The sequence below is a fragment of the Hutsoniella sourekii ATCC 700629 genome, assembly GCF_000518205.1.
GTDB classification, from domain to species: Bacteria; Bacillota; Bacilli; order Lactobacillales; family Aerococcaceae; genus Hutsoniella; species Hutsoniella sourekii.
The window spans coordinates 1-115,343 of record NZ_JADD01000004.1; the positions used below are offsets into that span (position 1 = coordinate 1).

A 115,343-nucleotide genomic window follows, 5' to 3' on the forward strand; every position below is an offset into this window, starting at 1 on the left:
ATATCTTGAATTAACTCAGGGGTATGTTTAGGACGACGTCCTTTAAGAGATTTATGTTCAGTGGCGTTATCTTGAGCCAGTTGGGCATCATAACTAGCTGATTGAACACGTTTAAGTTCACGATAAATTGTTGAGCGGTGTCGCCCAATGGCTTGAGCAATTTGACTAGCTGTATAGCCCTCATGATAAAGTACTTCTATTTTTGAACGGTCTTCTATGGTAAGATGTTTGTAGCTCATAACAGGTCCTCCGTGTGTGTTTTTGTGGTTACTAACATTTTACACGAACCTGTTATGGGTTTTCTTGTTTGTCGCAATTAATTTTACAATCTATCAGAAAGAAAGTAGTTGTCGTAAGTAAAACTTTCAGGTTGGGAAGCGCTATGCCCTCTGATTAGAGGAAGATAGGTTGACTTCTTGCCAGCGTGGCAATATGTCTATAGAGCAGATTGTAATTCCAACTCTATTATAATTAAAATTTTATTGTTTCACAAATAGATTTTAATGATTATAAATAAATATGTTTTTTCGTTTAAAAGAATGACCTAATAGCAGCTTCACAGGGGATCTAAATAATATAGGATTTATCAATAGTGGTTGTTTATCATTCGTTATGTCAATATTTGCTATGTCTATGTTTTATTTTAGAATTTAGACCCCCTGTGAAGCTGCTATTAAGGTCTATAAACATCTACCTAAAACAAACCCATCATAGATGGCTAAATTGATTGCCATCTATGATGGGATAAAACTGTATAACTTTTGATTAGTCTTTGTGCCTTTTAGTCTATTGCTTCATCTTTCTTTTTCTTAAAGCCAAAGATTCCTGTTACTAGTGCTAGTAAACCTGCTAAGGATAGGTAACTATTTAAACCTTCCCCAGTTTCTGGAAGTAAACCTTTGCTTGGTTTTTGCGGATCAGGTTTTTCAGGATCTGGTTGTGGTGTATGGGTGGTTACTTTGTTTGATAGTACCTCTACCCCATTAATCACATTTGTAAACTCATTGTCTACAGAACCGTAATTGATTCTAGTCATCTGCAAGTATAGTTCCGCTTGGAATTCAGAATCTAGATCAATGCTTCTTAGGAAGTCTTCGTCTAGGGCAATGTCTACAATTCCTTTCGCTTCATCATGCGTTTGCTTAGCATATTCCGTGATCTCGGTACCAGCTGGAATAACTGTTCCGTCTTTTAGCTTAATATCTTTAAGTGCAAAGACTTTGAAGATACCATCGTACCGATCGTGCGACTCTTGATAGTCGTCAATGAAGCGGTATTCGAATAGTTCATCTGAACGGTTAGAAGGAAGACTTGCTCCTACTAGGCGGTAGTTAAAGGTTTGTCCATACTCAACAATACCGTTATTGATTGAGTCACCGCCAACATCGATAGTGACATCTTTTTCAGGCTCAATCTTCGGAACGTTATTTTCAACGACATCCGTTTCTTTCACGATTCCGAATTCAGATTGGAATGCCTTGTTCGTGTACTTGCCACCAGTTTCAGCCATTTCTTTTCTGACTGTCATCGGGTTAGTAATCACAATATTTGTGCCTGTAAAGACATACTTGGTAAAGAAGTCTTCTGGGTCGTCCGCACTAAAGACTTGGAAAGCCCCTTGAATACCACTATTTGCTAGTAGGTTCTGCAAGTTTTCTGGTGCGTCTTGAAGACTCTTATAAACCGTATAAGTAATACCTGTAACTGGTTCACCATTCATGTCAGTGATAGTAATCAATTCTGGGTTGGTTAATAGCGCTTCTTCTGGATAATCGTCAAAGAAGTAGAATCCTTTAGCGATTGTTTCTTTTGAAGCATAGATACCCATATATTGATCTAAGTCCCACGTTAACTTGTAGACGTTAACGGAACCAGGTAAGACATTTTTACCATTAATATTTACGCCTGCTTGATTGAGGTTTTCCTTCTTAGGTTCAGAAGTAGGGACGTTATTAACGACTGTTTCTGTTTGATAGCCTAAGCCGAAATCAAATTGATAAGCCGTGTTTTCATAACTACCACCAGTAACTCCCATTTCATCCTTAACAGTCATTGGCGTTAGGATAGTCAAGCGTTGTCCAGTTTGAACATATTTTTGGTAGAAGTCCTTCGGATTGTCAGCGCTGAAGATTTGGAAAGCACCTTTGATGGTCATATTGCTGTTAGCAATAGCTGTTTGAATCCAGTCTGGTGCTTCAGCCAGTTCACTATAAGTTTTGATTGTAATACCTTCAACCGCTTGTCCGTCTTGGTCAGTAACGGTTGCTCTTCCTGCGTTAACGATTAGCGCTTCTTCTGGATAATCGTCCAAGTAGAAGAAGCCTTTGGCTACTTCATCGACTGTGGCATTAATGCCTTGATAGTCTGTTAGATCCCAAGTTAACTTATACACGTTAACAGAACCAGCAGCAACAGTCTTGCCGTTGATATCAACCATATTTTCATTCAGGTTTTCCTTCTTAGGATCAGGTTTTGGTACCTTGTTTTCAACCGTTTTTGTTTGATATCCTTGCCCGAAATCGGTTTGGAAGGCTGTGTTTGTATAAGTCTTACCTTCAGCTTCTTTCTTAACGACCATTGGATTTTCAATAATCAAATCAATTCCTGTTACCACATAGCGGTTGTAGAAGTCAACTGGATTTTGGGCGCTGAAGACTTGGAAAGCTCCGTTAAATTGATAGCCGTTCGCTTGAATGAGCGCTTGGATCGCTTCTGGTGCTTGGGTGATCTCGCTATATTGTGTCACAGTAACTCCGACTGCTAAATCTCCGTTATTATCTCTAATAACAATATTATCCGTATCAATAATTACCGCTTCTTCTGGATAATCATCGAATAGGTGGAAGCCTTTAGCTACAGTGTCTTTGGTCGCTTTAATACCTTTATAAGGCGATAAGTTCCATGTCACCTTATAGTTATTGGTAGATCCAACTAAGACTGGTTTACCATTGATCAATACTTGATCGGTATTGTAATTATCTTTTTCAGGTTCAACGTCTGGAACAATGTTTTGGACGACATCGGTAGCCGACTTATTATTAAATTCAATTTGAACTGCTTGGTTCTCAAACATTTGTCCGCTATCTTTAGTAGACTCTTTAACTACCATAGGTGCTGTGATATAGAGATTAGTTCCTGTGACTACATAACGGTTATAGAAGTCTTCTGGATCTTCAGCGTAAGTTAGTAGGAAAGCGCCTTTTGGTGCGTAATTTGCTTTGCGGAATGCTTCTTGAATGGCTTCGCTAGCTTCATTAATAGAATTTAGAACTACTTTGTTTAGTCCAATAGCAGCTTCCCCATTTTGGTCAACGACAATCACTTTACTAGCGTCAGCGTTTAGGGCTTCTTCTGGATAATCGTCAATATGGAAGAATCCATTAGCGATATCTGCTTTAGTCGCCTTAATGCCTTTGTAGCCGTCAAGATTCCAAGTTAATTGGTAGTTAATGGTGTCGCCTGCTAAAACAACTGTACCGTTGATATTCACACCATCTGTATTTTCTGCTTGTTTATCTGGGTCTACAGGTGGCGTGGTGTTGGTTACAACTTCCGTTTCAAAGGCGGTTCCGTAATTAATTTGGAAGGCTTTATTGTCGTAGCGAACAACTTGACCGTGTAGTGATTGGTGAACGACCATTGGGTCTTGAATCGTGATGTCAGAACCTGTCTTCACATATCTTTCAGTGAAGGCAGTTGGATCATCCGCTGTAAACAGTTGGAAAGCGCCTTTGATATTTAAAGTGCTTAGAACTTCTTGTAGATGTTCTGGCGCTTCAGCGATTGTCTGGTATGTTTTCCATGAAACGCCCTCAACCGCTTGTCCGTTTTGATCAGTTAGACGAACGTTGTTGGTATCGATGGTTACGACTTCTTCTGGGTAGTCGTCAACGAAGAAGAGTCCTTTAGCAATCACGTCTGGATCAATCGTTGCTTCCTTGAAATCCTTGAAGTCCCATTTCATGGTATAAACATTGGTTGTTCCTACTGGTACGACTGTTCCATTGATATTAACCCCATCCTTATTAAGGTTTTGTTTTTGTGGATCAGGAACAGGAACATTGTTAGTGACTTCATTCGTGTAATAACCATTACCGAAATCTACTTGGAAGGCATTATTCTTATAAGTAGCGCCTAATTGAGCTAGCTCTTCTTTAACTGTCATCGGTGTAACAATCGTTAGATTGATTCCTTTAACAACATACTCGTTGAAGAACTTTTCAGGGTTATCCACACTGAATACTTGGAATGACCCTTTCAATCTGTTAGCAATATCAGCATTTTTAAGCATATCAACGATTTCTTGAGGAGCCTCACTCAATGAGTTGTAATTGTTGACCGTGATTCCGCTAACCGCTTGTCCTTGATTATCAGTAATAGACACTCTTTGAGTCTTGGGAACAACAGCTTCTTCTGGGTAATCGTCTACATAATAGAACCCTTTTCTGATAGCTTCTTGAGTAGATTTAATTCCTTTATATTGATCAAGATCCCACGTTAACGTGTAGAGATTATCTGATCCTGCCACAACTGGCTTCCCATTAATAATAATGCCTGCTTGGTTTTTGTTCGTTTTCACAGGGTCGATAGGATTGTCTCCACCTGGTGTTTCTACAATGACCTTATTAGATGGGACAGTAATCTTATTATTGTTTGGTGTATGAATAGTTGTTAAGAATCTGTTCTCGTATACCGCCTTATCGTTTAACACACGCCCTACGATAGTAGCAATAGGTACATACATTTGAGATGTCTTATCAGCATTGAAAGCATTAAGTGTTGCTTGGGTTGCTGTAAAGGTTACGGTATTTTTTTCTGGATCAAACGATAAGGTATAAGCAGGTGTTGCGAGTGCTGTCTTCTCTCTGTCTACTTCAAATCCGCTTGGTAATGCGTCTTCCATGGTGTAAGAAACGATTGTTTCACGGTTCTTCTTCAACACATCGTTATTAAGTACCCATCTCACTTCTGATCCCTTAGGAACTTTATGACCATTAATAATAACACCATCTGTATTGGTTACATCTTTCACGTTTCCTGGTTGATATCTTAGACGATAGTCATAGATTGTAACCGTTGGTTTAGCTGGTTCGTCTGATGGTGGTGCAGGTGGTGTTGGTGCATTAGGCTCCACTGGTGGCGTTGGTGGGGTTGGGTCTACTACATTAAATGTTGGAGGTGTTATTGGAATTCTTTCTTTGAGTGTCGGGACAGAGAAATTTACCTTAACGGCAAAGTCTCCATCTGCAATTCCGCTTGTAATTCCCCCATTATAGTTTTGGAGTTTCTTCCAATAGGTCGAGCCATATGTTACAAAAACAGCAATACCATCAGGAGCTGACTCTTTACCACGAAGACCAGAGCTTCCAGTATGTCTGCCCCACGTCCATCCAAGATCTTTATCGGATTGCACAAATGCATCATTACCAAACATTCCGTCATAATGGTAGAGACCACCACCTACTGATAACACATCAGTAGTCTTTTTATCATAGTAGAGGTATTGTCCAAAGTCGATATCAACTGCAGCATTGACCCAAAGGAAATCTTCGTTATTATGTCCTGCCACTTGATAAATGGCTGTAATAGTACTTGGGTCACCTTGTCCATGGTTAGCAGAGCGGTAATTAATGATATTGTTGTCGTTCCAAAGGTATAGATAATCATTAGCAAAGTTACCGTCAGCTTGGGTGAGTCTAAAGTCAAGATCACGTCTTGTCCCATCTTGGAGTGTGACAGCGTTTGGCATACGGTACCAGCTACCACTTCTTACTTTATAACGTCTAGATGATTGACCAGTGTTATAGCTAATTTCACCAGGTGAAAATGTGCTAACTGATCCTCCACTTAAAGGAGTGATAGGGACATCCCAGAAGTTGATACTCTTGATAATATTACTTTCTTTGATTTTTTGTTCAGGTTCATAGAAATAAATAGAGTAATTATTCTCAAAGTCGGAAGGTCGATTGATTTGTCCTTCTGCGACAAAGGCGGCAAAACTGCCTATGGACTGTGACTTTCTATTCGTCCAACTGCCAGAAGGAGAGAAGTAATTTTGGTAGCCATATCCTCTTGGGTGGTCTTCAGGGTTCTTCACGCCTTCTACATAGATTTTATTTTTATTTCTATCAGCAACCAATTGATAAGCTTCTCGTTGTCTTCGGTTATATTCAGCGATTTCTTGATTTTTCCGATTGACTTCAGCCACTTGTTGATCATGTTCAATTTTTGCTTGATCATATTGTTTTTTGCTTTCATTGTAGGTCACAAGATCCTGTTGGTATTTTTGTAATGCTTGATCATAGGCTTGCTTATCATTGTTATATTGGTTTAAGTCTTCTACAAATTGATTCTGATCTTGGTCATATTGACTTTTGTCCTGATCATATTTTTGTTTGTCTTTGTCATACTGGGCTTTTTCTTGATCATATTGAGCTTTTTCTTGATTGTACTTTTCAATCTCTTTATTGTGCTGTGTTTTTTCAGCTTGATATTGGTTTCCTTTATTTGTAATTTCAGCTACTTGTTTTTCTTGATCTTTTTCAATCTCGATTCTCTTATTTGAAAGTTCTTCTTCCGATTGAGCGACACCTAGATCTTTGGTTTCTTCGGTTACGACTAGGTTATCTTTTTGTGTTTCAGCAGCTACTTCAACAGAAGTGTTGTCAACTGCTATTTCTGTTGTACCTTGTGTTCCTGCTGTTGCTGCTTGATCCAATGTTTCTTGAGCTGGTGTAGGAGCAGGTTGTGCTTCTGGTAAATTAGTAGCAGGAAGCCCTGTACCTTCAGGGGCAGTCGCTTCTAATTCTTGAGCGCTGGCATGATTAGCATGAAGTGTAACACCACTAATCAAAGCCGTTGCGATTACTGCACTACACAATCCATATCTTTTGTCTTTTCGCAAAGCATATTTCTGTTTAATTTCCATTTTATTCCTACTTTCAATGTTTTAATTTTATATCTATTAGAAACAAGGCTTATTTATGTTCAGCCTCACCTCCTTAAAGGTAAAAAAAGAAAGTAGTAAACATGGGGGTTTACTACCTTCTTATTCTGGTATTAAGTTTTAGTTATTGGTTTTCTTTTCTCCGTGGTAGGAACAATCCTAATCCTAGAGTGGAGAGTAAAGTAGCTAAAGATGTGAATGCAAGTTGGCTAGCTTCACCAGTTTCTGGTAAGGCGGTTGCTTTGACGACATCAGCTTCCTTATTAATTCGTTCTTTTTCTGCCTTATATTCAGCAAGTCGTTTTGCGTCCTCTTTTAACTGGGCTTTTAGCGCTTGCTCTTCCTTGCGTTTCGCCATCCGTTCTTGGTATTTATTATTTAAGGCGGTATAGTTGCCTAGCTTTTGTTTCTCATTCTCTTTCGCCTGTGCTAATTGAGTATTGAGCTTTGATAACTCGGCTTTGACACTATCAACAGCTTGATCAGTTATTAGCACATTATCTTTAGCTTGTGCTAATAACTGATCATAGTTGGTTAATTTATAGTGAAGATCTTTTGCTTCTGATAATGCTAGTTTTTTATTGTTTTGTTGTTCTTTGATTTGAGCAATTTGTTTTTGGATTTCAGTCACATTTGATTCAGCTGCTAATAGCTCTTTTTCTTTCTCGCTCAATACAATCTTCTTCTCTTCTAAAGCTTGAACAAGTGGGGCTACTTTCGCCTTAGCTTGAGCGAGCTGTTGAATTTTCTGTTCCTGATTTTGGTCAAATAAGTCCAATTCTTTTTGAGCTTGTTCACGTTCCGCTTGTTTTTGAGCTAATTGTTCTTGTGAACTCGCTAGTAACTTTTGAGCATTCGGTGTCAGATTTCCACTCTGCTTTAACTTAGCCACTCTATTTGAAAGATTATTGATCTGATTAGTTAAGCTAGCGACCGTTTGTTTTTGATCCATATATTGCTTATTGGCATTATCTCGGTTGCTTCTTGCTCTTGTGAGGGCTTGGCTTGCTTCTTGGTATCTCGCTTGGATTTGGGTTTCATCTTTTACAGGAACTGGTGTTGTGTTAAAGGTTGAATCTCTATGATTAGCCCATGATTCTGATGTTGTAACAAAATGGTAGCTAGGTCTATAATTATTATGTTTGTTCTTTGTTACAGAAATACCAAAACCGAAATATTCTGGATCTCCGAGTGGGTCACTTTCAAAAATATCATAGTTAGCCATTCCTGCAGCATGATGGTACTCAACGTCTGATACCATGAATCGCATGAACGAGTCATATACCTTCTGCTTCAATTCTCCTAGGCTCAATTTAGGGGATTCATCCTTTATATAATCAGGGGCTATTTCTTCTCCTACAGTTCCCTCTGGCAACCCAACAGCGCTTGCTCCCCCTCTTAAAGAAGGTTGGTGGTGACCTATTTTTAATATGTCTTCATTATTTGTCGTGTAGCGATCCGCAACTTCTTTTCCCAATTGTACTGATCCTTGACTTACATAAGCTTTTCCTGTTCCTGCTTTTTCTCTAACCTGATTGATGATGTTAGCACCAAATAAGGTGAGTTCTGTTAAAACTTCTTTTGGAAGATTTGTTACATCATACTTTGGTGCGTTTGGATCTACTTTCACTTTGAATTGGTTATCTTTTTCAAATTGTTTAGCTAACTCTATCATGCGATTAGTAGATTCGGGACCATCATCCACCGTGATATAGTGCTTGAGTCCATCAAGATATGCTTGAGATATTTTAATGACTGGAACATCTATCGTTTTTAATGCTTCTTCTGCTTGTTGATAGGAAACATTAGCTTTGGTTAGTTCTGATTCTTTCTGATCTAGATTGGTCTTATCAAGGGTTAATTTGTCATTAGCTACCTTCAGTTTTTGCTGTTGACCTTCTAATTCTCGGTTAGCCTTATTAATGCTGTCTGCACGGTTAGCGTCATGTTCTCTCGCTTGGTCGAGATGAGTTTGTGCAGCAGCTACATTATCTTGAGCTTTTTTAACCTCATTATTTTTTTCTTGAACTTTTGCTTCCGCTTGCGGTCTGTTTGATTCGTCGAGGGCTTTTTGGGCAGATTCAACTTCTTTATTAGCAAGGTCTACATCTGCTTGCGCTTGGTTTACTTGATCACTTGCTCTCGTAACCTCTCCTTGTTTTTCGTTAACAAGGCTTGTAGCTGATTTTTCCTTCTCTTGCAGTTGGTTTTCTTCTTGCTCTAAGGTTTTCAAGTCCTGTTCGATACTTGCGACATTAGCTTCTGCTTGTTCAATCGCTTCAGGTGTTGGGTCTAAAGCTTCAAGTTCTGCTTGATTTGCTTTAGCGTTTTCGTGTTCTTGACTTACTTCAGCAAACTTTGCTTCCGTTTGATTAACGGCATGTTCCGCCGCTACCACTTCCCCTTGGGCACTTTGTAACTCGTCATAGGCGGTTGCTACATTAGCAGCAGTCACTTCTGTTTCACTAGTTGCTACTTGGTTTTCAGTTGTTACTTGTGGATTTTCATGGTTTGTTTCGACTAATTCTTCAGCATTTGCTGTTTGCGATACGCCAACTGTAATAGCGCCTGCAACCGACATAGCACCGATAACTACTTTTTTATTCATTTTTATTCCTCCTAATTGATAAATCCTATCTAATAGTCTTTTATTCCTCATGCCAGGCTGGCATGAAGTCAGCTTTTTCCCATAAGCATAGTAATCAATCCTTTTTCTTATTGATCTTTAATTACACTTTAATTTAAGCGCACTTTAATATTATCATATTTGTTCATCTTAATCTTGTTTATGATGTCTTATTCGTTTATTTACATCCATTTTTGAAACTGTTAGTTGCATTGTTTTTGTTTGCTATTTAATTACCTGTTGTTACTACGAGATATCACTTTCTAATCATCTGTTTTAATTGTTTTCATTATCTAATATCATCCATTTATTCACCTCTCTATATAACGAACGCATCATAGACCAGCAAATAGTCATACGCTCCCCCACATCGACAACTTTCTTCTTCGCTCTTTTGACTGTTTCTAATTTATCGGTCTCAACGTCATAAACGACCATGCCGATTCCCATAAAACGTAACTCTCGAATGAAGCTATCGTCCTTCACTTTGTCATAAAGCTCTTCGGGCATAACCAGATAATTATAGTCTCCTACAAAAGATAAACTAGCTGAACTATGTAAATCAGATTTACTGACCTTAATCTCGTATGCTCTGATAGTACCGTCCGTATCCATGGAAATAAAATCAACTCTTTCACTACCATCTGGCATTCCTTTATTCCGACCAATCTTAACTTCAAGCGCACAAGCCGATTTCAGGGGATCATTTAGAAAATAAAGAGCTGATTCAATCCTCTTTGTCAGTTTAGTTTTCATCATTCATCACCCATTTCGTGAACCTCTTCGCTTGCTCCTTTTTAAAATCACCATATACACCCCTCCAAGTTTTTTGACATTTAATTAGCTGTTTTCCCTGCGAGCTGCCACTTTCTAATCATCTGTTTTTATTGTGATTCCTGACTTTTTATACTTTCGATTATTTCTTCACTTTCCTTAACACTATCTTTCCAATCTCGTTGGAAGCCTGATGTAGTAACCCATAGAACCCTACTGAAAAATAGTGCAAAGCCAAGAATAATAATTGGCATTATTTTGAGTATTTCCGATATTATCGTTTCTTCCTGCACAGACTTTAAATTTCACCTACTTTCGGAATTTGGTTGTTCTAAACCGTTGGTTTAATTGTTTCTTGCTTTTGGTCAAGACTTGGCTATTTTCTCTTTCTCTTTCCAATCGTTTTTGAAAAATGCTTAACTTATTTAATAAGTGCAGCGATATCTTTTCTTGCATTCTTATTTCCCATAACTCATTATTCAAGCATTTAATAAATGATCTCCAACAAATGATTGAATAAAATATTGTCAGCCATTCTGGTGACGTTAAGGTTTTAATTGTCTCCACTGAACGACTCCTTTCTCTAACGAATTATTGTATAATTAGCTATAGAGGTGATTAAGATGTTGTCTATGTTCCTTTCGAAAGTAAAACAGTGTGCTTTAAGTGTTTTAAGAGTTTTAATTGAAGCGATGTCTCCTTTAAATACATCAGAGGATAATAAGAAAAATCCTCTGATCGCAAGTTATTTCTGTGCTTTAGCTGTTCTAGTCTTTGCTTTAATTTTCTTTTATAGTAAGCACGTATACTTCCGTTTTCAGGATACATTTTTCCATGTATTTATGTATGTGGCATTTAGTAATTTAATTCCGTGTCTGCTACTCATGCTTTTATTTGTCTCTTTCTTTTTGTTGCTCTATTTTGCATTAGATGCCTGCACATGTTTTGTTAAACATAATGTCATAGACTATATAAAGCGATCTGCTCTTGTTTCTATTTTATTCCCAATATTAACTTGTGTCAGGGTCGACTGGTTAGATGTGGTCATATTATTTTTTAGCGTTTATATTTTTCTAAACGATAATGTGCTAATGAGAACTCTAGATAAAGCCGAAGCTTGCCGAGCAAAGTTTTATGATAGTTTAAATTCACTTAAAGAGGATGTCGAACCTTGATTCTAATCATGAAAAGCAAGATCTTTTGAGCGTCCCATCTACTTAGGCTCTCTGAAAACTATCGGGCTTACTTCAAGTACATCTGATAGTTTCTTGCCATCATGTTTATCGGGATAAATGTTAGTGCCGTATTCGAGACTTTCTAAACAGCCTATGTCCACTCCACTAACCTTTGATAGTTCTTTTAAGTTCCAGCCTTTCTCTAAACATTTCTCTTCAATTACTTCCCATGGTGTGATGGGGAGTTTTATTTGCATTTCCGCTACTTCATTTTTTAACTTCCCACTTCGTTCTTGATACTTTTGTGTTCTCTTTCTTATTGTATTTAGCAATAGCCTAGTGATTAAAGAATTTATTATCATGATAAGTATTGCTATTGGGTAGCTAATCATTATCTGCCTCCTCACTTTCTATTTATTTATGCTAATGATAAGCGGATAAACCAGTTAAAGGAATACCTAGAAATTTAGCAATCTGACATGTTTGATCAAATGATAAGTCTAGGTTCTTCTGGCGAATGTTCTTCACATCTTCATAGTCCCATTCTAACTGGTGACAGATTTTCTCTAGTGTAAAACCCTGCATAGTTAAGAAGGAATCTATGAGAATCCAGTATGGGCTTTTATCTTGGGGCGTTGTCTGTTCTTCCTTATCTCTCTCCTCATTTCTTAGTTTTCTTTTCAATTCGTCCAGCTTCTGACAATAGGAAAAAAGAATGGCTAGCCTTACGTCAATGACTTCTTCTTTAGCTAAGGTGTTAGTTATCTTCTTTTTGCTTTCACTGTCATACCAGTATAAGCCATCAGTAAAAATCTTATGGAAGCCTGGTTCAAACTCCATGATTTCAGCTGATACCACGCCTTTTTTCTTAGTGGTATGGCTATAAGCTAGGCTGTGTAAGCCATTTAGGGCAACTAATAAATCTAGCTCGACAAAGTAAAAAAGGCGATGGTTAGTAGGATGACAGGAAAAGCGCTGCTCTTTTAAGAGATTGCTTATATTCAATGTCCGTTGGTAATTCCAAGGAATGGCTATTAGATCTTTCTCAATGGAGACCATTTGAAAGTCTGCTTGTTCGGACTGGTTGATAGGAAAGAACGGCAAAGAGTCAAAGAATAATCGCTCTCGGTAAATGATATTTGAGGCATTGAAAGAAGTGACGACATCTCGACGGACGAGCTGACACAGAAAATCGACTGCATTCACCAGCGCTTGAGTGCGGGTCTCCCCTTCTTTCAAAGCATATGGCGCATTCAGCGTGTCATTTAAGCTCTCCATAGCGTCAATATATATTTGTCTTTGCTTATCCCTTGCTAGGTCATTGAGTGACTTGGAGTGCATAAATTCTGAACGTTCAGTTATCACTTCTTCTATCATGGACTTGAGATACTTTTTTATAGGACTCATGTCTTCTTCCCCTGTTTGAGTATGATTTGCATAAAGCTTAACAAATGGAAGATCGGTAAGCTAGCGGAATCATCCTCTGTTTGGTGGCAATATAAGTATTCTAAGAGCTTCCTAAGGGTTGTCTCTTCATCTTCTTGAAAGTAAGCATGTTGCGCTTCCGATAGAAGTCGGAGGTGTCTATCACTTGCTTGTTTAGGAAATGTTTCTTCTTGACAAATGGTGTTAAGGTAATCTTTTATGAGGTAAAATCTAAAGTTCAAAGTAAACGCTGTATAGTTCAGAATATCAACTAGATTCCTATATATAATCCGCTCGTTTTTTGTAATGGTTATCACATCCTTTCAATGGTTATTAGCTGAAATAAAGGTTATCTTTCTTCATTAGACCATTATTGTTTAGTAGTAAGTTGTCCATGAGTCTCCATTAGAATAGTCAATGCCGACACCAGGTTGTCTATTCGGAACAAAGATATTGAATTGCAAGCTTTCGCCATTATCATCGATTGAAAAGCCTTCCATTAAAACACCGCTTGCGAGTAAGTTGCTTCCCTCATATATTGGGGTTACTCGGTATCTAACTAATTGTTCTTCCTCTTCAATCGTGTTAGCTACAAAGTTTTCAAAAGGTAACATCCCCTCAACGTTGAACCATCTTGTGCCAGTTATAAGGTTATTAGGTTCATCTTGGAGTCCGCTTAATTGATAGCCGATTAAATGACATCGATTATATAACCAACCGCCATTACTGATAAATTCATAGTTGGCTTGCTGCCAACCACTAGGTTTGACTTCGCTAAGATCTTTTCTTAGTTGATTATCAGCAGGCATAAGGTCTACACTTAAAACAGCATTCGCCGCTTGCGTTCGTCCTAAATGATCCTGTTGACTTAGGCTAATCCATGGTTCAGTAGCGGTTACATCTTGATTGTTGAAGTAGGGTATATTTCCGTTGACTTCAACATAAGTCTGGTCATTAGGTACCTGTGGGATTCCACTTAGTTCAGGATTTAAGCTAAATCCATCAGGTATTGAATACTTACCTATGGTGTCATAGTAAGCGTTGTAGGTATCTTCATAGGTTTTCTTCAATGAGTATTCTGTTAGTTGCCCGCTTCCTAAGATCAGGAGTGCAAGAGTTATAACAGGGCAAGCCCAATATTTAATCATTTTATTTAGACTCATCTATGTTTTCTTTCACCTTTCCGCTATATTCAAGCAGTTCTTCTGGATCTAAATTCATTTTTTTTACTTTGTTTATGGCAAGCATTAGTGCTATGTTGGTGCACACAATAGTTAGAGGTAGGTCTGCAAACCAGCTTATATCTAACGATAGGGTCGGCATGTCAGAGGAAGATGTTAAATAGAACTGCCAAACAAAGTGAAGTGATAATATAATTCCGCCTATTATATTGATTAGAATACTCGCCCCTGCGGAAATAATGTTAAATATCCACTTTTCTTGTAATTCTTTCAAATCTCTTTCTGTGATCCCTTTCTTTCGGAATCTCTTGTGGTTTATGGTCATAGATGCCGCTATTAGATTGGCTATCAGTCCGTTATAGAAAAAAACTAACGCTGTCGTTATTGTGTCATTTAGCTTTACGACATTTAAGAAGATAAGGGTTCCAAAAAAAACTGTGATACTTAAGTGGGTAGCAAACCAATACTTTAATCTTTTATATATGCTTAAAGAGGGTGCTGAATTTACTATTTCCTCTGTTTTATCAAGGAAGCTGTCACTGAATAGATCTAATAATAACAGAGAGAATTGTAGCAATACGAAACAACTGACAAAGCTTAAGATAAAATCCAAGATGTCACCTCAATTCTATGTTTGGTATATTATTTTATATATTTATAAAATAATATTCTGGAGGATTTATTATGATTAAAGGTAAAAAGGACTCTGGGGGTCAATTCAATATCTGTTTTTATTCCTTTGGGCTACTTGGATCTGTGTGTTTATTTCTTTTTTCCATTCTATTCTCAATCGACAAGGTTTCAAAAACTGCCATTCATGTGTTTCTTACACAATGGAGTCAAGTCCTAGTTTCAATTTGTCTTATACTGGCAGCGACGACTCTTGTTTTATTTTTCCTCCATTATCTTATAATTAGTCTCAAACCTGATAGAGAGCAGCTTTTTAATAAGCGTAAACCTTATTTTTTTATGGGTATCCTTTCTATAATTATGGTTGTTGCTATACCCGTGGATTACCTAGATCTGTTTAGTGCGTTATTCGCAGGTTTTGTTTTCATACTTACCTTTTTGACTGATAGAGCTAGCGATTTAAATCAAAGAAATGACCTAACTAAAAAGACATAGAATATTAAACTAAATAGGGTTGCCAGGTTCTATTCATCTCTTATTATCGCTAGATCATCGAAATAGTTGTTTGGATCTATCTGTTTTTTCTTTATTTTGAAAAAGGTAAAAATTGTAAATAAATTTATAACAAATATTAGATTTGCTACACTTGAGTGTATTGTGTGCGCTTTCCCACCTAGAACATTTAAAAAAATTAGTTTTATTGCGACAATTAGACCACTTAAGGATGTCGTTATTGCGCTCAACATTGTTGTTGCCTTAAGTATCAATAATAGCCTTTTTATTTCTTGTTTCTTTGAATAAGTGGTTGATGAACTTTCTACAGATGTTAATGAATTTGTCGTAACTAATATTGGTAGAGTGCTCAAGCTATTGTTTATGAAAAATATAGTTAAAATGTCGCTAGGCTTTTGAACTGATATAATAACTAAACTATTAAAGAGCCAAGAATAATTGTTAGCGCAAAGTGTAAGAAGGCAGCCCATATTGCGCCTACTCTTGGGTCTTCATCATTTATAAGTGGAAGTGTTTCCCCTAACTTTTCAAAAGCGGTCATAAGTATTTTTGTAGCTAAACACATTGATAATATGATGTTTATGCTGAATAGTGACATTGTTTACCGATCCTCTCGTAACTTTTATGATAAGGAGTGTTATTATGCGTCAGTTTAACAAGTTAATCAATGGTTTAAAGCGGTTAAAAGGTATTATCATCCGACTCCACGCCGCAGAGTATTTCGGGATAATGTTAGGCATAATAATTAGCTTTTATTGTTTTGTTCAGGTGTTGCCAATGCTGAATCTAGTGACTCTTTATTTCCCCGAAAGTGCTTTGTCCTCTTTTTTAAGCCTCTCTTTAAATAGTTTTTTCATCTTCTTAATGGGCTTATTGATTATTGGGTTTTATTGGCTATTTGTATGGGGGATGTATTGCCTTATTGTTTTTCCTTTTTTGCCGTCCCTTAAAGAGAAGTTGTATAGAGTTTTAGTTTATCTTATTCCATTATCATGTGCTGCAATACTTCTTGATGTTGATACTTTGAGTCTAGTCATGACTCTAGTTGCTGTAATAGAGTTATCTAAAAGGGTTGATATTTGAAACCATTGCGGGATAGAATTTTTCCCAAACCTTTAGCGGTTCATCTAATCCGAGGTGTTTGCAATAGCTTATAAAGCTGAATATCCCAATAGAGACCCCGATAAGCATTAAACAGGGAATAAGAATGTACCCATAAAATGTTAGGATGTTACTATTCACTGGTATCGTGAGAATCAATAACGTTTCAATGACAAAGCACGACACTCTTACCGACTGCGAACAAAGGTAATAATAACTTTTTTTAATGCTATTGTCCGACTTGTATTGAGCAGTCGTTTTTTTCAATAACACGTTACCGATTACGAATAGGACAAGGCTTAAGAAAAAGTATGAGATCATAGTCTTCGTACTATTGATAGCACCGTTCACATATGCGATATAAATTAAAATTCCAATTTTTAAAAAAGGAATGACGTTACATTTTATGCTTAAGGGTAGCTGTTGTCTGCTAAGATAAATATTTAAAGAAGCTGTAATAGCTACAAATAAAGGTCCTAACATTAAGAATAGACGACTAACTATTTCCATAACATTTAATTTATTCATTCTCTCATCCCTTCCTGTTTTAATTCCTATAAATAGCAATTAACTAAACAGAATCGATTTTGTTAGCTGAGAAGTTAACACCTTTTATCGCATAATCAACCATCGCCTGCTGCAAGTTATGGTAATAGTAAGCCTCATGGTTTTGTATGGAGCGCTTCATCCTGTTGCCATAAATATATCTAGCTGATCTAAGAAGACTGTCATGAATAGCCCAAGCAAAGTCATCGTGTGCTACTAGATCATACTTACTAGCTAATAGCCCTTGGATCGTCTCTTTTGATCCGTTATCTAAATCTTTTGCTACCGAAAACTTGCCTTTGACTAAATCCATATAAGCTCGTTGGATGGTATTGCTTAATTCATAAATATTTTCATAGTCTGATAAAAATGATAAGGCGGAAATGATTTGTGGGTGAAATTGATCATGCAAATCTCGTAAATATTGTTGAATCATTTCAGGTGAATTTTCATCTAAAATTTCTCCCAATTTATTTTTATTTTTTTTGTTAAAATTTTGTGAGTCACCTTGATCTAATGATTGATCTAATGATTTATCTATTACTAATTCATTATTACTAGTGTCCATTTTTTGAACATCAGATGTCCAATTTTTGGACAACGCTTGTTTTTCATTTCTGTGGATAACTTCTGTAAATGTTGTATTACTGGGATTAAACAAGCGATGTTCAATTTTTGGACAACGCTTGTTTTTTTGGAAGTTTTTATCCTGATTTTCGGGACAATTTTCGGCTTCAATTTTTTCGTTTTTGTATTTTATTGCATGGTCATTATTTTCCATTTGTATAGATTTATTTCGTCTTTCTTCTTCACTCCAAGTACTCAAATCTTCCTTAGGCAAGTTAGTTAATTCTATGATATATTTTGCGTCTTCTTCGTTTGCAGCTTCGGGATAGGCTAAGTAGATTCGACTCGTTCTGCCTGTTTTGGCTTCTTCTAAGAGTTCGACTTGCTTCAACCTCTTTTTGATGGTCGATAAAGTTGTTCTAGACCGTACATTTAATGCCTCCATTAATTGTGTGGTTGTATAAACTAGATAACAATAGCCTTCTTTATCCACCCAGTTGTTCTTCTGCGATAGCCTTAGTCGGTCATACAACAGCGCATAGGCTAATATATCATCAGGCTTCAATATATCTTTATATTTTTTCCCATGAACCAAGAGTTTTGGCAGTTGGTAATACTGTTGCCCTGCGTATGAATGAAGAGAGATTTTATTAAAACTGTTTTTCTCTTCCGTCATTTAGCCCACCGCCTCTCTAAGTTCGTCATAGTGTTTTGTGTAGTAGATATTGCCTCTACCAGTTGGAATAGTGGCGATCAATTCGCTTTCTTCCAATCTTTTCTTTGACTCTAACAGGGTCGTTTTTGACCCTATATTTAGTTGCTCGATCAAGAACTCGTTCGGTATTTGAGCCATGGCTTGCCCTTGTTGGTCATGAATGCTTAGTGCGTCAAAGATTGATGTCATACCGAGCAAAAAGCTATAAAGAAGAATGTCGATAGATTTTAGGTTCTCATATTTTTTATCTTCAATGATTTCTCGTGGGAAATATAGGTTTACTTCCTTATAAATCGTGTCCATCATGCCAGTTTTATAAAGATCGCCTACTTCCATTGTTACCCCTTTAAAAGTGGTTATCATATTAATCCCCTACCTCAAATATCCTATAATGCTTCTTAGTTGATTATTAGTGGCTGAATAAAATGTTCGTGTTATTCTCGATAATGTTTGTGTGAAAGGAATCCCCCAAAATATGTCAGGTATCTCTCGATTAAGTGATTCAAATATAAATCCGATAATATAAAATAAGCAGATTGCTCCAATTATTTTGGAAAGCAAGCTGCTTAAACATCCTCTATTATTCAATTTTTAACTCCTAATTCTTTTCAGATTGAATTCGATCATACATGGTGCTCATTTCAGACAATTCCTGATGCTCTGTACGTTCTTTGCACTCGATACAATAGATATGTTTAATATGATCTTTCTTTCGTCTTCGGGCTGTATAGCGTGGCAAGGCGATGATATGCCCGCACTCTCTACATTGAAACTTTGAACTAAAGAAATCGTTTGTTTTTGCGACCAAATTATCACACCTTTCTTCCACTTCGAGCATATAAGAATGCGCTAAGTTTATATAGTTGCGGAATGACCCACCGTTCACTAAAGAATCCAATCACCACAAAGACAAGAAAGAACCCTTTGCGATTAGACGCTCGAATGAATTCTTCCATAGAATCGTCTCTTGGTCCTAGAGCCTCCTGGAAAAATATAAATGGCAAAGCAGATAACAATAGTAGAATAGGAAGTCCGCCTAACATAAATGAAATTAGAAAGCTTGTTGAGCCTATATTTTTAATCCATGCAAACGGAAACCTGACTAGATAGCCACTAATTCTAACAAGTGTAATTAATCCTCTAACTAAATAACTTGAGAAACAATAGAGGTTTTCTTCCAATGTATACTCTTCCCAAATGGACATGATAATCACCGCCTGTTATTAGGATAATTTGATTTTGTATTTAAGTCCATCTAATTCATCAAGAACTTTAATGACGTCTTTTATAAGCACTATATCTTGGCTACTAAGTGATCTGTCATTTGCTTCTTCGACTGCTTTAACAATTACACTTATAGAAGGTTTTGGTGAAGATGTATTTTTTTCTGGGCTGTTAACCACATCTTCGATATCATACTCTGTTAGTTGGGTTCCATGACTAAAGTTCTTTGCGATCTTTTTTATATCTGCCGTCTTAATTTTTATGTCTTTTCGTTGACTATAATTAAATACTGATTTTTGTTGGTCATCGCTAAGTCTGGCTAGCTGATCTGCTGTTGGAAGTGATATTTTATTGTCATCAAATAGATCTAATAGTTCTGGAATCAGCTTTGTTGCTCGAATATATCTTGCGATGGTTCTACTAGACTCTTTTTCCGTCTTAGATAATTCATCTAATGAGGAATAGGGCTCATTGCTATTGCCGCTTCGTTCGCCTTGCTTTTTCATAGCATCTTGTCTCATTTTATAGGCAAATGCTTTTTCCTTATTGGATAGCTTTTGCCTTTGTAGAAGGTTTGATTGAGTAACTATTATCATTGCCTCCTCATCAGAACATGGCTTAATTAAGGCAGGTATTTTAGATTTTTCTAAATATTTAAAAGCATTTAGTCGGTTATGTCCCGCTAGCATTTGATACCGTCTGTTATCCACCGGTCGAACTATAACAGGATTAATGAGTCCGTTTCTATTAATATCTTCTGCCAGTTCCTTTAGCTTGTTTTCCTTATAGAGCTTGAAAGGTTGGTTAGGATAAGGATCAATTAAGGTTACATCTAATTCTCTTAAATCCAAAGCTTGTTCTTCTAGTTGGAACATTGATTCAATGGTTATCATTCTATCAAGGCTCCTTTCTGGTCTACTAGTTCTTTAGCTAAATTAGCATAATCACTAGCTAGTCGGCTTCCTTGCATTTTGCTTAAAGGAATACGTTCGGCATAGGACTTTCTTGCTTCAGTAAGTTCTTTTATTTCATTGTCAAAAAGTAGTTCAGGATAGCATTCTTTCAGGCGATCTCTGACCTCATTGGCGATTTTTGTGTTATTTACTTTCGTATATATAATTCCATCCACAGTTAAGTCTCGGTTTAGTCTTTGGGTCACCATGTTAACATAGGTAAATAATTGCCCAAGCCCTTCAAATGCTCCGTAGCTTGCTTCAACAGGTATTATTACGGAATCCGCAGCCGTTAAAGCGTTTATCAGTAGAGTATTTAAAGCGGGCATACAATCAATAATGACATAGTCATATTCACTTTTGACTTCTAGTTTCTCAAGGATATCAGACAATATGTATTCTCTAGCATTAGCCGTAATTAGCTGCATATCTATTGCTGATAGGTTTAAAGTCGTAGGAATGTAGTCTAGATTTTCTTCATAACTATAAATTGGTGTTCTAGGAAAGGAATCTCCTTGAAGTTCATAGCTAATCGCTTCAGCGATAGTAAATTCGTGATCTCGATCGCTTAAATAGTTTGTTAAATTGTGTTGTGGGTCAAAATCTATAACAAGTACTTTCTTTCCAGCTTCACTCAAAGCATACCCTAAATTCATCGTAGTTGCTGTTTTTCCTGTACCGCCCTTTTGATTGGCGATTGCTATTATTTTAGCGTTCATAATAATCACATCTTTCTGTATACAATATGTTCATTTTCCATCTCTAAAATAAAATAGCCCTCCAACACTTTTGTTAAAGGGCTACATTCATAATTGTCTAAAAAAGCCATTTAACGTCTGTTAAAAGGCTTACATTCTATATATTATCATAAAAATTATTTTGGAAGACCAATTCATCTGATCAAGCTGATCATAATAAATACCAAAATCGCATACAGCAAGCCTTTAGAATGAATAAATAATCGACATGCTTCCAGCAAATGGATGGATGGGATCAATCTTTTGCGATGATAGATCATCATTGTCAAAGCTAGGATTGAAGTTAGAATTAACACAAGTAGATAAATTTGTAAAACCAATACGTGGTTGTGATTGATCAAATAATTGACCAAGTAACCTGTTAGAAAATTTTGACTGAGGTGAAAGCTAGCAACTTAGATCCAGCTACCACTCCTTAAATACAGTAAGGACCAAACAAAGCCACTATAACTAGCTGCAATTAACAAGCCTAAGTCTAGTGTTTGCAAGTGAGCCAAGCCAAACAGAAAAGTTGACAAGATCAAAAAATAAGAAGGATTATCTGGCAATAAACGATCGCCAATCAGCTTTCTGAAAATGATTTCTTCCATAATGGGCCCAACAAGAAAAATGATCCATAGTCGCCAATCCTCATCAAATGAAATGACCTGTCTATTTGGGTATTCTGGCCATCCCATACGAAGTATAATTATTTTAATTACGATTATAATTGGAAGATTAAAAAATTGGGCAAAGAAATAAATAACCCCTTCTCTGAAATTAAGATAGTTAGAGCACTCTGTATTTATCCGGGACCAACGCCTCTGGATAATGGCTAGGCCTACAAATAAGCTATATAGCAGCGGATAAGATAATAGTTGTAAAGAACTCTCCCTTTTAACAAATATTCTAGCAACTGATACCATACCAAAGTGTAATAAAAATACAAAACTGATCCTATATGAGATCTGATTCACTGAATCCAGTAAAGCTTTGCTAATGCCCACATCCCTTTTTTTGATTAACATGTCTTGGCATACCCTTTCTGTTTAAGGAATTTAATTCAAGTCCAGTGCTAACTGAAGATAAGCCCCACACAAAAGTCTGCACAAATCTTCCGTGTTCACTTGTAAAAGATACGGAGAGTATCGTATTATCTTTAAACACTTTAACAATAAATGGCGAATGGCGGGCGTAATTTTCCAAATGTCATTCCCCCTATTTCTGCTTGAATTGATCGATAAATCGGCTGATAAGATAACCAATACTAGCAAATATAACACCAAATCCAATAAATGAAACCAAGGCTAATAAATAACCTTTTAAACTTGATTCAAACCAGCCACTATAAATGAGGATTGGGAAAATGGTTAAAGCCATACAGCCTGTATGAACCAACAATTTTCTCTTCAATGACCAGACATCATAATCATAAATAACAGCAAAAGAAAAAATCACTAAGCCGATTAGTAGCCCGGCTCGCTGCGACTTCAGGCTTACCATATCCGTCTGATTGCGTGTAAAGTAGATCACAGAGGCATAAAAGAGACTACTTACTAGTAAGCGAAAGATAATTTTTTGAACCATTTGCTTAAAATTCATAAGAATGCTCCCTCCTGGATTAACGATTTAGATCCTTATCTTCCAAGAATAACTCCACAACCTCTTGGTAAGCTTCCGGATTCTGAGTGGGAAACTGACAGTGACCATAGGAATCTAACGTTACTACTTTTTATCAGAATGCTTGATAGCTTGGTAAATATCAGGACTCATATGGACAGGAAGGACTTGGTCAATGCTAGAGCTGGTAATAAGGACTGGCATGGTCAATTGGCTAGCCTCATCTAAAACATTCATGTCCTCATAACTGACTCCAATCTTGAGTTGAGTGAATAAGTCGCCACACCAATTAAGATAGCTACTCGGGATACCTTTGTCTTGTTCAATTTGGGCAAAAACTTGACGGATCAGTTCTGAACCATCGGATAAGGGACAATCGAGTATCAGGACGTCAATCCAATCATTGGCCTGACTAGCAGCTAGAATGGCAGTGGCGCCTCCATTGGATTCACCCCACAATATAATTGGCTCATCTGGAAATTCTCCTTTAGCGAATTGAATCATATCCAAACAATCCAGAGATTCCAAACAACCATAAGTGTTGTAATCTGCTTGGTTCTCACCCGAATTTCTTTGATCATAGCTAAGAACCCGGTAACCCATATCATAGAATATTTTCATGACTTGAGGGTTGATCTTCTTGGTGCCTCCTAGACCATGGACCATAATCAGGGTTCCCTTGGGAAGGTCTGGATCTAGTCTTAGGTAAGGAATATCATGATCTCCCTTGAAGGACGGCAAATCTCCTAGCTCAGGCTTCAAGGGTTCAATTAAACGAGTATAATCTGGGTGCATCGTCTGCTCATTTTCTAAGGTATCTGCCCTAGCAACAATATTCGTTGATGAAGTAAACACTTGGTAGCCAATAAAAATGGAAAAAGCAAGTACTAGAACGACTATTAAAGCTACTCCCCAAGCTAAAATTCGCTTAAACTTCATAGAAAACAATCCTTTCTATTAGCATGGAAGCCCTTACAATTATTTGGAAGATAAATTCTCCCGCTCTCTATTCTAGCTCCTATTTTACCAGGTGATTGTAAAGTTTATGTAAATTTTATGTAAAAATAACCCCACCCTACTAGTTCTAACTAGAAAGGTGGGATTAGCTTATTAGGAGTCCTATTATTGGGCTAGCAGTTCATTGTCTTCAGTTGCTGCTTCATTGTTCTCTTCAGGACCAGTTGGCGTGCTGGCGTCTTGTAGAACGGATTCGGTGGCTTCAGGAGCAGGCGTATCTGTTACTTCTGGAATTGTCGAATTGATAACCTCATTAGCCTCTTCCGCTTCTTGAACCTCCTCATGAACGCTTGGACTTGGGCTAGCAGGGATAGGCGGAAGAACACTTAAGTCGCCTTTCATGGCTAAGGCCACTTGGTCACGATGGATCGAAATATTTTCAGCGTCAGGATCTCCACTCCGATTAGGAATCATGAATAGGTCTGAGAAGAATTGGATTTGATCCACAGCTACTTGGTAATGCCCAGCTAAGAAGTCTTTCATGGCTTGAACAGTCGGTTGTTCTTTTTCACGTTGAGCCTTAGCTTCTGCTTCTTGAGCGGCCTTTTTAGCTTCTTCCTCTCTTTGTTTTTCTTTTTCAATTTCTTGTTTGCTTTTTTCCGGACGTTTTAAGTTTTGGAAATCGGCTTCTTGATAATCAAATGGTAACTTTTGATCAGCTAAGGGAATTCGTTTTTCCTTACCGGATGGATCAACGAGTACGATCTGGTCACCATCTCGAATCACTTGACTATTTGGCGCTTTTAATTTGGCCTGATTAATTTTTAGGGCAATCAAGTGATTTTGGTAGGCTTCGGCATTTGGGAATTGATCAGCTCTTAAGACCAATGGTACTTCATCCAAGTCCATGGTGTGGGTATGGTCACCATGAGGAATAATCACCAAGTTACCGGTTAATTTTAGTTGGTCTTTGGATAGTCCAACTAAGGCAGCCACATAATTTAGCTTTTGTTGGATTTGTTCTGGTGTTCCTTGAGCTGGCTTGGTAGTTTGGACTTTATTTTGAGACCGGTTGATATAGTCAGAGGCTGCTTTTAACTCACTATCTTCCAGCTCAGCTAAAGGTATATAGTGGGTATGGTCACCGTGCTGAGCTACCAGTCCTTCTTGATCATAAGATAAGATAGATTCGGGACTAAAGCGATAGCCGTCGCTAGTTGTGTAGACTTTGCCGTCTTTTCCTTTAGGCAATTTATTAATGTTTAGGCTTAAGAAGTCTACTTTTTGCTTAGGATTAGTTTGAGCTTGGGAATCACTTGCTTGGTCAGTCTCTTTCTTGTCTGTTTGTTTGCCCTCGTCTTTGGCTCCAGGTTTAGCTGCTTGATTCTTTTCTGACTTGGAATGGCTATCCAATCCTTTTTCTTGAATGACCATCTGCGTGACCTGACGTTCAAGTTCGCTTAATTGGCTATCTTTGATAGTATGGAAGTGGTCTCCATGAGGAATAACATAGGCCTTTTCCCCCTTGATTGAGACCACCTTAGTAATGGTCATCGGATCAAAGACTAAGCCATCACCTTCTACGTGGCGCTTGGAATCCGGCAACTGGTAAAGCTTATTAAGCGCTTCTTGTAAGGCTGATGGTTTCTCGTTAGGGCTAGCGGGCTTTTGATTGCTGGTATCTGGGTTGATGGCTTGATCACTTGGTTGGACAGGGGCTGGCTTAGGATTAGGTCTGTTCTGACGGGTAGGCGCGTATTCTTGGACTAAATTACGGTTTATTCCAAACTGACGCTTCAAGTAGTCTTGAGTAGCCTGTAGCTCTTGCTTGCTCAAATCAGCAAAAGGTACATAATGAAAGTGATCATGGTGAGCAGTTACCAGACCAGATCCATCAGCACTCACGATGGATTCCACGGTGAATACATAACCATCATCTGTTGTATAGGATCCCTTAGCATGATAGCGTCCACTCGGATTGGCTTGACCAGATAGATGGCTACCTGATAGACCTTCTTTGTTGGCTGTATTACTCGCTGCATTGGTCTGGCTAGCTGCACTTGATCCGCCACCAAGCACTTGATAGGCAATCTCTAATTCGGCGGCAGTGAGCTGAGCCTTGGGAATGAAGTGGAAGTGATCTCCATGGGGCACGATAAAGCCAGAACCTGCATCGCGAATCACATCATACGGACTAAAAACATAGCCATCATCAGCGACCAAGCGACCTGATCCATCCCTAGTACCAGCGCCTAGGACAGCTCCAGCTGCTGCTTCTTCTTTCTTAGCTTGACGGTCTGCTAATTCGCCACTAGCTTCGATAGCTTGATAGGCTTTTTTGGCTTCTTGTTTGATGGTATCACTGGAAACAATATTGTCCTTTTGCTTGGAGTCAAATAAATAAACATAACAATGTTTACCAATCTTAACGATATGCCCTCCTTCGATATCTTGTAGGATGTCGTCTTTATTTAATTGGTAATCACTGGGTGCCAGTAGACGTTCGCTAAATTTAGCGTCAGCTTTGACTTTTCCGGGGATCACATAGAGATCGATCCCAACTAGGTAGACGACTTCTTTTTCAGTTAAGTAAACGACCGTTGCTGGACCGTCAATCTTGGCTTCTTTAAGGATCTGATCGATATTTTTTTCAGTTTCATATTTGATCATCGAAGCTTCTGAAAGCTCTAATTCTTCTTGAAGCTTGACTATATTAGTAGCATCTTCAGGATGGATACCGTGTGATTGAAGAACTAACTCTTCCACTGTCCGTAAGTTGTTTGCTTGGCTGGGATCTTTATAGTAGACCCGGTACTCACCATTGACCTTAACTACTTGACCTCCATCAGCTAAGTCACTCACCTTATCAGCTTCTTGGTAAGTATAATCCTTGTCAGTTAATAAGCTTTCACTAATAAATGATTCGTGAGGCACTAGACCATTGTAGTAGTGATAATGATCACCATGGGAAGTGACATACCCTTCTTCAGAGATCGTGACTACAATTTGTTCAGCGGCAATCCCTTCTGCTTGATTAATCTCTTCCTGGCTCTTTCCTTGAGCATCGTGCATCTTCTCAGCAGATTGGCTTTGTTTGGCTGAATCTTCATCTGCTCCTTCGATATAATTAACGCTGTACTGCGAACTAGACTCTGCCAAGACACTCGGTAGGACAGGCAGAGCACCCACAGCAAGTAAGGTTGCTAATGCAGCTCGACTTAAGAATTTAGGGTTTAAATGTTTAAGTTTATGCATAGTTATTTATTCTCTCCTTCTGCCTTTAAGGCTTGATATAATTTCTCTAAATTATGATGTAAATTATCTAAATAGGATTCACTGTTCTGGGGATCACTTTCCAGTGGACTCAATTCCACAATCTCAGCGCCAGTGGCTTTGGCAACAACCTCAGCACTCTTTGGACTAACATTCGGTTCGACAAATAGAGTCTTGACCCCATACTCTTCGACAAAGGCTTGAACCTCCGCAATTTGCTTAGGAGAAGGCTCAACATCATTCGAAATACCGGCTATTCCTAATTGCTTTAGACCGAAGCGCTTAGCTAAATAATAGAAAGCCGTATGCTGAGTGACAAAGGTCTTTTGATGGATTGGTTTAAACTTGGCTTGGTATTCAGTGACTAGACGATCAGCCTGATCGTAAAAAGCTTGAGCATTCCTTTGATAGTAATCAGCATTGGCGGGATCGTATTCACCTAGTTGGTCAGCGATATATTTAGCTTCTTGAGCAGCTAACTTAGGATCCAACCAAGTATGAGGATCATAGGTACTCTCCTTGGACAGGCCTTCAATGTCAGGCATGTCTTCTAGTCCTGTTACTGTATCCAAGGTTAGACCTTGAGAAGCTTCTATTAGTTGAACCTTGGAATCTCCTCTGTTAACTGCCAAGTTCTTCACCCAGGACTCTAGCATGGGCGCATGATAGATGAAGAGATCAGCTTGGTAGATACCCTTAACATCATTAGCTGAAGGTTCAAAACCATGGATTCCTTGACTGGAATTGATCATTTGTACCTGGTGACGGTCTCCAACAATTTCTTTTGTCATTGCATAGACAGGATAGAAACTAGTCACGATCTTCAAGCTCTGCTCTCTGGCATGAATCGACGGTACCATCAGCTGTAATAGGAGTGTCATAGCAAATAGCTTTGCGATGATTTTGCGAAACATTGTATCTTCCTTTCTGTAAATAGTAATCATTACTTTTAAAAGCATTTTAAATAGTAACCATTACTTTTTATTAAGTCAAGGAAATTTTGCCGATTGATTAAATTTTCATGTGTAATTCCTATTGGTAACCATTTTTTACTTGAAAGTTTAGTCATGAAAAGAGTTAACTATACGCTTTATTGGTAATTACCTCTTGATTTTAGTAAACTGTTAATAAGAGATAATCTCATTTAAGGAGTGATTTAATGGATAAGGAAAGAAAGATTAAAATTCTACAAGACGTCATTCAAATCGAAACCATTAACGATAATGAAGAAGATGTCGCTAAATACTATCAAGAACTCTTGAAAGAATTTGATATCGATTCTGAAATTGTTAATTACGAGGGTAACCGTAGCAACTTAGTGGCTGAAATTAAGGGTGAAGAAGAAGGTCGTGTACTGGTCTTAAGTGGTCATATGGACGTGGTTGACTTGGGAGACCGTGATGAATGGACGGTAGATCCATTTGGTGGCGAGATTAAGGAAGGCAAGATGTATGGCCGGGGAACAACTGATATGAAGGCTGGATTAACAGCTCTTGTGATTGCCATGATTGAGCTCAAAGAAGCCGGCAACCCATTAAAAGGGACCTTACGTTTGGCTGCTACTGTCGGCGAAGAGATTGGAATGTATGGTTCAAAGCAATTAGTCAAGGAAGGCTATGTTGATGATGCAGATGGCTTTATCATTGCTGAACCATCCGGTCCTGAACAAATTATCAATGCCCACAAAGGATCTCTTCAATATGAAGTGATTGCTAAGGGTAAACCAGCCCACTCTTCTATGCCTGAAAACGGTATTGACGCTCTTCAATTAATGGTGGACTATATCAATCGTTCCAATGAATTATTTGAGGAAGCCTTCTCTGGTAAGAGTAACGAGCAAATGGGTGAAACAATCAACGTTAATACCGTTATCAATGGTGGCGACCAGATCAACTCTGTCTGTGGCCGAGCCGTCTTGAAGGCTAATGCTCGTACAGTTCCTGAAGCAGATAATGCAGTTGTTATTGAAGCGATTCAACAAGCCATTGAGGAGCTCAACCAAGTCAATGAAGGTGAACTTGAATTAAATATTCTCCAAGACAATCCTTCAGTCGAAAGTCCCGTTGATAATGACTTAGTTAAAGCCATTCGAGTGGCAACCAATAAAGAGATTCCTGCTAAGCCATTGATGGGGGCCACTGATGCTTCTAACTTTGGCCGGGTACCTAAGGATATTGACCTCGCTATTTACGGTCCAGGTACACCATCTCGCGCCCATACCCACGATAAATATGTTGAAGTTGATCAATACATTGAATTTATCGATATTTATGTAGACGCAGTAAAAGAATACTTGAAATAATTAAAAAGGCTCACTGATAATTTTTCAGTGAGCCTTTTTTGACTTTATTTTAAGACGGTCTTGTTTAATACTTGTAAATCTCCGTCAAATTCATAAATAATCGGTTGACCGGTCGCCAGTTCTAAGGAAGGAATCGTCTGGTCATCAATTCCCTCTAAGTATTTAATCAAGGACCGTAAACTATTACCGTGAGCAGCTACTAATACATTCTTGTTCTCTTTAAGATCAACACTCAAATGATCTTGCCAATAAGGAAGCACACGTTTCAAGCAGTCCTTTAGGGATTCCCCTCTGGGCACCAAGCTTTGATCCATCCCTTGATAACGAGGATCGTCCATCGGTTGATCAAGGAGTGGCGGTTTAACATCATAGCTACGGCGCCAAGTAAAGACCTGGTCTTCGCCATATTTCTGGGCGGTAACAGCCTTATTAAGCCCCTGTAATGCTCCGTAGTGACGCTCATTCAAGCGCCAAGATTTATGGACGGGCAAGTAGACTTGATCCAATTCCTCTAAGAGATAAAAGGCCGTTTCAATCGCTCGACTTTGAAGCGAAGTATGGACGGCATCAAATTTGATGCCAGATTCTTTTAACAGCCGCCCTCCCCTCCTAGCTTCATCAATACCTTGAGGAGACAGGTGAGGGTCTAACCATCCTGTAAAAATATTTTTTAAATTATATTCACTTTGACCGTGACGGACAAGAACGAGTTTCATGTTACAACCTCCTTTTAGGTTAACCTAATTTACTATAGTTGTATATTACTCCTATTTATAATTATAAACAAGAAAAAACCACTTATTTTTAGATTAACCTAAAAATAAGTGGCTAATAATTATTTGGTGGTCGATCCTTTAATCAAGAGATAAAATAGTTAATTCCTTAGTAACATGGTTCAAAACCTTAGGGCCATCTGCTGTTATAGCAACCAAATCTTCAATTCGGACACCTACATTACCTGGTAAGTAGATACCGGGTTCAATAGAAAATACATGGCCTTCTTGGACGGGTTGAGGGTTGTGTTGCCCTACATCACCATGCTCATGGGCCTCCTGACCGATAAAGTGACCTAGACGGTGGGTAAAATAAGGCCCATAACCGGCATCCATAATCACATCTCTAGCAGCCTTATCCAAAGAAGCGTAAGAGGCTCCCTTACTGATCGCATCAATTCCAGCCTGGTTAGCTAGTCGCACTGTTTCATAGACCTCTCTTGCTTCTTGGCTAGCCTCCCCATAAAAGACTGTACGAGTCATATCTGAGGCATAGCCCTTGTACATGCAGCCAATGTCAATGACAATACTATCGCCAACTTGCGGTAAATCATCATTGGTTAAATGATGCGGGTCCGCTCCATTAGCTCCGTAAGCAATGATTGGTTCAAATGATGGTCCGTCTGCTCCCAATTCTTGGTAGATTTCCAACAAACGGTCTACAGCCTGTCTTTCAGTAGGTCCTTCTTTTAGAAACTCCCAGATCTTTTCCATGGCTTGATCATTGATCGCAGAAGCTTGCTTCATCAAGTCAATTTCTTCTGGTGACTTAACAGCCCGGATTCCGTCGGTTACGATGGATCCATTTACAAAATTTAGCTTATTATTAGCCGCCATTAATTCAAGCAAGAAGTGAGCATCCATAAATTTATCAACACCAATTGTCCCTTGACCTAAATGCTTAGCCAATGACTCAACTACTGGTTCACCATCGGTGAAGCCTACCACATCAATCTGATCATTCAATAAGCCATTCAAGTTAGGCTTGGGAAAGAGATTATTAATGATAAACTCTCCGCTTGAATTAGCCTTAATAACTAAGGCATAAAATCGCTCACCTGGCTCCACATAGTAACCTGTAAAGTAACGGATGGACAGAGGATCGGTTAGAATACTAGCAGATTGCCCCTCCCTTTGGAGTGTCTCAATAAGCTTACTTAAACGTTCCTGGTACATATTTTACCTCCTTAACAGTTTATCCAAGACTTATTATAGCACATCATCGAAGTGAGAATGAATCAGTCCAAGCTCTCCTTTGAGAAAAAATTATGCTATACTAAAATGAACCAATGAAATTACGAGGTGACTTATGACACGTTTTGATCAAATTTATAAAGAAATCGTCAATAATATTTTAACCAATGGAATGAAACAGTCTGGCCAAGTTCGCACGGTCTATGCGGATGGTGAACCAGCTTATACTCAATATCTATATGGAGTGAACTTTGCGATACATCCGGAAGATGGCCTACCTATCTTACAGTCCAAACGTGTGGCTTGGAAGACCGCCTTCCGTGAAATGGACTGGATTTGGCGGTCGATGAGTAATGATGTCAAGGAATTACAAGCGCAAAATTGCCACATCTGGGATGAATGGCAAAAAGAGGACGGAACTATCGGTCCGGCTTATGGTGCCAGATTAGCCCACCCTACTTTGCGAACCCTACATCGTCCAGATGGCAGTCGCTACCAAGAAGAGGTCGATCAAGTAAGCTATATTATTAACCAAATTAAATATAACCCATCTTCTAGACGGATTATGACGACTCTTTATGAGACTGATTATTTGAGTGAAATGGCTTTGGAACCTTGTGTATGGACGACTAACTGGAATGTAGATGACAAAGGGAAGCTACATTTATTTGTTAAGCAACGTTCATGTGATGTCTGTGCTGGCTTTCCGTTTAATGTTGTCCAGTACCACCTGCTACATAGACGGATTGCTCAAGTGACTGGTCGCCAGCTAGGATCTATGTATTGGACGATTGACAATGCTCATATTTATGATCGTCACATCGAAACGGTTCAAGAGCAAGTCAACCAAGATTTGAGTGCCTTAGACCAAGAACCAGCGCTCATTTTACCGGATAACTTAGATTACTTTAATGTTCCTTTAAGTGAAGCAAAAATAGAAAACTACCAGCACCTAGGTAGCTTTAAATTTGAAATAGCGATTTAAATGCTTAGGAGAGGAAGGATGATATGCAGGAGTATCTGTTGATACTTGGGAAGTTGATCATCGGTGGACTAGCCGCTTTTGTCTTGTTTCGTCTAATGGGTAAGAAGGCTATCTCAGATTTGACCCCCTTTGATATGCTATTTACCTTGATCTTGGGAGGGATTGTTACTGAGCCCTTGTATGATACAGAGGCTAGTCTGGTTGAGATTCTGTTTGCCTTGGTGGTCTGGGGATTCGTCATGTATGTCTTACAACGCATCCTAGCAACCACTGGCAATACCAGCCAACTTATAGAAGGCAAGCCAGACCTTATTATTTATCACAGTCGGATTCAAGTCGATAATCTGAAGAAAAACCATTTGAAGATGGAACAAGTTCGCAAGCTGCTTAGACAAGAAGGATACTATAACATAGCTGATGTCTATCACTTGATTTTGGAAGTTGATGGCAGTGTCACTGTGATCCCTACCAGCAAAAAAGACGAGTTCTCAGTAATGGTCATTGACCAAGGAGAAATCGATCACGATGTCTTAGATGAATTAATGGGCAAGGATGAAGCCTGGTTGATGCACCAACTGGCACTCCAATCTTGCCCCCTGAACGAGGTCTACTACGGTGAAGTCTTGGCGAATGACCAGCTGCAGCTAATACGCTACCATGACTTGGCAGGCAATGAATTGGATAATATTGATGAGTAGTAAATTATGAATAATTAAAAGATTGCCTCATCTTAGCTATCTTTAGGATAGTCTCCTCCATATCTATTATAGAGGGACTCGAAAATTAGACCTATAGCCGTATTAATCAGTATGTCAAAGGGGGAGTCAAATGACCATCCCATCAATCAAACATAGATTGGTGATGTGGCCGGGATTTTTGTCGCTGTTTATTCTCTCTACCTTATCACACCAATTGATCTGTTTCCTCCGGCAAATGATCTTCTCGTTCAAAATTTCTACTTTTCTAAGCAAAAAAACGAGGTTCTCAGACATTCACAAAACGCCTAGAACCCTCATTATTATGCGATTTATTCCCTTGATCTTTTCAGCTAACGCATTTAGGAGAGTAAGTCACTGCGTTCAAACTCTCCTATAAAACCACCTACGCTCACGCTACGGAGCTGATTCTGAGCACTGCGTACTTTATCCGTAATTCGTATACTCTTACGGCTAAAGCATAACTCACTAAGTTCGAACAGACTCAATCAATACTACGCACTCCACGTGTGTCGGTGATTTAGTATAAATTGATTTGAGCATGTTAAACGTATTGTTTTGATGTTATTTTTATTTATATATATCTTTTCGATGACCAACATGAATATTGGTAATGACGAAAAGATTTTCATCAACCAAAGAAATTATTCGATAATCACCTACCCTAAAGCGAACGTAGTCCCTCCAATCACCCTTCAGCGTTTTACCAGGGGTAGTCGGAAAGTCTACATTGACTAAATGCTTACCAATCCATTTCAAGATTTGCTTTTGAACACCCCTATCCAAACGAGCAAACTCTTCTTCAAAACTTGAAGCAAAAACCACTTGATATTTAGCCATATTGTTCCATCATTTCATCAAAGGTCTTAACTTTTTTTCCAGCTTTCTCCCACTCTTCATAAGCTTGGTCTGCCATCATCACATCAAAATCATTTTCTAACTTTTCCAAAATCGCTGTACGAATAAACTCTGCTTTGGAGATTTCTTTGGCGTGCGTGTATTTTTCAAGTGATTCATTAAGTTGGTCATCTAATCTAACTGAAATTGGGGAAGTCATATTTTCACTCCTTGTAGTTCATAGTAACTACATTGTAGCATAGTAATGAATCGTCGGCAAGAATTAATCTTTTAATCGATTATTTCATATCTATCCTCTCTCCTAGAAAATCATAAATAAGCTATGACATTTTCTTAGCTTCTTCTTTATTAGATATTACCGCCTTGAATTGTCTTAATTTCTTTTTCTTGTTAACACTATACCTACAATAGTACTGCTTAAAGCAATGGGTGCCAATCTGAAATAATCCATTCAAACGCTAAAAACTGTTCCTACTATTGCAGTTTCCAGATGAGCATGAAGATGTATCCTTGGTAGAGTAAAGAGAATATGACTATGACTTTGGAAAAGAATAGTCTATCCCTAGATGAACTGCCCCCCTAAAGTTGGATTTTTCTTGGTCCAACTTTAGGGGGGCAGTTCATTCCGCAATTGCTTGGCTAGCACTTTTTAGTTTTTCTTATTGATAAATAAGTATCCTTCAGTTTCTCCAAAGTATTTAAAGTAGCCAGTAACCAGTAAGTCTATTTCAAAGTCACCTTGACTAAAGTGAATGCTTTCAGGAGATACTTCATTATAGGATACGAGAAAATCACCTTTTTCAAGTGGCAGGTCCATTAATGTTTGGCCGGCTTGGCTAATGGAAATTCGCAAATATGAATGAGGAGAATCATATCTGACAACGAGCAAGTAGTTTTGATCATCAAGAGTTAACTTGCGATGCATTTCCCTTGGAATTAGATCACGATGACCGGTCTCCTCCGCCTTTTTGGCGACTGCTTGATCTTTAGGCTGAACCTCAAATTGATCCGACTTAAAGGAAACAATGGCATCATACTGACCATTAATATTAAGTGCCCCCTCCTCGTTATAGCTGGCCTGATTCGGACCATTACTTGGCTGGTCAGACTTAATGGCAAATTCCAAGTGAGTATAGTTATCCAATGTCTGCGGGTCAAATACTAATTCACGAACCGATAAGTAACCAGCAAGATCCTGACTTTCAAAAGGAAAAACAAGTTGATCAGCCGGTAGATAATTGTGGTCACTTTGACGTCTAGCTTCAATTAAGTCTAATAGCGAAACACGCGTTAAGACCTGGCCATGGTCGTCTTTTAAGGTGAGGATGTAGCGGTCTGGGTTTGCTTGAAATGAATCTTCAAGAGTCAAGTGCTGATCCTCAATTTCTATTGGCCAAGTGTTTGTCTTACCATCATAAAGATAATCTGACCAATCCACCGTGATCAACTCGGTTTGACTCACTTGATCTTGCAAGATTTTGTCACGTTCTTCAGGCTTCAGCAGAATCCTCTGATCATCAATTGGAAATTCCAGCAGCGGTTGACTATTGGTAAGTAGCGACTCGGGACTATAACCGAAGCTCTCAATGAAGGCAGCTTCGCCTTCAACCGATGGATGATACGGATTCTCATAATATTGATTAATAACTGCCAGTTCCTCAGGCAAATTCATTGTAGACATGGCTTTAGTATAATAAACAAGGTCTTTTCTTTCAGGAATTGTTAAATCAAAGTTAGCATTCTTTTGGATGTGACCATTAGACCAAAGCCCTCTTTCTTCCAAATAAGCAATATATTGGGAAGGATTATAAGGTGTGGGCTGTACCCATGCTAAAATTAGAAAAGCAACTACCATGAGCAAGGGAACCCCACCCAACCAGGTTAGCCAGCTTCTCTGTTTGCTCCCGGTGAATCGTGGCAAGACCAAGGTCGTTAAAAGTGGCAACAAGCCCATAGCTAGGAGTTGATTAAGATAGCGATTCCTATTAATCGAATTAAAATCTTTGGCAATACTTATTCCCATAAGAAAATATAAGACAATAATTGGGACCATAACTAAAAACATCTTTAAAATAAAAGCTCCCAATTGTCTTAGATTCTCACTTTCGCGCAGGTCAACCTTTGTAATTGCAAAGATAAAATTAAAAACCACCAGGCCCAAAATCAAAGCGACATAATATGAATCATGCACATCACCGTAATTTGACACCGTGGCTCGTCCTATTATGATCAAGGCACTCAGAAATGGAATCAAGTAGCAAATAATAGCCAGACGCCACTTAGTTAAGGCTTTACAGCCTTTAATGGGCCGAGTGGGTCCCAGTTGACTTGATAGATTACGGGCTGTGAGATGAAATAGCCCCAGAAGAAAGAGAAAATGGTTGATTTTAGCTGACCAATAGGGAGTCATTCCTATTCCAGCGATGATCACCACCAGTAAAAAACAAATAAAAGGTAACTTGAAGCGCTTTAAATTTGTTATCATCATGAACTCCTTATTTCCCTGGATATGTATGATTTGAAGCTAGTTTACATGCTTATGCAAACTTGGAATCATTCTTGATTATTTGCCGGATTGCTCGTGCTGCTTGGGCTTGAATAATATAAATGGAATTTGCCTGATAGATAGTTCCTTCAACGAGTAGACCGTGAGCAGTCGCATTGGCTAAGATTCCCCATCTGGGCGACTTAATTTGGCTAGTCTTGGCTTCAATCTTAATGCCCCACCTTGGATCGGCTTCAATAATCCCTTGGCTAGCCAGTTGAGCCAGCAAGGGCTGATTTTGGATGGCTGGATCCAATCCCATCCCATTAATCAAGTAATCTAACTTCAAGGCTTGATTGATAAGGAAGCCTGGGTAGAGTGGCCGAATGTCATGAATTCCGGCTAATACTTCCAATTGCCTAGAATTTGCTAGGTCCAGTAAGCCCTCTGCCGATTCAGGCGGAATCTTGGCTTTGGTTAACTGACTGGTGCGGTGATATTTAGCCAGGAATAATTCCTGATCTTGCGGAGTCATTTGCGACCAATACAAGTTAAGCAAGCGGGTAAGCTGTAAGAAGATAAGTTCAGCGATGGCCACTTCTTCCGGGTGGTCTAGCGAATCTCTTAAGCTAGCTAATCCAGCTTCAAGTCTGGTGGACTGGTAATGAGCCCAATTAATTCCGTGCGCCTGGAATTCTGCTTGAATCAAGTGGTCAAGTTCACTAAAAACCAGACCTTTATCAAGCTTAATCCGTTCCCTGACACGGTCTATAGTCAGATGGTAGAAGCTTAAACTCGACTTCTGCAGAACATCCGCTACAGGGACCTGCCCCTGTCTGGATAGTAAGTAAATTTTATGCGCTTCTTTTTGCTTGGCTAGATATTTAGTGATATCAATAGCAGTTAAATTGGAGCCTAGGATACCTAACCTAGAGCCCTGGTTAATTGACTTTAATTCTTGCTCTAAGGGATAGGGCTGGTGAATATAAGTTGGCTTTCCTTGAAGCTGGTATGGATCCTGATAAGCAGTCCGACCCACACATAGATGAATCCGGTCATAAATTCGGCCACCGGGATGGACCTGCCATTGCTGGGTGTCTTCCAAGTAATCCAAGCGGTCAACCCAGTGGTTGATGATTCTGGCTTGGACTTGGCTGGCTGCTTGATAAGTGTAGCCTCTTAAGTAGTCCCCATAGGTTTGGCGCGAGCTATAGCTTTGGTCAACGCCTTGACTGTGTAACCAATCCGCGTAGTGGCCAGGTTGGTAATAACTATATGAGATTGTTTCGGCCCGGGTATTCACTAAGACATCACAATCATCCGCTCGAAAAGGTAAACCCCTGCCCCAAGAATCAGCTTGATCATAGCAATCAATCAAGTAATGCCTTATTTGAGCTGCAGACAGCGAATGAGCATAGGTATCTAGAACGGCACTGCCACTAATTCCCATGCCAATAATGGCTACTTTGATCATCTAACCACCTATTCCGCTTGTGATTTAGTCTAATTCAAGATTTTGTTGTTGGATGGCACAAGCAATGGTCTGCTCCATTAACATGGCAACAGTCATAGGCCCCACCCCACCTGGAACCGGGGTAATAGCTGAAGCTTTGTCTGACATTGACTCATAATCGAAGTCACCCACTAACTTACCATCAGCTTGACGATTGATACCAACATCGATTAAGACGGCTCCATCTTTAACAGCAGCAGCCGGAATGACATTAGGCTTACCGACGGCTGAGACGATAATATCTGCTTGACCAGCCAAATCTTCTAGATTTTGAGTCTTGGAATGAGCCAAGGTGACAGTAGCATCTGCTTGGGTCATCAAAAGACTAAGCGGTGTGCCAACGATTTGGCTTCTTCCAATAATTAAGGCTTGTCGACCGGTTAAATCAATATCATATTGATCGAGTAAGTACATGATCCCCTTGGGTGTACACGGGATTAATTGGGCCTGGTTGCGCGCCAACTGTCCCAAGTTATAAGGATGCAAGCCATCCACATCCTTATGTGGGGCGATTTGTTCGGCGACTAGATTGGGATTCAAGTGGTCAGGAAGCGGCAATTGAACCAGTAAAGCATGGCAATCACTGGCTTGGTTATAGCTTTGAATCACTTGGTGGAGCTCTTCTTGACTAATTTCTTCATCCAATCTTACCCACTCAAATTCCATGCCTAGATTGACAGCCTTCTTCTCCTTTTGTCCTACATAGACCTTACTAGCTGGATCCTGGCCGACGGTAATTACTACCAGCTTAACCGAAGCTCCTTGACTCTTAATTTGAGCGACTCTTTCCTTGTGTTGTTGCGTTAGTTGTTTGGCTAATTCTTTACCATTAATGATAGTTGTCATAGCAATTCTCCTTGTTTTTAATCTCATTTTAAGTTTAGCTAAATAGCTAGCCCTTGTAAAGTAGCATTTAGTTCGAAATCGAAGCATATCAGTGGATGAATAGCTGCTAATCGTATATAGTTAAGGTAAGTCAGTTACATGGTATCAAATAATAGGAGGTTTTTATGGGATTATTAGTTGACGGAAAGTGGCAAGATAAATGGTATGACACCGAATCAACCGGTGGTAAATTTGTTCGTAGCCAATCACAATTTAGAAATTGGATCACCAAAGACGGCAGTGCTGGACCAACGGGTCAAGCAGGATTCAAGGCAGAAGCGGGACGTTATCATCTCTACGTCTCACTAGCTTGTCCTTGGGCCCACCGAACGCTGATTCTAAGAGCGCTCAAGGGATTAGAAGACATGATCTCTATTTCTGTGGTTAACCCATTGATGCGCGAAAACGGTTGGACCTTTGATGAAGGGCCAGGAGTCATCCAAGATCCCATTCATCAAGCAGATTACTTGTATCAAGTCTACCTAGCTGCAGACAGTAAGTATAGTGGCCGGGTCACTGTGCCTGTCTTATGGGACAAGGAAAAAGAAACCATCGTCAACAATGAATCATCTGAAATTATCCGGATGTTAAATTCAGCCTTTGATGAGATAGGTGCCAAACCAGGTAATTACAGTCCTGAAAATTTAATGGATGAGATCGATCAAGTCAATGATTATGTCTATGACCATATCAACAATGGCGTCTACAAGGCAGGCTTTGCTACTCAACAAGATGTCTATGAAGAAGAAGTTGAAAGCGTCTTTGAAGGGTTGGACAAGATTGAAGCCCTACTGGAAAAGCAAGATTATTTGGTGGGGGATCAATTAACTGAAGCAGATATTCGTCTATTCACGACCTTGGTTCGCTTTGACGCTGTTTACTATAGTCACTTCAAGTGTAATTACCGTCGCTTGATTGATTATCCAAATCTGTGGCTATATACACGTAAGTTCTACCACTTACCAGGCATCGAAGAGACTGTTAATTTCCAACACATCAAGGACCACTACTACAAGAGTCACGATACAATTAACCCTAATGGGATTGTTCCAAGTGGGCCTGTTCTAGACTTTAGTTTATAGTCTCAACAAATAAAGACACCAGCAGGCTAAGAAAGCCAAGTTGCTGGTGTCTTATTTTAGTTAAATATCAATCGTTGATAAGGGTGTCTTGACCCGTTGGTTGAGTGCTTTGGTTAATTGGTAAGCAATCTCAAAATCCATCAGTCCATGAAGGAAGCTTCCGACGCCAACAAGAACCAATAAGAAATAAAAATAATTATAGCCGTTGGCAGTACCTTGCGTAATAATTAATACCACGGTCACTTCTGCTAGACTGTGCAAGATATTGACCCACACACTATACAAGTATCGTTGCTTGGTCGATTGTAGCACTTGTGGACGCTTCATGATGTAATTGGACCCAATTGTAGCAAAGATCACGTGGCTGACTGCCCGTGCGACAATAACAATTGGAAAACCAGCAATAAAGAATCCCAGTCCAGAGCCCAGAGCGACAAAAAGAGCAACTTGCGGGCTAACAAACATGGCCATGACTACCGGCACATGACTAGCTAAGGTGTAAGAAGCTGGTCCGACTACTATTTTGACAGGCATAATGATAGGTATCAGTATTGCCAAGGCTGTCAGTAGCGCTGTGATTGTCATTCGTCGCAAGCGCTGATTAGATGATTGGTATGATTGCATTGGATGAACTCCCCCTTTAAGGGTTCATTATACGTGGTAACTTGACAGGTGTCAAGACAGTAAAATTAAGAATCAGCCAGTAGGATATTAGCTTCTTTGAGCGCTTCTTTGATGGCCGGGAAACTTTCACTGTCTTGACAGCTAATGGTATGGGAGTGGATCCCTTCAGTCAAGGAACTGAGTAGAATCCCCTGGTAGGCCTCCATCTGACGAATAAATAAATGAAGGTCATCTTGGCTACGTAGTTGTAGTGGTGCGGTAATCAGGCCATAAACTGGATGATCCACTTCCACACTCTCTACTTGACCGCCCAGATTAAGAATAATTTCCAACTCTTCTTCCATTTGTTTGGCCTCGTGGTAACAGACAATGCGTCCTTGATAGGGGTGTTTGGAACTAGCTTGACTCCCCTGGGCCAGGTAGCCACGATTGGTTGCGAGTATTTGGTGGTCCGCTGCTCGAAGCAAGGCAATATCACCGACAATGATTTGCCGGCTCACCTGAAACTGCTTGGCTAATTGCGTGGCAGTGACCGGTTTATCTGAAGCTTCAAGAATATCAAGAATCGCCCTTCTACGTTCTGGTGCTTTCAAATCTTTATCACTCCAATCTAGTTTCTGGTTATTTGCGATTAATTTTATTATAATGAGTGCCAAGGTGGTGATCAAGATGAAAGTGGCAGTCTTTGCTGGAACGCCAGTCGATACCCATATGGGAATCCAATCCATCAATAAGCTTGGCTACGAGGGCTTGTCCTACCCTCTAGCAGAAACGCCCCAAGAACAGACCCGGCTTCAATATGAATCAGCCGATTACTTGGCTGAACGCTTCAAGCAAGCCGTTATTAATTCACGCTTAGCCGGTGCCGAAGCCTATTTTCTTAATTGTAATTCGCTATCAAGTGCCATTGACTATCATGCGATTGCTCATGAACTGCAAGTAGAGATCATATCTCCTTTGGATATCTACCATGATCTGGCCAAGCAAGCAGGTAATTTCCTGGTCTTAGCGGCTAATGGGATCTCTGCCTACCAGGTCGACCGTATCCTAACGCGTGAGTATCCGGGTCGGCGTAATGTCACCCTGGGTCATTTGGCTCTCGTTGAAGCCATTGAAGCGGGAATAGATCCAGATCAGATTATAGAAGACTTGGGTCTTAAGTCATTAATCCAGAGCTATAGTCAGCTTCAAGTCCCAGCTTATCAATTAGGAGCAATCTTACTGGCCTGCACTCATTTTCCTTACATGAAGGAGGCCCTCCAAAGAGTGAGTCCCCTTCCGATTATTGACCCGCTCGATTATATGCTGGACCGAATTAATCCGCCCCACAGGCACTAGGCTTGGAGGCGGATTTTTTCTATTCTATCCATATTACTTGGCTAATATCTACGGGATAATGGCCTTCAACCATATCAATAGCCTTTTGTAATTGACTCACTGCTAGTGAGTGTGAATTACTGACAATTCCGACTCCAATCCGGGCGTAATTATGCAGATCTTCTTGGTCCAGTTGGCAAGCGGTCAGATGATAGCGACCTTGCAAACGCTTGATGATACTTTGAACAATTTGACGCTTATCCTTTAGAGAATAGGATTCATGAAGCAATAGATCAATCTCCAACCCTAGTAGATGCATCTTATTCCTCCTCTTGCAAAATGGCTCGTAAGCCCTGACTGAATTGTTGTCGGTCTTGGTCCGTGAACTGACGAGGGCCCTTGGTGTGGTGGCCAGACCGGCGCATCATTTGAGCATGATGGCGCTGCTCTAGCAACTGAGGCAGATTATCAGCCGTATATTCCATTCCCGAATGATGTACCACCCGTATCTTTCCCACTAACAAGGAAGCCAGACCATAGTCTTGAGTAATTAGAATATCACCTGGATCAGCCAACTGAAAAATTCGAAAATCAGCTGCATCAGATCCCATATCCACCAACTGATGGTCTACCCAATCAGGATAGATCTTATCCGAATAGTGGGCATAATCCGTAATGATCACAACCGGTCGCTTGAATTCCTCAGCTAGCTGAATCACTTCCCTAACCACTGGACAGCCATCTCCATCAATCAAGAGACGCCTCATCTAACCTCGCCACCTAGATGCTTAAATAATGCCAAGGCAAATGATAACTTATCCTGCTGTTCCAGTTCAATGACTTGTCCATCTTTTCCTAATAAGGTGGCTCGATTCTCAGCACTATTGAAGCCAATGCTTGGATCGCTGATATCATTGGCTACAATCCAGTCAGCCTTCTTCTTGGCCAACTTTACCCTTGCATAGTCTATTAGATGCTGGCTCTCAGCTGCAAAGCCAACGACCAATTGGTCTGGACGCTTGTGTTGGCCTAAATGAGCTAGTATATCAGGATTTTCAGCTAATTGAATAGCTAGACTGTCTTGATCTTGTTTCTTGATCTTATGGTTGGAAGCATTAACTACCCGGTAGTCGCTAACAGCCGCCGCCATGATCAAAATATCTGAGGCTTCCTGAAGAGCAACCATCTGGGTGAACATTTCCTGGGCACTTGTAACATAGATGGGCTTAACTCCTAAGGGAAGGGGGAGTTCAGGCTTGGTTGAGACCAAGGTGACATCTGCGCCTAATAACTTGGCTGCTTGAGCTAAGGCGTAGCCCATCTTGCCAGAAGAATCGTTAGAGATATAGCGAACCGGATCAATTCGTTCAATGGTTCCGCCGGCAGATATGGCGACCTTTTTACCGGCAAGAATCTGAGGATAATTATTGCTCCAGTAGACTTGGACTAGGTGATCCAATAAGACGGATTCTTCAGGCAATCGTCCCTTGCCCTCATAGCCTTCAGCCAGGAAACCTGTTGCAGGTTCAATAATAGAAACACCATCTTGCCGTAATTGTTCCAGATTCCGCTGGGTTGCCGGATGCTGGTACATGTTGACATTCATAGCAGGAGCAGCAACGATCGGACAAGTCACAGCCAATAAGACTGAAGTGACCACATTATCGGCTAATCCTTGAGCTAACTTAGCGATCGTATTAGCTGTTGCTGGAGCGACCAAGGCTATATCACACCAATCGGCTAGGTGGATGTGTTGAACGACCTCTGGATCCTCTTCAGCAAAAGTATCGACCAAGACTGAATGCTTGGTTAAGGTTTGTAAGGTTAAGGGAGTGATAAAAGCTTGGGCTCCCGGAGTCATGGCTACTCTTACTTGTGCGCCCTCCTTGATAAGCAGTCGCGCAAAATTTGCCATCTTGTAAGCGGCTATCCCTCCGGTGATAAATAAGCCAACTTTAACATCCTTTAATCGCATGCTTAATCTCCTTTCAATAAGCCAGTGGTTTAATCCGCGTTAGTGGCTTTAGAATCAATGGGGTAATGATGGTTGCAAGGATAGCTTCAGGTATCCCATTGGCAGTCACAATACCGCCTAGAACCAACAACAATTCAGAATGGTTAGTAACATCATAGGCACTTAAGATATTACTTCCCCCAAAAAGATACATTGCTCCCAAGACAAAGACCGTATTTATCAAACTACCCACTAAGCCACCTACTAGACCAACCATTTGAGCTCGAGATCCTGCCTTCATTAATAATTTCTTACAGTAGTGGACTACAATAGGCATCATAACCCGGGGCAAGACACTAATTAATGGATTAGTAAAGATCAAACGCTCTACCGGGTTCCCAATCAGCCAAGTTCTAAGAAAGCTACAAAGGCCAAAGGTTAGGCCCACGATTACCGCTGATTTCAAATCCAGCCATAGACTAGCTAAGATCACCGTGATAGGGATAATGGTCATTGAAATGGGTCCGATCGAAATAAAACCTAAGAAAGGCACACTGGTCTGTAAAATAATCAAAGCTACAAACAAAGATACAAAGACAAAATTACGTGTATTATTCTTACTATATGAGTTCATCACTACACTTCCGTTCTATTAAGAATCTACCTACTTGTAATCTCTTCCATTATACATGATGATCCCTGAAAATAGTGCAAAAAAGCAAGTTTTAGCTATAGAGATTTGGTTATCGTTTGGAGTACGGATCGGAATCTGTAACCGAACTAGTAAGCATCCTAATTGCGCCTTCAAGAAGCTTATGGTAGCCTTAGTTTAAGGAGGCGATTAGATGAGTCAAGAACTTGTTGAAATTTGCTTAAGAGTTAGAGATATTGATGCGACCTTAGATTTTTATACTCAATTATTTGATTTTGAAGTGAGTCAGGAACGGAAGTACCCGGATAAAGGCTTTGATCTTATTTATGTCAAGGCACCCGGTTCTCCACTGGAGCTGGAACTGACTTATAATTATGACGCAGAACCTTACGATGTTGGTAATGGCTTCAGTCACCTCGGAGTCACTGTTGATGACCTAGAAGCGATGCACCAAATTTGCAAGGACTCTAAGTATGAGACTGGCGAATTAAAGGGCTTGTCCGATAAGCCAAGTTACTTCTTTGTAACAGACCCAGATGGTTATCGCATTGAAGTCAAGCGCCGTAAATAATTAGACATTTAATAACTAGCGATTGGACTTTCTATTATCGGAAGCCGGATCGCTGGTTTTTTTATTTCTATTGATAGTCTTTGAAGTAGGAGACCTCTGCTTGATCAGCTAGTCGTCTGAGTTCGTCCCGGGTTTGGTCATCCAAGGATCCTCCCAGGTCAAAGAATTCAACGAGGTCCTTGAAGGCACGACCTGGAATGGCTAAGTCTAGCACCTTATCAGGGGTCAAGCCCGTGTCAATCTGATCTTCCTTGCCTTGAAGTAACTTAAGCACGAAATCTGGTTCAGTGACAAAGACGGAAGACAAGCCGACCATATCGGCATGTTCAAGGGCTTCAAGGGCACTTTGAGGCGTATTAATGCCCCCGGTAGCGATAATCGGTAGTCGGCCGCGGAAGTGATCATGGACCACTTGGTTCACGAGTTGACCGGTGTGAGGGCCCTGGGCTCTGACCGTATTCTGGTAAATGTTGTGGCCCCAACTGGCAATCGCATAGTATTGCACTTGACTGACTTCTAATAACCAGTCGACATACTGGTTGAATTCATCCACACTATAGCCTATCTGATTACCACGTACCTCTTCAGGAGTCCCTCTAAAGCCAATGATAAAGGAATCACGGACCCCTTCTTGGTCTACAGCCTCTTGAACAGCAGCCATAACTTCAACCCCAAAGCGGGCACGATCTTCTAAGGACTGACCACCGTATTCATCTTCACGCTGATTAGAAAACTTGGAGAAGAACTGTTGGGGCAGGAGACGTTGAGCGTTGGAAATCTCAACTCCCGCAAAGCCGGCCTGGATGGCCCGACGGGTCGCCTCTTGATATTGGTCAATCACATGCTTGATCTTCCGCTTGCTCATGGCATAGGATTGATGAGGGACCGGTGTTTGTAGTTGCATGTGACTGGGTCCATAAGTGAGGCCATAATCTTGAAGAGTGGTCTTAGCGAATCGTCCGGCATGCGTTAATTGAATAATCCCCTTAGCTCCTTGACCTTGAATGGCCTCCGCCCATTGGGATAAGCCAGGGATAAAACGGTCATTGCGAATGCTCGGCCCATATTCAAACAACTGCCCGTAATCTTCGATATAAGCAGCCGTTGTAATATGCAAGGGAGCCGACTGGGCTCGTCTTCTAGCATAGGCCAGGTCTTCTTCAGTAATATAGCCCTCCCGGGTGGAAGAATTGGTCGTAATAGGATTCACTGAGAAACGGTTAGCTAATTCTAGGCCATTAGGCAATTTGATGGGTTCAAATAGGGCTTGATAGGTTTGAGTCATAATGTCTCCCTTCTAATTGATAAGCTTCAGCTAGTATGGTTATTGCTTGGATTCGCGCTTCAATGCTTGGCATGATGGTACATAAGAGAATTTCATCGGCCTGGAAGGCTTGGCGGTAAACTTCAAGTTGGTCTTTGATCGTCTCTGGTGTACCCACAACAATTCTTGACCGATTATCCACTATCCGTTGACCTTCACTAGGGCTAGCTTGATAAGTCTTAGCAGTCTCAACACTAGGGAAACTTGAATAATAGGCAAAGTCATCCTTGGCCAACATCCACAGGTCAATCGCCTGGGCAAGATCTTCCGCCTCTTCTTGGGTAGGCCCAATAGCAGCAAATAAGGCAAACATGCCTCGAGGCTCTGGCATTGCCTTGGAAGCTTGGAAGTGATCACGGTAAACCCTGAAAGCTTCACTTCCGACGGCAAGCTTATCACCTGAAGCATAGGGAAACATGCCGTAGCAGTAACCAATTCCTAATTCCCCAGCCAACTTGGCATTACGCACGCTAGTCGACAAGAGAAACATCTCCGGAAGGTCGCTAACCAGAGGCCGGGCCGTTAAATCAGGATAACGGAAATCCGCTTGAGGGCGACTGCCTAGGTAGTGGTTCAAGTCCAAGAGGGATTGACGGTAACTCTGAACTTTTTGTTTGTTTTCATTAAGGGCAGCATTAACCTGGCTAGTACCCAAGCTATTCCCCATGCCCAGATCAATCCGCCCCGGGTGAGCTGCTTCTAGTAGCCGGAAGTTCTCTGCGATCTTCAAAGGACTGTAATGTGGAAGCATCACTCCACCGGAGCCAATTCGAATCGCCTGCGTCTGGTCAGCAAGGTGCATCATCAAGACTTCCGGACTCGAGGAGGCAAAGGCTGGCACATCATGGTGTTCCGCCACCCAAAAGCGCGTGTAGCCCAGCTTATCGGCTGCTTGGGCAAGCTTCACTGAATCTTGAATGGCCTCATAGGCAGTTCTTCCCTCATCAATTTGAGCATAATCGAGAATACTCAGCTTAACCATGATCTAATTCGCCTCCTTGTGATATTGATAGGCTTGAGCCATCAGACTAGCGATATCTTCTCTCATACGAACGGTTGAATCCTGAACCCCCTCAGCTAGGCGGTACAACAAGGGATTCACCGTAACATAGAGCGCCTTGGAATTCTGAATGGCCAAGTTTTGAAAAGGCTCTCGAATAAATTGCGGGGTCTTCTTACCCACCCCCAACTCCAGCAAGAGAAGCTTCTTGTCTTGATTGGCCGCTAGAAAAGCTTGATAGCGATCCTTCTGCTGGTGAAAATCCGGGTCTTCTACCATATCACGAATGGCATCACGCTTATTAATCTCCATGGGCGCTTGACATTTAGGACAACGAGGAATCAAGTGGCTAGGCACCGACATCTGGTCTTGTTGGTCAATCATCTCTTGATTCCAGTCCGGATTCAAGGGATAAGCCTGTTGGTGACACTGGTTAGAGCATTGGATCAATCCATATTCACCTTGACAGCGGAAGACCTTGGTCATATCATAACCCGACCGGTAAAAGGCTGAATCGGCATTAGTGGTAATAATGTGGTAATTGTGACCTTCCAGCAAATGCTTCAACTGGGTATAGGCCAGTCCTTCCGGCTGGTCAAAATAATTCAAAGCCGCAAAGCGACTCATAAAGGCCCACTCCTCTTCCGGAGATTGCCAATTATCGCTGATAAAGGCCTGCAGCATATCGAGGAAGCCATATTTATCAATAAAATCTGAAAAGACATCACTAAACCGAGGGCCTGAATAGACGAAACCAGTGGCTGCTGACATACCTGAGCCAATCCCAACCAGGATCGCTTCAGCTTCCTCAATCAATTGGCTTAAGAGAAGACCCGCTTCTGGTGTTGGTGAGTTTAAGGTTTGCCATAATTCTTTAGTCATTTATATCTCCTTTTGCTTGAGTAATTCTTGATAGATTGCGTAGTCTTCGTCCAGGAAGACATTGAAGACCACTTTGAGAGGTGAATGTGTCTGCTTGAGATATTCCCTTGTGGTCTGGATAGCGATCAGGGCTGCTTGGTCCTTAGGAAATCCAAATTGCCCCGTACTAATACACGATAGGGCCAAGGATTGGGCCCCAATCTCATCCGCCATAGCTAAGACGGACCGGTAGGCTTGAGCTAGCAGTCGCTTCTTGAACTCAGTCACCCCGTCCCAAGCAATGGGGCCGACCGTATGGATAATCCACTGGCTAGGCAAATTATAAGCTGGGGTCACCTTGGCTTTACCAATCGCTTCTTTACGTCCTTGTTTGCTTCGAATCTCATAACAATCGAGACGAATCTGGTAGCCTCCCTTGGACTGGATCTCATTATCAATACAATGATGATTAGGAATAAAGCAGCCTAGGAATTCACTATTAGCTGCATTGGTAATCGCATCTACTTCTAGCTTGGTAATATCCCCCTGCCACAAGTAGAGACTATCCGTTACAGACTCCAAGTCTGACAGTCGCATTACAGTGTGGGATTTCAGATCTTCTTGTAAATAATCATCTTGAACCTTCAAAAACTCATCCCCTATCGGGTAAGGAAGTCGGGTATTCAACAGCCCGCGCCATATGTGGTAAAGTTCATCTTCCTTTAAAGGCAAGAGTGGCTCAATCTCAATTCCTTGCCCTTGCGCATTCTCTTCTAGTAGATAAGTAATCATCCATCTTAATCGATCCCTTTGCTTCATGACTTCTCCTCACTAACAAAAAGCACCCAGAAGATGGGTGCTTTTAATAATTATTGGGCATCTTCTAATTGCTCGTAGGCTTCTGCGTCCACATCTTCTAGTTGAATCAACCAGTTCTCACTTGGATCCGCAGAATTCAACAACTCAGGCGTCTCAACGGCAGCTTGATTGCGCTTGACCACTCGTCCTGCTAAGGGAGTCTGAGCTTCAAAGACCGTCTTAGCCGCCTCAAAGTTCACGAAGCTGTCTCCTTCAGCTAATTGATCCTGATCGATAAAATCCACGTAACCCACCGTTCCTAAGTCATCCTGCAATTCAGGGGTCATGCGAACCGTATAAGTGTCACCTTCACGGTCAATAAAAAAGAAATCCTTAAATTTTGTCATGTATTTATCCTCCCTATAAACTGTTATAGTTAAACCCATAATAATATAAGGCAAACATTAATTCAAGTCGAAGCTTTTACGTGTTCTAATAACTAGTCAAACGCTTGCAATCTGATATAATAAACGGTAAAAACAGGGAATAGGATGTGTACTATGATTCTAATAGAAATGAAGCGCAACGGTGAGAAAGTTTTCCGGCCTGGAGTGGATATGGCCGTGCAAGAATATGTCAGACAACACCTCTTCTTCGACGAAGATATTATGATGCCTTATACGACCTCCCCTCAAGTCCAGATGGGGCGCTATCAGAATGTAGCCAAGGAAGTCAACCGTTCCTTCATGGAAGAGGCTGGGATTCAGTTATGCCGCCGGGACACCGGTGGAGGTGCCATTTACCTGGATCGGGGCAACACTAGCTTCTGTTATCTCTTCAACAAGGATAGCTTAAACACTGACTTAAACTTCCAGAAGCTCTATCAACCCGTCATTGAGGTACTTCATGACTTAGGGGCTAAGGAAGTGGAGATGAAGGGCCGCAATGACTTAACCATTAATGGCAAGAAGATTTCTGGAGCGGCAATGAGTCATGATCCTGAGCGGATCTACGCGGGTTACTCCCTTCAATTAGATATTGATATTGAATCCATGATGGGAGCTCTCACACCTAACCGCAAGAAGATCAGTGCCAAAGGGATCGATTCAGTGAGAAGCCGAGTTGAAAGTATTCGCCCTCACCTGGCCCCTGAATACCAGAACATCTCTGCTTCCGACTTCCATGACTTGGTTGCCTGTAAGCTACTCGGAGTTGATGACTTATCCCAAGCCAAGCGCTACGAACTAACTGATAATGATTGGGCAATCATTGACCAACGATGTCAGGAAAAATGGCTGAATTGGGACTGGGTCTATGGTCAGTCTCCCAAGTATGAATACAGTCGTGACACCCGAATCGAAGGCGTCGGTACAATTGAAGTCTACTTGACGGTTGACTCTGGTAAGATTAGCGATCTATCTATATATGGTGACTTCTTCGGTAGTCAGCCCATTGAAGAATTCGAGCAGGTCTTAATCGGTGTCGCTGAAGACCGCCAAGCCCTTCTCCAAGCACTTGAAGACGTTGACCTTAAACCCTACTTCAATGCTGACATCCGCCAAGAATTAGTGGATTTGATTGTGAGTTAACCTGTCAACGATAAGAATTCTCTCAATCCGTACAATAAACAAAAAGCTCTAACTAGATGAACTGTAAGAGTTTGTCTAGTTAGGGCTATTCTTTGAATTTAATCAATGAAGATAAAGTGGCTATCATTGATTTAAATAGTTATATAATCTTAAGTTAACCGGAGTTTCTAATTTTAATTCGAGTTCAACCACTTTCTGATGCTTGCCTTCTCTGGTTTCCTTCTCAATCTCCTGAAAACTTCCATCAATCGATCGGCATTCTCCTAAATAATAAAAATCTGCCCCATCATCATCAGATTTTTTGATAAAGAGGTGAATTCGCCAATTTTGATGGTCTTTAAGTAGAGCAATTTCAGGGGACTGCATTGTTCTGGGAGAGCGTGTAAACCAAATCAAATGATCCAAATCCCTGAACCGGTCTTCGTAAGCCATTAAGGCTCCTTGAAAATCCTCGCCTTTGTTTAAGGTGACGAATATCGCAAACTCACCGTCGGAATAAGTATAACCTCCAATATTTTGCGCTACCACCTGCTCCTGCCAACCTAGGAAACGAATGGCTTCCTTACGACTATACTTTTTATTTAGGGTTAGTCGTTGGCTTGTATCATATTCCCTAGCCATCATTTGAGCACAGGCCAGTAAGTCAATCATTAGATCATAAAAATAGGAATCTGCCAAAGCAAGCCTGAAACTATCGGTTAGTTCATAGACACCACCCATTTCATGCAAAAGTTGGACTTCTTGATAATTCTTAGCGTCACTGCCCTTGTAAAAGCGCAAGTCCAAACTATTGATAACTGATTGAATGGTCCTCTCATCGTGGGGTAACTGATGGGATTGGAAGAGTCTAATCATCTCTTCTCTGGAAACTTGTGTTTGATGGTGAATTAATAGATCCAATAGCAAGAGCTCATGGACTCTCTTACCCGGCAGTAGCTCCCGAGTCATAAATTTTAATATTTCATCAGCTGTAGCTGAAATAATACTTTTATTGTCCTCCATATTCACCAGGAAGCCAAAGTAAGTATTAAATTTATTAGCTATCAATAACGGATCAACAGTTTTACTTTGATAACAATCAGCAAGGCCTGGCACCCGATTTAATCGATACTTGAGATCTTGATATTGTTTTTCTAAGACTTTCTTGTTATCGAGAGGAGCCTGATCAATCGCTTTAAAGATTTTTTCCTTGGCGATCTCTTCGAAATTAATTGAAGATAAGCCTTGAACATAGTGGGTATCAAAGACATCTCTTCTTAACTGGTCTCGGTTACTTCCTACATCACCAGTTAAGGCCATCGGTATCATATAATTATTTTTATAGTTACCAATAAAGTCAATGATAGTCACAAATTCTTTACTATGATGTTTTCTTAAGCCTCTTCCCATTTGTTGAATAAATATGATGCTAGACTGAGTGTTTCTTAGCATAATGACTTGGTTGATCATCGGAATATCAACCCCCTCATTAAAAATATCCACTGTAAAAATATAGTTTAATTCACCAGCTTCAAGCTTTTCGATGGTTTCAAGACGGTATTTTTGATCATCTTCTCCAGTCAAGGATCGTGAGGGAATCCCTCTTAAGGTAAATTCGTCAGCTAATTTGCTAGCTTCCTCTCTTCGACTGCAAAAGACTAGACCCCGAGCTTTGTTGCCAGAACAACCGTAATAATTTATTTTTTCAATCAAAAAATTAACGCGCTCATTAATGGTTAAATACTTTAAATCAGTAGTATCAGTAATAACCTCACCATCTATTTCATAATCACTGACTCCAAAATAATGAAAAGGACTCAGCATATCTTCCCCTAAAGCTTCTTGCAGACGGATTTCATAGGCAAGGTTAAAATCAAATAGTTCATAAATATTAAAATCATCTGTCCGCTCTGGTGTAGCAGTAAGCCCTAGTAAGAATTTGGGCTGGAAATAATCAATCATCTTTAAATAAGAGCGAGCTCCCGCCTTATGAACCTCATCAATCAAGATATAATCAAAGTGATCCTTGGCAAATTTAGTGAGATAGTCATCCTTAGCTATTGTTTGTATAGTTGCCAAAAGATATTTAGCCTGATAGTCTTTATGATTTCCAGTTAGGAGACCGTAATCTGAATTTGGTCCTCCTAGAACACGTTTAAAGGATGCCATGGCTGATCTTGCAATTTGTTCTCGATGGACAACAAATAAGACACGATTGGGTTGAGCTTGAGCAATCTCAAAGGCGGCTAAATAGGTCTTTCCCGTTCCTGTTGCAGAAACAACCAGAGCTCATTTTTCTCCGGATTCCCTCACGGCTTGAATACGCTCTAAAGCTACTTTCTGCATTTTATTAGGTGAGATATAGGTCACATTAGAGGATTTTTCTTGAATAACTTCCGCCTGTAAGATTTGTTGCATGGGAAGATAATCTTCGCGATATTTCTTGATCCATGACGAAGTCAATGGCTTAGCAAAGTCCCACTCGGATTCTAAATGTTTCTCTATTTGATAAATAATTTCTCCATGACTGAGGCTGGTTAGTTTTATGTTCCATTCGTAATTCAACTTCAAAGCGCTCATTGTTAAATTTGAGCTACCAATAATTAGAGAGTCATGGTTTCGATGATTAAATAGATACCCCTTTGCATGGAAACCTTTTTTCTCAGAAATACGAACTTCTAAATTAGGTATTTGCATCAAGGAATCAAACATATCAGGATGGTTGAAGGATAGATAATTGGAAGTTAAGAGTCGACCGCTAACTCCCTTTCTAGCCAAGTCTGCTAGTTGAGTTTTTAATCCATTTAAACCGTCTTGAGTGATAAAAGCTACAGAAAAGAAAAAGCTCTGACTGGTTAAAGCCTCATCCTGCAGCACCGTTAACAGATATTGCCCCTTGTCTGGTTGATTAATAATCAAGGATGGATCGTAAATTGAGCCTATTTGATGGCGATCAATAAAGGCTTTATTTAACGATTGTTTGAGAGCTTCTACACCAAACTCCATCTCTAAAAGTCCTCTTGAATCTGATGGACAATCGGCCAGTCAGCTGGAGCCCAATCCAATGATGCTAATTCATCAACGGCCAACCAACGATATTGTATATGTTCAGTTAATTTAGGTTGCCCGTTCACTAACCGGCAAATAAAAGCATGCAAATGAACACGGCCAAAATCGTAATCGTAGATGGATTCAGCAAAGGGCTCATCATCGATAGCTACTTTGATTAAGAGTTCTTCTTGAATTTCTCTAGCTAAAGCTTCTCTTGCAGATTCTTCACTTTCGATCTTACCTCCTGGGAATTCCCACTTATTTTCAAGACTTCTACCCGGTCCTCTTTGGACACAGTAAATCTTATCATTATCAACTATGATTGCTGCCGAAACTTTAATCTCTTTCACTGTCTTACCCCCTGAACTGATTTGATCTAATAGTAACAATTATGTGAATCAAGATCAATTCACAATCAGATCCACCCATAGCAAAAAGCTACAAGGCCGATATTTCGCATGGTTTTCAAGAAGATCCAATACGTGAGTGGATCCTCTCCCATCAAAATGTTCGACTTTGTAGCTTTCTGTCATCGTATTTAATAATTAGTCACTCATTCGGTTGAATGCGTCTGACGCGTTGGTACTCTTGGTCTAATAGATTCGCCATATGAGTCAAGCGGATATAAAAGTCTTCGATCACTTCTACTAGTTCTGGTGTGTCATAATCCAATCGGTAATCAAAGTAATTATCCCAATAGAGATAGATGACCGCTTGGAACAATTCCTTACCTAGAACGTCTGACTGGTGTTCTCTGACTACATGGAGAAGTTCTTCTAATCGTTCTCTCTGAGTATAGAGATCCTTGAAGCCAGCCTTAATCTCAATATGAAGTAAGTCCAGCATATAAGTCTGAGTCTGTCTACCTGCTCTCATCTCATCTTGAATCATCCATTGGTGGTCGAGATGATTCATCAATTGATGCAAATGAATGTCCATATACTCGCAATATTGAATGGCCATATCTAAAGCCATCTGGTAATCATACTTGGCCATCTACAAGCTCCTTACTTATTAGAATAGAATTAGATTCTATTAATAGAATACCTTCTAGCAAGGGAAATGTCGAGTGAATTATTGTAAAGATTGTGTAAAGATCAGACAATGTACGGATTAATCTCCGTTATAGATGGTTGGGATAATCTTGTAGTCAACGGTTCGAATGGCTTCAAGGTCACGTCCACCCGCGTAAGAGATGGAACTTTGTAAGTCTTCTTCCATTTCCTTGAGGGTATCGAAGATGGATCCGCGACTTTCGATCAAGATTCGCTTACCTTCGACGTTCTTGTATTCACCTTTTTGGAATTGAGAAGCTGATCCAAAGTATTCTTGATAGACCACACCATCTTCTTCCACAGTCGCTCCAGGTGATTCCTGGTGAGCTGCTAGAAGTGAACCAATCATGACCATATCAGCACCAAACCGGTAGCTCTTAGCAATATCTCCATGAGTGCGAATACCCCCATCAGCAATAATAGGTTTACGAGCTGTCTTATGACACAAGCGAACAGCTTGTAGCTGCCAACCGGCTGTACCAAAGCCTGTCTTAACCTTAGTAATACATACTCGACCGGGTCCAACCCCAACCTTAGTTGCATCCGCCCCTGCATTCTCCAAGTCACGGACCGCTTCAGGAGTTGCGATATTACCAGCAATTAAGAAGGTATCTGGCAGTGCTTGCTTGATATACTTGATCATCTCGATCACTTGGTTGGAATGACCGTGTGCTACATCAATAGTAATGTACTCGCACTTCAAGCCACTAGCCTTTAATTCATCGACAAAGTCATATTCTTCTTCCTTGATTCCCACACTAATCGAAGCATAGAGACCTTTATCAAGCATGTGCTTGACGAAGTCTAGACGCTTTTCCGGTTGGAAGCGGTGCATGATATAAAAGTAACCCTCGCTTGCTAACTTCTCAGCAAGTTCTTCATTCAAGACGGTCTGCATGTTGGCAGGTACCACTGGAATCTTGAAGGTACGGGGACCGAACTTAATTTCTGTATTACACTCACTCCGACTCTTAACAATACACTTATTGGGAATGAGTTGCACCTGTTCATAATCAAAACTTGTTTCTAACATGACGAATTCTCCTTTAGTTTATCTTTTTGCATAGTCAAAGGGCACAATTTTCATGTACCCTTTGTCAAATATAATTAGTGAGCAAAATCTTGCTCGGGTGTTTCCTTTAGAATAATATTTAAGATTAAAGCTACAATAGTTCCAGCTGAGATTCCTGATGAGAATAAACCAGCCAGGAAGCTTGGTAATTGGGCGGTAATCTCTGGTCGGAAGGCAACACCTAGACCAATACCAATCGATGCAGCTGTAATAATTAAGTTACGCGTATCGAAGTGAATCTCACTAAGTGACTGAATACCAGAAGCAGCAACCGTTCCAAACATTAGGATCCCTGCCCCACCCAGTACAGGAAGTGGCATTACAGAGATAATGGTTGCTAGTTTAGGACTCAAACTAAGTGCAATCATAATTGCTCCAGCATAGACAGCCACTTGTCTTGAAGCGTTTCGAGTAAGGGGAATCAAGCCCGCATTTTGCGAGAAGGTAGCTGCTGGGCCGGATCCGAATAGAGGCGCAATCATTGACCCCACACCATCCGCACGGACACCCGCAGCAATATCTTCGTCACTAACTTCTTCTTGAGTGACTTGGCTTAGAGTTTGGACAACCCCAACGGTCTCGATGACCGTCACTAGGTAACCCGATAGGAATGGTAAGGCATAGCGCCAATCAAAGTCAATCCCAATTCGGTTGAAGCTTGGGGCAGCTAACCATGGCGCCCGGGCTATCTGACCCAAGTCAACCAAGCCCATTGGAATACAGACTAAGTAGCCAATCCCCATACCAATCAAGATCGCATAACTTGAGATGTGACCCGGTGCATAATGGTTAATTAAGACCACTAAGATCAGAACTGCTACCGAGATTAAGAGGTTCAAGGGAGCACCGTAATCGGCAGATCCTGCCCCACCGGCAGCCCAATCCATGGCTGCTGACATCAAGGTCGCACCCATCAAGGTAATCACCGAACCCGTAACAACGGGTGGAAAGAACTTCATCAGTGGTTTGATGAAGTAGCTCATGACAACTTCCAACAAGGAGGCCAACATGGTTCCACCGAAATAGGCCGGTAAACCGCCTAAGGCAATAACACTATAGGCAGGTCCAATAAAGGCAAAGTCTGTCCCCATAATGGTCGGAAGCCCTACCCCCACTCTGAACCATTTAGGTCCGATACCCACAGATTGGATAATTGAGACCAGTCCTGAGACAAAGAGTGCTGCTGAGATTAGATAGGCTGTTTCTTGAACATCAGACCCTGCCATTCCAGCAATGATAATTGGGACAGCGACCAAGCCACCAAAGGCTGTGATCACATTTTGTAATCCAAGTAACAAGGATTCGCCGACCTTTGGCCGATCCTCGACATGATATCTAAGTTGTATACCTGTTTGTTTTGCTTCCATAAGTCCCCCTTTAGACGATAACTTTCTGCAACAAAATCTAGTATAAGCAACCTATTTTTATTTGCAACCAATTAAATGAACTTTAGTGATTTTAATCTGGCGAATGTTCGTCTTTTTACTGCTGAGATTATAAAACCTCTTGTATCAAGGTTTTTGCGCCTATCAAGCAGGATTCTTGAATGGCTGTTAGATTGGACCTATAATAAGTTTACACATTAAATTTTAATGATGATTATTAAAGGAGGAATCTCATGTCACTTAGAGACAAATTAATTGGAACTTGGCGCCTCGTTTCCTATCAGACGGAAGAAGATGGCCAGATCGTCTATCCTTTCGGAGAAGATGCGACGGGTTTCATCATGTATAACCCAGACGGTTACATGTCAGCCCAATTGCAAAAGCAAGGCAGACCAGCCTATGAATCCGGTGATATCCACACAGGAAGTCAAGAAGAGATGGCTGCAGCTGCTCACGGTTACTTAGCCTATAGTGGACGCTTTGAAGTGGATGAAGCTAAGAATCAAGTCACCCACTACATGGATGTCAGCATGAACCCGACATGGCAAGGACAGAGCCAGCCGCGCATCGGGCAGATTGATGGGGATATCCTATCCATCTACAATGGGCTCAAACCCGAAGATCAACTCAAGTGGCAACGAGTCGAACCCTACCAAGGATAAGGAGGATATAATGGCAAATACAAATCGTGTCGTCGTAGTAACAGGTGGTGGCTCAGGAATTGGTCTAGCTATCGCTCAAGCCTTTGCTGAGAATGGTGATAAGGTAGCCATTCTAGGCCGGACCCAAGAAAAATTAGACCAAGCCAGTGAAACCCATGATAATATTTATGGCTTCGCTTGTGATATACAAGTCGAATCCAGTGTCCAAGAGACCCTAGAAGCCATCCACGATCAATTAGGAACCGTTGATGTACTCGTTAATAATGCGGGGCTTCAACGAATTCATTCAGTGGAAGATTTCCCACTTGAAGATTGGGACCAAGTCATTGGCACTATCTTGACTGGAACCTTCCTGATGACTAAGTATTGTCTACCAGACATGCAAGCTGCGGAATGGGGCCGAGTGATCACCATTTCATCCGGCCATGGTCGCCGTCCTGACAAATATAAGTCTGCTTATGTCGCCAGCAAATATGGTCAGATTGGCTTTACAGCTACCGTAGCCATGGAGAATGCTCAAAAGGGTATCACCGCCAACTGCATTCTTCCAGGAGCAACTAATACTGACCTTATCCAAAACCAACTTGGCGATCTTGCCGATAAGGACGGAACATCCAAACAAGAAGCTCTTGAAACGCATATCTTAGGAGCTCAATGGATGAAGCAACTCATCGAGCCTGAAGAAATTGGTGCCTTAGCCGTCTTCCTAGCTTCCGATGGGGCAGCTAAGATCACTGGTGAATCCATCGGTATTACTGGAGGCGAATAAGCAAGTCAGCTGTAATTAACAAGGGAATCCCTAACAATTCTTTATTTGATTGTTAGGGGTTCTTTTTTATTGAGGGAGTAGAAAGTGGACTCCCTGCATCAAGACATAGGTAATTCCAGCAGCAATAATGGGACCAGCAGCAATTCCTTTAAAGAAGACAACTCCAATAATCGTTCCTAAGGTCAAGGCGATGGTCACCATGGGACTCTCATTGATTAAAGAGACTCCCCTAGCCGAAAGAATAGCAACCAGTATGCCACAGAGGATCCCCAACCATCCCAAGGGTGATTTGAAGGCATCTACTAAGTCTTTCCACCCTATTTGACCAGTTGCGATTGGAATCAGAATACTAATGGTAATGATGGTCACCCCGAATGAGATTCCTTTTTTGTTGAGATAAGGCATGATTACTTGCCCTTGGGGAATTGCTAATAATAGCATCACGAAGCCGGTGGCAATCATTAAGCTTGTATTGTGAGCTACAAAACCAATACCAAAGATAGCTGCAAGTAATAACCAGCGTTCAATCATCCGTCTCTCCTCCTTTCTAACTGCGGTCTATTTTACCATAAAATCAGCTCTTTATTGAAAGTTTTCAAAAATTATGAGATTCAGCTAAAAATTAAAAGGATAGTCTAATGATTTAATGATAATCCTTTCAGTTGAGCCTTTATAAGGAGCTAAAGTAGTATAATCGAACAGACGCACAAAGGAGGCGGAACTTTATGAATGAAAAATTAAGTTTCCAACAACGGCTCGTGACAGCCCTGATGCTGTTTGGCTTATTTTTTGGAGCGGGTAATATTATTTTTCCGGTCTTTCTAGGACAGAATGCCGCTAGCCAAGTAGGACCTGCAGTTCTAGGCTTTAATATCACAGCGGTGGGACTTCCCTTATTAGCCATTGTCGCTATGGGACGAAGCGGAGCTGGAACCGCCATGGAGCTGGCCGGTCGAGCGGGACGGGGCTTTGCTTACTTTTTTACAGTGGCCTTGTATTTAACCATTGGTCCCCTATTTGCTACTCCTAGATTAGCTACGGTCTCCTATGAGGTAGGCTTGGCAGGACTCTTACCAGCTGAAGTGAACCCAAATCTTGCGCTTTTTATCTATAGTTTGCTTTTCTTTGCGGGGGTTTTGACTTTATCCTTGAAGCCATCCAAGATCATGGACTGGGTGGGTAAATATTTGACGCCCACCTTCCTATTCTTATTAGCCATTATCTTGATCCGTAGTTGGTTGGACCCTCAATCTGGGCATTTCTTTCCAGTGGGTTCTTATCAACACAACGCCTTTACTACTGGTCTCCTTGAAGGCTACAATACTATGGACAGCCTAGCTGGCTTAGCCTTTGGTGTGATTGTTATCCAAACCATTCGAAGTTTTGGTATCCAAGAGCAAAATAAGATCGCCCGTGAAGTGCTCTACAGTGGGTCAATGACTTTGATCTTGATGGCCTTGATCTATTTATTTCTTGCCCTAACTGGGAGTCATAGCTTGAACTATCTACCGGTAGCTAGCAATGGAGGCCGAGCCCTTTCTCAGATTACCCAGTACTATTTCCAAACACCCGGTCAAATTCTACTGACCTTGATGATGGTTATAGCTTGCTTGAAGACTGCGGTTGGCCTAGTTGTTGCCTTATCTGAGACCTTCAGCCAACTTCCTTTAGGAATTTCGCAGAAGAATTGGGCCATTATCGCCTCTGCCCTTTCGCTACTTATTGCTAATATTGGCCTAGAAGCCATTATCCAGCTTTCGCTACCAGTCTTAATGTTCTTATATCCCTTGGCGATTGTTCTGGTGTTTTTGACCTTTCTACCTGCCTCCCTTCAAGGCCAGTCACTCTATCAAATCTGTCTGGCTGTTACTGGTTTGGCTGCCTTCATTGATGCAGTGGCTGCTAGTCCGACCCTTATTCAAGGTCAGACCTGGGCGCAAGCCTTAATCGCTTGGGGAGAAAGTTGGCTCCCCTTTTTCCAACAAGGGTTTGGTTGGCTACTTCCAGCTATCTTTGGCCTAGTCTTGGGTGTTGCCTATCAAAGCTTTCACCAAGCTTAAGTTAATCGATCAATCCTTCTCCCTGCTGAGTCCCAGTGACAGCTAGCGGGGAGATTTTTGTTTGGGGGAATCTGTCGGGTGTTTGACAGCGTTTACCAAGAGAATTATACTTAACTTAGTAATAATATTCACAATTAAGAAAGGATGATTTCGATGTCTAGTTATCAGGGTAAGGCGAATGGATTCCATGGTGAGGTTGTCAGTCATATCACTATCGATGACCAGGGGCAAATTCAAGCTGTAGAGGCTTCCTATCAGGATTCAGCCTTGATTGGAGGCTTAGCCATTGATCGATTGACCCAGGAACTGAATCAAGGCCAAGCAAGCCTTGATGAAATAGATGCAGTCACTGGAGCTACCTTCTCCTCTCAAGCTTATCTAACAGCAAGCAAGAAGGCATACGCTGCCTACCAAGGTCATATTAGCCAAGCAGAAGCTAGTGATCCCGACTATGCCTTGGAGGATCCAGAGTCTTCTCAAGTGGACGTCACTTCAAGTGCCTCCCAAAGTCCACAAGACAAGACTGTTAATACCTCTCACGTTGAAGCGATAATTCCTGTAGAAGATGCTGACTTTGAAAGGGCAGTGGATGTCATTGTGGTCGGGTCCGGTGGAGCCGGATTATCGGCTGCCGTTGAAGCAGCTCGTGCCGGTAAAGAGGTATTAATCTTAGAAAAAGCCGGTATACCCGGAGGAACCACCAATTGTTCAGGTGGCGTTATTCAAGCAGCTGGCACCCGCTACCAAAAAGAACTTACTGATTATAAAGACGACACACCTGATAAGCACGCAGACCTCTGGTTACGAGCTGGTGACGGGCTCTTAGATGAAGCCCTAGTTAGAGATCTGGCTCAAGGATCCCCTAATAATATCGAGTGGCTAGCTGATATGGGGCTAGAGTGGGATACGCTCTATGGACATAGTCACATCCCAACCGTACCTGAAGACCTTCATGCAGACCGGATTCACCAATATAAGGGTGGCGGTGCTGGTGGTCAAGGAACCCACCTCACTCAAACGCTCTTAAAGGCTGCGCAAAATGCTGGTGCAGAAATCCTATATGATGCTGAAGTTGTCAGCTTGGTGCAAGACTTGAAAACCAGCCAAGTTCACGGCGTCTCCTTTAAACACTTGGATGACAAGAAGACTTACCAAGCCCGCGACGGAGTGGTCCTAGCAACAGCTTCGATTGACCACAACCCTGCCTTAGCCAGAGACTTGAGCCCGCAACACTATCAAGACCTCCTCTACAATACCGTTCTAGCTGCTTCAACCAACACCGGGGACGGAATCTTAATGGGTCTTGAAGCTGGCGCGGGTGTCAGTGGATTTGGTGGTTGTATCGACTTTGATGGCGGAACGGGTAATGCCACTAATAATCAGATTCCAACCATACCGATGATCATGGTTAATGGTGCCGGTCAACGCTTTGTTTGTGAAGATGCTACTTATGCCTACCAATTCCGGGCCATCTTCCAAGAAGAGAAAAAGCACTTCCACCCTACCTACATGATCTTCGCTGATTCATCCATCCAAGCACCCGGTTCACCTTGGACTAGTGAGACCTTAGCCAGTCAAGTAGAGGCCGGACAAATTCTAAAGGCTGAGACCCTTGAAGAACTTGCTGATCTGATCAAGGTTCCTCACGTTACCTTGAAGAATACTATCGATCAATGGAACAGCCAGGCCAAGCAAGGACAAGATCTGGCTTACGGCCGAATTCAAGGGGTGGAACCATTGGAAGCACCTTTCTATGCCCGGGCTAACAGCGCCACTAACCTAGGCTCTCTAGGAGGCTTAAAGATTAATACGGACTCTCAAGTTCTCACCCAGACTGGTCAGGTCATTCCAGGTCTTTACGCTGCAGGACTAGCTGCTGGAGGCTGGATCGGATCTTACTATCCAGGAAGTGGAACAGCTATTGCTGGCATTATTCACCAAGGACGTAAGGCCGGCCAAAAGTTAGGACAAACCACTAACTAAATTGATCTCAAGGACATCAGGTCTCTGGTGTCCTTTTTATTTTCTTGTTCAAGAAGTAGAAAGCCCATGATATAATAAATAAACAAAGAGGGAGGGATACTATGCCAATTTGGCAACGAACCATTAAATTAGTGCTTGTGACTGTGATTGCGATCCTGATCGCTCAAAGTCTGCAACTTCAAAATACTAGTGCTGCTGGCGTCATCGGTATCTTAACCATCCTAGATAGCCGTCAGGAAACCTTATCTAAGGCCGGTGCCTACTTTGTCGCTACTTTTCTAGCCTTTGCTATTGCCGGATTAAGCTTCAACTTGATCGGCTTTAACGTCTGGGCCTTAGGCGCTTACTTGTGTCTATTTGTACCCCTAGCTTATCTGACACACTCCCAATCAGTAATCGCTCCGGTCACTGTCCTTGTCACCCATTTCCTGTCTGCTGGAACTTGGAATTGGCAGTGGCAAGTGAATGGCTTCTTGTTAATGGTCATCGGCGTTGGGGTTGCTCTGATTCTCAATCTCTGGATGCCTTCCCACCAACAACCCCTTGAACAAGCCAGACTGGCTATTGAATCGCAAATGCGCAAAATCCTAGCCATGATGGCCCACTTCTTGAACCAACAAGACACCCAGATCACTGAGCAAATCAAGCCCGAATTAACCAAATTAGGCGACTTATTAAGTGATTTTGAATCCATTAGCCTCTTAGACTACAGTAATCAGGTCTTTAATAAGCAAGCATACTACTTGGAATATACGAGGATGCGTCAAGAGCAATACCAACTCTTGACCCAAATGGCCCAAGCCCTTCCCCACATCCACTTGAATATCAAGCACAACCGCACCCTATCAGCTATCTTTGTTCAAACATCGGCAGAATTAGATGCCTCCAACACTGGCAGTCAGCTCCTTGAAAATATTGCCAAGCTCTTTGATATCTTCCGTCAAAGTCAGTTGCCAACCAATCGGCAAGAATTTGAGACCAGAGCCGTACTCTACCAGCTCTTATTAACTTTTGAGCGCTTTCTTGAAGTTAAATATGACTTCTACCGCGAATTTGGCCATAAATAAAACATAAAAATCTCCTTGATGAAGCCTGGTAAAACCCACTTCATCAAGGAGATTTAACTCTGTCCGATTAGCAAAATCGCAATTATCTAATCGGATAAATTATGTTAAGCAATATATTCTTCCAAGGCCCAATTAGCTTCCGGAGTGACCCCGCGGTAACCGTCTTTGTAGAGATCCTTGGCATAGAGCCGATTGTAATAGAGTGCCCACAAGATATTAGCTAGATTCCCAAGCAGACGACTAGCGCCATCATCGTAGAATCCATGACTAATCTCACCCAAGATAATATTAATAATAATCATTAAAAAGAACCATTTCCAATCTCTTCTAAAGAGCGGCACCCAAAAGCCAAAAAACAAAGTAGTCCAAGAAATACCCAATTTGATGGATTTCATATTTCCCATCGCATCTGCAACTGTAATCATAAATTTCCTCCTTGCCTTTTAAGACCGGTAGTGGTCCTTTTCAAACTCTTCTCGAATTTGCTCATAACTTAATTGATTCGATAATAAGACCATTAACTTAAGTCGTAATTTATCAGCAGATAAGTCCTCACCCAGGATCACGCCTAATTGTCTAAGGTGACTCTCAGAACCGTAATAGCCATAGGTACTCTCAAACAATCGACCATGTCCAACCCGCGAACCTATCACTAGTACAATACCAGCTTCCAGAGCCGCTTCCACTCCTTCGACCATCCTTTCAGTCACATGGCCCGCTCCAACCCCTTCAATAATTATACCTGAGACCTGGTCTTGGATGGCATGGTAGAAGGGTCTAGCATCCTGTCCTTGGTAAGTCGGAATAATACAAACATCCTGCTTAGCAAAATCCTTCCCCACATGATAGTGGTCTCTAAGTAATGGCTTTCTCTGGATAATGACCCGATTATTAGAGACCGTTCCAATCGGACCAAATTCAGGTGCCTTAAAGGTATCTACCCTAGATGTATGTGTCTTAACCGCTTCTCGTCCGGGGATAATATCTGAAGCAAAGACAACAAGAACTCCTAATCCTTTGGCGGCCGGACTGGCTGCTACTAGCACTGAATCAATAATATTGGCTGCGACGTCTGACGATGGGAGTGAAGAATTACGCTGGGCACCTGTAACTACCACCGGAATGTCTAGATCCATCGTGATATCCAACAAATAAGCCGTTTCTTGTAAGGTATCTGTCCCGTGAGTGATCACAGCCCCATCAATTCCATGCACCCGGTAAGCTTCTTCGATTAATTCCTTTATTTCAATCACATTCACCGGTAAAACATGCGGACTGGCAATATTCTTGTAGTCAATCTCGAGAAACTCAATTTCCTGGTCATGCAGATTAGCTTTCGCTAATAGATCTTTGCTGGTTAATTGATTGGTAGCAAGTCCACTCGCCTCTTCTTGCATGGCAATGGTACCACCCGTCGATAAAAAAGCTATTTTCTTCATAATCCCACTCTTTCAAACTAATAATTATCTTCTCCCATTGTATATAATTTCTGCTAATAAATCGACCCAAAAGAAAAAGCTAGCCACAAAGGGCTAGCTCAAAAGGATAGTATCCTTTGCATAATCTACCAATAATATAACATGATATTGAGCTTAAAACTTGGGACTAAAGTCTGAAATTAAGTAATTAATTAATATGTTTTGGACAATCAACTAGTATGTCAGATTGGTATCATCAGCGAATAATGGGTCGCGTCATAAGAAAAAGCTCCCTATCAAACATGATAAGGAGCTTTGTTTAATTACTATATGGAGATGAGGGGTCTCCAATATTAAGCTTAACAAAGCCATTTGAGAGACCATGGCTACCAAATTGGCTACCAAGTTATTCCCACACACTCCTATGCTGGTTGATAATTAGATTATGGAGATTCATTTCACGTCATGATGACGTTCAGCAAGGATCAATAAGTCTTGTTTTCTATCCTCGAACAAATCGATCGCTTTAATATCGTACATAACTCCATTATATCTAATTCTCATATTAACATCTACATCATCTCTATAGTTGATAACAAACATGTGGGTAGTAAGATAATTCATACTCCCTGAGATCACACTCTCCGTTGCTGTCATTTGTCGGTAGTAAGCCCAAAGGTTAGAAGCTTTTCTTTTCCACGTTCCCTTCATCTGACCTGATTTGATATCGATAGTATTAACCTTCTCAAACAGGTCAATTTTCTTCTCTTTGATGGCATGCCTTGGTCTATTTACACTAAATAATCTATCGTTGATTCTTACCATGAAACTCCTCCTTTTTATAATTTATTACTAGGCTGAACATTCCTGAATTCGTTGTAGTGCTCGTACAGACCAACATATGTATCAAGTAAACTTGCTGTCCCGTCAATTCTTTTAGTTCTACTGATGCCCTTTTGTGGCATGATATTACCGTTAACATCTGCCTTTACAGTTGTATTTGATAAGCACCATTTTAGTAAGTTGTTATCATTATAATTGATTCTTTTGGCTTCAAGATCTGCTTCGAGATTTTTCATTGGTGTTGATAGCGTTCGATACCCTTGACGACATTCAATCATGTTAAATCCAGCACTGGTCATTTCATCTGCCCAATATTGGGAATTCCATGGATCGTAATAAATCCAAGGTATCGTAATACCAAAATTCTTTACAAGACTTATAAACCAATCTGTGACAACTGAATAATTAATTTTATTTCCTTCGACTAACTTTAGTAGCCCTTGATCAGCCCATGTTTTCAGCAGTTGCCTTTCTTCTTGACTACGGTTCTCTAAGCTAGCTTCAGGTAGCCAATACATTTGCTGAACGAATCTTTCTTCGGTTAACTTATTCATGGTTAACACTGTAGCACACGTTAAGTCACTTACAGAGGCCAAATCCGCTCCTCCGATAGCATAATGTCCCTTCCAATTCTTCAGATCGTTCTTTGATTTGTTTTGGATCATTTCATAAGTTAACCATGTACCACTTACATTCTCTAGGATATTAAAGTCTTTAATTAACATTCCCCTCAGATAGGTAGGGCTTTTCTTACTTCGTTCCACTTCACCTTCTATATAGTCTAACTTTTTAATCACTCCCAATGCAGGATTAGCTTTCATCCAATTTTCTGGATTCTTCCATTCGGAACGATCATCCAATTCATATAATATTGCTAAAAAATTTTCATCATCAATTAACCCATCAGCTACATTACATGCATAGTTATAGACCTCGTCAAATATATTTTCTCTGACATCTCCAGCAGTTGTGATCATGAGTAAAAGCGGTTGTTCACGACTGGAAATAGATTGCTTCATTACCTCATAGAGATTACGATCCTTATAAGCATGGAATTCATCAAGGACAACTAGATGAGCATTTAATCCATCTAAGGTATCACTATTTTTCCCTAATGCCTCGAACTTACTGAAGCTTGTAGGTACATAGAGATCAGATTTTCGTTTCTTTATGATTTCAGACATAAGCTCATTTTGTTGAACCATAGCGTGTGCTTCATTAAAAATTATTTTTGCTTGGTCTTTCTTTGTAGCAACTGAATACACCTCAGCACCTGATTCTCCGTCAGCAATGAGCATATATAAGGCTATTGCACTCGCTAAGGTGCTTTTTCCATTCTTACGGGCTACTAAGAAGAATGTTTCACGGTACTGTCTTAGTCCTGTGTCTTTATGAACAAAACCAAAAATAGCACTTATATATGCTTTTTGGAAGAGCATTAAATCAATAGGATGTCCGCCCCACTTCCCCTTGCTGTGTCTGCAAAATCGTTCAATAAATTCTATTGCATGATTGGCTCTAGTTAAGTTAAATCTGTAATCATCATCAGTAGAATTTTGAATTCTTTCTGCAAGTGATTTGTACACCTTGCTGACTCTCTTTGAGGTGACTATTTCACCTGAATCGATGGCTTCTACGTACTCTAGTATGTAGTTGATGATAGGACTTCACCTCTTTCGATGAAAGATTGTAATTCATTTGTCGGCTCTACTTCGTTAGCAGTGAGTAGATTATCTAGATCTTTCAACATGGATTTGTAAATTTTAATTAAATCTTGATAAGTTTTTTGTTCGGGTGTCTGTCTGCTATTTGTTTGCTGACCGTTTTCGTAAATACTCACCAAACCTGCTTGTTCAATGAGCTGACGTGATTCATTCAAAAGATTTTTAATATAATCACATTCCTTAACCAATTCATCAGCAATGATTCTCTTAGTAGATGGTAGACTATCAATTGTTTTGGATAGTGCCTCAGCGAGGCTTTTTTCTTTAGTCAATTTTTGACCCCCTCTCTATTTTTTATTTCTTTTAGAGGTGTTGGTTTCTGGGCATGCGGTCTTGGAGTAAAATTCATATGCCCCCTGTGACGGGGGTTAGCATATAATTATCCATTAACCTAACTGAAATGAGCTCTTAGAGCTTGTTACAACTTCTAAATTTTCTTGATTTGATGAAATAAGATAATTTTGTTCTTGTAATTGCTTGAGTATTTGATGATTGATTTTTCTATCAGTAGTTATCATTTCACCATTTGAATCAAACGAAATCATATTGTCAGTACCAACCTCATCAGTAAGATGGATAAGATTGTGGCAATAGTGACACACTGTACACAAATTTGATAGACCTAATCTAATCTCATCCTTATCAATATTAACTGGATCCAGCCAAATGATATGATGAACTAGATTTGCTGGTTCTTTACAAATGGTACACAGATAATGATCACGTTCCAGTACTAGTTTTCTAGTAGTAAGCCACTCCTTACTGTTATAGAACCCTTTAGCAAAATCCCTAGCCATGTGTAGAAATCCTCTCCCTTTAATTTTTTAGGTTTACATGGACAATCATCTGTCCACCCCCACGTCTACAATCCAAGCTTATAGTCAGCAATTCGATGTTGTAATCATTGTCTTGATTGAAATGGTAATGACATATGCATTTGCTAATCATCATTGATTGCATTAGTTATTAAAAAACAAGGAATGGTACTCTGGTTCCATCCCTTGTTCTTATAATTAGATATTCAAGGACGTCCTCACTTCGTTAGTGTTATATGGTTAACTGGTATCCGTACATGAGTTTTTAATCAACTACCGTATGTAAATGCTTTAGCCTTTAGAGCCTTTAACAATGATTCGATTGTTAGATTTAATCGATACCCGTCATAGGATTCAGGGTTATACCACAATTGGAGAAGTAAGCCAGCAGTTTGTTTTGCTAATGGTTCCTTTAATTGATCACTAATACTCATGCCTGTTGTTGTCTCAATATAACTAGGAATTGCTTGTATGATGGGAGTTAAGATATTCTCATCGTAAGTATCGAGTCTGAGAATATCCATAGCCTCAGTATCATCTATTAGATTGAAACCATCTTCTATATTATTATCTTTAAGCATATTCCTTCACCCATTATGAAGCGGTATTGGCTTTTGCTAATTTGATGAACGCTTCAGGTAAAATTACTTGTGTATCCGCAATGGCAAGTGCACGATAATCAATAAGACCTCTATCAAAACTTGATTGAGTAGAGACTTCGATAGCTAAACCGTCAACTAGGTTAAAACCAAGATACTTAAAGTTACCAAAGTAAATAGTTCCATCATCAATATTGTCATCAAGTACAATGTCAAATCCTAAGATCTTACCAATGGTTTCCCCTTTAGGATCTGCAATAAAGATAGGACGGTTCGATGTGTCCACAAGCGAATAGATAGATCTATATAAAGTTGAATGACTCATTGCAAATTTGGCTCCTTTTGTATAACCAGATTTCATTAATGCAATAGCTTCAGTGATATCTTTATAAGTAAGGTCTGCTTTGTACTCAACAAGATTTTCGCCCTTATTAAAAGTAATGCTTTCCAGACCTTTACCTTTGTGTTTACCATTACCATGAATTAGAGATTGATTAAGAGCCTCCATGGTTGAAGCTGATATTTCTTCGATTAAATAGGATTCAAGTGAAGAAACACTTGTCTTTCTCAATTTAGTGGAGATACTTAATATTTTCATCAACTCATTATTTTCGAATTCTACATATGATGTATTGAGTTTCTCTCCACCTACAACTGCACCTTCATCATGCCATTGTGCAGTCTCAAGAGGTCTTGCTACCGGTAATCGCAAATTAGTTGGTACATTGAATTGGCGTGCTTCAGCAAGTAAGCCACCTTGATTTCTGGCATGTTTAACAATCTCATTCATTGTCTGTGTAGGAATCACTGAAGCGTTATCTGATGACGTATTGAATACACTGGAACGTGTCTCTTCACGTCCTAGTTCAAGAGCTTTTGACTCCTCAGCTGTTAATTGATGGTTTAATAAGTTTTTAAAGAACCCACTCCGATATTCTTGCGTATCAAAAATCGATGTTTCTAAAGTATTCATATTTTTATCTCCTTTAACAATTGGATTGAACAAAGACCGTTCTTCTTTTTCTTTTTTATTATTATCTTCCTGAAGTTGCTTCTTATTTTGTTTGGCTTCTTTTAAGCCCTCCACTTCAACGTTCAGTACTTCTACATCTGCATCTGGATTCGTATCAATTTCGATTCTAATTTGTTTAGATCGTTCCTCGATATCTTCCAGTGAGCGACTGTTCCAATAATTAAATGCGTCAGCTATGCTATTAAAATTTTTCATGTATTCCTCCCACGGATTAATCTTTAAAGAGCAATTGGTTTAGACTAATCTTCAAGTTATTCATAATTTTCTGTTTCTCTTGCTTTTTGTTGATTACTGCCCGTGCTTCAACTGAAGTGGTTGGATAAGCAGGGAAAGGAACAACGGATATCTCATAGAGCTTATCAATCTTATGAATTCTACGAATATTAGTCTTTGAATCATATGTGTGTCCATCGCTAGATACTGTGAAGCTAAAACTCATACCTGATAAATCACCACGTTTAACTGCCGTCCAAACGCTTCTGGCTTCCTCTGTATCAGCAAGGGTTGCAATCATGTGTAAACCTGCCTCATCTACACTCAATTGCATTGTTTTAGGCGTTCTAGCCAATGGAATCTTGTTGGTGTCATGGTTATAAAGTAAGCGTGTATCATTCAGATTGACTCCATCCAGTGCACCACGTTCAATGATTTCCGTATAACTAGAACTTCCTACAAAAATCTCAGTAGGTGTATCGTACAGAATGGGTGAACCTACTAACACCCTTTCTTCAGATCTATTATCTGTATCTTTTTGATGGGTTATATTTGCTTCGATTTCAGCAAGTCTAATTTCCTTCATCAGTGCCTCCTTCTTCATCATGGTTAACTGATTGAGCATTTGCTTTAGCTAATTGGTACTGATTTGCTGTCTCAAGATCAACTAGATTTAGTGTCATAAGCCTTTTGTCACCTGTTTCATCAGCAATGGGTGGTAAGTTTAAAATAGCTCTTGCTTCATTTGGAGTATAAATCCCCAATGGAAGTAACTCCTTAATATTTTTAACCTTAGTGTCATTGGAAGCAAATTGAACACTACCTGTTTCAAAGTGGATTCGATTACCAAATTTCTGCTCTCGCTCACTAAAAATTTTAGTAGTGAATTCTTGGCTAAGCTGGGTAGCTAGTGGTTCAATTATAGATTCATAAAAGGAAGCCCATTGATCTTCCGTATAATTTGACCTTACGATATCCTTGTGTATTCCCAAGTAGTTAAATACTCTATCACCCATCGTATCTAATTGTTGAGCATCGATTGGGTACGACTTACTATCAATAGATGTGTACTCGGTTTGTGCATCTGTTACTACCACTCCACCTTGATTGTCCATTGTCAGATGACTCTTAACAAAATCGTCTCGCTTCTTTTTCAAGTCCTGATCATTAAGAAGTTGAGTGAAATTTAAAATTCCTCTTATATTCGCACCATTCTGGATGCCTCGTATAATTCCTTCATTCTGCATGTTTACTACTGTCAGCAAGGGATCCAATGCTGAGTTATCGTCACCTAGTAATGTATCTTGATTGAAGTTTCTCCTAAGATGAACGATGTCTTCATAAGGAAGAATTACATCTGATCCATCATTAAAAGTAAAGCGGATGTGTAAATCGTTATCTTGATAGGTTCCAAACTCAACGTTTGAGTAATTAATTGGGAACATGCCTACTAGGTGTCCTTCTCCATTCCTATGCAGGTATATGAAAGCATTATTATGAAGATAAAGAAGTGTGATTGTCTTGTAAATAAAATCATAGCTAGTCATAAATTCGTTTGGACGTTGCTGTAATAAACGGTTTAAATCTGAATGGCTATTAGTCTCAAAACCAATGTAATGAATTGGTTTAAGCTTAGCTACATTCCTTGCAATCGCATCTACACCAGCACGATAAATATCACTCTCATAAGGTTGGGTATTTTTGAAATGGCTTATAGTAGAGCCTTGGTAAAAGCTTTCAAAATGAGCTTCAGATAATGAGCTAGATTTAGAACCACTAGGCTTCCACCAAGCTCTCAGTTTGTCTATTATAGATGCCAAGTGTATCCTCCTTTAAAGTTATTATTGAATCTCCTCAAGATAAGTGATCATGACAGAATATCTTTCTTCTCTGAATGCAACAACCTCATTATCACTCCTTAAATGAGTACTAAGATTTGATTGGTATTGAAGATCCAGTACATCCTCACGGTCTAGGTTAGATATGAAGTCACTTACCTCATCTTCAAGTGACACTGGGTCATTTTCTTCAAAAATTCGGACTTGTAATACTTTATCCATAAATTTATTCTCCTTTTTAACTTATTGATTGTTTGTAGGTCAGTAGTAGGTTTGTTGTAGGTTAACTGAACCTTCTCACCTACTAATAAAAATACTGTTATATCAGCTTTTTCATCAGCAATGGGTGTGCTTGTAGGTTAGTAGGTCAGTTAAACCTTTATCTATATTTGTTATATATAATATTTTTATCCTTTATGATTAATGGTCTCTTGACCTACTGACCTACAAAGTCTCCAAACCCCTGCTGTACCAAGAATATTTTAGTAGGTCATTGTTGTTTTCTAACCTACTCATTGACCTACTGACCTACAATAAATCGTCTTTCCCACACCAAACAAAGTGATTTTGATTGGAATTTGTTTCTGGAAATTCACTTACATAAACCGTTTCATGACTAATGTATGTTGGCACAAGTCGATCTTGATGGATTTCTGACACACGTTTTTGTTTAGATATCCAGTCGTTGCCTAGAATTTTCAATAAATCGTTGGTGAAATTTCGATGCGTTGGCTTGTTGTAATTATTTCTGGTACAGAAAGTAAGATACATCAAGTAAGCACACTTGGTTGGTATAGATCTTTCTTCAGGATCCACAAGGCGTTTATTATTTTTTCTATGCTCGAGATAAAAAGCACTATGTCTGCTATTCTCAGACCCAAGGGTAGCCATGTATTCATCAAATACTTCTTCTTTGAATTGAAGGATTGGCTCATTATCAAGTCGGAATTCCTTGAGTGCCTTTTCAGACGATGCTGGAATAGTGAACTCGTTGAAGCTCATATTAACTGCCTTCCAAGCCACCCATTCCAGAATATTCTTGTCATTGATGTACTTTAGTTTTATGTCCTTATTTTCTTCTTGACCTTCGAATGAAGCTTCAAAATTTAAAATGAGTAAACGTCTGGTAATGCCTTTGGATTTATCTTTAAACCTTGGCATCTCATTGGTCGTTTGAATCACCAGCATGTTGAATTGAGCACTATATGATTGGACTCCTTTACGCTCAACCATAACTGGATCTCCAGTAACAATACTTTTGAAATTACTGGCATCCTTTTGGTAATCTCTAGGGTTCACATCATCACCAATACACACCATCTTTTCTTCCAGCATAGGGAGATTGAACCTTTCAGCAAACTGTCCTAATCTGAGAATAGCTACGTTGTCTTTGCCAATTAAATTCATAATAAGCTGAATCATAGTCCCTTTACCATTAGCACCATCGCCAACGAACCAGACTGATTTATTTAAACCATAATTACCTGTGATAGATGCTGAGATCGTTTGCCATATTGCTTCAATAAAATCTTCTTGACCACATGAGATCTCCTGCAACCATTCACTCACTTTCCATCCATCACAATCAGGTTCTTCTGTTTGTTCAACATAATCGATTGGAAGTTTAGTAGTGAAGACATAACTAGGTGAAAAATCCTCAAGTGTCTTAGTCTCACGGTTATAGATACCGTTATTCATAGGTGCCAATGTTCTAGATATATTTTTTTCAACATACGGTGCTGTAAACGTTAAGTCATAGATCACTTCATTTGCTACATCTTTAGTACTAGAGGGTTCCAGTATTTTTATAACTTTCCTGATAACCGATTCATTCTCTGTGTAAATGCCTTCTAGGGGTTGGTACATTGCCACTCTTGAATTTTCATGATTATTAAATCTGACAAATGGAATGTTGCCTTTCAAAATGTTGGCAATATCAACCGCTGTCAATTTTTTCTTATCTTCTTCATACTTATTCTTCAGACTTCTCAAATACCGATTAAAGTCAGATTCATCTTTGAACTTGGGTAAATCAAAATCAAACTGATCTATCTTAGATTCATTAGAATGTTTTCTAAGTGCTATTTTCACCTTAGCACCAAAAGTGTATGTACTGTCAGGTTGCTTGCTATTTCTTAGCTCACTCATCATCTGATTAACATTGTTGGCTTCCCATTCTTTATTACCCATTGCAACTTTTCTACAGATATCGATAATTCTATTAGCATCTAGTTCACTAGTAAGGAAGCTGTTTTTTAATGCATACCTTATTGATACCCAATTCTCCTCTACCCTTAAGTTATCTGCTTCAATTTGGATATAATCACTTATTTCTTCATCTGTGACAAATTTGGGTTGTAGTGTAAAGTTATTTACCCGATTATCGAGAGCCTCATATTCTGAGCGAACATTATCAGCAAGGGATGTGGGAAGCACATTGCTGTAATCAACCTCTATAGCCTCAGTTCCCCCAAAGAAAATCCTTGCTAAATCACCTGTAGAACGATCTATATTAGGATAAGTATCTAGTAACAGTTTGTTAAGTCGCTTAGTAGCCTCTTGATCTTCGATCGTTTTGTCTAAAATAAAGACTAATCTGAATCGTTCCCAATCATCCGTGTGGCTAAATGTCTTGTAAGCGAATGATGCAAATTTTTGAGTGAAGTCCATTTCAAGAATATCCGCTAATGATGAGTAAGACTCTCCTCGAGTCTTCTCACCATTTACTTTATTGTCAAAATCAACACATATCACTCTTTGTCCAAGCCAAGAATTATTTTTCCGTTCTCCATTTAGGATAGCTGGAAGAAACGTTTTACCTCGATTTCCAACCTGCTCAGCAATCTCTTGTGGTGAGTAATAGGCATATTGATCCACCAATCTATTACTTATAGTTCCAATTTCACTACCTGTGGGTTTTTTATTAAAAGGTTGCTCATCGATAGCTACGTAAATCTTATTGTTGTCTATCAAATATTACACCACCCAATACTCAACATCCTCTAGAGAATCCAACAAATAATTTCTAAGCCCCTCTGCAGTATCGTAATCTGATTCAAGTAACGCTCGAGTTATCCAATCAACAATTTCTTTTTCTCTAGTTTTAAATCCTGCTTCAAAACCAACATCGTAACCATCATCCTTACCAGCTTGGTAAGCTAATTGCCATAGGTCGTTTAATTTAATTTTTTCATTATCAATCATTATATTTACCTCCAAAATATTGATATATCAGTGTTTTTGTGTTATAATGGAGGTAGAGAGTTACCCCTACCTCATCGCTGTTTGAGTTTGAGTAGTTCTTATTCATAAATTCCTTAGGCACTTCCCCATAGTGCCTTTTTTTGTACACTTTATTGTGTGAGTACTTATTCTGGAACTCAATCTACTTACTCACCTCGTTTCTAAATCCTTGTTAATTCTCCCATTCGAGTAAACTGATCGAATCTTCAAGTTCATCGATCTTCGTCTCAGTTTCATCTCTAAAATGATATAGACTAGCTTCGATATCCGATAGGTCATACTTCACTTCTTCAAGGTCTTCTATTAATGTCAGCATTGGTTTTACCTGTTCGAGTAATTGATTGAATCTATCAGCAATCATCGCACACTGTCCTTCAACGTAATTAACTCTGAGCAACAAGTTTTGATACAATTCTTTGTTCTCCATTCAAATCTCTCCTTTTATTAAATATTCACAAATGCAGTCGTACATTACATTTTTATTTGTGAATCCTTCAGGCAAGCTATCACATCATCCATTAGAAAGATTTTTTGCCTACCAGCTTGGGTATAACGTAAACCGTATCTGATTATCAAACTATCTATCGTACCCTTCCCAACTCCCATCAACTCCATCAGTTCCTTTTGGTTAACAAATGGTTTAGTTAAAATTTCAGTATCACTTAGAGCTTCATCAAATGCTTCTAGTGCTAGACTTTTTAACTGATTGAAAATTTCATTGGATTGATCTTCAGATAGAGTAATTGGTATTTTCATAGACTACCACCTTTCTTTTATACTACTAATTGGCGTACGTAATATTAATTCTGTACTTTTTTGCCAAAAAAAAGTTCTTCAATCGTTAAACTAGGAAGCTCAGATCTAAATAGTTCTAAGATCAAAAGCTTTTCATCATCAGTGAAGCTAGTTCTACCTGTCTCTCTATTCCAATATGATTGATAGGAAATCCCCAATTTCTTAGCTAAATATTTTTGAGTTAAACCAAGGGTCAATCTATAATATTTAACTGGATGCATGTAAATCCCTCCTTTCAGCGTACTACTATGTGCTGTAGGTACTGCACATAGTACTTCATGTATGTATCATAGCACTATTTTTTATATTTATCAAGTTTTAGTTTAATTTTAGTAATAAAAAGTTACTAGACTTTGATGAACAGTTAGACTATTATTAGTACATAACGTAACTTAAGAATAAGGGAGAGATTAGATGAGGGGAAAAATAAAAATCGGTCACAAAATTAGAGAGATCAGAAAAAGTCTTCCTGGAAAACTCAGTATGGAGGAATTCGGTAAGTTATTTGATCCACCTGCTAGCAAAGGGGTCGTTAGTAACTGGGAAAATAATTATAATTATCCAAGTGAGGAAAGACTCAAACTCATTGCAGAGTTGGGTGAAACCACTATAGATGAAATTTTTTCTGATAGGGATGAGGAAGAAACCCTTAGGAAGATAATTTCTGATTTTGAGGTTGAATTAGAAAAATATGAGATTTTAAATGATATGAATAAGTTTATATTAGAAATCTGTGTTTTATCTTCGGATCGAATAATGGACATATATAAATCACTAGCTAAAGATGATAAAAATAAAGCTCTTGAAATACTGGACTTGTTTGACAGTGAGGTTAGTGAAGTTATGCACAATCATGCAGATAAGCATGAGGAGTACATGTTTAAAATTGATCAACTTCAAAAGAGCATTGAATACAATCAGAGAAAATTAGATGAGGTTTTATTATGAAGGTAGGTATCGTCTTGAAAAAATTAGTTTTATTCCCTTTTTTACTTATATTGTTTTTATTGGCAGGATGTAACAAAGAAGAATTTAATCCCGAAAGCTTTGATGATACAGTAGCTTTTTTTGAGAAGAAACTTGACCAAAAAGGTGAAGAACATTTTATCGTTCCTGATCACAAAAATGAACCAGATAAAAAAGTATTTTTTTATGATGGTGACCAAAAAATAGTTGATTTAGTAACGACTGGTGATTATTCTAAGCTGTATGGTTGTGCAATATTTGTGAATAATTACAATCAAGCCCTTGAAGTTTTGGAATATGTTAACTTCCCCCTTGTAGATAGCTTTAAAAAGAAGTTTGATCCAAGTATTGAGGTTCCGAAACAAATTCATGCACCCTATAGTCTATATGTCAGACATAATGGAGTTTCTCTAAATGTTGAACTATCAGGACGTTCTTCTCTCCTTGATGATTTTGATGATATATATGGTGAATATCCAATGGCTATGACTTTTTATTTTAATGAAAATCAAGCCTTGTTTGAAGAACAGGAATTTGAGAAAAAATATGAAAAAGTATTTGGAGAAAAAAATCCGAATCTTGAAAGCACCCAAATATTCGAGTAAACCAACCAGCATAGGAGTGTGTGGGAACTGAAAGGAGATACACAATATTGTCTATTCAAAAACAAGCAAATGGTACCTATACAGTTCAAGTTCATCATGGTTACAATAAATTAGGTAAGAGACGGCAAAGCAAAAGAAGAGGAATAGCAACTCTTAAAGAAGCAAAATTAATTGAAGCATATTTAATAGAGAATAATCCAATAAAGGAAGAAGACTCTATAACCTTTTTGGAAGTATATGAAATCTGGCTTGACCAATACAAACAAGGCGACGTTAAAGAAAGTACGATTCAAAAAACAACTAAAGCTTTTGAAAACCACATATTACCTGTTTTGGGTGATAAAAAAATAGATGAGATAACTAAGTTTCAGTTGCAGGAACTAGTCAATATGTGGGCTAAGCAATTTGTCAACTACAAGGCACACATAGTGAATTACATGAATAAAGTGTTCGATAAAGCATATAAACTAGAGTTAATAGATAAGAATCCCACCGACTTTTTGGACTATCCTAAAGCCAAAGAGTCAACTAATGAAGGGTTAAAATTTTATGACAAAGACCAAGTAAACAAATTACTTAAAGTAATCTCTGAAGAAGATTCAACAAGATGGTTAGCAACCTTTAGATTGTTTATTTATTCTGGTATGAGATCTGGAGAATTACGGGCACTAACGTGGAGTGATGTAGATTTTGAGAATAATGAAATCAATATCAACAAAACTCTATCAATTGGTGAAGGCTATAAAATGGTTATTCAAACCCCTAAATCAAAAGCTAGTCAAAGAGTTATTACTCTAGATAAGGATACAATGCTAATCCTTAAGAGCTGGAAACTTGAACAACAGCAGTTGTTTTTAAAATTAGGAAAAAAAATACAAGTGAGATAGTTTTTACAGGTATTGAAAGCCTGACTTATATGAATAATCCAAGTGTAAGTAGAAACCTAAAAAAATTTCAAAAAAAAGCTGGATTACCTCAAATTAATCTTCATTCTTTAAGACATACCCATTGTTCACTACTCTTTGAAGCAGGTGTTGGAATGGAAGTTGTTAAAGAACGATTGGGTCACTCAAATATTGAAACCACAATGGATGTTTACACTCATGTAACAACTAAAAGACATGAGGACACAGCAAGAATTTTTGCTGAAAGCATGGAGATCTCATAACTCGTGACTCTACTTATTAGTTCTCCAATTGTTCCATTAAAAGATTAAAAAATAGAGATGAAAGTGGCTACCAATTGATAATCAGGTGGCTACTAAATGGCTACTATCACCGTCAATTCATAGCTATTCATAGCAAATTGACTATAAATAAAAAGGCTTCATATCAAGCTTTAAAGCTGATAGAAACCTGTAGAAAACTAAATATGGAGATGAGGGGAATTGAACCCCTGTCCAGACACCTCGATCACCGGTGAATCTACGCCAATAGTCATCTCTATTTAATATTTAATTGATGATTAGCCGATTAACAAGGCTTCATCATCAACGAGTCTGATTGTCTTCTTCCAGCTCCTCCAGACGGAAGGAGTTTGGCGTATCCCACTAATTTGAGACTGGTTATCCGGTACATGGGCGATACCGGGCCAATCTTCGCCCGCAGGTTTTACGCTGCTAAAGCGAAATTATTGTTTGTTTTTGCAGTTATATTTAACTGTAGCGTTTTTAGGAAGACGCTGCCTTCCTGGCGCATCACTGGCTCGTCAGTGCCTGTCGAAACCAGAGCATCCCCGTATTTATCTATTCTACCATCTTAGATTATTTAGTCAAGAATATCGCTTGAGAAAGCATAGGACAAGTTTTACTTCTAACAATGATTTAGAAGTAAAACTTGTCTACTCTTGCCTTATTTATTTGCTGGTTCCTCGCTTAACAAAGCGGTGAGGCAAGATAACATGATGTTCATCAATATCTTCCTTGCCCATTACCTTGGTTAATAACCGCATCGCTACTGCTCCTATATCATATAGGGGAGATTCAATGGATGATAATTCTGGACGCGTTAACTTAGTCACAATGGTATTTTGGCTGGTAATAATTTCAAAATCATCCGGAATTTGAATTCCACGATCGATAGCTTCATTAAGAATAGAAGCCGCCATTTGATCGTCAACAGTGACCAGACCCGTAACACCCAGGTCTAACAGACTATCCAATAATTCAGCTGCTTCATTGATCTTGAAGTCACCTTGTAAGACATAGTCACTATTATAGCTTTCTCCTTGATCAGCAATAGCTTGCTTGAATCCGTCAACTCGTACCTGACTTACATAGTATTCGGCTGGTCCAGTTAGTAAGGCCACCTTGCGTCCCCGGTCCAAGAGTTCTTTTGTTATTTCGTAAGTGGCTGCTTGATAATCAATATTCACTGAATAACCATCTTCATACTTATCTGCCATAGTTCCGGCAAATACCACTGGAACATTCGAGCGAGAAATTTCTTTAACGAAGTCCTCTTCGACACTATCGCCCATATATACGATCCCGTCTACTTGATTAGCTTCTAGCGACTGGAAAACTTTAGTTTTGCGTTCGGTATTCTCGTCTGAATTAGCCATGAGAATGGTATAACGATACATGGCCGCAATATCATCAATCCCACGAGCTAGAGTTGAATAAAATAAGTTCGTTACACTTGGAATAATCACACCCACGGTTGTTGTCCGCTTGCTAGCAAGTCCACGAGCTACCGCATTGGGCCGGTAATTTAACCGATCAATCACTTCTGATACTTTTTGTCTTGTGCTTGGTTTTACATTGGGATTGCCATTAACAACACGAGAGACAGTGGCCATAGACACACCGGCCTCACGGGCAACGTCATAAATTGTTATTGTTTGTTTTTCCACTAGACCACCTCAATCTTTAATAAAATAATGGACAAATCAACTTTAGCATATAAAAGCTGGATATGCAAGCGCTTTATACATGTCTAAATGCTATTCGTATCACTATTCATTGAAAACTTTCTCTATTTTCAATTATCGATTCGATTGTTCGTGTTTGTTCCAAAAATTAGAAAAAACAGACCCAATTCAATGGGTCTGCTTAAAGTTAATTAGGATTTTATCATTATTTTTTTAAATCTTTTTTAACTTCATCTTTAGTATCTTTGACATCTTCTTTTGCTTGTTTAGCATCTTCTTTAACTTTATCGGCGCCCTCTTTGACATCTTCTTTGACCTTGTCCGCTTGATCTTTGGCTTGGCCTTTAATTTCTTTGGCGTCTTCTTTTACATTTTCAGCTTCTTCTTTAACGTCCGCTTCTGCTGTTTGAGCTTGTTGGTTAGCTTCTTCACTAATAACATCCATTGATTCTTGAGCAGATTCTTTTAACATTTCGCCTGCAGCCTGTGCGTCAGCTCCAAAACGTTTCGCTTCAGCTACAATGGTATCCTTTAAAGTTCCAGCTTCTTCTGATACATGACCCGCTGTTTCAGCAACTGAGTCCATGGTTTGGCTCATGTTGGCCTTGATATCATCCCATTGGTGACCAGCTTCTTCAGCACGGTCATTAATGTTAGACTTGAACTGGTCAGCTGAATACTTCAAGTTCACCTTAATATCTTCAGCTGTCTCAGCTGCATGATCATAGAACTCAACACCACGTTCAACAGCATAATCACGGTAATCATTAGCTGTAACTAATAAATCTTCAATTTCTTCACTAATATCTTCTCTTAATTCACGGCCAGATTTAGGCGCATAGAGTAGTGCTAGAAGTCCACCAATTGAAGCTCCGAAAAGTGCACCTAGGAAAAATTTACCATTATTATCATTTCTACTCATTACAATTCCTCTTTTCTAAAAAATATCTTACTTAATTTTGATTTCGCCAGCAGTATTAGATGATTGTGCTTGGCGATATTTGGCTAAACTTGATGATGTCTCATTGACAGATTTAACCGGATGTCTGTCTGGTCTTTGACGTCTTTGACGACGCTCTCGTCTTCTAGCTAATCTCTCTTCTCTTCTTCGGTCTTTTTCAGCTTGGACTTGTACATCTGTCTCAGTCACAGGTTGACTAGCTGTCAAATCCTCAACTTGGCTTGGACCTTCAACACTGCCTACCTCAGTAGCTGGGGATGGATTGGCTACATCCTCCCGCGCTGTTAAAGACTTGCCAGCCTTAGAGATTACTTTCGAAGACTGAATAAACTTATCAAGTGGCGATGACTTTCTCTTAGTCGAGTTGCCAATTCCTTCCAAGAGGTTGATGGTCATCTTCTTAGTTGACTCGTTTAAGTCAGAAACCGTCACACCTAATTCACCGATAGCCACAAATAATGGATCCGTCTTACCTAACTTACCATTAACATCATCCACCAAACTATTAGCCTTATTCAAGAGACCTTCAACCTCTATCGAGAGGTTATCAACATCTTTGGTTACAACGTCTAAGGTCCTGTTGACCCTTTGGACCGTCTCTTGAAGATCAGTCATAATTTGGGACAATTTAGATAAATTCAAGCAGATAAAAACAACTAATCCTACAAAGGCTAAGGCTGCAATCATTCCTGCTAATCCACCCAAAGTCATAGTGCGGCTTCACTCCCTTACTCTTATAATATAAGTAAAATATACCATGATTAAGGCGTTTTCACAAATGTTTGACCTTGAAATCAATATTTTTATGAAAATTTTTCTTAAATCGTCCAGTTTGGGTTTTAGGTCCTGTTTTGCTATAGTTGATTTATATTAATAATGAGGTGATAAAATGCAAACAATCGATCCAATTTTTGGACAAATGAATATTTATCAATTGATATCTGGTTTTTTCCCGGATGAGTGGAATGACGGTTTTATTAATCTAGCTACCATCATGATTCAAATCATTCTTGTGAGTTTATTGACTTGGATCTTGAGAAGAATCGTGATGAATGTTTTTGATAGTGAATTTTCAATTAAATTAAGTAACCGCAACATTGATTTTTCTACCCAAAGAGCTCAAACTATTACTGCACTGTTAAGAAATGCCTTTAATTATTTAATCTACTTCTTCTACGGTTATACCGTCCTACAAATTCTAGGCGTTCCCATTGGCACACTTCTAGCTGGGGCTGGGATTGCTGGTGTGGCCATTGGTCTTGGAGCCAAAGATCTTATCACTGATATTGTCAATGGCTTCTTTATCATTTTTGAGAATCAATTTGAAGTGGGAGACTTGGTTGAATTACCTCAAGAAAACATATCCGGTACGGTTACAAATGTTGGTATTCGTACCTTGGAACTGGAGGCTGCCTCCGGAGAGGTCTACTATATTCCCAACGGGGATATCTCCATTGTCAACAATCAAAGTCGGGGCAACCGTCAAATTAATATCGAAATTCCGATCCACGATGGAACTAATTTTCCAGACCTTGAGCGTGTGATGCGGGAGACAACTGACCAGATCCACCGAGACTACAAAGATATCTTAGCGCAAGAGCCTAATATTTTGGGTGTGATTCGTGGGGATGACCAGACTTTTAATTATCGTGTTAGTTTTGTAATGGATAATTCCCTGCAATTCCAAAAGAATTCGGAGTTCTATGGAATCTTCTTTAAGGCCTTGCAAGACAATAATATCAGCTTTAGAAGTTCAATCTATGATGATGTGGAATAAATTTTATACCATACGGGGTATTTTTTGTTGACATTTATGAGATATGGATTATAATACGATTAACAATTAATAAAAGGAGGCCTCATCATGATTCCATTCACACTGAATAATATGAATAGCTGGCAAGGCTGGCATAGGTAGGTTGTAGACTTGGACATGTCCATGGATACAGCCCAGTTTATACTGCAGACTGTATCTATGAGGCCCCAGTTACGGACCCCGTAGATCTTATCTTACGACTATGGGGTTCTTTTTTGTACCCTATAGTCTGTCAATCCAGTAAAGGAGTACAAAAAATGAAAAAATTAATTCAATTAATATTAGTTATTGCCCTATCTCTTGGTCTAATTCCTGCTTCAGCTGCTCGGGCAGAAGCTCCGAAACCCTTGAAAGCCGCTATTGTGACCTTCGTCTCCCACCCTTCCCTGGATACGATTGTCCAAGGAATCCATGAAGGACTTGAAGAAGCGGGTTACAAGGAAGGCGACAACCTAACCACTGACTTCTATAATGCCAATGGAGATATCAATCTACTAAGTTCTATCGCTGATCAAGCCATTGAAGGTAAGCCAGATATTATCTATGCTGTGACAACACCTGTTGCCCTTGCCTTCCAAGCGGCTAAGACCGATATCCCTGTTGTCTTTACAGGGGTCACTGACCCACTTGGAGCAGGCTTGGTTGATAGCTTAGAAGAACCGGGTGCTAATTTATCTGGTATCAGCAACTATGTCTCTCTGGACCAACAGTTTGAACTGGTAAAAAAATTAACCCCTGATGCCAAAAAAGTCGGATTCCTCTATAAGACTAGCGAAGACAGTGCCTTATCCGAAGTTGAAGAAGCCAGTGAAGTAGCTAAGAAGTATGGCTTAGATAGTGAAATTGCCGGTATCAGTTCTACCAATGAGATGCAGATGGTAGCAGAAGATCTAGCCAGTAAAGTGGATGTCATCTATGTGGGATCTGATAATTTAATTGCAGCTGCCTTTGATTCCTTGCTGGACGCCACTGATAAAGACCAAGTGCCAGTCTACTCTTCCGTTGAATTGATGATCGGACAAGGTGCTCTAGCTGGAGCGGCTATTGAAGAGATTAGCTTGGGACACTTGGCCGTTAAATTCGGTGAGGAAGTCTTAGCCGGAGATGATATTGCTAAGAAGCCAGTTCAATTTATTGATGACCTAACAGTGATAGTTAACCAAGACACTGCCGACCGTTTAGCAATCAAGGTACCCGAAGGATTGGCTGAAGTGACCGTCAATACTAATAATTAAGACCCACTTGTCTCAAGTAACTAGCTAGCTAACTTAAATCATTCCATTAAAATAACCGTTTCACCTGTAAAGACTGATGACCTTCAGGTGAAACGGTTATTTATTAATCATTCACTGGAAAATGCCGGTTTAAATCTTTCAACAATTCTCCCGCCTCATTATAAAAGTCGACACTCACTTCTTGATCATCAACTGATACAATTGCGTAAGTTGTATAAGGAACGGGACCTCGGGAATGGTTCAAACTACCAGGATTGACAATATAGACCCCATCCACATATTCAGCCTTTAATACATGAGAATGCCCATGGAAGGCAAAGCAACAGTCAGCTTCCTTAGCTGCCCTTAAGATCTCGTCGTGACCTGAATTAACCCCGTGACGGTGACCGTGGGCCAAGAAAACTTTACCAACGGGTGTTTCAATCACCTGAGTGGCTGGGTAGCCCGGATCGAAATCCATATTTCCAGTAACTGAGCCATCCACTAGCTCCCAAATTGGATCGTCACTAGCAAATTCAGAGTCACCCGTGTGAAAGATATAATCGACCTGAGGTCGTAAGTTTGACACTAAATCCCAGACTAGAGGCCATCGACCATGATTATCACTCATAACTAAGAATTTCATCTCTATCTTCCCTTTCCTATTATTCGACTAGCCATGCTTTTAATTGGGGAACCAGCGCTTGGAGGGCACGGCTTCGGTGACTGACTTGGTTCTTCTCGCTGGCAGATAATTGGCCGAAGCTCTTATCTAACGGTGGATAATAGAACAAGGGATCGTAACCAAATCCCCCCTCACCCAAAGCTTCTTCAAGAATATATCCAGAGACTTGTCCTTCTACTACTAATGACTCTTTGTGAGGGCTCGCGACAACTAGACAAGTGACAAAGTGAGCGGTTCGTTCTTCCTTTGGCTTGCCAGCTAATTCAGCTAATAGCTTGGCATTGTTAGCAGCATCCGATTTTTCAGGTCCGGCATAGCGAGCAGAATAAACCCCTGGTTGACCATTAAGAGCATCTACCATTAGTCCTGAATCATCAGCTAAGACCATTTTTTGGGTCAAGCGACTGATTCCCTCTGCCTTTAATCGCGCATTGGCTTCAAAGCTGGTTCCTGTTTCTTCAATTTCGGGTAGATCTGGATAATCTAGTAAAGAATAAACATCAATATCTAAGTCCTTGAGTAAATATTTGAATTCATCCACTTTACCTGGATTATGACTGGCAATTAGTAATTCCATTAGCATCAAGCTCCTCCTATATTTATTTCACTAACTTGAACGTCTTCAAGAGCTAACCATTGACTGGCCAGTCTGGCAAAAGCTAGGGGATCTCCACTGGTATAATAAAGGTCCTCCCCCTGCCTTTCCTCAGCTAGCAAGTCTAGATCCTTTAACTGATTGGCAAGTTCTTGGATAGTATTAACCCCTGGATCAACCAAGCTTACAGCTGAACCCATATATTTTTGGATCGGTTGGCTCAATAAGGGAAAATGGGTACAGCCCAGGATCAGACTATCAACGCCAGCCTGCTTGATTGGTTCAAGTTGACTGGCAACCAAAGAGTCCACCTTAACCCCACTTAATTGACCCGACTCCACTAAGTCTACCAAGTGAGGACAAGCCTTTTCATAAATTATAATATCAGGGTCAAGAGCTTTGATTTTCTGCGGATAGACCTGACTTTCAATGGTGCCTCTAGTAGCAATGAGACCCATCTTTTTGTTCTGGGTGGTTTGAACAGCTGCTTCCACTCCACCATCTATAACTCCAAGAATCGGGATATCCCACCGCTTGACCAAGCTATCTAGGGCAGCGACCGTACCTGTATTACAAGCTACAACAATTGCCTTGACGCCCTCTTCAATTAGAAAGTCAGCCAGTTGATGGATCATAACTTCAACTTGTGATAGCTCTTGATTGCCATAAGGAGCACGAGCATTATCACCAAAATACAATAAAGTCTCTAAAGGTAGGAGACGCTTTAACTCTTTGGCAAGACTTAAACCGCCATATCCTGAATCAATTAACCCAATGGCTTGATTATTCATTCTATTCCCCCTTAAATGATAACCAGCTAGAATCAATCTAGCTGGTTCAAGTCTTATAAATAATTTTTTCTTAGTTCATCACCAGATTTAGCAGATAACCAAGCTGGCGCAACATCTAGGATTGAGTGTGCACCATACAATTCTAATTGCTTCATTCGCTGACTCGCACGCGCTAAGGCTACTAAGACACTGGCAGTGAATTCAGGGTTCGAATCCAGTGTCAAGTTGAATTCATAGACTTGATTGTGTTCCAACTTCTCACCGGTTTGACCGGATCGAATAACAAAGCCACCATGTGGCATGGTTGTATGATCTGCCTTAAATGTGGCTTCATCAATAAAATTCACTTGAGTCTGGTAATCAGCAAAGTAACCAGGCATGGTAACAATTTCTTGTTCAATAGCCTGCTTATCGGCTCCTTCTTCGATCACTAGGTAGACTTCTCTTTGATGCTTATCGCCGGTCGTCAGCTCGGGTCCTAAACCTTGTCTGACTTGATCGATTGCCTCTTGAGAAGGAATGGTATATTGGACTGCGTATTTAACCCCTTGAATTCGACGAACAGCGTCAGAGTGGCCTTGACTTAAGCCTTTGCCCCAGAAGGTATAGGTTTCACCTTGAGCTAGAACAGCGTCTGCAATCACCCGATTCAAGGAGAATAAGCCAGGATCCCAGCCCCCAGAAATAATAGCTACATGCTGGTGTTGGTTAGCTACTTGATCTACGCTAGCAAAATGCTCAGGAATCTTAGAGTGGTTGTCAAAGCTATCAACCACGTCAAAGTATTGAGCGTATTCAGGCGTCTGCTGCGGTAAATCTGTTGCTGACCCGCCACATAGAATCATGACATCGATCTGATCTTGATAATTGATTGCCTGGTCTGCAAAGTCAACCTTGACTTTAGAATTAACTGGCTGAACGCCCTCAGATCCTCGGCGCGAGAAGATAGCAATTAGTTCCATGTCTTCTTGTTGGTTAATGGCTAATTCAACCCCGCGACCCAAGTTACCGTATCCCATAATTCCTACTCTTATTTTATTGTTCATCGTTTTACTCTTTCTATTCTTGATCTAGTGTCTGCCAAGTCGTTGCTTCGATAAATCCGGTCATGGATGAAGGATTGGCCTCATTGAATTGACTAAAGTTAAAGGCTGTCAAGTAATTGATCGCCTGGTCTTCAGGTGTAATACTCGATAGATAAACACTTTCTAACTTTAAGGTCTTCTTATTGATATAATAATCAACAAAATACTTAGCTTCTGGCCGATCTAAATGCGATAGATCCAGCGAACCAGCTAGGGTCTGTAATCCTTTGAGTCCGTTCTTCATCTCCTCGCGGAAAATATAATGTTCTTGCTCATTATGACGGTCGCTTGAAGTTTCAATTTCTTCTAAGGAACTTCTAAACTCGACAAATCGATTAACAAACTGCGGATAATAAGCAATCGAGTGGGTCTCAGTGACTGACTGATCCTCTTGCTTGATTAATTGGCCATCCTTTTCTAGAGAAACTTGGTCCATGTTTCCATCGGAGTCGACCTGACCCCATACAGCTAGATGCAATTGGTCCATCCAATAGTTACCTAACTGGACTTGTTGGCTTTCTGCTTGGTCAGACTCCCCTTTGATGTGGTAAACATAGGTTTCGCCATAAGTTAATGCCGATGTCGGGTTGGCTTCTAGGAAAGCTTCATTAAAGCCGTCCGAAGATGGGGCCACATCCAAGGCTTCTGGCTCGGCATTGGTATCCACCTCAACGGATGATTCTCCGTCTGTTACTTGTCCGGTCACCTTAAATGATGAGGATTGACCCAAGTCTTCAATATTACCAGTAATCACGGCTTCTTGAATCAAGCCAGATTCAGTATTAATTTGATAATCAATCGATAAATCTACTTGTGCCTTTGGTGATAAGGCTACAGGTAAGTCCAACAGATAAGGAAGGCTTTGAATAATTTGGCTATCCTGCACTTGCTTTCTGACATCGCTCACACCTGACTCATCTACTTCCACTTGCCAAGTGTTGGCATCTTCAACCAGTAATCGAACGATTGAGAAATAGTTGATTGGTGTTCGACTCGAATTTTCTCTCTTCACCCAGGATCCCTGGTTCATCTGATGATAGTTCTCGTCGCCTTTATAATAGAAATTTTCTTGGGAGCTTGAATCGCCTGCTTGGTTGGTCTGATTGATCAAGTATTGCCCTAGAATCCGCTGATCCTTGGAATCAACATATTTCTCCTGGTTGGACTGGATGCGAGTATAAGTTTGATCATTCAGGGTGAATTCTTCTCGGATCTCCATTTGAATATCTGCAATTTCTTCTAATTGCTTAGAAACTTGGTTACTTAATTCAGCATATTCCATTCGCTCGCTGGTTAATGATTCATATTCACCAGATTCTAATAAAATTGGATCGCCACCTACGGTGGGTCGGTTGTTACTTTGACTACTACATGCCCCGAGTAGAGTGATACTAGCAAGGAGCAGGACTGATGCTTTAATAGACCTCATATTATCCCTCTTTCTATATACTAAACCATTATAAACTATGTTTTAATAATCTACAAACAGATTTGTATGACCAAAGTTTGTCATTTAATCCTAAAAAACCAACCCAGTCTGAAACTAAGCGTTATCAGAGCGGGTTGGGAATATTTTTTACTTAATCAATTTTAATGATTCAAATTTTCTTGTTTAAATAATCGGAAGGATTGTTTCAGGGTGGCTATTAGCCCCTTGTCACTGGTAATCAGACTATTTGTCTTATAGAACAAAATAGCGACCCAAGTCAAGGCAACTAAGAATAGAATAGAAACGATCAGAGAAATAAAGAGTTGAAGATTCCCAACCGAGTAGCTAGCCATCCGGAAAGGCATAATCATCGGTGTCCAAATGGGGATAAATGAACAAATCTTCATCACAAGATTATCACCCAATTGACCCCCAAAAATTCCCAAATAAAAACCAGCCATAGCAATAAAGATAATCGGCGTTAGGAACTTATTGGCATCTTCCGTCCGAGTGACTAATGATCCGATAAATGCAGACAGGACCGTGTAAATGGCAATGCCTAAAAAGACAAAGACTATTGTCCAGATAAGCATTGGCCCAATCCCATTTAATAAGTCACTCAAGTTAACATCCGGAATAAAAGGCAAGGCCGTTAAACTGGATAATTTGTCAAATATTTCAGGATCTCTCAAAAAGTAAAAGGCTCCTAGTCCAACCAAAACGTAAAAGCCTAGATGAGTTAAAATCACCAGACCAATGCCGATCATTTTGCCTAAGAAATGATCGCGAGCGCTCATACTGGATAAGATAATCTCCATGATGCGCGAACCCTTCTCAGTAGCAAATTCCACTGAGATAATCGAGCTATAAGAGGCTATAAAGATAAAGACCATAAAACAAGCTACAAAGGCTACCCCCATCCGCACAGCTTCCTTGAGTTGGCTAGATTCTTCTTCAACCAATTCTCCTTCTTTATTAATGGATAGTTCAACCTTCTTAATATTTGGTTTAACATCATTGAGAGTCTGAAAAGCTACCCTTGAAAGCCCAATAGCTTTAGCAATATCAAATTGTTGGTTGGATTTTAAGACGGCTTCAACGGCTTCTAAGTCTAAGGTCTTAGCTGTTTGAAGCTTAACGTATTGGGCGGTGTGGCCTTCTTCTAATTTTAAGTAACCATCAATATCCTTATTCTTTAAGGCTTGACGAGCCTGATCTTCATTAAGATCAAAGACTAAATCCATTTGATCCGCTTCTTCTTGCAAAGCTGATTGAAAGTCTGGATCTGCACCAAGGACTGCTAAGCTACCTTGACTAGCGGCCATTTCAGTTTGATAGGTAAAGTAACCAATCACACCAGCAAAGAGAATAACGAGCACTGGGGCTAGTAACATACTCAAAAAGGCCCAACTTTTAACATTTTTTTGATAGACTTCTTTGGCTACCATCCATCTTTTACTCATTTGATTCACCCACTTTCAAACGGAATATCTCATCCAGGGTCTTAGGAACTTGAGCAAACACAGGTAAGTATTCACCTTGGCTTACAAGGTCAAAAATCTGGGGACCATATTCTTCAGAAGCCAGATTCAACTGGTAGGCTCCGCTGGAAGTTAAATGACAATCTAATACCCCTGGTAAGCCACTGAGTCGCTCTTGATCCCACTGGTCATGTTGAATAATCAAGCGAGTTCTTCCATAGGCTTGTTTAACTTCTGCAATACTACCGTATAAAACCCGCTTCCCAAAATGAACCATGGTCAAATGATCGCATAGTTCTTCCACATTGGTCATATTATGACTAGAGAAGATAATAGCTGATCCTTGGTCTCTTAAATATTTGACCCCTTCCACAAGGTAGGAGGCATTAACAGGATCCAAGCCAGAGAATGGTTCATCGAGAATGATTAACTTGGGCTCATGAATCAAGGTTGCGATGAGTTGAACTTTTTGTTGATTTCCCTTGGACAAGCTCTTAATGGGGTCCGTTGATTTGCCGCGAACGGCAAAGCGGTCTAACCAAGAATCCAACCGATCAATCACATCCGACTTGGCCATTCCCCGAAGTTGAGCAAAATAGATAATCTGCTCCTCCACGGTCATTTTGTCATAGAGGCCTCTTTCCTCAGGTAGATAACCAATCTCATTGAAATGCTTGCTGGATAATTCTTCACCCTTCCACATCACGCGACCCGGACCATCCGTCGATAGAAAACCCAGTATCAATCGAAATAAGGTCGTCTTACCTGACCCGTTCTGTCCGATCATGCCCATAATCGAACCAGGTTCAAGTTCAAAAGACACATCTTGAACGGCTTGAACATCGCCAAAAGATTTACTCAAATGCTCGACTGCTAACATGTCATCCCTCCTTTATTTAAATTATAGTACACCCCTTTATACTAGGCAAATAATTATCTAACTAGCCATTAAAAATATAGCAAAAAAGCAAGAAAATGGTTATCTAATCCCTGACGAAATTGAAAACCTAGCTAGTCTAATTAACTAATGGCTTCAATCAGCGTGGGCACCATCATTTTCTTGCTTATTCTTATGGTTATGTTTGTTTCGGGCTTGAATTAATGACTCTGTTAGAGAATGATCGGTCTTCATCTGCTGGATAAAAGACTTGGACCGAAGACGAATCCCGACATATTCACGGTAAATCAGGTCGGTCAGTTCTTGTAAGTCTCCAATCGTTTGCGGAGCTAGGTCAACTTGGTGAATCTGATCAAGACTAGCATTAGCTAAGAGGATAGCTAAATGGGTCGTCTTAGCAGACTGGTGAAGACGATAGGGATCTTGGCCGAAATGCTTGGCGCACAGAATCCCTTGGTGACGAATAGAGATATCAAAGGGCCCCTCTTGCCCGCGACAAACAGTACACGCCTGCCAGTTAAAATAAATGCCAAAAAATGGTAGTAAAAATAACTCCATATAAATAGACACCACACTGGCTTCAATGCCTTGTTCAATAAGCTTTAATGCCTGCTTCAAGGTTTGGTAAACCTGTATCTGAGGCACATTGTCCTCTAAACTAGCGTCCACTAGTTGACTAATATAAGTCGCGTATGCTTGCTTCTTTAATTCACTTCTCAAAGAGTAGTTACCAGCTAAGGTATTCGCCTCTTGAATAAAGGACAACCCCGTCTCATTAATCGTTCCAATATATTGATTGATAGTCAGGGGTTGCAATTGGGGCTTCAAACGATTAGAGGGACGTTGCATTCCTTTGACAAAGAACATCTTGGTACCAAATTCTGGTGTAAAGATCTTGACTAGCCCATCATAATCTCGATGGGGCCGAGTAAATAGAGGGATCCCCTCAAAACGTTCAGGCATCTTTACACCCCCTTAATTATTAGAATATGTATCCTAATTAGTAATCATCTGGCTTGTAGCCCAAGTCTTGTAACTGAGCTTGTCTAGATCGCCAATCTTTTTGTACTTTTACCCAAAGATTTAGATAAACTTTATTGCCAAGTAATTGTTCGATATCACGTCGGGCCATGCTGCCAATCTTTTTGATCATGGCTCCGCCCTTACCGATAATGATTCCCTTTTGGCTGGAACGCTCAACAATAATCGTCGCATCGATCTCAACTTTGTCATCTTCGTTCCGCTTCATCCGGTCCACTTGCACAGCCACAGAATGGGGAATTTCTTCTCGGGTTAGATGAAGGATTTTCTCCCGAATAAATTCAGAGACAATAAAGTATTCAGGGTGGTCAGAGATCTGGTCTGTTGGGTAGTATTGGGGGCCTTCAGGTAGAATATTCTTAATACCAGCAAGCATGTTATCAACATTGTTACCTTCCGTAGCGGATATCGGATAAATTTCGTCAAAATCATATTCTTCTGTATAAGATTGAATAATTGGCAAGAGTTCATCTGGTGTCACTAGGTCAATCTTATTGATCAGTAAGAAAACCGGTACCTCACTATTACGAATGCGATCAATGACAAAACGGTCGCCTGGACCAATCTTTTCACTGGCATTGACTAAAACTAGTACACAGTCCACGCCTTGAAGCGATGAATACGCAGTCTTTAACATGAATTCTCCAAGGGCATGTTTGGGCTTATGGATGCCCGGAGTGTCCAAGAATACAATTTGTGACTCATTATCTGTATAGACTGCCTGGATACGATTTCTAGTGGTTTGTGCCTTATCTGACATGATGGCAACTTTTTGACCCACTAAGCGATTGAGCAAGGTAGATTTGCCCACATTAGGTCGCCCGATTAAGGCAACAAAACCTGATTTAAAATGCTTATCTTTCATTATTCACCTATTCTCTCTAATTATACGATTAAGAAAACACATACGGAACAAAAATAATGACACCCACAATTGCCACTGCAATAGACAGAACGAGGACAGCGGCAGCAGCCATGTCTTTGGCCTGTTTAGCTAGTGGGTGGCGGGTATTATTACAATACAAGTCCACCGTTTTTTCGATGGCAGAATTAACTAGTTCCATAGCTAAGACCATCCCAATCGAAAGAATTAATAGCAACCATTCGATCCGTGAGACTTGAAAGTAATAGCCCATACTAATCACAATAACCGCCACTAATAATTCGATCCGAAAATTCCGCTCTCCTTTAATGCAGGTTCTGATCCCCTCTATGGCATAAGAAAAGGCTGCTTGAATATCTCGGCAAGTTTTAACGAACCAGTCCATAATCACTCAATATCTTTTCTTGTAGGCTGAACATTTCTTCTTCTTGTTCTGGATTCTGGTGGTCATAGCCATTTAGATGGAGGAAGCCATGGACAGCTAGGAAACCGAGTTCACGCTTGAGCGAATGATTATAATCATCAGCCTGTTCTTGAGCTCTAGGATAGGAAATAATAATATCTCCTAGGTGACGAATCACTTCCATCTCTTCATCTAAGAGATGAGATAAATTCAAGTCGAATTCATCACTCACTTCTTCCAAGGCAAAGCTAAGCACATCTGTGGGTCGGTCTATTTGGCGATACTCTCGATTTAATTGCTGAATTTCATCATTTGAGACAATACTCACATCAACTTCGTCTTGATGATTCAAGCCTAAGTGGTCAGCTGTTAGTTGAATAAGATCCAAAATCACTTGCTTTTCTTCGGATTGTAGATATTGTTGATCATCAATTAATTCAATCTCCATTTGACACCTCTTCTAATCTTTTGGGTACTCAACGCGGGTATGGAACATGGCCACAACATTTTCAAAGAGCGACTCTTTGACGATTTTAAGTTCATTAACGGTTAACTGACAATCAGAAAACTGGTCATCATCTAACTTGTCTTGGATAATACTTTCAATTAAGTTCAAAATTGATTCATTGGTATAAGATTTCAGACTGCGAGAAGCTGCTTCAACAGAATCCGCAATCATTATAATCGCTGCTTCCTTGGTCTGGGGCTTAGGGCCTGGATAGCGGAAATCCGACTCATCCACAGGGCTCTCCCCTTGTCTAGCCTGGTAATAAAAATATTTAACCAAGGTCGTTCCATGATGCTGCTGACAAATGTCTAAGATACTTTGAGGCATATGATTGTCTCTTAGAATTTGATGGCCTTGAATGACATGGTCAATAATAATACGAGCCGACTCCAGGGGCGTCATCATGGTATGAGGAGACTCCATATCTCCCCCCACGTTTTCAGTGAAGAAGAGCGGGTGCTGGGTTTTACCGATGTCATGGTAATAGGAGGCAACCCGAGCTAAGAGGGCGTTGCCACCAATCTCGTTAACAGCATTGGCTGATAAGTTGGCAACCATCATCGAATGGTTATAAGAGCCCGGTGCGGTCTTCAATAGATGCCTTAAGAGTGGATTATTCAAGTTGGCTAGCTGATTTAAGGTTAAGGGAGCGTTCTCAGTAACTAGGGACCGCCAATGAGGATCAACCAACCAATAAATAATAAAGGTAATACTTACACCAATAATAACAAGAGAAACATTGCGAATGCCTTGGTCTCCCAACAAGTTCAAATTCAAAACCACACTCAATATAATGGCACTCAAACCATGCCAAGCCAAGGCTTCTAAATATAAGTCAATGGGACGACGCTTGGCTTCCCGCTTTTGAATAATTAATAAAATAATCAAACTAGACAATAAATAAACAGCAGAAGTTAAGTACAAACTCACTGACCGGTCCATCCGGAAGAGAAGAAATAAACTCAATAAGTTAAAGGATATTACGGCAAAGAGCGTGTAAAGATGTCCAATATGAGGATATAATAACAGAATTATCAAACCAATCGGGAAAACCAACATCGCTTCAGTGAAGCCACTTAACTCAATAATTTGAAAGCCTTTCAAGACTAGATAGCCCAGACCGACTACAAGACTATAAAGTGTGAGATTATAGTTAGCGATAGGAATATCCTTATCCTGCCACTTGAAAAAGTCAGTGAATTGCAACGTTAAGAAGCCAGCATGCAAGACCAGGAAGACAATAAATACAACTAGACTGATCACCGTTGAACTTGAATCCAACAAGCCAAATAAATCCAACTGATAAATAGCCCGTTCATCGATAATATAACCCTCTTGAACAATGATTTGACCTTGAAGGATATAGACTGGTTGCACAGCTTCAGCGGCCGCATCCTGTCGTTTAATGGTCTCTTGCTGAGAATAGACGACTGTGGGAACAATCAGATGGTGCAAGAGACTTTTCATGGTGTCTTTTTGTTCTTGGCGGTAGTTGCGACGGTCAATTTCTGAATCCAATTCATCAAATAATTGGTCCAACTCCCCCGCTTCTAACTCCTTGTCCAAATGTTGGTTAAGTAACTGTTGCAGTTCGTTGATGGTTTGTTGGAAGATCTCTTCATTAACTTGAATCAGAAAAGCAATATCTTCACGCCTAACCGAAGTGCCGAATTGAATTAAGTCGACATCACTGGTCTTAAATACTTCATAGAGATAAACATAGAACTGCTCATTTCTTTGGAGTTGACCAAAAGGAACTTCTTGAATCTTGGTCCGGTCTTGATCAAAAGTTACTTGATCAAAGAAGGTGGTTATTTCTGGGTAACTTTCAATCATCGCTTCAAGATCTTCAGTTGAATATTTATTTTTTCTTATGTCACTAATAATGGTTGACAGCTGACTCAGTAAGTCAAGTTGGTGGTCGCGAATCTTTGGTTGATAAAGGTATGCTGCGGGAACAGCTTCTCTAGCTCTTTTTTGAGCGGCTTCTGTCGCCCTCTCATCAACGATCGTACTAGGAGCTTGGATCGTCGTGTCCGAGACTCGGTTGATTTTGAAGTCATGCTTTTGTGGTTGGACACTGGTATAACCTGTCAGGAATAAGACAAGCGTTAGCGCTAATAAAACTAAATAAAAGTAAATTTTCGCTTTGGGTCCTTGAAGTCTAGCCAACATTTGCTTCATCTTATCCCCTCCTTTAAGTATTGAATGCTGATTAGTTACTGATCTGACTCACTGCGACCATAAGCACGTATAATATCAGCCACCACTGGATGACGAACGACATCAAATTCGTCAAAAGTCACAAATTCAATCCGAGCAATTCCTCTAAGCTTAGCTTGAGCATCAATTAAACCTGATTTAACCCCTCGAGGAAGGTCAATTTGAGTCGCGTCCCCATTAACAATCATCTTAGAGCCAAAACCTAACCGCGTCAAAAACATCTTCATTTGAGCGACGGTGGTATTTTGGGCTTCATCCAAGATGACAAAAGCATCATCCAAGGTCCGCCCTCTCATGTAGGCTAGTGGTGCAATTTCAATTAAACCACGTTCAATCAATCGTTCAGTATGGTCACGACCATAGATTGTATAGAGGGCGTCATAAATTGGACGTAAATAAGGATCCACTTTTTCTTTCAAGTCACCAGGAAGAAATCCTAAGTTCTCCCCTGCTTCAACGGCCGGACGAGTTAGAATGATCCGCTTAACCTTCCCTTCGCGCATAGCTTGAACAGCCATCACAACAGCCAAGAAAGTCTTACCAGTTCCTGCCGGTCCAATGCCAAAGACAACGTCGTGATGCTTGACTGCACGCGTATACTTGAGTTGTCCGAAGTTCTTAGCCCGTACAGCTACCCCTTCGTTGGTTCGACCAATTATTTCATCATAAAGACTTTGAAAATGATCAAGTGTCCCTTCTTGAGCCATCTTAATGCCAGTCATGATGTCCATGGTCTTAATGGTCATCCCCGCTTGAAGCAATTGAACCAATTGGTTCATTAGGTCCTTAGTCAAATCAACTGCCTCAGGCGCTCCAGTTAAGGTGATCACTTCACCCCTATTGGTAATCTTAACGTCCAGATTCTCTTCAAATAAAGGCACATTCTTATCATGGCTACCCAATAGAACCATTAACCAGTCTGGATTCGTTACAATGACCTGTTGACTAACTAATTGTTTATCGTTCAAATGTGACGCTCCTTTGTATAGTTTTAGATACTTTCTTAAAGCATACTTTAGCATATTATCGCCTAAATTTAAACCAGATTCACTCCCCTTTACTAATTCTTACATTAGATGGAATAAGCTCTAGGGATTGATTTGGCATTAAGCGCTTTTATTGATACTATTAAAATAGCACATTTTCTTCTAATTTAGAAAATCGAAAGGATAGTGATCTAGCTTATGATTGAATTTGATCGAGTCTCTAAAGTATATCCCGGCCAAGTGGTTGCGATTGAAGAGACTAGCTTTGAAATAAAGGAAGGTGAATTTGTCTGCTTTATTGGTCGGTCTGGATCCGGTAAGACGACTGCCTTAAGGATGATCAACCGGATGCATGACCCAAGCTCTGGACAAATATTGATCAATGGCAAAGCTACCACCAGCATGAATGCAGTAGAACTAAGGCGTCAGATTGGCTATGTGATTCAGCAAATCGGTCTCATGCCGCATATGACGATCTACGATAATATCGTCACTGTTCCTCGGCTTTTAGGAACCAGTGAAAACGAGTGTCAACGCTTAGCCAAAGAACTCATCAACCGGGTGGAGTTGGACGAAGATTACTTGAAGCGATATCCCGCAGAGTTATCTGGCGGCCAGCAACAACGTATCGGGGTTATTCGTGCTCTAGCGGCTAATCCTAAGATTGTCTTGATGGATGAACCCTTTGGCGCCCTGGATCCTTTGACACGAACTTCTTTACAGCATTTGGTTAAAGATTTGCAAAAAGAAACCAAAGCGACCTTCGTATTTGTCACCCACGACATGGATGAAGCCTTGGAATTAGCCGATCGGATTGCCATCTGGCACCATGGGAAACTGATTCAATACGATACGCCTGAAAATATTATTCAGTCACCAGCAAATGACTATGTTCGTCAATTCTTAGGCGAGGACCGGGTCCTACAGGCCAAGACTCATGCGCTTAAGGTTAAGGAAATCATGAACCCTAACCCCTTGACCATTACCCCTAACAAAACTTTACAGGCCGCTTTAAAATCCATGCGCGATAACCGGGTGGACAGCCTTTTTGTTATTGATGACAACCAGCGCCTCTTAGGTAGAATAGCGGTCCAAGATATTACAAATGCTAATAGCATTAGTCAGTCTGTTAATGAAGTAATGAACCGTGATATTCCACTGGTGAAAGAAAACATGTTACTGCAAAACATATTACAACCCATTCTAAAGGGCGCCCAAGTAAATGTGCCGGTGGTTAATGATCGTGGCCAACTCACTGGACTGGTCACGCGTACCAGCTTAGTGAATCTCGTTTATGAGACTGTCTGGGGCGATGACCCAGAAGCCTTACTTGATAAGTTAGATCAAGGAGGCGATTAGTTTTGGCTGCATTTTTGACTAATCACTTCAATGAGATTCTAAGATTATTAATCGAACACATTGTCTTGTCATTAACGGCTCTATGTATTGCCTGTCTGATTGCTATACCTGCCGGCATCTTATTAACGAGATGGCCCAATTTAGCAGAAAAAGTGATCAACTTTGTTTCCATTCTTCAAACAATTCCAACTCTCGCCTTGTTGGCCTTGATGATTCCCTTTTTTGGGGTGGGTAAGTTACCTGCCATCATCGCCCTCTGTCTCTATGCCTTGATGCCAATCTTAAGAAATACTTACCTCGGAATGCAGTCGGTAGACGCTAATACGCTCGATGCGGCTAAGGGCATGGGCATGACCCGCCAACAAGTCATTTGGAAGGTCCAAGTTCCCTTGGCCATTCCGGTTATTATGGCCGGTGTTCGGCTATCTGCAGTCTATGTTATCGCATGGACCACGCTCGCTGCTTATATCGGCGGTGGCGGTCTAGGCGAGATGATCTTCAATGGGTTGAACTTGTTTAGACCCGACCTGATCTTAGGAGGAACCATCCCGGTCACTTGCCTGGCATTATTAGTAGACTTCTTGATGGCTCGCTTAGAAACATGGAGTCAACCTAAACTTCATTCTCAGGAGGGATCTTATGAATAAGCTCGTTCGACTGCTGATTCTCTTAGTCAGTGTGCTAAGCCTGAGCGCTTGTCAATTGCCCGGCTTAGCCAGTGGCGGAAGTGGCGACCAAATATCGGTCGTTAGTTTGGGATCAACAGAAGCTGAAATTATGGGATATATCAACAAGTACTTAATTGAACATTACATTCCAACCCGTGTTAATCACGTAACCAATATGGGTTCTTCCAGCATGAGTCATGCGGCCATGCTCAATGGCGATGCTAACATTGCCTCGGTCCGCTATACAGGTACTAGTTTAACTGGGGAGTTAGGGCTTCCTGCAACCAGTGATACCGACAAAGCCTTTAAAACAGTAGTTGAAGGTTTCGCTAATCGCTTCCAACAGAAGTTCTACCCATCTTATGGTTTTGCCAATACCTATGCCTTTATGGTTAGAAGGCAAGATGCCGAGGAAAAAGGTCTAAGTAAGGTCAGTGACCTGGAACCCTATGCCCAGCATATAAGAGTAGGTGTCGATAATTCTTGGATCCACCGTCCTGGCGATGGCTATCAGGGTTTCATCGATACCTATGGCTTTGGTTTCGATAATCTCTATCCGATGGTTATTGGCTTAGTTTATACGGCTATTGCCAATCAAGAAGTGGACGTGGTCTTAGGTTATTCAACTGATGGTCGTATTATCTCTGAAGACCTAGTGGTTCTTGAAGATGACCGAGACCTCTTCCCGCCCTACGATGCTAGCCCGGTCGCCTCTTACCAGATCTTAGAAAGATACCCAGAGTTAGACGCTATTTTAAGTAAACTCATTGGTGAGATTTCTAATGAAGATATGCAGCGACTGAACTTTACGGCTGATAATTATTTATTGGAACCAGCGACAGTCGCTCGCGAATGGTTGATCAAGAATAATTATTTTGAAGACAAGGAGCCTTACCTTGAACCGGTGCGAAAGGAGTTAGATAACCTTGACTGATATGACTCAATTATCTTTAATTCAACAGATTTTACAATACTATGAAGAAAATACCGCCTATCTAATCGCTCAGTTTATCCAACATCTTTTGATGGCCGTTTACGGAACGCTATTTTCTGCCCTTTTGGCTGTACCCCTAGGTTTCTATATCGCCAAAAGACCTAAACTTGCCCAGTATGTCATCGGCCTAGCCAATGTCATCCAAACGGTTCCTTCGCTTGCCTTATTATCTGTCGTCATGTTAGTGATGGGATTAGGAAGCAACTTGGTAGTCTTAACAATATTCTTGTATTCACTCTTGCCTATCCTACGTAATACCGTAGCCGGTGTTAATAGCGTGCCCGCTGATTTGATTGATGTGGGACGAGGAATGGGGATGACCAAGTGGCAAGTAATCAGAAAAGTAGAACTCCCCCTAGCCATGCCGGTTATTATGGGCGGATTGAGAACTGCTTTTATTACGGCTATTGGTATTGCGACTATTGGTACCTTTGTTGGTGCTGGGGGACTCGGGTCTGTTTTAACAAGAGGAATTAATGCTTCAGACGCTAGTTCGATTATTATCGCGGGTGTGATTCCAATTGCCTTGATGTCCATAACCGCCGATTGGTTATTGGGCAAGGTTGAAAAACAATTCCTACCAAGAAGTCATTAAAAGGAGTGATCAAATGTGTCAAATAACGATCGATGAAATAAGCTTAGCAGATATTCCTTGTTTATTAGTTCAAGCCCCCCAATTAGCTTCTTCCAATGATTGGATTATTGGTTACCATGGTTGGACTAATGTCAAAGAATCCATCCTCACCCAGGCGATTGCTTTTGCTAGAGCCGGCTTCAAGGTCGTCTTACCGGATGCTCCTCATCACGGTCGCCGCAAGGATAACCAGAAAGAGATTACGCAAACAAGTTCACAATTACCCGAGACCTTACTTGGCAATTTACATGAATTTCCTAAGTTGAAGCAGGCCATTGAAGAACAATTTTCTCTAGACCGACTTTCAATATTTGGAACTTCAATGGGAGGTTTAACAGTCAGCTTAATTGCTGGTCAGTACGGCCAAGTATTAAGCGGAGCCATTCAATATATTGCTAGCTTAGATGTCAGTCAACAGCTAGGTGAGCTAGTTAATGGACCCAGAGGTCAGAATTTAAGTGAAGTGGATCGCCATTTGATCCAAGACTGCTTAGATGAGATCCAATCTTCTCAGCTGTCTAATCATTTAAGTCAATTAGAAGGGCTTCCATTATTTGTCTATAATGGGGGCGCGGATGATTGGATTGATGCTTCAATCAACTGTCAATTAATGGACCAGGTCAAGCAAGATTATCCACATGTAGCCTTTATTTACTGGGAAGACCAAGACCACTGGGTGCCTTTTGAGATCATTCAAGCATCCGTCAATTACTTGGCTAAACACCTTCACTTAACTTAAGTAAGCGAATCCAACAAAAAACGTTAATTAACCCCTCCCTTTCCTCTGAGTCTAACTTGGGAAGGTTAGGTTAATTAACGTTTTTTCGTGTATATATTTAGCAGTTGTTAAAGTTCCAACCGATCAAAGATTTCATCCACGCGACTTAGATGATAATGGTAGTCGAAGGCGTCCTCTATGGCTTCAGGGCTCAGTCGATTAGTGATTTCAGTATCGGCTTCAACCAATTGACGGAAGTCTCTTTGCTGATCCCAAGATTTGGCTGTGAGTGGCTGAACTAGATCATAAGCTTCTTCACGAGACAAGTCATGATCAACCAGTTTAAGTAAGAGTCGCTGACTGTAGATCAGACCATGAGTCGCTTGCATGTTGCGTAGCATATTCTCTGGAAAAACCGTCAAATTCTCTATAACTTGACCAAAGCGACGAATCATGTAATTGATAAGAATCGTTGTATCAGATAAGATGATTCGTTCAGCACTGGAGTGACTGATATCACGTTCATGCCAGAGCGGAATATTCTCGTAAGCAGTGATGACATGGCCTCTGATCACCCGAGCTAGTCCGGTTACATTTTCACTGGAGATTGGATTGCGCTTATGAGGCATAGCTGAGGATCCTTTTTGCCCTCTAGCAAAAGCCTCCTCTAACTCTCGTGTTTCTGACTTTTGTAGGTGTCGGATTTCTAAGGCTATATTTTCAATGCTTGAGGCAATAAGAGCTAGGCTATTAATATATTCACAGTGAAGGTCACGGGGTAGGACTTGAGTGGAAATGTCCTGGGCCCGTATTCCTAGATGCTGGCATACATAAGCTTCTACTTGAGTAGGTACATTAGCGAATGTTCCCACCGCCCCAGAGATCTTCCCCGCTTCAACCCCTTTGGCAGCATGCTCGAAACGTTCAATTTGTCTTAAAAGATCACTATAATAACGAGCCATTTTTAAACCAAAGGTTGTTGGTTCAGCGTGAACACCGTGAGTTCTACCCATACAAACGGTATATTTATATTTTTGAGCCTTAGCCTTAAGGATATCCTTAAACCAAGCTAAATCTTGCCGTATAATATCATTAGCTTGCTTGAGTTGATAACCTTGTGCTGTATCAACCACATCCGTTGATGTCAGACCATAGTGGACCCATTTGCGTTCTTCTCCTAGAGATTCTGACACACAGCGGGTGAAGGCTACTACATCATGACGAGTTTCTTCTTCAATTTCAAGAATTCGGTCAACGTCAAACTTAGCCTTTTGCCGAATCTTGACAACATCTTCCTTTGGAATCTCGCCTAGCTCTGACCATGCTTCAGCCGCTAAGATTTCAACTTCCAACCAGGATTGGTAACGATTCTGATCGGACCAAATCTCTTGCATTTCTGGTCTTGAATATCGTGGGATCATTGAGCTATCTCCTCCTTTACAATCGCTTGTGCTCCGATGTCATGACGGTAGAAGGTATGAGCTACCGGATGACTATCCAAATAAGTATAGACGTCATGGTAGGCTTGACTTAAATCATCAGCAGTTGATACTGCCATCAGAATTCGTCCGCCCTGAGAAACCAGGGACTGGTCCTTGTCAGTCACCCCTGCCATTAATAATTGGACCGAATCAGGTTTACTACTAACCAAGGAATCTAATACACTACCTTGGATAGCTTGATTGGGATAACCTTCCGCAGCCAGAACCACTCCTAAGGCACTGGCCTGATCACTCTTAAGATGAATCTGAGTCGGTTTATTGGCCAATAAATTACCTATCACTTGAGCAAAATCATCTGCCACTAACTCCATCAATACTTGGGTTTCAGGATCACCAAACCGGGTATTAAATTCAATAACCTTGGGACCATCCTCAGTTAACATGAGACCAGTGTATAAGACCCCAGTGTAGGGAATACCAGCTTTAATCATTGCTTCTAGTGTGGGCTTTACAATAGTCTCTATAACCTCTTGATACAAGCTATCACTGACAAAGGGCACCGGAGCGTAGGCCCCCATCCCTCCCGTATTAGGTCCTAAATCATGGTCGTAGGCTCGCTTATGATCTTGAGCCGTTGGTAGATGTAAGGTCTGCCCGGCGCCTACTAAACTAAAAAATGAAAATTCTGGTCCAGTTAGACACTCTTCAATCACCACTGCCGCTTGATCGCCAAAGCGGTGGTCAGATAGAATCTCCTGCAAGGCTTTTTGGCCTTCTTCAAAATCTTTGGCAATAATAACCCCTTTACCAGCTGCCGGACCATCCGCTTTGATTACCAGAGGAAAGCTTTGTTTTTCTAGATAAGATATCGCTTGATCAAGCTGGTTAAAACTCTTGAATTCTGCTGTTGGTATCTGGTTTTGGAGGAGTAATTCCTTAGCAAATTTTTTGGAGGATTCCAATTGAGCTGCCTCTTGACTAGGGCCAAAGACTTTAAGGCCTGCTTGTCTAAATTGGTCGACGATCCCATTAAATAGGGCTTCTTCAGGCCCTACAAAAGTCCAAGCGATTTTATTTTTTTGAGCCCATGCTATCAAGTCTTCAATCTCTTGAATAGATATATCCAGGCACTTGATGCCATCACTGACCATTCCAGGATTACCAGGTGCGCAGTAAACCTCAGTGACCATAGGATCTTTCATGAATTTCCGGGCTAAGGCATGTTCACGCCCCCCTGAACCTATTACTAATATCTTCATTATGTCCTCCTAATGTCTGAAGTGACGAATACCTGTCTTGACCATTGGAATGCCCACTTGATCCACTACCTTAATTGAATCCTCATCATGGATGGAACCAGAAGGTTGAACAATGGCCTGAATACCTTGGCTAACAGCATATTCAGCCGTATCTGCCATTGGTAAGTAAGCATCACTAGCTAAGACCAGCTGCGTCTTATCTAAGCCATGTGGATTGGCTAAAGCTTGTTCTACCGCTAGATGAGCGGCACCGACACGGTTCATCTGCCCTGCCCCGATTCCTAAGGTTTGGACTGAATTTGCTACTACAATCGCATTGGACTTAACGTGCTTGACGACCTTCCAGGCTAATTCTAAGGCTTGAGCTTGGTCATCCTTGGCTTCAACCTTACCCATAGCAGGCCAGCTGCTGGCATCTACCGCTTGCGGGATATCCTGGTCCTGGACTAATAGCCCTCCCATAACAGAAACATATTCTTTACTTGCTTCCGGTTTCTTGTCGAAGTGAGGCAATTCAAGCAACCGTAAATTCTTTTTCTTAGAGAGAATAGCTAGGGCCTCCTCGTCAAAGTGAGGGGCAATAATAATCTCTAGGAAAATAGGCTTCAACGCTTCAGCTAAAGCCAGTGTTACTGGCTGATTAAAGACGACAATCCCCCCATAGATGGATTGAGAATCTGCCTGGAAGCAACGTTCAAAGGCTTCTTCAATCGTACTAGCACGACCAACTCCGCAAGGATTCATGTGCTTAAGAGCCACAGCCGTAGGCTCATCAAACTCAGCGATAATTCTCAAAGCAGCATCAGCATCCTTAATATTGTTATAGGATAGTTCCTTGCCTTGGAGTTGCTTAGCTTCAACCAAGCTGTAAGGAGCTGGTAAGAGTTCTTGATAGAAGCTGGCAGCTTGGTGGCTATTCTCGCCGTATCGTAATTCTTGTTTTAGCTGGTAAGTCAAGGTTAGTGATTCTGGCTGTTCCTCATGGACTTGTTCGGTCAAATATTGCGCAATTAGGGCATCATATTGAGCGGTTTGACGGAAGACTTTAGCTGCTAATTTGGCCCTTAAGTCTAGACTTGTTGCTCCTTGGCTTTCGATTTCTGCTTGCACTTTTGAATAATCAGCTGGATCACAAATAACAGTGACACTCGCATAATTCTTGGCAGCACTTCGAATCATAGAAGGACCACCAATATCAATTTGCTCGATTAATTCTGTATGGCTAACCTCTGGGGTTTGCAAAGTTTCCTTGAAAGGATACAAGTTAACAACCACATAATCAATCGCTTCAATTCCGTGACTAGCGATAGCTTCCATGTGAGCTGGAAGATCACGTCTAGCCAATAGACCGCCATGGATTTTCGGATGAAGAGTTTTAACTCGACCATCTAAGATTTCTGGAAATTCGGTGACTGCTTCAACGGCTAGAACATCAATTCCTGCCTCTTCTAGACAGGCAAGGGTACCACCGGTTGAGATAATCTCGATTCCCTGTTCTTGCAGAAAACGAGCAAATTCAACAATTCCTTCTTTATTTGAAACACTAATTAGAGCTCTAGGCATCTTATCTTCCTTTCAATTCTTTAATAACTTGCGGATATAATTGGTGTTCGATTCGGTGAATACGCGTCTCTAATTCTTCCAGAGATTCCCCTGGAAGGATAGGCAACTTTTCTTGAGCAATAATCTGTCCAGTATCAATCCCCTCATCGACGTAGTGAATCGTTACTCCCGTCTCCTCTACCCCTGCTTGATAGGCATCTCGAATGCCCTGGCGACCCGGAAAATCTGGCAAAAGCGAAGGATGGATATTAATGATTCTTAAGGGATAAGCTTCCAATAATGGCTCATGAATAATCCGCATATATCCAGCTAGAATTATATAGTCAATCGCTTCTTTCTGACATAAGTCTACAAGGGCTTCTTCATAGGCTTGACGACTGGCAAAGTCTTTTGGTGTAAAGTGGTAGGACTGAATTCCCAAATGCTTGGCTCTCTCTAGGACATAACCCGCTGCTTGGTCGCAAAATAAGAAGGCTATCTCAATAGCAGACTGATCGTCGCTAAAAGCTTCAGCTAAGGCTTGAAAATTAGACCCATTACCAGATGCAAAAATAGCACAACGCATGAATTCCCCCCTAGCCTATCTCAATGTCATGACCTAAGTGATCGACCACTTGACCAATCGGATAGCTTGTATGATTGGATTCCCCTAAAAGCTCCATCGCGGCATCCAAGTTCTCAGGACTCACTGCTAACACCATCCCAATTCCCATATTAAATATTTCATACATCTCTTTATTGGAGATTTGACCATATTTAGCAATCAATTTAAAGACATCTAAAACCGGCCATGATCCATCTTCAATCACTGCGGATAGGCCATCAGGCAACATGCGCGGAATATTTTCTACAAAGCCACCACCGGTGATGTGGGCAATCCCGTTAACAAGGCCTGCTTTAATGAGCGGAGTTAAAGCTTGAACATAGATACGAGTAGGCTTCAATAATTCCTCTCCTAAATTAGCAACCAAGGGCAATTCTTCAACTACTTGATCTAATTTAAATGAATGATCCTGGAAAAATATCTTCCGTACTAAAGAATAACCATTAGAGTGAATACCTGAAGAAGGAAGCCCTAAGAGGATATCCCCTGCCTTAACTGATTCTTGATCAATGAGTTGACTCCGTTCCGCTATCCCAACCGCAAACCCAGCCAAGTCAAAGTCCTCTTGACGGTATACACCAGGCATTTCTGCTGTTTCCCCACCAATTAAGGCCATTCCAGCCTGCCGACAACCTTCACAAACCCCCTTGACGATCGCTTCTACCACTTCAGGGTCGTTTTTTCCAACAGCTAAATAATCTAAGAAAAATAAGGGCTGGGCCCCTTGAGCTAAAATGTCATTAGCGCACATCGCGACACAGTCGATGCCAATTTGATCATAAGTTTGCGCTTCGATTGCTAACATGAGTTTAGTCCCGACGCCATCTGTTCCTGAAATCAAGACTGGTTCTTGGTAGTTAAGACTTTCCAAGCTAAAGGCCGCTCCAAATCCTCCCAGATCACTCAAGACTTCTGGACGATGGGTAGTGGCAACATGCTTTTTGATACGTTGGACGGACTCGTAGCCCGCCTCAACGCTGACCCCTGCTTGCTGATAGGCATTAACCATTCTTTTCCTCCATTTCCTTAAGGGAAGCTAAATATTCTGCTTCATAATCATATAGACCCGTTGGATAGTCTCCATTGAAGTAGGCCATACATAAGCCACCATAGGGAGCGGGTAAATTTAAGCCAATTCCATCCATCAAACCATCTTCACTCAGAAAGGCTAAAGAATCAGCCCCGATAATTTCGCGAATTTCCTCAACACTATGATTAGCTGCAATCAAGTCTTGCGTATTTGAAATATCAATCCCATAAAAACATGGATACTTTAAAGCGGGACTTGCTATGCGGACATGCACCTCACGAGCGCCTGCCTCTCTTAACAAAGTGACAATACGTTTGGAAGTTGTACCTCTGACAATGGAATCATCAACCATGACGACACTCTTGCCACTAATGAGTTTGGATACTGCCGAAAGTTTCATTCTAACACCCCGCTCACGTTCGGCTTGCGTGGGTTGAATAAAGGTCCTGCCGACATATTGATTTTTCACTAGGCCCATTTCGTTGGGTAAGCCACTCGCTTCAGCGTAGCCCGATGCGGCTGAAAGTGATGAATTAGGAACTCCGACCACTAGATCAGCAGTAGGTGCAGGAGCTTCTTGAGCCAGTAGGATGCCACATTGCTTACGAGCGGTATGGACATTAATGTCATGGATGGTTGAATCCGGTCGAGCAAAATAAATATATTCCATCGAACAAATGGCCTGTTGATGATCTTCGGTATAATAAGAACGATCAATACCAGATTCATTAATAACCACCACTTCACCTGGCTGGACATCAAATAAATAGCTGGCTCCGACTTGATCTAGAGCGCAAGATTCACTAGCCATAACGTAGGAACCGTCGGCTATTTCTCCAACAACTAAGGGACGAAAACCATTGCTATCACAAGCACCAATCAATCCTTCTTCTGTTAGTAAAATGTAGGTAAAACCACCTTTAATCTTATTTAAGGATTCCTTTAAACGCTCCATAAAGGTTGCCTGCCTACTATTCCGGATTAAATGCATTAAAATCTCGCTATCGGAAGTGGCTCTAAAGATAGATCCCTGTTCTTCTAGTTCTTGCTTTAAACTTAAGCCATTAACTAAATTTCCATTATGGGCCAAGGCATAGTCCGCTTGAGTAAAGTGGAATAGGAATGGCTGAATATTTTCGATTGAATGGTCACCTGCTGTGGCGTAGCGAACATGACCTAAGGCGGAAGATCCACTTAAATAGTCAAATTGTTCTTCCCTTCTAAAAATTTCACTTACCAAACCAAGGTCTCGAATCTCCTTCATCCGCCCATCTGCTTGAAGACAGGCAATCCCTGCTCCTTCTTGACCGCGATGTTGTAAGGCCATCAAGCCGTAGAAGACGAGCCTAGAGGCTTCTGGATGATTCCAGACACCTATTAGACCACATTCTTCGTGAGGTAAATCATAAGATTCTTTGTCGATATAGAGGGAGTACAGGTCTCCTTCTTTAATTATTTCTTCTTGACTTCGAGTTGACACTGAAGGGCCCCTTCCCATAGTTCTTCTAATTCTTTGACAGGCGCTTCGATAAGATCATCTTCAGCCTGAAGGCGGTAGATGCCATTAGCTGTCACCTTACCTAGCAATTGGAAGACCTCGCCGAATGTAGCTTCAAACTTCTCCTTTTGTTCTGGACTGACAGTCACTAGGAATCGTGATTGATCTTCACTAAAGACTTGGCGTATCGGTCCACGGTAGGCAACATCTAATCCAAAATCAGTTGAAAAAACTTTTTCTGCTAGAGCAACTGCTAGACCACCTTCACTGATATCATGGGCAGACTTGATGTACCCTTGTCTAATGGCCTGAAGAACTGTATCCTGGTTAGTCTTTTCTTGATCGAGGTCAAAGTCAAATAGTTGGCCGGATACGGTCCCTGTTTCTAAATATTGTAATTCAGACCCATTAAAGGCTTCTGAGGTTTGGCCAATCAAGTAGATGAGATCACCAATGCCCTGGGCAAATTGGCTTGTAACATGGTCAAGGTCTTCAATTAATCCCACCATACCAATCACGGGTGTTGGATAGATGGCTTCTTCATTACTCTCATTGTATAATGAGACATTCCCTGAAATAACTGGTGTCTCAAGCTTCAAGCAGGCTTGGCTAATACCTTGGACAGACTGAGCCAACTCATAGAATATTTCAGGATCTTCTGGGCTTCCATAGTTCAAGCAGTCTGTAATGGCTAGAGGTTGACCACCACTAGCAACAATATTTCGAGCCGCTTCACTAACTGCCATCTGACCTCCTAGCTTAGGATCTAGATAGATATAACGTGCATTACAATCAGTTGTCATTGCTAATGCCTTATTAGTTCCTCTAACACGAACAACTGCTGCATCACTACCTGGTCCTACTACTGTGGAAGTTTGAACCATGGAGTCATAGGTTTGATAGATGGACTTTTTAGATGCGATGGTTGCTTGTTGAAGTAGGGCTTCTAAGGTTGCCTTGGCGTCATTAAAGACTGGCTGGTATTGCTTGGGATCTGCCTGTTCAAGTCGTTGCGGTTTCTTCTGCTCTCTGACATATTCTGGGGCTGATTCAGCTAAGGCATCAACAGGTACGTTAGCTACTTCTTCTCCCTTAAAATAAAGACGATATCTAGCATCGTCAGTGACTTCCCCAATTATCACAGCTTCTAAATTATACTTGGCAAAGATCGCCTTAATCTTATCTTCACGTCCAGCCTTCACACAAAGAAGCATGCGTTCTTGCGATTCAGATAACATCATTTCATAAGGAATCATTTCTGTTTCTCGTTGAGGCACTAAGTCTAAATTCAAAATTAAGCCAGTTCCCGCTTTAGAGGCCATTTCAGAACTAGAAGAAACCAGTCCGGCTGCTCCCATGTCTTGGATACCTACTAAATCTTCTTGGCAAGTTTGGATAACTTCTAGACATGCTTCCATCAACAGTTTTTCCATGAAGGGGTCGCCGACTTGAATCGCCGACCGTTGGCTTTCATTTTCATCACTGAATTCCGCACTGGCAAAGGTAGCTCCATGAATACCATCACGACCAGTCTTGGCTCCAACATATAAAATCGAGTTGCCGATACCAGCCGCTTGTCCCTTTTGAATATCCTTATGATCCATTAAACCAACGCACATGGCATTGACGAGCGGATTGCCTTGATAACAGTCATTAAAGGCAATTTCACCACCAACGGTTGGAATCCCAATACAATTCCCATAGCCTGCAATTCCATTGACTACTTCTTTGAGTAGATATTTGGTCCGATCATCATCTAATTCAGCAAAACGTAAGGAATCCAAAATAGCGATCGGACGAGCACCCATACTAAAGATGTCGCGGATAATACCACCTACACCGGTCGCTGCTCCTTCATAAGGTTCAACCGCTGAAGGGTGGTTGTGACTCTCAGCCTTAAAGACAACAGCTTGGCCATCACCGATATCCACAATCCCAGCCCCCTCACCTGGCCCTTGCAAGATATGGTCTCCCTCAGATGGGAAAGTTCTCAAGATCGGCTTGGTATTCTTGTAAGAGCAATGTTCACTCCACATAACTGAGAATAGTCCTGTTTCCGTAAAATTAGGCAAACGACCTAAAATATCATTGCGAATTAAATCATATTCGTCGTCCGTGAGTCCCCACTCTCGGTAAACCTTTTTGTCTAGAATTTCTTGAGCTGTTAGTTCACGTGTCGCCATTAAGCTTGTCCTCCTAAGTTTTGATACTCATCGCGAATGGATTCAAAAACTTTCAACCCATCTTTACCTCCGATTAAGGCTTCAACTGCTCTTTCAGGATGGGGCATCAGTCCTATGACATTTCCCGCTTTATTGGTAATACCAGCAATATTAGCTAAGGAACCATTGGGGTTGTCGCCTTGATAGGTAAAGACAATTTGCTGGTTGGCTTTTAGTTCTTCTAAAGTATCGTCATTACAGTAATAATTACCTTCTCCATGAGCAATAGGTAGAGTTATTGTCTCCCCTGAGTCAAAGTGCTTAGTAAAAGGGGTTTGATTGTTGACGACCCGCAAGTCTTGTTGCTTACACACAAAGAGCAAATCCTTATTTCGTAGAAAGGCTCCAGGTAGCAGACCGGCTTCACATAAAATCTGAAAGCCATTACAAGTACCCAAGACCAGCTTGCCAGAAGCAGCAAATTCTTTGACTGCTTCCATAATTGGCGCAAAACGAGCAATGGCACCTGAGCGTAAGTAATCTCCATAAGAGAAGCCTCCAGGAATCATCACCGCATCAAATCCTTCTAAACTAGTGGCAGTTGAAGAAACATATTCTACATCTTCTTGTAAGATGTCCCGAATAGCATGATACATATCATGATCGCAATTAGATCCTGGAAATTGAATCACTGCAAATTTCATCTTATGCCTCCTTAATGGTATAGCGGTAAGTTTCCATGGTCACATTAGCTAGTAATTGGTCGCAGATGGCTTCAACTAAGGCTTCAACATCTTCCACTTCATTATTTACTTCCAGTTCAAAGTATTTTCCTTGGCGAATACTTTCCACGGCTTGATACCCCATTTGATTAACAGCATCCTTAATCGCTTCACCTTGAGGGTCTAAGATTGATTCTTTGTAAGTGACAAAAATTTCTACTTTATACATCGTATTCCTCCATTATCCTAAAACTTCTACTAATCGATTCAATACTTCTTGATAGAATGGAATAATATTCCCTTGATCATTGCGGAAAATATCCTTATCAAAACTAGCCAAGGTTTTCTCATCCCAGAGACGGGCATTGTCAGGGGAAAATTCATCCGCCAATACAATCTCTCCATCAGCCGTTTCACCAAATTCCAACTTAAAATCCACCAACCTCAAGCCTGCCTTATGAAACAATTGAATTAATAACTGGTTGACTGCTAGGGTTAAGTCATTAATTACTTTTAATTGTTCAGGATTTGCGGCTTCAAGAAAGTAAATATTGGCTTCATTAACGAAAGGATCATTTAAATCATCCCGCTTATAAAAGTATTCGACCATCCCCCCTTTAATAGGGCTCCCCTTTTCAACTCCTAACCGCTTTACCAGGCTTCCTGCGGCATAGTTACGACAGACCACTTCTAAGGGAAACATAGTTAGTTGTTTGACAAGTTCTTGTCCTTGACCTAAGTCTTTGATCAGATGAGTCGGGATACCGTTTTGGGCCAGATAAGTGAATATCTTGTTGGTAATGGCTTGGTTTAAAACACCTTTGCCGGCTATTTCTTCTTTCTTAGCACCGTTTCCAGCAGTTGCTTGGTTCTTGTAAACCATTAATAAGACTCCCGCTTGGTCTGTCTCATAAATATCTTTAGCCTTGCCTGAATAGATTCGTTTATTGTTTGCCATTGCTAGCCTCGCTTCCATATTTGACTTGATGATACTTCTTGGAGTGATTGTTCAAGATCTTGGCTTAATAGCGTCACATGCCCCATTTTGCGATTAATTTTACTCTCGCCCTTACCATACAGATTTAGATGCCAACTCGGCTGACTAGGACTAGCATCCAAAACAGCCTTTAAATCTTGCCCTAGTATATTAACCATTAAGGCTGGCTTAAGTAATTCAGGTTCATGGATAGGTAAGTTGCAAATCGAACGAATATGGAGATCAAATTGCGAGAAGTCACAGGCTTCAATCGTATAATGACCACTATTGTGAGGGCGTGGAGCTAATTCATTGATTAGTATTTGTCCCTCTTTAGTTACAAACATTTCAATACCCAAACTACCAACGAGTTGCCCAGCTTGAGCAATTTTTCTAGCTAGGCTTTGGGCTTCGGCGTACAGATCAGATTCGATCCTAGCTGGAACAATCGATTGAAATAAAATATTATCTTGGTGAATATTTTCAGCCACTGGGAAGGTCACTAGGTCACCTCTTGGGCTCCCTACTGCCATTACGGATATCTCCAATGCATAATCCACCCAAGCTTCCAGAATACAGGCTTGACTGTCAATTAAGCTCTGAGCTGAGTCAAGATTATTGGGTGACCGGAGGACAACTTGCCCCTTACCGTCATAGCCAAAGCGTCTGGTCTTTAAGACAGCTGGAAATCCAACTTCCGCTAGAGCATTTCGCAAATCTTGAATAGTGTCAATCGCGTAATAGTTAGCGACTTCAGCCCCGGCTTCTTGAATAAATTGTTTTTCTATTAGACGATCTTGAGTCTTAGCCAATAATTCGATGCCTTGAGGAAGATATGAATTAGTTTCTAGGGACTTTAATCCTTGAAGATCAATATTTTCAAACTCAAAGGTAATCACATCACTGCGACGTGCCAGTTCATCCAGTGCCTCTTGATCATCATAGGAAGACTCAATATGAAAATCACTGACTTGACTAGCTGAACAATGGGGAGTAGGATCGAGCACACCTACTTGATAGCCCATTTCTTTGGCAGCGAGTGCTAGCATTTGACCCAATTGACCCCCGCCAATAATGCCGATGGTTTGACCGGGTAAGATTGTTTTAATCAAGTTGATCACTGCTTTCTATTGAAGCTCGCTTTAGATCTTGTCGGTAAAGGTCCAATTGTTTAGCTAATTGTTTATCATAGATACTCAAGATTTGAACCGCTAATAGAGCCGCATTCTTAGCTCCTGATTGACCAATAGCCGTCGTAGCAACAGGTATGCCTCCAGGCATTTGAACAATGGATAGCAAGGAATCAAGACCACTCAGAGCCCTTGATTGAACTGGAACTCCAATGACAGGAAGCGTAGTCTTTGAGGCTACCATCCCCGGCAGATGAGCCGCCCCACCCGCTCCAGCAATAATAACCTTTAACTGATTCTCTCTAGCTGATTCACTAAATCCGAACATTTCATCCGGCATCCGATGGGCCGAAATAACTCTCTTGACATAAGAAACTTTGAATTCATCCAAGATACGACAGGCTTCAACCATCGTGGGCCAATCTGACTTAGACCCCATGATTACTGCAACATCCGCCATTACATAACCCCTTTCCTTTAGGGTCATAATATAACACATATTTCACAAGATATACTTAAAATATCAGACAATTATTTTATTTTTTATTTTATTGTTCGTGTAATTGAGGTGTTATTTTATTTCACTCCGAAATTAGCTATATTTTATGCTTAAACTATATTTAAAAAACAAAAAAAGACGAACATTTACGTTCGTCCAAAAATAATCTCTTAATTACAGAGTCGAATTTAATTATTTTAGCTATGAATTAGTACTACCTTGATATTGATGTGAATAATATAATATTATTTTATTATTTATTGATTACTTACAAGCAATCACTTCAATCTCAATCAAACCACCCTTAGGTAGATCACGAACTGCAAATGCAGACCGAGCTGGAAATGGTTCTGAAAATTGCTCTTCGTAAATTGCATTTACTTCAGCAAAATCATTAATATCAGTTAAGAGGACGGTTACTTTAACAATATCATTCATTGAAAGGCCAGCTTCTTGGAGAATCGCCTTGATATTAGCAAAGGATTGTTTGGTTTGCTCTGCTAATCTCTCTGCCATTTCACCACTTTCGGGAATCAGACCTAACTGGCCTGAAACATATAGTAATTGGTCGGTTTCAATGGCTTGACTATAAGG

113 protein-coding genes and 1 other RNA gene (1 of these 114 running past the window's edge) are annotated in these 115,343 nt (G+C 40.5%); 25 read left to right on the top strand and 89 right to left on the bottom strand.

What is annotated here, in order from left to right:
• The 8 genes from T408_RS0100610 to T408_RS0100665 form a co-directional block, all read right to left on the bottom strand.
• The coding region (locus T408_RS0100610; RefSeq protein ID WP_028118224.1) for a helix-turn-helix domain-containing protein at window positions 1-239 on the bottom strand (239 nt) is incomplete at its 3' end.
• A gap of 542 nt (window positions 240-781) precedes the next feature.
• Window positions 782-6,928, bottom strand: coding sequence for an SspB-related isopeptide-forming adhesin (locus tag T408_RS0100615; protein WP_028118225.1), 6,147 nt, complete (start codon window positions 6,926-6,928; stop codon window positions 782-784).
• A gap of 142 nt (window positions 6,929-7,070) precedes the next feature.
• The gene (locus tag T408_RS0100620) at window positions 7,071-9,554 is read right to left on the bottom strand and encodes an SEC10/PgrA surface exclusion domain-containing protein (RefSeq protein WP_028118226.1); all 2,484 of its coding nucleotides are present in this window, start codon (window positions 9,552-9,554) and stop codon (window positions 7,071-7,073) included.
• A gap of 294 nt (window positions 9,555-9,848) precedes the next feature.
• Window positions 9,849-10,328: a hypothetical protein gene (locus tag T408_RS0100625; RefSeq protein ID WP_028118227.1), complete on the bottom strand. Its 480-nt coding sequence runs from the start codon at window positions 10,326-10,328 to the stop codon at window positions 9,849-9,851.
• Window positions 10,329-11,559: 1,231 nt separating this feature from the next.
• Window positions 11,560-11,913 (bottom strand): hypothetical protein, encoded by a 354-nt coding sequence (locus T408_RS0100645; protein WP_028118231.1) that lies wholly within the window; start codon window positions 11,911-11,913, stop codon window positions 11,560-11,562.
• 31 nt (window positions 11,914-11,944) lie between these two features.
• Window positions 11,945-12,928, bottom strand: a complete 984-nt coding sequence (locus T408_RS0100650) for a DUF6710 family protein (protein ID WP_028118232.1) — start codon at window positions 12,926-12,928, stop codon at window positions 11,945-11,947.
• A 395-nt stretch (window positions 12,929-13,323) separates the two neighbouring features.
• Window positions 13,324-14,094, bottom strand: a complete 771-nt coding sequence (locus T408_RS10355) for a DNA/RNA non-specific endonuclease (RefSeq protein WP_169730296.1) — start codon at window positions 14,092-14,094, stop codon at window positions 13,324-13,326.
• Between the two features lies 1 nt (window position 14,095).
• Window positions 14,096-14,740, bottom strand: coding sequence for a hypothetical protein (locus T408_RS0100665; RefSeq protein ID WP_028118234.1), 645 nt, complete (start codon window positions 14,738-14,740; stop codon window positions 14,096-14,098).
• A 71-nt stretch (window positions 14,741-14,811) separates the two neighbouring features.
• Here T408_RS0100665 and T408_RS0100670 point away from each other — a divergent pair, with 71 nt between their 5' ends.
• Both T408_RS0100670 and T408_RS0100685 read left to right on the top strand, forming a co-directional pair.
• Window positions 14,812-15,252: a hypothetical protein gene (locus tag T408_RS0100670; RefSeq protein ID WP_028118235.1), complete on the top strand. Its 441-nt coding sequence runs from the start codon at window positions 14,812-14,814 to the stop codon at window positions 15,250-15,252.
• Window positions 15,253-15,912: 660 nt separating this feature from the next.
• Complete coding sequence (locus T408_RS0100685) at window positions 15,913-16,353, top strand: hypothetical protein (protein WP_028118238.1); 441 nt, start codon at window positions 15,913-15,915, stop codon at window positions 16,351-16,353.
• Between the two features lie 589 nt (window positions 16,354-16,942).
• Here T408_RS0100685 and T408_RS11600 read toward each other — a convergent pair.
• The 10 genes from T408_RS11600 to T408_RS0100745 form a co-directional block, all read right to left on the bottom strand.
• Complete coding sequence (locus tag T408_RS11600) at window positions 16,943-18,160, bottom strand: replication initiator protein A (RefSeq protein ID WP_028118240.1); 1,218 nt, start codon at window positions 18,158-18,160, stop codon at window positions 16,943-16,945.
• A complete protein-coding gene (locus T408_RS0100700; protein ID WP_157060740.1) occupies window positions 18,161-18,535 on the bottom strand; it encodes a hypothetical protein in 375 nt (124 codons plus the stop codon).
• Window positions 18,536-19,011: 476 nt separating this feature from the next.
• A complete protein-coding gene (locus T408_RS0100710; RefSeq protein ID WP_028118242.1) occupies window positions 19,012-19,404 on the bottom strand; it encodes a hypothetical protein in 393 nt (130 codons plus the stop codon).
• Between the two features lie 18 nt (window positions 19,405-19,422).
• A complete protein-coding gene (locus T408_RS0100715) occupies window positions 19,423-20,316 on the bottom strand; it encodes a ParB/RepB/Spo0J family partition protein (RefSeq protein ID WP_028118243.1) in 894 nt (297 codons plus the stop codon).
• Window positions 20,313-21,095, bottom strand: coding sequence for a ParA family protein (locus T408_RS0100720; protein WP_028118244.1), 783 nt, complete (start codon window positions 21,093-21,095; stop codon window positions 20,313-20,315). The genes T408_RS0100715 and T408_RS0100720 overlap by 4 nt, the downstream gene beginning before the upstream one ends.
• Window positions 21,096-21,529: 434 nt before the next feature.
• Window positions 21,530-22,141: a CPBP family intramembrane glutamic endopeptidase gene (locus tag T408_RS0100725; RefSeq protein WP_028118245.1), complete on the bottom strand. Its 612-nt coding sequence runs from the start codon at window positions 22,139-22,141 to the stop codon at window positions 21,530-21,532.
• Between the two features lie 190 nt (window positions 22,142-22,331).
• The gene (locus tag T408_RS11605) at window positions 22,332-22,715 is read right to left on the bottom strand and encodes a DUF3021 family protein (RefSeq protein ID WP_051444695.1); all 384 of its coding nucleotides are present in this window, start codon (window positions 22,713-22,715) and stop codon (window positions 22,332-22,334) included.
• A gap of 123 nt (window positions 22,716-22,838) precedes the next feature.
• Window positions 22,839-23,672 (bottom strand): alpha/beta hydrolase, encoded by an 834-nt coding sequence (locus T408_RS10375; protein ID WP_051444696.1) that lies wholly within the window; start codon window positions 23,670-23,672, stop codon window positions 22,839-22,841.
• A 183-nt stretch (window positions 23,673-23,855) separates the two neighbouring features.
• Complete coding sequence (locus T408_RS0100740) at window positions 23,856-26,945, bottom strand: pneumococcal-type histidine triad protein (protein ID WP_028118246.1); 3,090 nt, start codon at window positions 26,943-26,945, stop codon at window positions 23,856-23,858.
• Window positions 26,946-26,947: 2 nt separating this feature from the next.
• The gene (locus T408_RS0100745; RefSeq protein ID WP_028118247.1) at window positions 26,948-27,877 is read right to left on the bottom strand and encodes a metal ABC transporter solute-binding protein, Zn/Mn family; all 930 of its coding nucleotides are present in this window, start codon (window positions 27,875-27,877) and stop codon (window positions 26,948-26,950) included.
• A 245-nt stretch (window positions 27,878-28,122) separates the two neighbouring features.
• Here T408_RS0100745 and T408_RS0100750 point away from each other — a divergent pair, with 245 nt between their 5' ends.
• Window positions 28,123-29,265: an ArgE/DapE family deacylase gene (locus tag T408_RS0100750; protein ID WP_028118248.1), complete on the top strand. Its 1,143-nt coding sequence runs from the start codon at window positions 28,123-28,125 to the stop codon at window positions 29,263-29,265.
• Window positions 29,266-29,309: 44 nt separating this feature from the next.
• Here T408_RS0100750 and gpmA read toward each other — a convergent pair whose 3' ends face one another.
• Both gpmA and T408_RS0100760 read right to left on the bottom strand, forming a co-directional pair.
• Window positions 29,310-29,981, bottom strand: coding sequence for a 2,3-diphosphoglycerate-dependent phosphoglycerate mutase (gpmA, locus tag T408_RS0100755; RefSeq protein WP_028118249.1), 672 nt, complete (start codon window positions 29,979-29,981; stop codon window positions 29,310-29,312).
• Window positions 29,982-30,119: 138 nt separating this feature from the next.
• Window positions 30,120-31,214 carry a M24 family metallopeptidase gene (locus tag T408_RS0100760; protein WP_028118250.1) on the bottom strand — a complete coding sequence of 365 codons (1,095 nt, stop codon included), beginning with the start codon at window positions 31,212-31,214 and terminating at the stop codon, window positions 30,120-30,122.
• A 133-nt stretch (window positions 31,215-31,347) separates the two neighbouring features.
• On the opposite strand from T408_RS0100760, the gene thyA reads away from it, so the two are divergent.
• A complete protein-coding gene (gene thyA, locus T408_RS0100765; RefSeq protein WP_028118251.1) occupies window positions 31,348-32,217 on the top strand; it encodes a thymidylate synthase in 870 nt (289 codons plus the stop codon).
• A gap of 23 nt (window positions 32,218-32,240) precedes the next feature.
• Window positions 32,241-32,915 (top strand): DUF421 domain-containing protein, encoded by a 675-nt coding sequence (locus T408_RS0100770; protein ID WP_028118252.1) that lies wholly within the window; start codon window positions 32,241-32,243, stop codon window positions 32,913-32,915.
• 588 nt (window positions 32,916-33,503) lie between these two features.
• Here the strand turns inward: T408_RS0100770 and T408_RS0100775 are convergent.
• The 5 genes from T408_RS0100775 to T408_RS0100795 all read right to left on the bottom strand — a co-directional run bounded on the left by T408_RS0100775 (window position 33,504) and on the right by T408_RS0100795 (window position 38,635).
• Complete coding sequence (locus T408_RS0100775; protein ID WP_028118253.1) at window positions 33,504-33,773, bottom strand: type II toxin-antitoxin system RelE family toxin; 270 nt, start codon at window positions 33,771-33,773, stop codon at window positions 33,504-33,506.
• Window positions 33,766-33,990 (bottom strand): type II toxin-antitoxin system RelB family antitoxin, encoded by a 225-nt coding sequence (gene relB, locus T408_RS0100780; protein WP_028118254.1) that lies wholly within the window; start codon window positions 33,988-33,990, stop codon window positions 33,766-33,768. The genes T408_RS0100775 and relB overlap by 8 nt, the downstream gene beginning before the upstream one ends.
• 450 nt (window positions 33,991-34,440) lie before the next feature.
• Window positions 34,441-36,276 (bottom strand): hypothetical protein, encoded by a 1,836-nt coding sequence (locus T408_RS0100785; protein ID WP_028118255.1) that lies wholly within the window; start codon window positions 36,274-36,276, stop codon window positions 34,441-34,443.
• 52 nt (window positions 36,277-36,328) lie between these two features.
• Complete coding sequence (locus T408_RS0100790; RefSeq protein ID WP_028118256.1) at window positions 36,329-37,750, bottom strand: FAD/NAD(P)-binding protein; 1,422 nt, start codon at window positions 37,748-37,750, stop codon at window positions 36,329-36,331.
• Between the two features lie 24 nt (window positions 37,751-37,774).
• Complete coding sequence (locus T408_RS0100795) at window positions 37,775-38,635, bottom strand: bifunctional 5,10-methylenetetrahydrofolate dehydrogenase/5,10-methenyltetrahydrofolate cyclohydrolase (RefSeq protein ID WP_028118257.1); 861 nt, start codon at window positions 38,633-38,635, stop codon at window positions 37,775-37,777.
• 164 nt (window positions 38,636-38,799) lie between these two features.
• Between T408_RS0100795 and T408_RS0100800 the strand changes: the two genes are divergently transcribed.
• A complete protein-coding gene (locus T408_RS0100800) occupies window positions 38,800-39,756 on the top strand; it encodes a glutathione S-transferase family protein (protein WP_028118258.1) in 957 nt (318 codons plus the stop codon).
• Window positions 39,757-39,816: 60 nt separating this feature from the next.
• On the opposite strand, the gene T408_RS0100805 is transcribed toward T408_RS0100800, so the two are convergent.
• Both T408_RS0100805 and T408_RS0100810 read right to left on the bottom strand, forming a co-directional pair.
• Window positions 39,817-40,380 (bottom strand): hypothetical protein, encoded by a 564-nt coding sequence (locus T408_RS0100805; protein WP_028118259.1) that lies wholly within the window; start codon window positions 40,378-40,380, stop codon window positions 39,817-39,819.
• Window positions 40,381-40,445: 65 nt separating this feature from the next.
• On the bottom strand, window positions 40,446-40,973 hold the full coding sequence (locus T408_RS0100810; protein ID WP_028118260.1) for a transcription repressor NadR: 528 nt from the start codon (window positions 40,971-40,973) through the stop codon (window positions 40,446-40,448).
• Window positions 40,974-41,049: 76 nt separating this feature from the next.
• On the opposite strand from T408_RS0100810, the gene T408_RS0100815 reads away from it, so the two are divergent.
• Complete coding sequence (locus T408_RS0100815; RefSeq protein WP_028118261.1) at window positions 41,050-41,718, top strand: aspartate/glutamate racemase family protein; 669 nt, start codon at window positions 41,050-41,052, stop codon at window positions 41,716-41,718.
• 19 nt (window positions 41,719-41,737) lie between these two features.
• Here the strand turns inward: T408_RS0100815 and T408_RS0100820 are convergent, their stop codons facing one another.
• Genes T408_RS0100820 through T408_RS0100835 form a run of 4 tightly spaced genes read right to left on the bottom strand, consistent with a single transcriptional unit; the run spans window position 41,738 to window position 44,285 of the window.
• Window positions 41,738-42,016, bottom strand: a complete 279-nt coding sequence (locus T408_RS0100820; protein ID WP_028118262.1) for a DUF503 domain-containing protein — start codon at window positions 42,014-42,016, stop codon at window positions 41,738-41,740.
• A 1-nt stretch (window position 42,017) separates the two neighbouring features.
• The gene (locus T408_RS0100825; RefSeq protein WP_028118263.1) at window positions 42,018-42,464 is read right to left on the bottom strand and encodes a YaiI/YqxD family protein; all 447 of its coding nucleotides are present in this window, start codon (window positions 42,462-42,464) and stop codon (window positions 42,018-42,020) included.
• Window positions 42,461-43,672, bottom strand: coding sequence for a bifunctional phosphopantothenoylcysteine decarboxylase/phosphopantothenate--cysteine ligase CoaBC (coaBC, locus tag T408_RS0100830; protein ID WP_028118264.1), 1,212 nt, complete (start codon window positions 43,670-43,672; stop codon window positions 42,461-42,463). Before coaBC ends, T408_RS0100825 begins: the two co-directional genes overlap by 4 nt.
• Before the next feature lie 13 nt (window positions 43,673-43,685).
• The gene (locus T408_RS0100835; protein WP_028118265.1) at window positions 43,686-44,285 is read right to left on the bottom strand and encodes an ECF transporter S component; all 600 of its coding nucleotides are present in this window, start codon (window positions 44,283-44,285) and stop codon (window positions 43,686-43,688) included.
• Between the two features lie 211 nt (window positions 44,286-44,496).
• Here T408_RS0100835 and T408_RS0100840 point away from each other — a divergent pair, with 211 nt between their 5' ends.
• Complete coding sequence (locus tag T408_RS0100840; protein ID WP_028118266.1) at window positions 44,497-44,874, top strand: VOC family protein; 378 nt, start codon at window positions 44,497-44,499, stop codon at window positions 44,872-44,874.
• A 67-nt stretch (window positions 44,875-44,941) separates the two neighbouring features.
• Here the strand turns inward: T408_RS0100840 and T408_RS0100845 are convergent, their stop codons facing one another.
• From T408_RS0100845 to T408_RS0100865, 5 genes are read right to left on the bottom strand one after another with little or no spacing between them, the layout of a single operon-like run.
• Window positions 44,942-46,159, bottom strand: a complete 1,218-nt coding sequence (locus tag T408_RS0100845) for an NADH-dependent flavin oxidoreductase (RefSeq protein WP_028118267.1) — start codon at window positions 46,157-46,159, stop codon at window positions 44,942-44,944.
• Window positions 46,131-47,180, bottom strand: a complete 1,050-nt coding sequence (locus T408_RS10380; protein WP_051444697.1) for an LLM class flavin-dependent oxidoreductase — start codon at window positions 47,178-47,180, stop codon at window positions 46,131-46,133. Before T408_RS10380 ends, T408_RS0100845 begins: the two co-directional genes overlap by 29 nt.
• A gap of 3 nt (window positions 47,181-47,183) precedes the next feature.
• Window positions 47,184-48,080, bottom strand: a complete 897-nt coding sequence (locus T408_RS10385; RefSeq protein ID WP_035419674.1) for an SIR2 family NAD-dependent protein deacylase — start codon at window positions 48,078-48,080, stop codon at window positions 47,184-47,186.
• Entirely contained in the window at window positions 48,081-48,878 is a 798-nt protein-coding gene (locus T408_RS0100860) for a protein-ADP-ribose hydrolase (RefSeq protein ID WP_028118268.1), read from the bottom strand.
• A 50-nt stretch (window positions 48,879-48,928) separates the two neighbouring features.
• Entirely contained in the window at window positions 48,929-49,264 is a 336-nt protein-coding gene (locus tag T408_RS0100865; protein WP_028118269.1) for a glycine cleavage system protein H, read from the bottom strand.
• A 153-nt stretch (window positions 49,265-49,417) separates the two neighbouring features.
• Between T408_RS0100865 and T408_RS0100870 the strand changes: the two genes are divergently transcribed.
• A complete protein-coding gene (locus tag T408_RS0100870) occupies window positions 49,418-50,446 on the top strand; it encodes a lipoate--protein ligase (RefSeq protein WP_028118270.1) in 1,029 nt (342 codons plus the stop codon).
• 123 nt (window positions 50,447-50,569) lie between these two features.
• Here the strand turns inward: T408_RS0100870 and T408_RS10390 are convergent, their stop codons facing one another.
• The 6 genes from T408_RS10390 to T408_RS0100895 all read right to left on the bottom strand — a co-directional run bounded on the left by T408_RS10390 (window position 50,570) and on the right by T408_RS0100895 (window position 56,970).
• Window positions 50,570-52,711, bottom strand: coding sequence for a DUF3427 domain-containing protein (locus tag T408_RS10390; RefSeq protein ID WP_407635808.1), 2,142 nt, complete (start codon window positions 52,709-52,711; stop codon window positions 50,570-50,572).
• Between the two features lie 3 nt (window positions 52,712-52,714).
• Window positions 52,715-53,431 carry a phospholipase D-like domain-containing protein gene (locus T408_RS12365; protein WP_407635807.1) on the bottom strand — a complete coding sequence of 239 codons (717 nt, stop codon included), beginning with the start codon at window positions 53,429-53,431 and terminating at the stop codon, window positions 52,715-52,717.
• 2 nt (window positions 53,432-53,433) lie between these two features.
• On the bottom strand, window positions 53,434-53,826 hold the full coding sequence (locus T408_RS0100880) for a (deoxy)nucleoside triphosphate pyrophosphohydrolase (protein WP_035419676.1): 393 nt from the start codon (window positions 53,824-53,826) through the stop codon (window positions 53,434-53,436).
• 199 nt (window positions 53,827-54,025) lie between these two features.
• Window positions 54,026-54,472 (bottom strand): hypothetical protein, encoded by a 447-nt coding sequence (locus T408_RS0100885; protein WP_028118272.1) that lies wholly within the window; start codon window positions 54,470-54,472, stop codon window positions 54,026-54,028.
• A gap of 117 nt (window positions 54,473-54,589) precedes the next feature.
• Window positions 54,590-55,564: a GMP reductase gene (locus T408_RS0100890; protein ID WP_028118273.1), complete on the bottom strand. Its 975-nt coding sequence runs from the start codon at window positions 55,562-55,564 to the stop codon at window positions 54,590-54,592.
• Window positions 55,565-55,638: 74 nt separating this feature from the next.
• Window positions 55,639-56,970 carry a uracil-xanthine permease family protein gene (locus tag T408_RS0100895; protein ID WP_028118274.1) on the bottom strand — a complete coding sequence of 444 codons (1,332 nt, stop codon included), beginning with the start codon at window positions 56,968-56,970 and terminating at the stop codon, window positions 55,639-55,641.
• A gap of 251 nt (window positions 56,971-57,221) precedes the next feature.
• Here T408_RS0100895 and T408_RS0100900 point away from each other — a divergent pair, with 251 nt between their 5' ends.
• Together T408_RS0100900 and T408_RS0100905 are read left to right on the top strand one after the other, a co-directional pair.
• Complete coding sequence (locus tag T408_RS0100900) at window positions 57,222-57,650, top strand: lipocalin-like domain-containing protein (RefSeq protein ID WP_028118275.1); 429 nt, start codon at window positions 57,222-57,224, stop codon at window positions 57,648-57,650.
• Window positions 57,651-57,660: 10 nt separating this feature from the next.
• Complete coding sequence (locus tag T408_RS0100905; protein ID WP_028118276.1) at window positions 57,661-58,419, top strand: SDR family NAD(P)-dependent oxidoreductase; 759 nt, start codon at window positions 57,661-57,663, stop codon at window positions 58,417-58,419.
• A gap of 66 nt (window positions 58,420-58,485) precedes the next feature.
• Here the strand turns inward: T408_RS0100905 and T408_RS0100910 are convergent, their stop codons facing one another.
• A complete protein-coding gene (locus T408_RS0100910; protein WP_028118277.1) occupies window positions 58,486-58,947 on the bottom strand; it encodes a DUF441 domain-containing protein in 462 nt (153 codons plus the stop codon).
• Between the two features lie 197 nt (window positions 58,948-59,144).
• On the opposite strand from T408_RS0100910, the gene brnQ reads away from it, so the two are divergent.
• From brnQ to T408_RS0100925, 3 genes are all read left to right on the top strand, one after another.
• The gene (brnQ, locus tag T408_RS0100915; RefSeq protein WP_028118278.1) at window positions 59,145-60,479 is read left to right on the top strand and encodes a branched-chain amino acid transport system II carrier protein; all 1,335 of its coding nucleotides are present in this window, start codon (window positions 59,145-59,147) and stop codon (window positions 60,477-60,479) included.
• 153 nt (window positions 60,480-60,632) lie between these two features.
• Complete coding sequence (locus T408_RS0100920; RefSeq protein ID WP_028118279.1) at window positions 60,633-62,462, top strand: FAD-dependent oxidoreductase; 1,830 nt, start codon at window positions 60,633-60,635, stop codon at window positions 62,460-62,462.
• Between the two features lie 101 nt (window positions 62,463-62,563).
• Window positions 62,564-63,529: an aromatic acid exporter family protein gene (locus T408_RS0100925; protein ID WP_028118280.1), complete on the top strand. Its 966-nt coding sequence runs from the start codon at window positions 62,564-62,566 to the stop codon at window positions 63,527-63,529.
• Window positions 63,530-63,633: 104 nt separating this feature from the next.
• On the opposite strand, the gene T408_RS0100930 is transcribed toward T408_RS0100925, so the two are convergent.
• The 16 genes from T408_RS0100930 to T408_RS0101010 all read right to left on the bottom strand — a co-directional run bounded on the left by T408_RS0100930 (window position 63,634) and on the right by T408_RS0101010 (window position 76,271).
• Window positions 63,634-63,954 carry a DUF2628 domain-containing protein gene (locus T408_RS0100930; protein WP_028118281.1) on the bottom strand — a complete coding sequence of 107 codons (321 nt, stop codon included), beginning with the start codon at window positions 63,952-63,954 and terminating at the stop codon, window positions 63,634-63,636.
• An 18-nt stretch (window positions 63,955-63,972) separates the two neighbouring features.
• Window positions 63,973-64,968 (bottom strand): asparaginase, encoded by a 996-nt coding sequence (locus T408_RS0100935; RefSeq protein WP_028118282.1) that lies wholly within the window; start codon window positions 64,966-64,968, stop codon window positions 63,973-63,975.
• Window positions 64,969-65,400: 432 nt separating this feature from the next.
• On the bottom strand, window positions 65,401-65,772 hold the full coding sequence (locus tag T408_RS0100940; protein ID WP_051444698.1) for a phage head closure protein: 372 nt from the start codon (window positions 65,770-65,772) through the stop codon (window positions 65,401-65,403).
• Between the two features lie 14 nt (window positions 65,773-65,786).
• Entirely contained in the window at window positions 65,787-67,376 is a 1,590-nt protein-coding gene (locus T408_RS0100945; RefSeq protein WP_211230815.1) for a terminase large subunit, read from the bottom strand.
• 56 nt (window positions 67,377-67,432) lie between these two features.
• Entirely contained in the window at window positions 67,433-67,786 is a 354-nt protein-coding gene (locus tag T408_RS0100950) for a hypothetical protein (protein ID WP_028118285.1), read from the bottom strand.
• 114 nt (window positions 67,787-67,900) lie between these two features.
• On the bottom strand, window positions 67,901-68,311 hold the full coding sequence (locus T408_RS10395; RefSeq protein ID WP_051444699.1) for an HNH endonuclease: 411 nt from the start codon (window positions 68,309-68,311) through the stop codon (window positions 67,901-67,903).
• Between the two features lie 287 nt (window positions 68,312-68,598).
• Window positions 68,599-68,910, bottom strand: coding sequence for a hypothetical protein (locus T408_RS0100965; protein ID WP_211230816.1), 312 nt, complete (start codon window positions 68,908-68,910; stop codon window positions 68,599-68,601).
• 13 nt (window positions 68,911-68,923) lie between these two features.
• On the bottom strand, window positions 68,924-70,156 hold the full coding sequence (locus tag T408_RS0100970; RefSeq protein WP_035419682.1) for a phage major capsid protein: 1,233 nt from the start codon (window positions 70,154-70,156) through the stop codon (window positions 68,924-68,926).
• A gap of 16 nt (window positions 70,157-70,172) precedes the next feature.
• A complete protein-coding gene (locus tag T408_RS0100975; protein WP_028118288.1) occupies window positions 70,173-70,760 on the bottom strand; it encodes an HK97 family phage prohead protease in 588 nt (195 codons plus the stop codon).
• Window positions 70,747-71,994: a phage portal protein gene (locus T408_RS10400; protein ID WP_051444700.1), complete on the bottom strand. Its 1,248-nt coding sequence runs from the start codon at window positions 71,992-71,994 to the stop codon at window positions 70,747-70,749. The genes T408_RS0100975 and T408_RS10400 overlap by 14 nt, the downstream gene beginning before the upstream one ends.
• A gap of 21 nt (window positions 71,995-72,015) precedes the next feature.
• Window positions 72,016-72,234, bottom strand: a complete 219-nt coding sequence (locus tag T408_RS0100985; protein ID WP_028118289.1) for a sporulation protein Cse60 — start codon at window positions 72,232-72,234, stop codon at window positions 72,016-72,018.
• Window positions 72,235-72,540: 306 nt separating this feature from the next.
• Window positions 72,541-74,985 (bottom strand): DNA primase family protein, encoded by a 2,445-nt coding sequence (locus T408_RS11610; RefSeq protein ID WP_051444701.1) that lies wholly within the window; start codon window positions 74,983-74,985, stop codon window positions 72,541-72,543.
• Between the two features lie 3 nt (window positions 74,986-74,988).
• Window positions 74,989-75,216 (bottom strand): hypothetical protein, encoded by a 228-nt coding sequence (locus tag T408_RS0100995; protein ID WP_028118290.1) that lies wholly within the window; start codon window positions 75,214-75,216, stop codon window positions 74,989-74,991.
• Window positions 75,217-75,427: 211 nt separating this feature from the next.
• Window positions 75,428-75,682: a hypothetical protein gene (locus T408_RS0101000; protein WP_028118291.1), complete on the bottom strand. Its 255-nt coding sequence runs from the start codon at window positions 75,680-75,682 to the stop codon at window positions 75,428-75,430.
• A gap of 44 nt (window positions 75,683-75,726) precedes the next feature.
• Window positions 75,727-76,011 (bottom strand): MerR family transcriptional regulator, encoded by a 285-nt coding sequence (locus T408_RS0101005; protein WP_028118292.1) that lies wholly within the window; start codon window positions 76,009-76,011, stop codon window positions 75,727-75,729.
• Window positions 76,012-76,055: 44 nt separating this feature from the next.
• On the bottom strand, window positions 76,056-76,271 hold the full coding sequence (locus T408_RS0101010; protein WP_028118293.1) for a helix-turn-helix transcriptional regulator: 216 nt from the start codon (window positions 76,269-76,271) through the stop codon (window positions 76,056-76,058).
• Between the two features lie 193 nt (window positions 76,272-76,464).
• Here T408_RS0101010 and T408_RS11615 point away from each other — a divergent pair, with 193 nt between their 5' ends.
• The 4 genes from T408_RS11615 to T408_RS12265 are packed head-to-tail and all read left to right on the top strand — an operon-like array spanning window position 76,465 to window position 78,789.
• Window positions 76,465-76,998 carry a helix-turn-helix domain-containing protein gene (locus T408_RS11615; RefSeq protein ID WP_051444702.1) on the top strand — a complete coding sequence of 178 codons (534 nt, stop codon included), beginning with the start codon at window positions 76,465-76,467 and terminating at the stop codon, window positions 76,996-76,998.
• On the top strand, window positions 76,995-77,621 hold the full coding sequence (locus T408_RS0101020) for a hypothetical protein (RefSeq protein WP_028118294.1): 627 nt from the start codon (window positions 76,995-76,997) through the stop codon (window positions 77,619-77,621). The genes T408_RS11615 and T408_RS0101020 overlap by 4 nt, the downstream gene beginning before the upstream one ends.
• 47 nt (window positions 77,622-77,668) lie before the next feature.
• Window positions 77,669-78,508, top strand: coding sequence for a tyrosine-type recombinase/integrase (locus tag T408_RS10415; protein WP_051444703.1), 840 nt, complete (start codon window positions 77,669-77,671; stop codon window positions 78,506-78,508).
• Between the two features lie 29 nt (window positions 78,509-78,537).
• Complete coding sequence (locus T408_RS12265) at window positions 78,538-78,789, top strand: site-specific integrase (protein ID WP_051444704.1); 252 nt, start codon at window positions 78,538-78,540, stop codon at window positions 78,787-78,789.
• Between the two features lie 201 nt (window positions 78,790-78,990).
• On the opposite strand, the gene ssrA is transcribed toward T408_RS12265, so the two are convergent.
• From ssrA to T408_RS10425, 4 genes are all read right to left on the bottom strand, one after another.
• Window positions 78,991-79,357, bottom strand: a transfer-messenger RNA (tmRNA) gene (gene ssrA, locus T408_RS11940).
• 118 nt (window positions 79,358-79,475) lie between these two features.
• Window positions 79,476-80,474: a substrate-binding domain-containing protein gene (locus T408_RS0101030; protein WP_028118295.1), complete on the bottom strand. Its 999-nt coding sequence runs from the start codon at window positions 80,472-80,474 to the stop codon at window positions 79,476-79,478.
• 223 nt (window positions 80,475-80,697) lie between these two features.
• Window positions 80,698-81,414, bottom strand: a complete 717-nt coding sequence (locus T408_RS12045; protein WP_051444705.1) for a YtxH domain-containing protein — start codon at window positions 81,412-81,414, stop codon at window positions 80,698-80,700.
• Window positions 81,415-81,441: 27 nt separating this feature from the next.
• On the bottom strand, window positions 81,442-82,164 hold the full coding sequence (locus T408_RS10425) for a DUF948 domain-containing protein (protein ID WP_084543854.1): 723 nt from the start codon (window positions 82,162-82,164) through the stop codon (window positions 81,442-81,444).
• Window positions 82,165-82,342: 178 nt separating this feature from the next.
• On the opposite strand from T408_RS10425, the gene T408_RS10430 reads away from it, so the two are divergent.
• A complete protein-coding gene (locus tag T408_RS10430; protein WP_051444706.1) occupies window positions 82,343-83,230 on the top strand; it encodes a mechanosensitive ion channel family protein in 888 nt (295 codons plus the stop codon).
• A 296-nt stretch (window positions 83,231-83,526) separates the two neighbouring features.
• Window positions 83,527-84,504 carry an ABC transporter substrate-binding protein gene (locus tag T408_RS0101050; RefSeq protein ID WP_028118296.1) on the top strand — a complete coding sequence of 326 codons (978 nt, stop codon included), beginning with the start codon at window positions 83,527-83,529 and terminating at the stop codon, window positions 84,502-84,504.
• A 103-nt stretch (window positions 84,505-84,607) separates the two neighbouring features.
• Here the strand turns inward: T408_RS0101050 and T408_RS0101055 are convergent, their stop codons facing one another.
• From T408_RS0101055 to T408_RS0101115, 13 genes are all read right to left on the bottom strand, one after another.
• On the bottom strand, window positions 84,608-85,129 hold the full coding sequence (locus T408_RS0101055; RefSeq protein WP_028118297.1) for a YfcE family phosphodiesterase: 522 nt from the start codon (window positions 85,127-85,129) through the stop codon (window positions 84,608-84,610).
• Between the two features lie 19 nt (window positions 85,130-85,148).
• Window positions 85,149-85,751 carry an XTP/dITP diphosphatase gene (locus T408_RS0101060; RefSeq protein WP_028118298.1) on the bottom strand — a complete coding sequence of 201 codons (603 nt, stop codon included), beginning with the start codon at window positions 85,749-85,751 and terminating at the stop codon, window positions 85,149-85,151.
• Entirely contained in the window at window positions 85,751-86,554 is an 804-nt protein-coding gene (murI, locus tag T408_RS0101065) for a glutamate racemase (RefSeq protein ID WP_028118299.1), read from the bottom strand. The genes T408_RS0101060 and murI overlap by 1 nt, the downstream gene beginning before the upstream one ends.
• A 53-nt stretch (window positions 86,555-86,607) precedes the next feature.
• Window positions 86,608-87,600, bottom strand: coding sequence for a diaminopimelate dehydrogenase (locus tag T408_RS0101070; RefSeq protein ID WP_028118300.1), 993 nt, complete (start codon window positions 87,598-87,600; stop codon window positions 86,608-86,610).
• 13 nt (window positions 87,601-87,613) lie between these two features.
• Window positions 87,614-89,068: a hypothetical protein gene (locus T408_RS0101075; RefSeq protein WP_028118301.1), complete on the bottom strand. Its 1,455-nt coding sequence runs from the start codon at window positions 89,066-89,068 to the stop codon at window positions 87,614-87,616.
• A 161-nt stretch (window positions 89,069-89,229) separates the two neighbouring features.
• Entirely contained in the window at window positions 89,230-90,531 is a 1,302-nt protein-coding gene (locus tag T408_RS0101080) for an ABC transporter permease (RefSeq protein WP_028118302.1), read from the bottom strand.
• Window positions 90,524-91,429: an ABC transporter ATP-binding protein gene (locus T408_RS0101085; RefSeq protein WP_028118303.1), complete on the bottom strand. Its 906-nt coding sequence runs from the start codon at window positions 91,427-91,429 to the stop codon at window positions 90,524-90,526. The genes T408_RS0101080 and T408_RS0101085 overlap by 8 nt, the downstream gene beginning before the upstream one ends.
• Window positions 91,430-91,582: 153 nt before the next feature.
• Window positions 91,583-92,410, bottom strand: coding sequence for a DNA repair protein RecO (gene recO, locus T408_RS10435; RefSeq protein ID WP_051444707.1), 828 nt, complete (start codon window positions 92,408-92,410; stop codon window positions 91,583-91,585).
• A 37-nt stretch (window positions 92,411-92,447) separates the two neighbouring features.
• Window positions 92,448-93,353, bottom strand: a complete 906-nt coding sequence (era, locus tag T408_RS0101095; protein ID WP_028118304.1) for a GTPase Era — start codon at window positions 93,351-93,353, stop codon at window positions 92,448-92,450.
• Window positions 93,354-93,381: 28 nt separating this feature from the next.
• Entirely contained in the window at window positions 93,382-93,756 is a 375-nt protein-coding gene (locus tag T408_RS0101100) for a diacylglycerol kinase family protein (protein WP_028118305.1), read from the bottom strand.
• Window positions 93,740-94,222 carry an rRNA maturation RNase YbeY gene (gene ybeY / locus T408_RS0101105; RefSeq protein WP_028118306.1) on the bottom strand — a complete coding sequence of 161 codons (483 nt, stop codon included), beginning with the start codon at window positions 94,220-94,222 and terminating at the stop codon, window positions 93,740-93,742. The genes T408_RS0101100 and ybeY overlap by 17 nt, the downstream gene beginning before the upstream one ends.
• 12 nt (window positions 94,223-94,234) lie before the next feature.
• Window positions 94,235-96,466, bottom strand: coding sequence for an HD family phosphohydrolase (locus T408_RS0101110; RefSeq protein WP_028118307.1), 2,232 nt, complete (start codon window positions 96,464-96,466; stop codon window positions 94,235-94,237).
• Window positions 96,467-96,501: 35 nt separating this feature from the next.
• A complete protein-coding gene (locus tag T408_RS0101115) occupies window positions 96,502-97,473 on the bottom strand; it encodes a PhoH family protein (protein WP_035419688.1) in 972 nt (323 codons plus the stop codon).
• Window positions 97,474-97,689: 216 nt separating this feature from the next.
• Between T408_RS0101115 and T408_RS0101120 the strand changes: the two genes are divergently transcribed.
• Genes T408_RS0101120 through T408_RS0101140 form a run of 5 tightly spaced genes read left to right on the top strand, consistent with a single transcriptional unit; the run spans window position 97,690 to window position 101,885 of the window.
• Window positions 97,690-98,850 (top strand): ABC transporter ATP-binding protein, encoded by a 1,161-nt coding sequence (locus tag T408_RS0101120; protein WP_028118309.1) that lies wholly within the window; start codon window positions 97,690-97,692, stop codon window positions 98,848-98,850.
• 2 nt (window positions 98,851-98,852) lie between these two features.
• Window positions 98,853-99,497, top strand: coding sequence for an ABC transporter permease (locus tag T408_RS0101125; RefSeq protein WP_028118310.1), 645 nt, complete (start codon window positions 98,853-98,855; stop codon window positions 99,495-99,497).
• Window positions 99,490-100,452: an osmoprotectant ABC transporter substrate-binding protein gene (locus T408_RS0101130; RefSeq protein WP_028118311.1), complete on the top strand. Its 963-nt coding sequence runs from the start codon at window positions 99,490-99,492 to the stop codon at window positions 100,450-100,452. The genes T408_RS0101125 and T408_RS0101130 overlap by 8 nt, the downstream gene beginning before the upstream one ends.
• On the top strand, window positions 100,445-101,107 hold the full coding sequence (locus T408_RS0101135; protein ID WP_028118312.1) for an ABC transporter permease: 663 nt from the start codon (window positions 100,445-100,447) through the stop codon (window positions 101,105-101,107). Before T408_RS0101130 ends, T408_RS0101135 begins: the two co-directional genes overlap by 8 nt.
• A gap of 13 nt (window positions 101,108-101,120) precedes the next feature.
• The gene (locus tag T408_RS0101140; protein ID WP_028118313.1) at window positions 101,121-101,885 is read left to right on the top strand and encodes a serine aminopeptidase domain-containing protein; all 765 of its coding nucleotides are present in this window, start codon (window positions 101,121-101,123) and stop codon (window positions 101,883-101,885) included.
• A 107-nt stretch (window positions 101,886-101,992) separates the two neighbouring features.
• Here T408_RS0101140 and purB read toward each other — a convergent pair whose 3' ends face one another.
• The 13 genes from purB to T408_RS0101205 all read right to left on the bottom strand — a co-directional run.
• Window positions 101,993-103,285 carry an adenylosuccinate lyase gene (purB, locus tag T408_RS0101145; RefSeq protein ID WP_028118314.1) on the bottom strand — a complete coding sequence of 431 codons (1,293 nt, stop codon included), beginning with the start codon at window positions 103,283-103,285 and terminating at the stop codon, window positions 101,993-101,995.
• The gene (purD, locus tag T408_RS0101150) at window positions 103,282-104,565 is read right to left on the bottom strand and encodes a phosphoribosylamine--glycine ligase (protein WP_028118315.1); all 1,284 of its coding nucleotides are present in this window, start codon (window positions 104,563-104,565) and stop codon (window positions 103,282-103,284) included. Before purD ends, purB begins: the two co-directional genes overlap by 4 nt.
• 9 nt (window positions 104,566-104,574) lie before the next feature.
• A complete protein-coding gene (gene purH, locus T408_RS0101155; protein WP_028118316.1) occupies window positions 104,575-106,128 on the bottom strand; it encodes a bifunctional phosphoribosylaminoimidazolecarboxamide formyltransferase/IMP cyclohydrolase in 1,554 nt (517 codons plus the stop codon).
• Between the two features lies 1 nt (window position 106,129).
• Window positions 106,130-106,693, bottom strand: coding sequence for a phosphoribosylglycinamide formyltransferase (purN, locus tag T408_RS0101160; RefSeq protein WP_028118317.1), 564 nt, complete (start codon window positions 106,691-106,693; stop codon window positions 106,130-106,132).
• 10 nt (window positions 106,694-106,703) lie between these two features.
• Entirely contained in the window at window positions 106,704-107,741 is a 1,038-nt protein-coding gene (gene purM, locus T408_RS0101165; RefSeq protein WP_028118318.1) for a phosphoribosylformylglycinamidine cyclo-ligase, read from the bottom strand.
• Entirely contained in the window at window positions 107,734-109,185 is a 1,452-nt protein-coding gene (gene purF, locus T408_RS0101170; RefSeq protein WP_028118319.1) for an amidophosphoribosyltransferase, read from the bottom strand. Before purF ends, purM begins: the two co-directional genes overlap by 8 nt.
• A gap of 29 nt (window positions 109,186-109,214) precedes the next feature.
• A complete protein-coding gene (gene purL, locus T408_RS0101175; protein ID WP_028118320.1) occupies window positions 109,215-111,443 on the bottom strand; it encodes a phosphoribosylformylglycinamidine synthase subunit PurL in 2,229 nt (742 codons plus the stop codon).
• Window positions 111,443-112,126, bottom strand: coding sequence for a phosphoribosylformylglycinamidine synthase subunit PurQ (gene purQ, locus T408_RS0101180; RefSeq protein ID WP_028118321.1), 684 nt, complete (start codon window positions 112,124-112,126; stop codon window positions 111,443-111,445). Before purQ ends, purL begins: the two co-directional genes overlap by 1 nt.
• A 1-nt stretch (window position 112,127) precedes the next feature.
• Window positions 112,128-112,373, bottom strand: a complete 246-nt coding sequence (gene purS, locus T408_RS0101185; RefSeq protein ID WP_028118322.1) for a phosphoribosylformylglycinamidine synthase subunit PurS — start codon at window positions 112,371-112,373, stop codon at window positions 112,128-112,130.
• Window positions 112,374-112,385: 12 nt separating this feature from the next.
• The gene (purC, locus tag T408_RS0101190; RefSeq protein WP_028118323.1) at window positions 112,386-113,102 is read right to left on the bottom strand and encodes a phosphoribosylaminoimidazolesuccinocarboxamide synthase; all 717 of its coding nucleotides are present in this window, start codon (window positions 113,100-113,102) and stop codon (window positions 112,386-112,388) included.
• A gap of 2 nt (window positions 113,103-113,104) precedes the next feature.
• On the bottom strand, window positions 113,105-114,241 hold the full coding sequence (gene purK / locus T408_RS0101195) for a 5-(carboxyamino)imidazole ribonucleotide synthase (RefSeq protein ID WP_028118324.1): 1,137 nt from the start codon (window positions 114,239-114,241) through the stop codon (window positions 113,105-113,107).
• On the bottom strand, window positions 114,225-114,710 hold the full coding sequence (gene purE / locus T408_RS0101200) for a 5-(carboxyamino)imidazole ribonucleotide mutase (RefSeq protein WP_028118325.1): 486 nt from the start codon (window positions 114,708-114,710) through the stop codon (window positions 114,225-114,227). Before purE ends, purK begins: the two co-directional genes overlap by 17 nt.
• Window positions 114,711-115,013: 303 nt before the next feature.
• A protein-coding gene (locus tag T408_RS0101205) for a RidA family protein (protein ID WP_028118326.1) crosses the window boundary here: on the bottom strand, window positions 115,014-115,343 show its 3' portion. Its footprint extends 45 nt past the window's final position; only the last 330 of its 375 coding nucleotides appear in the window; its start codon lies off the right edge, out of view; it ends in the stop codon at window positions 115,014-115,016.

What these genes read in the sequence shown, in the direction of transcription:
- T408_RS0100615 (WP_028118225.1), bottom strand. Translation starts at nt 6,928, where the DNA reads ATGGAAATTAAACAGAAATATGCTTTGCGAAAAGACAAAAGATATGGA.
- T408_RS0100620 (WP_028118226.1), bottom strand. Translation starts at nt 9,554, where the DNA reads ATGAATAAAAAAGTAGTTATCGGTGCTATGTCGGTTGCAGGCGCTATT.
- T408_RS0100625 (WP_028118227.1), bottom strand. Translation starts at nt 10,328, where the DNA reads ATGAAAACTAAACTGACAAAGAGGATTGAATCAGCTCTTTATTTTCTA.
- T408_RS0100645 (WP_028118231.1), bottom strand. Translation starts at nt 11,913, where the DNA reads ATGATTAGCTACCCAATAGCAATACTTATCATGATAATAAATTCTTTA.
- T408_RS0100650 (WP_028118232.1), bottom strand. Translation starts at nt 12,928, where the DNA reads ATGAGTCCTATAAAAAAGTATCTCAAGTCCATGATAGAAGAAGTGATA.
- T408_RS10355 (WP_169730296.1), bottom strand. Translation starts at nt 14,094, where the DNA reads ATGATTAAATATTGGGCTTGCCCTGTTATAACTCTTGCACTCCTGATC.
- T408_RS0100670 (WP_028118235.1), top strand. Translation starts at nt 14,812, where the DNA reads ATGATTAAAGGTAAAAAGGACTCTGGGGGTCAATTCAATATCTGTTTT.
- T408_RS0100685 (WP_028118238.1), top strand. Translation starts at nt 15,913, where the DNA reads ATGCGTCAGTTTAACAAGTTAATCAATGGTTTAAAGCGGTTAAAAGGT.
- T408_RS11600 (WP_028118240.1), bottom strand. Translation starts at nt 18,160, where the DNA reads ATGACGGAAGAGAAAAACAGTTTTAATAAAATCTCTCTTCATTCATAC.
- T408_RS0100700 (WP_157060740.1), bottom strand. Translation starts at nt 18,535, where the DNA reads ATGGAAGTAGGCGATCTTTATAAAACTGGCATGATGGACACGATTTAT.
- T408_RS0100710 (WP_028118242.1), bottom strand. Translation starts at nt 19,404, where the DNA reads ATGTCCATTTGGGAAGAGTATACATTGGAAGAAAACCTCTATTGTTTC.
- T408_RS0100715 (WP_028118243.1), bottom strand. Translation starts at nt 20,316, where the DNA reads ATGATAACCATTGAATCAATGTTCCAACTAGAAGAACAAGCTTTGGAT.
- T408_RS0100720 (WP_028118244.1), bottom strand. Translation starts at nt 21,095, where the DNA reads ATGAACGCTAAAATAATAGCAATCGCCAATCAAAAGGGCGGTACAGGA.
- T408_RS0100725 (WP_028118245.1), bottom strand. Translation starts at nt 22,141, where the DNA reads ATGTTAATCAAAAAAAGGGATGTGGGCATTAGCAAAGCTTTACTGGAT.
- T408_RS11605 (WP_051444695.1), bottom strand. Translation starts at nt 22,715, where the DNA reads ATGAATTTTAAGCAAATGGTTCAAAAAATTATCTTTCGCTTACTAGTA.
- T408_RS10375 (WP_051444696.1), bottom strand. Translation starts at nt 23,672, where the DNA reads ATGAAGTTTAAGCGAATTTTAGCTTGGGGAGTAGCTTTAATAGTCGTT.
- T408_RS0100740 (WP_028118246.1), bottom strand. Translation starts at nt 26,945, where the DNA reads ATGCATAAACTTAAACATTTAAACCCTAAATTCTTAAGTCGAGCTGCA.
- T408_RS0100745 (WP_028118247.1), bottom strand. Translation starts at nt 27,877, where the DNA reads ATGTTTCGCAAAATCATCGCAAAGCTATTTGCTATGACACTCCTATTA.
- T408_RS0100750 (WP_028118248.1), top strand. Translation starts at nt 28,123, where the DNA reads ATGGATAAGGAAAGAAAGATTAAAATTCTACAAGACGTCATTCAAATC.
- gpmA (WP_028118249.1), bottom strand. Translation starts at nt 29,981, where the DNA reads ATGAAACTCGTTCTTGTCCGTCACGGTCAAAGTGAATATAATTTAAAA.
- T408_RS0100760 (WP_028118250.1), bottom strand. Translation starts at nt 31,214, where the DNA reads ATGTACCAGGAACGTTTAAGTAAGCTTATTGAGACACTCCAAAGGGAG.
- thyA (WP_028118251.1), top strand. Translation starts at nt 31,348, where the DNA reads ATGACACGTTTTGATCAAATTTATAAAGAAATCGTCAATAATATTTTA.
- T408_RS0100770 (WP_028118252.1), top strand. Translation starts at nt 32,241, where the DNA reads ATGCAGGAGTATCTGTTGATACTTGGGAAGTTGATCATCGGTGGACTA.
- T408_RS0100775 (WP_028118253.1), bottom strand. Translation starts at nt 33,773, where the DNA reads ATGGCTAAATATCAAGTGGTTTTTGCTTCAAGTTTTGAAGAAGAGTTT.
- relB (WP_028118254.1), bottom strand. Translation starts at nt 33,990, where the DNA reads ATGACTTCCCCAATTTCAGTTAGATTAGATGACCAACTTAATGAATCA.
- T408_RS0100785 (WP_028118255.1), bottom strand. Translation starts at nt 36,276, where the DNA reads ATGATAACAAATTTAAAGCGCTTCAAGTTACCTTTTATTTGTTTTTTA.
- T408_RS0100790 (WP_028118256.1), bottom strand. Translation starts at nt 37,750, where the DNA reads ATGATCAAAGTAGCCATTATTGGCATGGGAATTAGTGGCAGTGCCGTT.
- T408_RS0100795 (WP_028118257.1), bottom strand. Translation starts at nt 38,635, where the DNA reads ATGACAACTATCATTAATGGTAAAGAATTAGCCAAACAACTAACGCAA.
- T408_RS0100800 (WP_028118258.1), top strand. Translation starts at nt 38,800, where the DNA reads ATGGGATTATTAGTTGACGGAAAGTGGCAAGATAAATGGTATGACACC.
- T408_RS0100805 (WP_028118259.1), bottom strand. Translation starts at nt 40,380, where the DNA reads ATGCAATCATACCAATCATCTAATCAGCGCTTGCGACGAATGACAATC.
- T408_RS0100815 (WP_028118261.1), top strand. Translation starts at nt 41,050, where the DNA reads ATGAAAGTGGCAGTCTTTGCTGGAACGCCAGTCGATACCCATATGGGA.
- T408_RS0100820 (WP_028118262.1), bottom strand. Translation starts at nt 42,016, where the DNA reads ATGCATCTACTAGGGTTGGAGATTGATCTATTGCTTCATGAATCCTAT.
- T408_RS0100825 (WP_028118263.1), bottom strand. Translation starts at nt 42,464, where the DNA reads ATGAGGCGTCTCTTGATTGATGGAGATGGCTGTCCAGTGGTTAGGGAA.
- coaBC (WP_028118264.1), bottom strand. Translation starts at nt 43,672, where the DNA reads ATGCGATTAAAGGATGTTAAAGTTGGCTTATTTATCACCGGAGGGATA.
- T408_RS0100835 (WP_028118265.1), bottom strand. Translation starts at nt 44,285, where the DNA reads ATGAACTCATATAGTAAGAATAATACACGTAATTTTGTCTTTGTATCT.
- T408_RS0100840 (WP_028118266.1), top strand. Translation starts at nt 44,497, where the DNA reads ATGAGTCAAGAACTTGTTGAAATTTGCTTAAGAGTTAGAGATATTGAT.
- T408_RS0100845 (WP_028118267.1), bottom strand. Translation starts at nt 46,159, where the DNA reads ATGACTCAAACCTATCAAGCCCTATTTGAACCCATCAAATTGCCTAAT.
- T408_RS10380 (WP_051444697.1), bottom strand. Translation starts at nt 47,180, where the DNA reads ATGGTTAAGCTGAGTATTCTCGATTATGCTCAAATTGATGAGGGAAGA.
- T408_RS10385 (WP_035419674.1), bottom strand. Translation starts at nt 48,080, where the DNA reads ATGACTAAAGAATTATGGCAAACCTTAAACTCACCAACACCAGAAGCG.
- T408_RS0100860 (WP_028118268.1), bottom strand. Translation starts at nt 48,878, where the DNA reads ATGAAGCAAAGGGATCGATTAAGATGGATGATTACTTATCTACTAGAA.
- T408_RS0100865 (WP_028118269.1), bottom strand. Translation starts at nt 49,264, where the DNA reads ATGACAAAATTTAAGGATTTCTTTTTTATTGACCGTGAAGGTGACACT.
- T408_RS0100870 (WP_028118270.1), top strand. Translation starts at nt 49,418, where the DNA reads ATGATTCTAATAGAAATGAAGCGCAACGGTGAGAAAGTTTTCCGGCCT.
- T408_RS12365 (WP_407635807.1), bottom strand. Translation starts at nt 53,431, where the DNA reads ATGGAGTTTGGTGTAGAAGCTCTCAAACAATCGTTAAATAAAGCCTTT.
- T408_RS0100885 (WP_028118272.1), bottom strand. Translation starts at nt 54,472, where the DNA reads ATGGCCAAGTATGATTACCAGATGGCTTTAGATATGGCCATTCAATAT.
- T408_RS0100890 (WP_028118273.1), bottom strand. Translation starts at nt 55,564, where the DNA reads ATGTTAGAAACAAGTTTTGATTATGAACAGGTGCAACTCATTCCCAAT.
- T408_RS0100895 (WP_028118274.1), bottom strand. Translation starts at nt 56,970, where the DNA reads ATGGAAGCAAAACAAACAGGTATACAACTTAGATATCATGTCGAGGAT.
- T408_RS0100900 (WP_028118275.1), top strand. Translation starts at nt 57,222, where the DNA reads ATGTCACTTAGAGACAAATTAATTGGAACTTGGCGCCTCGTTTCCTAT.
- T408_RS0100905 (WP_028118276.1), top strand. Translation starts at nt 57,661, where the DNA reads ATGGCAAATACAAATCGTGTCGTCGTAGTAACAGGTGGTGGCTCAGGA.
- brnQ (WP_028118278.1), top strand. Translation starts at nt 59,145, where the DNA reads ATGAATGAAAAATTAAGTTTCCAACAACGGCTCGTGACAGCCCTGATG.
- T408_RS0100920 (WP_028118279.1), top strand. Translation starts at nt 60,633, where the DNA reads ATGTCTAGTTATCAGGGTAAGGCGAATGGATTCCATGGTGAGGTTGTC.
- T408_RS0100925 (WP_028118280.1), top strand. Translation starts at nt 62,564, where the DNA reads ATGCCAATTTGGCAACGAACCATTAAATTAGTGCTTGTGACTGTGATT.
- T408_RS0100930 (WP_028118281.1), bottom strand. Translation starts at nt 63,954, where the DNA reads ATGATTACAGTTGCAGATGCGATGGGAAATATGAAATCCATCAAATTG.
- T408_RS0100935 (WP_028118282.1), bottom strand. Translation starts at nt 64,968, where the DNA reads ATGAAGAAAATAGCTTTTTTATCGACGGGTGGTACCATTGCCATGCAA.
- T408_RS0100940 (WP_051444698.1), bottom strand. Translation starts at nt 65,772, where the DNA reads ATGGTAAGAATCAACGATAGATTATTTAGTGTAAATAGACCAAGGCAT.
- T408_RS10395 (WP_051444699.1), bottom strand. Translation starts at nt 68,311, where the DNA reads ATGGCTAGGGATTTTGCTAAAGGGTTCTATAACAGTAAGGAGTGGCTT.
- T408_RS0100965 (WP_211230816.1), bottom strand. Translation starts at nt 68,910, where the DNA reads ATGCTTAAAGATAATAATATAGAAGATGGTTTCAATCTAATAGATGAT.
- T408_RS0100970 (WP_035419682.1), bottom strand. Translation starts at nt 70,156, where the DNA reads ATGAAAAATTTTAATAGCATAGCTGACGCATTTAATTATTGGAACAGT.
- T408_RS0100975 (WP_028118288.1), bottom strand. Translation starts at nt 70,760, where the DNA reads ATGAAGGAAATTAGACTTGCTGAAATCGAAGCAAATATAACCCATCAA.
- T408_RS0100985 (WP_028118289.1), bottom strand. Translation starts at nt 72,234, where the DNA reads ATGGATAAAGTATTACAAGTCCGAATTTTTGAAGAAAATGACCCAGTG.
- T408_RS0100995 (WP_028118290.1), bottom strand. Translation starts at nt 75,216, where the DNA reads ATGATTGATAATGAAAAAATTAAATTAAACGACCTATGGCAATTAGCT.
- T408_RS0101000 (WP_028118291.1), bottom strand. Translation starts at nt 75,682, where the DNA reads ATGGAGAACAAAGAATTGTATCAAAACTTGTTGCTCAGAGTTAATTAC.
- T408_RS0101005 (WP_028118292.1), bottom strand. Translation starts at nt 76,011, where the DNA reads ATGAAAATACCAATTACTCTATCTGAAGATCAATCCAATGAAATTTTC.
- T408_RS0101010 (WP_028118293.1), bottom strand. Translation starts at nt 76,271, where the DNA reads ATGCATCCAGTTAAATATTATAGATTGACCCTTGGTTTAACTCAAAAA.
- T408_RS11615 (WP_051444702.1), top strand. Translation starts at nt 76,465, where the DNA reads ATGAGGGGAAAAATAAAAATCGGTCACAAAATTAGAGAGATCAGAAAA.
- T408_RS0101020 (WP_028118294.1), top strand. Translation starts at nt 76,995, where the DNA reads ATGAAGGTAGGTATCGTCTTGAAAAAATTAGTTTTATTCCCTTTTTTA.
- T408_RS12265 (WP_051444704.1), top strand. Translation starts at nt 78,538, where the DNA reads ATGAATAATCCAAGTGTAAGTAGAAACCTAAAAAAATTTCAAAAAAAA.
- T408_RS12045 (WP_051444705.1), bottom strand. Translation starts at nt 81,414, where the DNA reads ATGAGTAGAAATGATAATAATGGTAAATTTTTCCTAGGTGCACTTTTC.
- T408_RS10425 (WP_084543854.1), bottom strand. Translation starts at nt 82,164, where the DNA reads ATGACTTTGGGTGGATTAGCAGGAATGATTGCAGCCTTAGCCTTTGTA.
- T408_RS10430 (WP_051444706.1), top strand. Translation starts at nt 82,343, where the DNA reads ATGCAAACAATCGATCCAATTTTTGGACAAATGAATATTTATCAATTG.
- T408_RS0101050 (WP_028118296.1), top strand. Translation starts at nt 83,527, where the DNA reads ATGAAAAAATTAATTCAATTAATATTAGTTATTGCCCTATCTCTTGGT.
- T408_RS0101055 (WP_028118297.1), bottom strand. Translation starts at nt 85,129, where the DNA reads ATGAAATTCTTAGTTATGAGTGATAATCATGGTCGATGGCCTCTAGTC.
- T408_RS0101060 (WP_028118298.1), bottom strand. Translation starts at nt 85,751, where the DNA reads ATGCTAATGGAATTACTAATTGCCAGTCATAATCCAGGTAAAGTGGAT.
- murI (WP_028118299.1), bottom strand. Translation starts at nt 86,554, where the DNA reads ATGAATAATCAAGCCATTGGGTTAATTGATTCAGGATATGGCGGTTTA.
- T408_RS0101070 (WP_028118300.1), bottom strand. Translation starts at nt 87,600, where the DNA reads ATGAACAATAAAATAAGAGTAGGAATTATGGGATACGGTAACTTGGGT.
- T408_RS0101075 (WP_028118301.1), bottom strand. Translation starts at nt 89,068, where the DNA reads ATGAGGTCTATTAAAGCATCAGTCCTGCTCCTTGCTAGTATCACTCTA.
- T408_RS0101080 (WP_028118302.1), bottom strand. Translation starts at nt 90,531, where the DNA reads ATGAGTAAAAGATGGATGGTAGCCAAAGAAGTCTATCAAAAAAATGTT.
- T408_RS0101085 (WP_028118303.1), bottom strand. Translation starts at nt 91,429, where the DNA reads ATGTTAGCAGTCGAGCATTTGAGTAAATCTTTTGGCGATGTTCAAGCC.
- recO (WP_051444707.1), bottom strand. Translation starts at nt 92,410, where the DNA reads ATGCCTGAACGTTTTGAGGGGATCCCTCTATTTACTCGGCCCCATCGA.
- era (WP_028118304.1), bottom strand. Translation starts at nt 93,353, where the DNA reads ATGAAAGATAAGCATTTTAAATCAGGTTTTGTTGCCTTAATCGGGCGA.
- T408_RS0101100 (WP_028118305.1), bottom strand. Translation starts at nt 93,756, where the DNA reads ATGGACTGGTTCGTTAAAACTTGCCGAGATATTCAAGCAGCCTTTTCT.
- ybeY (WP_028118306.1), bottom strand. Translation starts at nt 94,222, where the DNA reads ATGGAGATTGAATTAATTGATGATCAACAATATCTACAATCCGAAGAA.
- T408_RS0101110 (WP_028118307.1), bottom strand. Translation starts at nt 96,466, where the DNA reads ATGAAGCAAATGTTGGCTAGACTTCAAGGACCCAAAGCGAAAATTTAC.
- T408_RS0101120 (WP_028118309.1), top strand. Translation starts at nt 97,690, where the DNA reads ATGATTGAATTTGATCGAGTCTCTAAAGTATATCCCGGCCAAGTGGTT.
- T408_RS0101130 (WP_028118311.1), top strand. Translation starts at nt 99,490, where the DNA reads ATGAATAAGCTCGTTCGACTGCTGATTCTCTTAGTCAGTGTGCTAAGC.
- T408_RS0101140 (WP_028118313.1), top strand. Translation starts at nt 101,121, where the DNA reads ATGTGTCAAATAACGATCGATGAAATAAGCTTAGCAGATATTCCTTGT.
- purB (WP_028118314.1), bottom strand. Translation starts at nt 103,285, where the DNA reads ATGATCCCACGATATTCAAGACCAGAAATGCAAGAGATTTGGTCCGAT.
- purD (WP_028118315.1), bottom strand. Translation starts at nt 104,565, where the DNA reads ATGAAGATATTAGTAATAGGTTCAGGGGGGCGTGAACATGCCTTAGCC.
- purH (WP_028118316.1), bottom strand. Translation starts at nt 106,128, where the DNA reads ATGCCTAGAGCTCTAATTAGTGTTTCAAATAAAGAAGGAATTGTTGAA.
- purN (WP_028118317.1), bottom strand. Translation starts at nt 106,693, where the DNA reads ATGCGTTGTGCTATTTTTGCATCTGGTAATGGGTCTAATTTTCAAGCC.
- purM (WP_028118318.1), bottom strand. Translation starts at nt 107,741, where the DNA reads ATGGTTAATGCCTATCAGCAAGCAGGGGTCAGCGTTGAGGCGGGCTAC.
- purL (WP_028118320.1), bottom strand. Translation starts at nt 111,443, where the DNA reads ATGGCGACACGTGAACTAACAGCTCAAGAAATTCTAGACAAAAAGGTT.
- purQ (WP_028118321.1), bottom strand. Translation starts at nt 112,126, where the DNA reads ATGAAATTTGCAGTGATTCAATTTCCAGGATCTAATTGCGATCATGAT.
- purS (WP_028118322.1), bottom strand. Translation starts at nt 112,373, where the DNA reads ATGTATAAAGTAGAAATTTTTGTCACTTACAAAGAATCAATCTTAGAC.
- purC (WP_028118323.1), bottom strand. Translation starts at nt 113,102, where the DNA reads ATGGCAAACAATAAACGAATCTATTCAGGCAAGGCTAAAGATATTTAT.
- purE (WP_028118325.1), bottom strand. Translation starts at nt 114,710, where the DNA reads ATGGCGGATGTTGCAGTAATCATGGGGTCTAAGTCAGATTGGCCCACG.